The 115,343-nt window shown below is 39.5% G+C and carries 100 protein-coding genes, 2 tRNA genes and 2 other RNA genes (2 of these 104 only partly in view); 68 read left to right on the top strand and 36 right to left on the bottom strand.

What is annotated here, in order from left to right; all coding sequences use genetic code 11:
• Positions 1 to 4: the beginning of an outer membrane protein assembly factor BamD gene (locus tag MMY79_RS15240; RefSeq protein WP_252609943.1), read on the bottom strand. The gene continues 1,160 nt to the left of window position 1, outside the view; only the first 4 of its 1,164 coding nucleotides appear in the window; its start codon is at positions 2 to 4; the stop codon falls past the left edge of the window.
• Positions 5 to 75: 71 nt separating this feature from the next.
• Between MMY79_RS15240 and rluD the strand changes: the two genes are divergently transcribed.
• From rluD to MMY79_RS15220, 4 genes are all read left to right on the top strand, one after another.
• Positions 76 to 1,128 carry a 23S rRNA pseudouridine(1911/1915/1917) synthase RluD gene (rluD, locus tag MMY79_RS15235; RefSeq protein ID WP_252609941.1) on the top strand — a complete coding sequence of 351 codons (1,053 nt, stop codon included), beginning with the start codon at positions 76 to 78 and terminating at the stop codon, positions 1,126 to 1,128.
• Positions 1,129 to 1,138: 10 nt separating this feature from the next.
• Complete coding sequence (pgeF, locus tag MMY79_RS15230) at positions 1,139 to 1,876, top strand: peptidoglycan editing factor PgeF (protein WP_252609939.1); 738 nt, start codon at positions 1,139 to 1,141, stop codon at positions 1,874 to 1,876.
• Between the two features lie 192 nt (positions 1,877 to 2,068).
• Positions 2,069 to 2,620 carry a flavodoxin family protein gene (locus MMY79_RS15225; RefSeq protein ID WP_252609936.1) on the top strand — a complete coding sequence of 184 codons (552 nt, stop codon included), beginning with the start codon at positions 2,069 to 2,071 and terminating at the stop codon, positions 2,618 to 2,620.
• 153 nt (positions 2,621 to 2,773) lie between these two features.
• Positions 2,774 to 4,045 carry a hypothetical protein gene (locus MMY79_RS15220; RefSeq protein WP_252609934.1) on the top strand — a complete coding sequence of 424 codons (1,272 nt, stop codon included), beginning with the start codon at positions 2,774 to 2,776 and terminating at the stop codon, positions 4,043 to 4,045.
• A gap of 51 nt (positions 4,046 to 4,096) precedes the next feature.
• Here the strand turns inward: MMY79_RS15220 and smpB are convergent, their stop codons facing one another.
• Positions 4,097 to 4,573, bottom strand: a complete 477-nt coding sequence (smpB, locus tag MMY79_RS15215) for an SsrA-binding protein SmpB (protein ID WP_004641603.1) — start codon at positions 4,571 to 4,573, stop codon at positions 4,097 to 4,099.
• A 134-nt stretch (positions 4,574 to 4,707) separates the two neighbouring features.
• Between smpB and coaD the strand changes: the two genes are divergently transcribed.
• The 5 genes from coaD to MMY79_RS15190 all read left to right on the top strand — a co-directional run bounded on the left by coaD (position 4,708) and on the right by MMY79_RS15190 (position 7,320).
• On the top strand, positions 4,708 to 5,199 hold the full coding sequence (gene coaD / locus MMY79_RS15210; RefSeq protein ID WP_252609932.1) for a pantetheine-phosphate adenylyltransferase: 492 nt from the start codon (positions 4,708 to 4,710) through the stop codon (positions 5,197 to 5,199).
• A gap of 1 nt (position 5,200) precedes the next feature.
• A complete protein-coding gene (locus MMY79_RS15205) occupies positions 5,201 to 5,464 on the top strand; it encodes a YfhL family 4Fe-4S dicluster ferredoxin (protein WP_004794186.1) in 264 nt (87 codons plus the stop codon).
• A 27-nt stretch (positions 5,465 to 5,491) separates the two neighbouring features.
• Positions 5,492 to 5,847: RNase P RNA component class A (gene rnpB, locus MMY79_RS15200), an RNA gene on the top strand.
• 63 nt (positions 5,848 to 5,910) lie between these two features.
• Positions 5,911 to 5,987, top strand: a tRNA-Met gene (locus MMY79_RS15195).
• Between the two features lie 148 nt (positions 5,988 to 6,135).
• Complete coding sequence (locus MMY79_RS15190) at positions 6,136 to 7,320, top strand: porin (RefSeq protein ID WP_252609930.1); 1,185 nt, start codon at positions 6,136 to 6,138, stop codon at positions 7,318 to 7,320.
• A 53-nt stretch (positions 7,321 to 7,373) separates the two neighbouring features.
• On the opposite strand, the gene MMY79_RS15185 is transcribed toward MMY79_RS15190, so the two are convergent.
• Positions 7,374 to 8,354: a LysR family transcriptional regulator gene (locus tag MMY79_RS15185; protein ID WP_252609928.1), complete on the bottom strand. Its 981-nt coding sequence runs from the start codon at positions 8,352 to 8,354 to the stop codon at positions 7,374 to 7,376.
• A 103-nt stretch (positions 8,355 to 8,457) separates the two neighbouring features.
• Here MMY79_RS15185 and MMY79_RS15180 point away from each other — a divergent pair, with 103 nt between their 5' ends.
• The 7 genes from MMY79_RS15180 (at position 8,458) to MMY79_RS15150 (ending at position 16,139) form a co-directional block, all read left to right on the top strand.
• Positions 8,458 to 9,570, top strand: a complete 1,113-nt coding sequence (locus tag MMY79_RS15180; protein WP_252609926.1) for a tartrate dehydrogenase — start codon at positions 8,458 to 8,460, stop codon at positions 9,568 to 9,570.
• 26 nt (positions 9,571 to 9,596) lie between these two features.
• On the top strand, positions 9,597 to 11,243 hold the full coding sequence (locus MMY79_RS15175) for a BCCT family carnitine transporter (protein WP_252609924.1): 1,647 nt from the start codon (positions 9,597 to 9,599) through the stop codon (positions 11,241 to 11,243).
• 11 nt (positions 11,244 to 11,254) lie between these two features.
• Positions 11,255 to 12,229, top strand: a complete 975-nt coding sequence (locus tag MMY79_RS15170; protein ID WP_252609922.1) for an alpha/beta hydrolase — start codon at positions 11,255 to 11,257, stop codon at positions 12,227 to 12,229.
• Between the two features lie 42 nt (positions 12,230 to 12,271).
• Positions 12,272 to 13,387, top strand: a complete 1,116-nt coding sequence (cntA, locus tag MMY79_RS15165) for a carnitine monooxygenase subunit alpha (protein WP_252609920.1) — start codon at positions 12,272 to 12,274, stop codon at positions 13,385 to 13,387.
• A gap of 62 nt (positions 13,388 to 13,449) precedes the next feature.
• Positions 13,450 to 14,901: an NAD-dependent succinate-semialdehyde dehydrogenase gene (locus MMY79_RS15160; protein ID WP_252609918.1), complete on the top strand. Its 1,452-nt coding sequence runs from the start codon at positions 13,450 to 13,452 to the stop codon at positions 14,899 to 14,901.
• Between the two features lie 47 nt (positions 14,902 to 14,948).
• On the top strand, positions 14,949 to 15,905 hold the full coding sequence (gene cntB, locus MMY79_RS15155) for a carnitine monooxygenase, reductase subunit CntB (RefSeq protein ID WP_252609916.1): 957 nt from the start codon (positions 14,949 to 14,951) through the stop codon (positions 15,903 to 15,905).
• Between the two features lie 157 nt (positions 15,906 to 16,062).
• Positions 16,063 to 16,139, top strand: a tRNA-Met gene (locus MMY79_RS15150).
• A 42-nt stretch (positions 16,140 to 16,181) separates the two neighbouring features.
• Here the strand turns inward: MMY79_RS15150 and MMY79_RS15145 are convergent.
• The 5 genes from MMY79_RS15145 to MMY79_RS15125 form a co-directional block, all read right to left on the bottom strand.
• Positions 16,182 to 17,210: a hypothetical protein gene (locus MMY79_RS15145; RefSeq protein ID WP_252609914.1), complete on the bottom strand. Its 1,029-nt coding sequence runs from the start codon at positions 17,208 to 17,210 to the stop codon at positions 16,182 to 16,184.
• Positions 17,203 to 18,828 (bottom strand): NAD+ synthase, encoded by a 1,626-nt coding sequence (locus MMY79_RS15140; RefSeq protein ID WP_252609912.1) that lies wholly within the window; start codon positions 18,826 to 18,828, stop codon positions 17,203 to 17,205. The genes MMY79_RS15145 and MMY79_RS15140 overlap by 8 nt, the downstream gene beginning before the upstream one ends.
• 385 nt (positions 18,829 to 19,213) lie before the next feature.
• The gene (locus MMY79_RS15135; protein ID WP_252609910.1) at positions 19,214 to 19,774 is read right to left on the bottom strand and encodes a hypothetical protein; all 561 of its coding nucleotides are present in this window, start codon (positions 19,772 to 19,774) and stop codon (positions 19,214 to 19,216) included.
• A 182-nt stretch (positions 19,775 to 19,956) separates the two neighbouring features.
• Positions 19,957 to 20,409, bottom strand: a complete 453-nt coding sequence (gene hemJ / locus MMY79_RS15130) for a protoporphyrinogen oxidase HemJ (RefSeq protein WP_252609908.1) — start codon at positions 20,407 to 20,409, stop codon at positions 19,957 to 19,959.
• 18 nt (positions 20,410 to 20,427) lie between these two features.
• Positions 20,428 to 21,657 carry a beta-ketoacyl synthase N-terminal-like domain-containing protein gene (locus MMY79_RS15125; protein WP_252609906.1) on the bottom strand — a complete coding sequence of 410 codons (1,230 nt, stop codon included), beginning with the start codon at positions 21,655 to 21,657 and terminating at the stop codon, positions 20,428 to 20,430.
• Positions 21,658 to 21,957: 300 nt separating this feature from the next.
• Here MMY79_RS15125 and MMY79_RS15120 point away from each other — a divergent pair, with 300 nt between their 5' ends.
• The 8 genes from MMY79_RS15120 to rimI all read left to right on the top strand — a co-directional run bounded on the left by MMY79_RS15120 (position 21,958) and on the right by rimI (position 30,839).
• Positions 21,958 to 23,277: an EcsC family protein gene (locus MMY79_RS15120; RefSeq protein WP_252609904.1), complete on the top strand. Its 1,320-nt coding sequence runs from the start codon at positions 21,958 to 21,960 to the stop codon at positions 23,275 to 23,277.
• 200 nt (positions 23,278 to 23,477) lie between these two features.
• Positions 23,478 to 23,852 carry a 30S ribosomal protein S12 gene (gene rpsL, locus MMY79_RS15115; protein WP_002050319.1) on the top strand — a complete coding sequence of 125 codons (375 nt, stop codon included), beginning with the start codon at positions 23,478 to 23,480 and terminating at the stop codon, positions 23,850 to 23,852.
• Between the two features lie 160 nt (positions 23,853 to 24,012).
• Positions 24,013 to 24,483 (top strand): 30S ribosomal protein S7, encoded by a 471-nt coding sequence (gene rpsG, locus MMY79_RS15110; RefSeq protein ID WP_004638185.1) that lies wholly within the window; start codon positions 24,013 to 24,015, stop codon positions 24,481 to 24,483.
• Positions 24,484 to 24,660: 177 nt separating this feature from the next.
• A complete protein-coding gene (fusA, locus tag MMY79_RS15105; RefSeq protein WP_231761780.1) occupies positions 24,661 to 26,799 on the top strand; it encodes an elongation factor G in 2,139 nt (712 codons plus the stop codon).
• A 94-nt stretch (positions 26,800 to 26,893) separates the two neighbouring features.
• A complete protein-coding gene (tuf, locus tag MMY79_RS15100) occupies positions 26,894 to 28,084 on the top strand; it encodes an elongation factor Tu (protein WP_042894405.1) in 1,191 nt (396 codons plus the stop codon).
• A 204-nt stretch (positions 28,085 to 28,288) separates the two neighbouring features.
• Positions 28,289 to 29,170 (top strand): metal-dependent hydrolase, encoded by an 882-nt coding sequence (locus MMY79_RS15095; protein WP_252609902.1) that lies wholly within the window; start codon positions 28,289 to 28,291, stop codon positions 29,168 to 29,170.
• Positions 29,171 to 29,400: 230 nt separating this feature from the next.
• Positions 29,401 to 30,276, top strand: a complete 876-nt coding sequence (locus MMY79_RS15090; protein WP_252609900.1) for a metal-dependent hydrolase — start codon at positions 29,401 to 29,403, stop codon at positions 30,274 to 30,276.
• Between the two features lie 107 nt (positions 30,277 to 30,383).
• Positions 30,384 to 30,839 (top strand): ribosomal protein S18-alanine N-acetyltransferase, encoded by a 456-nt coding sequence (gene rimI, locus MMY79_RS15085; protein WP_252609898.1) that lies wholly within the window; start codon positions 30,384 to 30,386, stop codon positions 30,837 to 30,839.
• A 41-nt stretch (positions 30,840 to 30,880) separates the two neighbouring features.
• On the opposite strand, the gene MMY79_RS15080 is transcribed toward rimI, so the two are convergent.
• Entirely contained in the window at positions 30,881 to 31,696 is an 816-nt protein-coding gene (locus tag MMY79_RS15080) for an arginyltransferase (RefSeq protein ID WP_252609896.1), read from the bottom strand.
• A gap of 18 nt (positions 31,697 to 31,714) precedes the next feature.
• Positions 31,715 to 32,446: a leucyl/phenylalanyl-tRNA--protein transferase gene (aat, locus tag MMY79_RS15075; RefSeq protein ID WP_252609894.1), complete on the bottom strand. Its 732-nt coding sequence runs from the start codon at positions 32,444 to 32,446 to the stop codon at positions 31,715 to 31,717.
• 108 nt (positions 32,447 to 32,554) lie between these two features.
• Between aat and MMY79_RS15070 the strand changes: the two genes are divergently transcribed.
• A complete protein-coding gene (locus MMY79_RS15070; protein WP_252609892.1) occupies positions 32,555 to 32,854 on the top strand; it encodes a putative quinol monooxygenase in 300 nt (99 codons plus the stop codon).
• A 55-nt stretch (positions 32,855 to 32,909) separates the two neighbouring features.
• Here MMY79_RS15070 and trxB read toward each other — a convergent pair whose 3' ends face one another.
• On the bottom strand, positions 32,910 to 33,860 hold the full coding sequence (gene trxB / locus MMY79_RS15065) for a thioredoxin-disulfide reductase (RefSeq protein ID WP_252609890.1): 951 nt from the start codon (positions 33,858 to 33,860) through the stop codon (positions 32,910 to 32,912).
• Positions 33,861 to 34,129: 269 nt separating this feature from the next.
• Between trxB and MMY79_RS15060 the strand changes: the two genes are divergently transcribed.
• Complete coding sequence (locus MMY79_RS15060; protein WP_252609888.1) at positions 34,130 to 37,171, top strand: DNA translocase FtsK; 3,042 nt, start codon at positions 34,130 to 34,132, stop codon at positions 37,169 to 37,171.
• Between the two features lie 159 nt (positions 37,172 to 37,330).
• On the top strand, positions 37,331 to 37,951 hold the full coding sequence (rhtC, locus tag MMY79_RS15055) for a threonine export protein RhtC (RefSeq protein WP_252609886.1): 621 nt from the start codon (positions 37,331 to 37,333) through the stop codon (positions 37,949 to 37,951).
• A gap of 42 nt (positions 37,952 to 37,993) precedes the next feature.
• On the opposite strand, the gene MMY79_RS15050 is transcribed toward rhtC, so the two are convergent.
• The 6 genes from MMY79_RS15050 to MMY79_RS15025 all read right to left on the bottom strand — a co-directional run bounded on the left by MMY79_RS15050 (position 37,994) and on the right by MMY79_RS15025 (position 42,358).
• Complete coding sequence (locus MMY79_RS15050) at positions 37,994 to 38,281, bottom strand: PA4642 family protein (protein WP_252609883.1); 288 nt, start codon at positions 38,279 to 38,281, stop codon at positions 37,994 to 37,996.
• 84 nt (positions 38,282 to 38,365) lie between these two features.
• Entirely contained in the window at positions 38,366 to 38,638 is a 273-nt protein-coding gene (minE, locus tag MMY79_RS15045; RefSeq protein WP_003653273.1) for a cell division topological specificity factor MinE, read from the bottom strand.
• 2 nt (positions 38,639 to 38,640) lie between these two features.
• Entirely contained in the window at positions 38,641 to 39,453 is an 813-nt protein-coding gene (gene minD / locus MMY79_RS15040) for a septum site-determining protein MinD (RefSeq protein WP_004794144.1), read from the bottom strand.
• 66 nt (positions 39,454 to 39,519) lie between these two features.
• Positions 39,520 to 40,248, bottom strand: a complete 729-nt coding sequence (gene minC / locus MMY79_RS15035) for a septum site-determining protein MinC (protein ID WP_252609881.1) — start codon at positions 40,246 to 40,248, stop codon at positions 39,520 to 39,522.
• A gap of 120 nt (positions 40,249 to 40,368) precedes the next feature.
• Entirely contained in the window at positions 40,369 to 41,415 is a 1,047-nt protein-coding gene (locus MMY79_RS15030) for a preprotein translocase subunit SecA (protein ID WP_252609879.1), read from the bottom strand.
• Between the two features lie 16 nt (positions 41,416 to 41,431).
• Positions 41,432 to 42,358, bottom strand: coding sequence for an acyltransferase (locus MMY79_RS15025; RefSeq protein WP_252609878.1), 927 nt, complete (start codon positions 42,356 to 42,358; stop codon positions 41,432 to 41,434).
• Positions 42,359 to 42,603: 245 nt separating this feature from the next.
• Here MMY79_RS15025 and MMY79_RS15020 point away from each other — a divergent pair, with 245 nt between their 5' ends.
• The 10 genes from MMY79_RS15020 (at position 42,604) to MMY79_RS14975 (ending at position 52,610) form a co-directional block, all read left to right on the top strand.
• Positions 42,604 to 43,257 (top strand): OmpA family protein, encoded by a 654-nt coding sequence (locus tag MMY79_RS15020; protein WP_252609877.1) that lies wholly within the window; start codon positions 42,604 to 42,606, stop codon positions 43,255 to 43,257.
• A 195-nt stretch (positions 43,258 to 43,452) separates the two neighbouring features.
• Positions 43,453 to 45,492 (top strand): UvrD-helicase domain-containing protein, encoded by a 2,040-nt coding sequence (locus MMY79_RS15015; protein ID WP_252609876.1) that lies wholly within the window; start codon positions 43,453 to 43,455, stop codon positions 45,490 to 45,492.
• A gap of 25 nt (positions 45,493 to 45,517) precedes the next feature.
• On the top strand, positions 45,518 to 45,970 hold the full coding sequence (gene dut, locus MMY79_RS15010) for a dUTP diphosphatase (RefSeq protein WP_003653255.1): 453 nt from the start codon (positions 45,518 to 45,520) through the stop codon (positions 45,968 to 45,970).
• A 199-nt stretch (positions 45,971 to 46,169) separates the two neighbouring features.
• The gene (locus MMY79_RS15005) at positions 46,170 to 47,588 is read left to right on the top strand and encodes a phosphomannomutase/phosphoglucomutase (protein WP_252609875.1); all 1,419 of its coding nucleotides are present in this window, start codon (positions 46,170 to 46,172) and stop codon (positions 47,586 to 47,588) included.
• 15 nt (positions 47,589 to 47,603) lie between these two features.
• Complete coding sequence (gene argB, locus MMY79_RS15000) at positions 47,604 to 48,509, top strand: acetylglutamate kinase (RefSeq protein ID WP_252609874.1); 906 nt, start codon at positions 47,604 to 47,606, stop codon at positions 48,507 to 48,509.
• Between the two features lie 122 nt (positions 48,510 to 48,631).
• A complete protein-coding gene (locus MMY79_RS14995) occupies positions 48,632 to 49,414 on the top strand; it encodes a GNAT family N-acetyltransferase (RefSeq protein WP_252609872.1) in 783 nt (260 codons plus the stop codon).
• A gap of 107 nt (positions 49,415 to 49,521) precedes the next feature.
• On the top strand, positions 49,522 to 50,370 hold the full coding sequence (locus tag MMY79_RS14990) for a class II glutamine amidotransferase (RefSeq protein WP_252609867.1): 849 nt from the start codon (positions 49,522 to 49,524) through the stop codon (positions 50,368 to 50,370).
• A 251-nt stretch (positions 50,371 to 50,621) separates the two neighbouring features.
• On the top strand, positions 50,622 to 51,077 hold the full coding sequence (locus MMY79_RS14985; protein WP_013198763.1) for a bacteriohemerythrin: 456 nt from the start codon (positions 50,622 to 50,624) through the stop codon (positions 51,075 to 51,077).
• Between the two features lie 151 nt (positions 51,078 to 51,228).
• Positions 51,229 to 52,296, top strand: coding sequence for a hypothetical protein (locus tag MMY79_RS14980; RefSeq protein ID WP_252609866.1), 1,068 nt, complete (start codon positions 51,229 to 51,231; stop codon positions 52,294 to 52,296).
• Positions 52,296 to 52,610: an RnfH family protein gene (locus MMY79_RS14975; protein WP_252609865.1), complete on the top strand. Its 315-nt coding sequence runs from the start codon at positions 52,296 to 52,298 to the stop codon at positions 52,608 to 52,610. The genes MMY79_RS14980 and MMY79_RS14975 overlap by 1 nt, the downstream gene beginning before the upstream one ends.
• A gap of 64 nt (positions 52,611 to 52,674) precedes the next feature.
• Here the strand turns inward: MMY79_RS14975 and bamE are convergent, their stop codons facing one another.
• A complete protein-coding gene (bamE, locus tag MMY79_RS14970; protein ID WP_252609864.1) occupies positions 52,675 to 53,073 on the bottom strand; it encodes an outer membrane protein assembly factor BamE in 399 nt (132 codons plus the stop codon).
• A gap of 111 nt (positions 53,074 to 53,184) precedes the next feature.
• Between bamE and fur the strand changes: the two genes are divergently transcribed.
• Positions 53,185 to 53,622, top strand: a complete 438-nt coding sequence (fur, locus tag MMY79_RS14965) for a ferric iron uptake transcriptional regulator (RefSeq protein ID WP_004794120.1) — start codon at positions 53,185 to 53,187, stop codon at positions 53,620 to 53,622.
• Positions 53,623 to 53,691: 69 nt separating this feature from the next.
• Here fur and MMY79_RS14960 read toward each other — a convergent pair whose 3' ends face one another.
• Together MMY79_RS14960 and MMY79_RS14955 are read right to left on the bottom strand one after the other, a co-directional pair.
• Positions 53,692 to 54,810 carry a PilT/PilU family type 4a pilus ATPase gene (locus tag MMY79_RS14960; RefSeq protein ID WP_252609857.1) on the bottom strand — a complete coding sequence of 373 codons (1,119 nt, stop codon included), beginning with the start codon at positions 54,808 to 54,810 and terminating at the stop codon, positions 53,692 to 53,694.
• Between the two features lie 19 nt (positions 54,811 to 54,829).
• On the bottom strand, positions 54,830 to 55,867 hold the full coding sequence (locus MMY79_RS14955) for a type IV pilus twitching motility protein PilT (protein ID WP_003653239.1): 1,038 nt from the start codon (positions 55,865 to 55,867) through the stop codon (positions 54,830 to 54,832).
• A 126-nt stretch (positions 55,868 to 55,993) separates the two neighbouring features.
• On the opposite strand from MMY79_RS14955, the gene MMY79_RS14950 reads away from it, so the two are divergent.
• Positions 55,994 to 56,686: a YggS family pyridoxal phosphate-dependent enzyme gene (locus MMY79_RS14950; protein ID WP_252609855.1), complete on the top strand. Its 693-nt coding sequence runs from the start codon at positions 55,994 to 55,996 to the stop codon at positions 56,684 to 56,686.
• 107 nt (positions 56,687 to 56,793) lie between these two features.
• On the top strand, positions 56,794 to 57,636 hold the full coding sequence (locus MMY79_RS14945) for an undecaprenyl-diphosphate phosphatase (RefSeq protein ID WP_252609853.1): 843 nt from the start codon (positions 56,794 to 56,796) through the stop codon (positions 57,634 to 57,636).
• Positions 57,637 to 57,747: 111 nt separating this feature from the next.
• Here MMY79_RS14945 and MMY79_RS14940 read toward each other — a convergent pair whose 3' ends face one another.
• Both MMY79_RS14940 and MMY79_RS14935 read right to left on the bottom strand, forming a co-directional pair.
• Positions 57,748 to 61,344, bottom strand: a complete 3,597-nt coding sequence (locus MMY79_RS14940; protein WP_252609851.1) for an AAA family ATPase — start codon at positions 61,342 to 61,344, stop codon at positions 57,748 to 57,750.
• A gap of 9 nt (positions 61,345 to 61,353) precedes the next feature.
• Positions 61,354 to 62,622, bottom strand: a complete 1,269-nt coding sequence (locus MMY79_RS14935; RefSeq protein ID WP_252609846.1) for an exonuclease SbcCD subunit D — start codon at positions 62,620 to 62,622, stop codon at positions 61,354 to 61,356.
• A 164-nt stretch (positions 62,623 to 62,786) separates the two neighbouring features.
• On the opposite strand from MMY79_RS14935, the gene MMY79_RS14930 reads away from it, so the two are divergent.
• Entirely contained in the window at positions 62,787 to 63,263 is a 477-nt protein-coding gene (locus MMY79_RS14930) for an OsmC family protein (RefSeq protein WP_252609845.1), read from the top strand.
• Positions 63,264 to 63,335: 72 nt separating this feature from the next.
• Here MMY79_RS14930 and MMY79_RS14925 read toward each other — a convergent pair whose 3' ends face one another.
• The gene (locus tag MMY79_RS14925; RefSeq protein WP_151987081.1) at positions 63,336 to 63,713 is read right to left on the bottom strand and encodes a VOC family protein; all 378 of its coding nucleotides are present in this window, start codon (positions 63,711 to 63,713) and stop codon (positions 63,336 to 63,338) included.
• Between the two features lie 380 nt (positions 63,714 to 64,093).
• Here MMY79_RS14925 and MMY79_RS14920 point away from each other — a divergent pair, with 380 nt between their 5' ends.
• On the top strand, positions 64,094 to 64,546 hold the full coding sequence (locus MMY79_RS14920; RefSeq protein ID WP_039756915.1) for an ABZJ_00895 family protein: 453 nt from the start codon (positions 64,094 to 64,096) through the stop codon (positions 64,544 to 64,546).
• 83 nt (positions 64,547 to 64,629) lie between these two features.
• The gene (locus MMY79_RS14915; RefSeq protein WP_252609844.1) at positions 64,630 to 65,535 is read left to right on the top strand and encodes a TIGR01777 family oxidoreductase; all 906 of its coding nucleotides are present in this window, start codon (positions 64,630 to 64,632) and stop codon (positions 65,533 to 65,535) included.
• Here MMY79_RS14915 and MMY79_RS14910 read toward each other — a convergent pair.
• A complete protein-coding gene (locus tag MMY79_RS14910; RefSeq protein WP_252609843.1) occupies positions 65,527 to 66,642 on the bottom strand; it encodes an FAD-dependent oxidoreductase in 1,116 nt (371 codons plus the stop codon). The two genes, MMY79_RS14915 and MMY79_RS14910, sit on opposite strands and share 9 nt — an antisense overlap.
• 25 nt (positions 66,643 to 66,667) lie before the next feature.
• The gene (gene hemB, locus MMY79_RS14905; protein WP_252613537.1) at positions 66,668 to 67,681 is read right to left on the bottom strand and encodes a porphobilinogen synthase; all 1,014 of its coding nucleotides are present in this window, start codon (positions 67,679 to 67,681) and stop codon (positions 66,668 to 66,670) included.
• A 142-nt stretch (positions 67,682 to 67,823) separates the two neighbouring features.
• On the opposite strand from hemB, the gene MMY79_RS14900 reads away from it, so the two are divergent.
• The 10 genes from MMY79_RS14900 (at position 67,824) to MMY79_RS14855 (ending at position 83,787) form a co-directional block, all read left to right on the top strand.
• Positions 67,824 to 68,321 (top strand): thioesterase family protein, encoded by a 498-nt coding sequence (locus MMY79_RS14900; protein WP_005303182.1) that lies wholly within the window; start codon positions 67,824 to 67,826, stop codon positions 68,319 to 68,321.
• Positions 68,322 to 68,588: 267 nt separating this feature from the next.
• Positions 68,589 to 69,740, top strand: a complete 1,152-nt coding sequence (locus tag MMY79_RS14895) for an EmrA/EmrK family multidrug efflux transporter periplasmic adaptor subunit (protein WP_252609841.1) — start codon at positions 68,589 to 68,591, stop codon at positions 69,738 to 69,740.
• 6 nt (positions 69,741 to 69,746) lie between these two features.
• Complete coding sequence (locus MMY79_RS14890; RefSeq protein WP_252609839.1) at positions 69,747 to 71,273, top strand: DHA2 family efflux MFS transporter permease subunit; 1,527 nt, start codon at positions 69,747 to 69,749, stop codon at positions 71,271 to 71,273.
• Between the two features lie 304 nt (positions 71,274 to 71,577).
• Positions 71,578 to 73,560, top strand: coding sequence for a gamma-glutamyltransferase (gene ggt / locus MMY79_RS14885; RefSeq protein ID WP_252609837.1), 1,983 nt, complete (start codon positions 71,578 to 71,580; stop codon positions 73,558 to 73,560).
• A gap of 160 nt (positions 73,561 to 73,720) precedes the next feature.
• Positions 73,721 to 74,079: a transfer-messenger RNA gene (gene ssrA, locus MMY79_RS14880) on the top strand.
• A 466-nt stretch (positions 74,080 to 74,545) separates the two neighbouring features.
• A complete protein-coding gene (gene hsdR, locus MMY79_RS14875) occupies positions 74,546 to 78,061 on the top strand; it encodes a type I restriction-modification system endonuclease (protein ID WP_252609836.1) in 3,516 nt (1,171 codons plus the stop codon).
• Positions 78,062 to 78,081: 20 nt separating this feature from the next.
• A complete protein-coding gene (locus MMY79_RS14870; RefSeq protein WP_252609834.1) occupies positions 78,082 to 79,647 on the top strand; it encodes an N-6 DNA methylase in 1,566 nt (521 codons plus the stop codon).
• Positions 79,647 to 80,966, top strand: a complete 1,320-nt coding sequence (locus MMY79_RS14865; protein ID WP_252609832.1) for a restriction endonuclease subunit S — start codon at positions 79,647 to 79,649, stop codon at positions 80,964 to 80,966. Before MMY79_RS14870 ends, MMY79_RS14865 begins: the two co-directional genes overlap by 1 nt.
• The gene (locus tag MMY79_RS14860; protein ID WP_252609830.1) at positions 80,966 to 82,663 is read left to right on the top strand and encodes an AAA family ATPase; all 1,698 of its coding nucleotides are present in this window, start codon (positions 80,966 to 80,968) and stop codon (positions 82,661 to 82,663) included. The genes MMY79_RS14865 and MMY79_RS14860 overlap by 1 nt, the downstream gene beginning before the upstream one ends.
• A complete protein-coding gene (locus MMY79_RS14855; protein WP_252609828.1) occupies positions 82,663 to 83,787 on the top strand; it encodes a hypothetical protein in 1,125 nt (374 codons plus the stop codon). Before MMY79_RS14860 ends, MMY79_RS14855 begins: the two co-directional genes overlap by 1 nt.
• A gap of 242 nt (positions 83,788 to 84,029) precedes the next feature.
• Here the strand turns inward: MMY79_RS14855 and MMY79_RS14850 are convergent, their stop codons facing one another.
• On the bottom strand, positions 84,030 to 84,314 hold the full coding sequence (locus MMY79_RS14850) for a hypothetical protein (protein ID WP_252609826.1): 285 nt from the start codon (positions 84,312 to 84,314) through the stop codon (positions 84,030 to 84,032).
• Positions 84,315 to 85,212: 898 nt separating this feature from the next.
• Here MMY79_RS14850 and MMY79_RS14845 point away from each other — a divergent pair.
• The 8 genes from MMY79_RS14845 to MMY79_RS14810 all read left to right on the top strand — a co-directional run bounded on the left by MMY79_RS14845 (position 85,213) and on the right by MMY79_RS14810 (position 94,649).
• A complete protein-coding gene (locus MMY79_RS14845) occupies positions 85,213 to 85,734 on the top strand; it encodes a sigma-70 family RNA polymerase sigma factor (RefSeq protein WP_080645750.1) in 522 nt (173 codons plus the stop codon).
• Positions 85,735 to 86,751 carry a FecR domain-containing protein gene (locus MMY79_RS14840; RefSeq protein WP_252609824.1) on the top strand — a complete coding sequence of 339 codons (1,017 nt, stop codon included), beginning with the start codon at positions 85,735 to 85,737 and terminating at the stop codon, positions 86,749 to 86,751.
• A 139-nt stretch (positions 86,752 to 86,890) separates the two neighbouring features.
• On the top strand, positions 86,891 to 90,064 hold the full coding sequence (locus MMY79_RS14835) for a TonB-dependent receptor (protein WP_289781505.1): 3,174 nt from the start codon (positions 86,891 to 86,893) through the stop codon (positions 90,062 to 90,064).
• A gap of 191 nt (positions 90,065 to 90,255) precedes the next feature.
• A complete protein-coding gene (locus MMY79_RS14830; protein WP_252609822.1) occupies positions 90,256 to 91,047 on the top strand; it encodes a Slam-dependent surface lipoprotein in 792 nt (263 codons plus the stop codon).
• A 103-nt stretch (positions 91,048 to 91,150) separates the two neighbouring features.
• Positions 91,151 to 92,617 carry a porin family protein gene (locus MMY79_RS14825; RefSeq protein ID WP_252613535.1) on the top strand — a complete coding sequence of 489 codons (1,467 nt, stop codon included), beginning with the start codon at positions 91,151 to 91,153 and terminating at the stop codon, positions 92,615 to 92,617.
• Positions 92,618 to 92,627: 10 nt separating this feature from the next.
• Positions 92,628 to 93,548 carry an energy transducer TonB gene (locus tag MMY79_RS14820; protein WP_252609820.1) on the top strand — a complete coding sequence of 307 codons (921 nt, stop codon included), beginning with the start codon at positions 92,628 to 92,630 and terminating at the stop codon, positions 93,546 to 93,548.
• Between the two features lie 32 nt (positions 93,549 to 93,580).
• Positions 93,581 to 94,180, top strand: a complete 600-nt coding sequence (locus MMY79_RS14815) for a biliverdin-producing heme oxygenase (protein WP_080645590.1) — start codon at positions 93,581 to 93,583, stop codon at positions 94,178 to 94,180.
• 28 nt (positions 94,181 to 94,208) lie between these two features.
• Complete coding sequence (locus MMY79_RS14810; protein ID WP_252609818.1) at positions 94,209 to 94,649, top strand: YbaN family protein; 441 nt, start codon at positions 94,209 to 94,211, stop codon at positions 94,647 to 94,649.
• 5 nt (positions 94,650 to 94,654) lie between these two features.
• On the opposite strand, the gene MMY79_RS14805 is transcribed toward MMY79_RS14810, so the two are convergent.
• Positions 94,655 to 94,930, bottom strand: coding sequence for a hypothetical protein (locus tag MMY79_RS14805; RefSeq protein WP_151766819.1), 276 nt, complete (start codon positions 94,928 to 94,930; stop codon positions 94,655 to 94,657).
• 320 nt (positions 94,931 to 95,250) lie between these two features.
• On the opposite strand from MMY79_RS14805, the gene MMY79_RS14800 reads away from it, so the two are divergent.
• Both MMY79_RS14800 and MMY79_RS14795 read left to right on the top strand, forming a co-directional pair.
• A complete protein-coding gene (locus tag MMY79_RS14800; protein WP_151766820.1) occupies positions 95,251 to 95,958 on the top strand; it encodes a YoaK family protein in 708 nt (235 codons plus the stop codon).
• Positions 95,959 to 96,108: 150 nt separating this feature from the next.
• The gene (locus tag MMY79_RS14795) at positions 96,109 to 98,022 is read left to right on the top strand and encodes an alpha/beta fold hydrolase (RefSeq protein ID WP_252609816.1); all 1,914 of its coding nucleotides are present in this window, start codon (positions 96,109 to 96,111) and stop codon (positions 98,020 to 98,022) included.
• 55 nt (positions 98,023 to 98,077) lie between these two features.
• Here the strand turns inward: MMY79_RS14795 and MMY79_RS14790 are convergent, their stop codons facing one another.
• The 7 genes from MMY79_RS14790 to betI all read right to left on the bottom strand — a co-directional run bounded on the left by MMY79_RS14790 (position 98,078) and on the right by betI (position 107,068).
• Positions 98,078 to 99,412: a basic amino acid/polyamine antiporter gene (locus MMY79_RS14790; protein WP_252609810.1), complete on the bottom strand. Its 1,335-nt coding sequence runs from the start codon at positions 99,410 to 99,412 to the stop codon at positions 98,078 to 98,080.
• A gap of 12 nt (positions 99,413 to 99,424) precedes the next feature.
• Positions 99,425 to 100,297 (bottom strand): homocysteine S-methyltransferase family protein, encoded by an 873-nt coding sequence (locus MMY79_RS14785; RefSeq protein ID WP_252609808.1) that lies wholly within the window; start codon positions 100,295 to 100,297, stop codon positions 99,425 to 99,427.
• Between the two features lie 216 nt (positions 100,298 to 100,513).
• Positions 100,514 to 100,984: a hypothetical protein gene (locus MMY79_RS14780; protein ID WP_252609807.1), complete on the bottom strand. Its 471-nt coding sequence runs from the start codon at positions 100,982 to 100,984 to the stop codon at positions 100,514 to 100,516.
• A 91-nt stretch (positions 100,985 to 101,075) separates the two neighbouring features.
• The gene (gene mqo, locus MMY79_RS14775) at positions 101,076 to 102,716 is read right to left on the bottom strand and encodes a malate dehydrogenase (quinone) (RefSeq protein WP_252609806.1); all 1,641 of its coding nucleotides are present in this window, start codon (positions 102,714 to 102,716) and stop codon (positions 101,076 to 101,078) included.
• A 509-nt stretch (positions 102,717 to 103,225) separates the two neighbouring features.
• Positions 103,226 to 104,884, bottom strand: coding sequence for a choline dehydrogenase (gene betA, locus MMY79_RS14770; protein ID WP_252609805.1), 1,659 nt, complete (start codon positions 104,882 to 104,884; stop codon positions 103,226 to 103,228).
• A gap of 95 nt (positions 104,885 to 104,979) precedes the next feature.
• Positions 104,980 to 106,452 carry a betaine-aldehyde dehydrogenase gene (betB, locus tag MMY79_RS14765; protein WP_252609800.1) on the bottom strand — a complete coding sequence of 491 codons (1,473 nt, stop codon included), beginning with the start codon at positions 106,450 to 106,452 and terminating at the stop codon, positions 104,980 to 104,982.
• Positions 106,445 to 107,068, bottom strand: coding sequence for a transcriptional regulator BetI (gene betI, locus MMY79_RS14760; RefSeq protein WP_003653164.1), 624 nt, complete (start codon positions 107,066 to 107,068; stop codon positions 106,445 to 106,447). Before betI ends, betB begins: the two co-directional genes overlap by 8 nt.
• Before the next feature lie 266 nt (positions 107,069 to 107,334).
• Between betI and MMY79_RS14755 the strand changes: the two genes are divergently transcribed.
• From MMY79_RS14755 to MMY79_RS14740, 4 genes are all read left to right on the top strand, one after another.
• Positions 107,335 to 108,957, top strand: coding sequence for a BCCT family transporter (locus MMY79_RS14755; RefSeq protein WP_252609798.1), 1,623 nt, complete (start codon positions 107,335 to 107,337; stop codon positions 108,955 to 108,957).
• Between the two features lie 120 nt (positions 108,958 to 109,077).
• Positions 109,078 to 111,144: a choline transporter gene (locus MMY79_RS14750; protein WP_252609796.1), complete on the top strand. Its 2,067-nt coding sequence runs from the start codon at positions 109,078 to 109,080 to the stop codon at positions 111,142 to 111,144.
• 11 nt (positions 111,145 to 111,155) lie between these two features.
• A complete protein-coding gene (locus MMY79_RS14745; RefSeq protein ID WP_252609794.1) occupies positions 111,156 to 111,770 on the top strand; it encodes a MarC family protein in 615 nt (204 codons plus the stop codon).
• Positions 111,771 to 112,022: 252 nt separating this feature from the next.
• Positions 112,023 to 112,538 carry an acyl-CoA thioesterase gene (locus MMY79_RS14740; protein ID WP_252609792.1) on the top strand — a complete coding sequence of 172 codons (516 nt, stop codon included), beginning with the start codon at positions 112,023 to 112,025 and terminating at the stop codon, positions 112,536 to 112,538.
• 115 nt (positions 112,539 to 112,653) lie between these two features.
• Here the strand turns inward: MMY79_RS14740 and MMY79_RS14735 are convergent, their stop codons facing one another.
• On the bottom strand, positions 112,654 to 112,854 hold the full coding sequence (locus MMY79_RS14735) for a hypothetical protein (RefSeq protein WP_016138977.1): 201 nt from the start codon (positions 112,852 to 112,854) through the stop codon (positions 112,654 to 112,656).
• Positions 112,855 to 113,355: 501 nt separating this feature from the next.
• Between MMY79_RS14735 and MMY79_RS14730 the strand changes: the two genes are divergently transcribed.
• Complete coding sequence (locus tag MMY79_RS14730; protein ID WP_252609790.1) at positions 113,356 to 114,354, top strand: GTP-binding protein; 999 nt, start codon at positions 113,356 to 113,358, stop codon at positions 114,352 to 114,354.
• Between the two features lie 43 nt (positions 114,355 to 114,397).
• On the opposite strand, the gene dctA is transcribed toward MMY79_RS14730, so the two are convergent.
• Positions 114,398 to 115,343: the 3' portion of a C4-dicarboxylate transporter DctA gene (dctA, locus tag MMY79_RS14725; protein ID WP_252609785.1), read on the bottom strand. The gene runs 317 nt beyond the window's last position; only the last 946 of its 1,263 coding nucleotides appear in the window; its start codon lies beyond the right edge, outside the window — the gene reads right to left on this strand; it ends in the stop codon at positions 114,398 to 114,400.

Raw genomic sequence — 115,343 nt, 5'->3', positions numbered from 1 at the left:
ACATAAAAACTCCTCTGTTATGTTGGGCAATGAGCTACAATTGCGCTATTAAACCACTTTTATCTCAATGATCAAATGACTTCAGCACAATCTTCAAACACAAACTTATCTGAAACCGACTTCAATTTACTTGAAGATTCTGAGGATGCAGATAACCATACTTCTGATACAACTGCAACACGTTTATCGTTGCAAGTTCAGTTAGATGAAACCTATCTGGGACAACGCATCGATCAGGTTGCGGCCTTGGTGTGGAATGAGTTTTCACGTGAAAAGCTTAAACAATGGTTGAAGGATGGCCATCTGTTGGTGAATGGTAACATTGTCAAGCCTAAGCACCGTTGTGAAGGCACAGAGCTGCTTACACTCGAAGTTGAGCTCGAAGCACAAACCACAAGTCAACCTGAAAATATTCCACTTAATATTGTTTATGAAGATGACGATATTTTAGTCATTAATAAACCAGTTGGCATGGTAGTGCATCCAGGGGCTGGCAATAGTTCTGGAACTTTAGTAAATGCTTTGCTTTATCATTTCCCAAAATTGTCGGAACTGTCTCGTGCGGGTTTAGTACATCGTATTGATAAAGATACAAGCGGTTTGTTAGTTGTTGCCAAGAGCCTTGAAGCACAATTTTCCTTAAGTAAACAGTTGGCAAATAAATCGGTTTACCGCGTGTACGACTTAGTTGTTTATGGAAATATTATTGCTGGCGGTACGATTGATGAACCGATCAAACGTCATCCAGTTGACCGTGTAAAAATGGCGATTTTGCCGGGCGGACGAGATGCGGTGACCCACTATAATGTAAAAGAACGTTTTAAAGATTTTACCCGTGTGCAAGCTCGTCTTGAAACAGGTCGAACTCATCAGATTCGTGTGCATTTTAGTTATATCGGTTATGGACTGATCGGTGATCAGATTTATATGAACCGTGTACGTGTACCAGCAGGGGCGTCTGAATTACTCATTGATACTTTGCGTGGTTTTAAACACCAAGCATTGCATGCAGCTAAATTGGGCTTAAAACACCCTCGCACTGGTGAAGAAATGCTATTTGAAGCACCGTGGCCTGAAGATTTTACACATTTAGTGGATGTGTTACGTTCAGAAAACGCTGCATATTAAGGACGCGTATATGGAATTTGTTCAAGGTTTACCTCAAGGCGTATATGTAGGACAGACACGTGTTCAACATCCTTTAACATTAGCAACGGATCAACATGAGCTTTCTGGCTTTAATCTGGCTTTACATGTTAATGATGAGGCAAAACGTGTTCAGCAACATCGCATGATATTGCTAGATGAGTTTGCTAAGTTCGGTGTTAAAAAAATGACATGGATGACTCAAACTCATAGTACGATTTGCCATACAGTAAATGAACAAATTCCTTTTAAGGCTTTAATTGGTGATGGTTTGGTCACTCAAACCAAAGGTCATGCTTTAATGATGATGACCGCTGATTGCTTACCTATTGTGTTAGGAAATGCTGAAGGTACCGAAGTCGCAAACTTGCACGCAGGTTGGCGTGGTTTAGCTGGTGGAATTGTTGAAAACACAATTGCTGCTATGCAGAATCCCCCAGCTTGGGCGTGGTTAGGAGCTGCGATTAGCCAACCTTGTTTTGAAATTGGGGCTGAAGTAAAGGCTGCTTTTTGTGACAAGTATCCTGAGTTGGAAGCAGCTTTTGTTGAGGGGGCAGTTTCAAATAAATTTCATGCAGATTTATATGCAATTGCACGTTTTATTTTGCAGAGTCTAGGTGTGAAACAGGTTTTAGGCGGAGACCAATGCTCTTATAAACAAAACGATGAATATTTTTCTTATCGTCGTGATGCGAAGACTGGGCGTATGGCTACCTTTGCTTTTATATAAGCTTTATAAAAGTGCGTAAAATCACTCTCTTATTTTGTAGTCATTAAACAAAGTAAGAGAGTTTTTATTGAACTTAACGTTATTAGGATTGTGAAGTGTATTCATATGCTTCGATTTCATATTTATAGATGTAGGTTTAGCAAGCGCTAATAAAATGATAAAATAGAAAAAATCGCTCAAAATTTTAATCTTATGTCTTTGCCTGAAAAACATCTCTCAATTGTTTACCACAGTCCATATGGTCATACCGCTAAGGTAGCGTTTGCTATTGCTGCTGGTGCAGAGGTGATGGGGGTGAAAGTACACTTAATGAATATTGAGCATATTGATTGGGACGCGCTTGATGCATCACAAGGCATTATTTTCGGATCACCTACCTATATGGGAAGTATGACTGCCGATTTTAAAAAATTTATGGACAGTACTTCTAAACGTTGGAAAGAACGTGTGTGGCAAGGCAAACTTGCGGCTGGCTTTGCAAATTCGGGTGGATTAAGTGGCGATAAACTCGCGGTATTACAACAATTAAATATTTTTGCCATGCAACATGGCATGCTTTGGTCAGGTTTACCTTTAATGACGACAGGGCATAGTGAAAAAGATTTAAACCGACTATCGAGTTGTTTAGGTTTAATGACCCAGTCAGATAATGCCCCTGTTGAAATTACTCCTCCACAAGGCGATTTAGATACTGCTAAATGGTTTGGTGAGTATATTGCTGGGCTGCTTTATCGAATAAGTTAAAATAAGTTTTTGATTTTATTTTAATAAATATTTAGTTCTTACTCTAATTACAAAAACGTTGTATTTTTTTTGTTCTTTTTTGATTATTTTTTACCAAATGGTTTATTTGGACAGTGATGTCCAAAACTTAATAAATAAAAAAATGGAATAATCATGAAAATTTTTTTAACAGCTCTTTGTCTAAGTTGGGCTACTTTAAGCTATGCCAATTTAGAACCTGCAAATCTTGTTCCACTCACTGATTCAGAACTTTCTAAAGTTGAAGCTCAGGCATTATTTTCATTTACATATACAGACCCAAAACAAGCTGATGCTTCGATGAATCAGCAAAATATTGGCTTTTATAAATTAGGTTTAGAGGCTAATCTTGAACTAAATGCCAATGTTAATAAGTTGCAATTAGGGTGTGGCGGAGTAAACGGTTCAGGTGGGTGTGATATTGATATTGATAACTTAAGTTTAAGTGGTTTAAGCGATACAAGTGAGGGTCGAGCTTCATCTTCGGCTGTTTTTAGTAATCCATTTATTGAATTTGCAATTAAAAATCCAGACAGCGCAGCTTTGAGAGAAATTAAAGGTTTTCGATTGAGTGCTGAAAAGGTTGTGGGCTTATTGACTATGGGACTTGAAAACTCAGAAACACCAAATGGAATTAATAGCTTAAGTGGTTATTTGAAAATTAAAGATACCACAGGTTTAGCTTATACTGCTGCCCGTAATATGTCTTATCAAGATACAGGAAAGACCATTGATGGGACTGTTAATGCATGTATCGGAATTTGTATTCCTTTAGGATTTAATTCGTCTGATTATAATTTGCAATTGCAACAGACCACTGCACCTATTGTGATCAACGGGCAAGTTATATCTGGTTCACGAATGAATAATGTCATGCTGAACGGGGTAGCAAATATCGATCAGCTTAACTTCTCTGGAGATCTGAAAGCTTCTATTAATGCTGCACTTGGCCTATTAAATTTACAAAAAAATGTAACAGGTAGCATTACTGGATTAAGAGCAGCACTCACAGTTGATCAAAATTTAGGATTTATTCATAAAATTGAATTAAACAATCCTTTCTCACTTTCTTTGCAAGGCCAACAAATATTTTGGCCTGGTGCAGATGCAGCAGCAGAACGGGGGTGGTGGATGGCTTTTGATGATGAAATTGATATTGGCAGCGTGACGCCAAGTAAGCAAATTGAAATAACTAATGACGTTTTAAAGCAGGTGGTAGGTCCAATTAGTGGTTATTTAACTGCAAACCCAGTGAGATGTAATCTTTTAAATTGTTTGTTTGGTGAAGACTTAGCAGTTGGTGAGGTTAAATTACCCAATACGATTGTGAATTTCCCATTGAAAGATTTACAGCTTAAAAATCAATCTTTTGCGCCAAACTGTTATGGCAATTTAACATTCTGCTAAATTCAAAGTGACATAAAAAAACCTTTAAAGTTAACTTTAAAGGTTTTTTTATTACTTATGAAATATACGAGCTTTATCACGTTGCCAGTCACGGTCTTTTTCAGTTGCGCGTTTGTCATGAAGCTGTTTACCTTTCACAAGCGCAATTTCTAGTTTAACTAAATGACCTTTCCAATAACATGCTAAAGGAACGCATGAGTAGCCTTTCTGGTTAACTGCACCCATCAGATGTTCAAGTTGACGTCGGGAGAGCAACAACTTGCGGGTACGTGTTGCTTCAGGTACAACATGGGTCGAAGCCGATAATAAAGGCTGAATTTGTGAGCCAAGTAAAAATGCTTCGCCATTTTTGAAAATCACATAACTCTCTGTCAAAGTCATGCGCCCAGCACGTAAGGATTTTACTTCCCAACCTTGAAGTGACATGCCTGCTTCAAATTTTTCTTCGATAAAATAATCATGACGGGCACGTTTATTTTGTGCGATTGTTCCGCCATTATGTTTCTTTACTACTGTTGCTTTCGCCATAATTCAAACTTCCACAATTATGCCTATTGTGCCGTAAACTGATGCTAAGGTGAAGTTTTTCCTGCACATGAATATTTCGCCTCATGTATAACTTTTGCTAAAATAGGTTCACAATACAATTAGAGTGCTAGCGGATGTCTAAAACGCGTGTAATTTATCCTGGAACATTTGACCCCATCACGAATGGACACGTTGATTTAGTTACTAGAGCATCAAGAATGTTTGATGAAGTTGTAGTAGCAATTGCAATTGGACATCATAAGAACCCTTTGTTCAGTCTAGAAGAAAGAGTTGAACTGGCCCAAACATCATTAAGCCATCTATCAAATGTTGAATTTGTCGGCTTTGATGGTTTACTGGTTAATTTTTTCAGAGAGCAAAAAGCAACAGCAGTACTTCGTGGTTTAAGAGCGGTTTCTGATTTTGAATATGAATTTCAACTTGCCAATATGAACCGTCAACTTGACTCACATTTTGAAGCGGTGTTTTTAACACCATCTGAGCAGTATTCATTTATTTCTTCGACATTGATTCGGGAAATTGCTCGTTTAAAAGGGGATGTAACCAAGTTTGTTCCGCAAGCTGTGGTTGAGGCCTTTGAACGTAAACATCAACAAGGTTGGTAACGTGTCGTTATATATCACCGATGAATGCATAAACTGTGATGTTTGTGAACCAGTTTGCCCGAATGAAGCAATTTTTATGGGTGAAGTGATTTATGAAATTCATCCAGATTTGTGTACTGAGTGCGTTGGTCATCATGACCAACCACAATGTCAGTTGTTTTGTCCTGTAGATTGTATTCCTAAAGATCCACAGCATGAGGAAACTGAAGAACAGCTCTTCGACAAATATAAAAAATTGATTGCTCAAAAAAGCACGAGCAATTAGTAAATAAATTTGTTAATATGCGCCCCTGAAGTGAGCTGGATGGTCGCTGCTGTGGAGGTCTTCGTGACTGAAGCAGGGGAGGAAAGTCCGGGCTTCATAGGGCAGGGTGCCAGGTAACGCCTGGGCGGTGAAAGCCGACGGAAAGTGCAGCAGAGAGTAGACCGCCTCATTCGTGAGGTAAGGGTGAAAGGGTGCGGTAAGAGCGCACCGCGTGTCTGGTAACAGTTCACGGCATGGTAAACCCCACCAGAAGCAAGACCAAATAGGAATCCTGAGGTACGGCCCGTACTGGATTCGGGTAGGTCGCTTGAGCGTATGAGTGATTGTACGCCTAGAGGAATGACCATCCTCGACAGAACCCGGCTTATAGGCTCACTTCACCTAATTTATTTAAAATTTTTCTTGACGTGCATTAAAGAAACTAAGATAATGCGCGCACAGTTTTCGGCTATGTAGCTCAGTTGGTTAGAGCACCGCACTCATAATGCGGGGGTCACAAGTTCAAGTCTCGTCATAGCCACCATTTTATAGACCACGCTCCTGCGTGGTCTTTTTTTATGCTCATTTTTTGATTAAACACAGTTTGTAAAGACCGACTTTATAGTTGTGGCATTGTTTGTCTACGTCAATTTCTTCATGTTCTTATAACACTTAACAAGGATGTTGAAGACATGAAAAGGTCATTATTATTTTTAGGGATTTTAAGTTTAACTGCTGGAGCGCAAGTCTCTGCGGCTGATTTGAGTTGGGGAGATCCAACTTTAGACTCGGGTCAATTTAAAGTTTCTGGCGCGATACGCTCCCGCTATTTACATAAAGATTATGTAGTTGGTGCAAATGAAGGTTCTCAAAATGATGACTGGCGGCTAACTGATATTAAATTAGTGTTAGGTTATGAAAATCCAGATTGGATTGCAGGGGCGGATGCCCGTTGTTATCAATATGATCGCTTATGCGATGCAATTTTTCTAAAAAAAGCATGGGTAGGTTATAAGTTATCTGACCAGCAGAGCATCACGGCAGGCTTGCAACCCGTTGATTTTGGTTTTGGTGAATTTTGGGGTAGTAGTTATTACGAAACACTTTTAAATACAGTTGGTTTAGAAGATATCGATAATTTGGGTATCAAATATAAATTTGCAGATGATAAATATAATTTGACCTTAGGTTTTTATCCAACGGATGGGGGGAATTATAAGGGAACTTCAAAGGACTCAAGCCGTTACAGTGGTAATTTTGTTGAAGCTGATGATTTGACCAATGGTACCAATATTGAAGAAAAGAATATGTGGATTGCGAGAGCATCTAGAAAATTTGAGATTGATAAGACTCAAAAATTTTCGACTGAGTTAGGTGGTTCAGTTTGGTACTCCGATTTAGAAAATAAAAGAACAGATGTAGATGGTCACCGTAAATCATGGAATGTCTTTGCTCAAACGCAATATCAAGCATGGCAATGGATGTTCTTGGCAGGTAAACAAGATGTGACCAATGGCGATGATTTATTTCCAAATAGTTCAACGATTGGTGCATTCGACTATTTATATCAAGTCGCGAATAAAGGTAAGTATTTGGTCAATGAAATTAACTATACCTTTGCTCAGCCATTCCATCAGATTGAAAACATTAAACCGTATATATCTCATAGCCGCTTTTTTAAAGATGAGGATGGCTATAAAGACTCTGAACGTTTAATTGCAGGGGTTTATTTTAATTACAAAGCCATTGGTATTCAGGGTGAATATATTATGAGTAAAAATGACCCAATGGTTGGCGGTGGGGCTGATGGCCTTGCACAAGGTAGTAGCAATGACTGGGATAAATTATTTTATCTATCAATTGGATATTATTTCTAAAATTTAAGAGCAATTTATTGCCCTAAGTGAATAGGCTTCACTTAGGGTTTTTTTTATAGAAAGACTTTTTCAGGCGGAGGTTCACGTTTGACTGCCGGAGACACGAGTTGCCCTCGGCTTAAGTTTTGCACATGCTGTAAACGATTAAGTAATTCATTTTGAATGAACAAAATGCAAGTTTGTAATTTAGATGAGCTTTTGAGCCGTGATGGATAAACTGCCCAAACGTCCGCATCTTGCCAATATTCAGGCAAAATATGTTGGAGTTGACCTGTAATCAGTTCATCTGCAACATCCCAAATCGAACGGAAAATAATGCCGTGGCCTTCTATGGCAAGCTGATGAATAATTTCGCCGTTATTAGAAACAAAGCGTGGTTTGACATGAACTGAGACATCTTCAGAAGCATGTCTAAATTTCCAAAGTACCGAAGATTGATCACGCTCACTGATGGTCAAACAGTCATGTGATTGTAAGTCCTCAATGCTATCTGGTACGCCGTGCTTAAGTAAATAACTCGGTGCTGCACATAAAATCCGAAAATTTGAAGCCAACTTCTTCGCAATCATATTCGGCGCAATTTCATTACCAATTCTAATATCCAAATCAATACTATGTTGAATCAAGTCCTTGGTATTGTCGATGGTGTCAAAATGGATCTGAAGCTTTGGATAAAGCATCATTAATTTAGACAGAATTGGTGCGATATGCTTTCTGCCAAAACCAAAGCTACTAATAATATCCATACGACCCGTAGGCGTACTAAGCGGGTTATTGACCAGTTCACAGACTTCATCAAATTCTTCAAGAATATTTGAAACTCTCTCAAGGATGAGTTTGCCATCTTCCGTCAGGCTGACATGACGCGTGCTGCGATGAAAAAGTTTGCAGCTTAAGGTGTTTTCTAAAATATTAATTCGCTTGCTAATAAAAGCTGGCGATGTCCCAAGTTCCTCGGCAGATTCGACAAAACTTTTTAGTTTGGCGACTGTGCAAAAAACCTTTAAATCCGATAGGTTAGGTAGATTATTCACGATCCGTGTCCATTGGAGTGATAGTTCCGTTATTGATCATTTTCGCTTAAAACATCATGTTTAAGCCATACAAGGATATTAGTCGAAGGTGTGAAGGATGCTTATGGCAAAAAGATATAAAGTTGCCACGATTGCAGGCGATGGCATTGGTTTAGAAGTTCTACCAGAAGGCATTAAGGTTGTAAAGGCAGCAGCAGAGAAGCATGGCATTGAGCTTCAGTTAGATGCTTTCGATTGGGCAAGCTGCGATTACTACCTTGAGCACGGCAAAATGATGCCAGATGACTGGTTTGAAACCTTACAAGGTTACGATGCAATTTATTTTGGTGCTGTAGGCTGGCCAGATAAAGTGCCTGATCATATTTCACTTTGGGGTTCGCTGCTCCAGTTCCGCCGTCGCTTTGACCAATATGTGAATTTACGTCCAGTGCGCTTAATGCCTGGTGTGAAATGTCCATTAGTAGGTAAAAAACCGGGCGATATCGATTTTTATGTGGTTCGTGAAAATAGTGAAGGGGAATACTCAGCTATTGGTGGTAAAGCTTTTGAAGGAACAGACAGAGAGTTTGTTTTACAAGAGGCTGTATTTACACGTCATGGTGTAGATCGCATTTTGCGTTATGCATTTGAGTTTGCAAATCAACGTGAAGCGAAAAAAATTACAGCAGCGACCAAATCAAATGGTATTGCGGTCAGCATGCCGTATTGGGATGAACGCGTTGACGCGATGGCAAAACAATATCCACAAATTCAGGCCGATAAACAGCATGTTGATATTTTAGCGGCTCGTTTTGTGTTGCAGCCTGAGCGTTTTGATGTGGTTGTGGCATCGAATTTATTTGGTGACATTCTTTCTGATTTAGGGCCTGCATGTACAGGAACTATTGGTTTAGCTGCTTCGGCAAATTTAAACCCAGAAAGAAAATTCCCATCATTGTTTGAACCTGTACATGGTTCAGCACCAGATATTTACGGTAAACAAATTGCCAATCCAATCGCTGCGATTTGGTCGGGTGCCATGATGTTCGAATTCTTTGGTGAAGAAGACGAACGCTGCATTCAAGCAGGTCAGGATATTATGCAGGCGATTGAGAATGTCTTAATTAATGGGCCAAAAACAGCCGATATCGGCGGTCAGGCAAAAACTTATGAGGTAGGAGATGCAATTGCATCGTATGTAGCCCAAATTAAAATGGACGTGTTCGCTATGGAATAACGCCATCCAAAAATGGATGTAGGGATATGGATAATCAAAACACAAAAATTTATACGGATAAAGTTCTTGCCGTAACCAGTTTACTGTTTGTATTTATTTCAGTTGCTGGTTTGGCGATTTATTCGCAAGAGTCGATAAAGATTGCTGCAACATGGATGCAGTGGACGACATCAGTATTTACAACCCCAGTATTACTGTTTGCTTTTTTAGCCATCATTTTTACTTTTGGTTTGGCCTTTAGTAAATATGGAAAAATCAAATTAGGTGAAGGGAAACCTCAATACACCACGATGTCATGGATTTTTATGTTCATCTTGTCAGGTATTGGGTCTTCTACACTGTACTGGGGCTTTTTAGACTGGGCTTACTATTATCAAACTCCGGGTTTGAGTCTACCGCCTGAGTCAGCAGCAGCATTGAAATATAGCGTGGCTTACTCATTTTTTCATTCAGGTTTAAGTGCTTGGGCAATTTATGCATTGGCGTCAATTTCTTTGTGCTACAGCTATCACGTGCGAAAAAACAAAGGATTAAGTTTGGCTTCCGTGATTGAGGCTGTAACAGGCTTTAAATCAACAGGCGTGGTTGGACGTTTGGTCGACCTCATGTTCTTGCTTTGCATGTTTGGTGCATTGACGATTTCGTTAGTACTCACCGCCGTGACATTTACCAATATTTTGTCTCAACTCACTGGTATCCCAAATACCTTTATGACCAAGGTCATCATTATTTTGGGCGTTTCAGTTGTGTTTGCGCTTAGCTCTTATGTGGGCATGGACAAAGGTATGCAGCGTTTAAGCCATTTGGTGTGCTTGGGTGTTGTGTTATTTGCGATCTATGTATTGTGCTTTGGTCCGACTCAATTCATTTTGAATAATTCATTAATGAGTTTCGGGTTAATGGCAACCAACTTTGTTGATATGAGCTTGTTTACCGACCCAATGGGTGATGGCAAGTTTACCCGCGAATGGACTGTATTTTACTGGTTGTGGTGGATTTCATATGCACCGGGTGTGGCATTGTTCGTAACTCGTGTTTCGAAAGGCCGTACGATTAAAGAAGTGATCTTTGCCATGGTAATTGGCGGTAGTGTCGGTCTTTGGTTCATCTTTGGAGTATTTGAAAACTACAGCGTTTATAGCTTCATTCATGGGGCTGTAAATGTACCGCAAATCTTAAGCCAACAAGGTGGTGAAGTTGCGATTGGACAATTGCTTAGCCTATTACCTGCCGGAAAGCTGATGATGTGGATTTTCCTCGGCATTATGGTGGTGTTCTTAGCGGCACACATGGATGCGGTTGGGTATGCTGTTTCGGCAACATGTACACGTGGTTTAAGTGAAGGACAAGATCCATCGCCAAATGCACGTCTGTTCTGGTGTGTAATGCTGACTTTAGTTCCAATTGCCATGATCTTTAGTAAAGCGCCTTTGGACACCATGAAAACAGCAACCATTGTGACGGCTTTACCATTCATCGTGATTATTCTGATTCAAACCTATGGCTTAGTGAAATGGCTCATTCAGGATTATGCCAAAGTCCCATCGCATTTAATTGAGCAACAAGGTTATGATGATCAGGAAATTGGTTTAAACCAATCTCAAGATGAACATGCAAAAAGGATGCAGCTTGAGCTTGCAAGCTCAATCAAACTGGATAGAAAAACCAGCTAGAGGGAACGGTAATGACTACATGTGAACAGACCACTTATGCCTTAAGTGAAGAAATGCAAAGCCTTGTGTATTGGAGCAGCATTTATTCACCAGCAGATGCAGATATTGATTCAGTCCGTGCGGCCTATGACGCAATGTGCCGACACTACACTTTGCCTCGTGATGGAAAGATCGAAGTGGAAGATCGCTTTGTTGCAAATGATGAGCATCAAGTTCCTGTTCGCGTGTATTTACCAAAAACAAATCGACCTGAGTCAGGTTGGCCGTGTGTGCTGTATCTACATGGCGGTGGTTGGATGGTCGGTGGGCTCGATTCACATGAGTTTATTACCAGCTATTTGTGTCAGGACTTAAATGCAGTTGTCATTAGCGTAGATTACCGCATGGCACTAGAACATCGCTTTCCGGCGGCTTATGAAGATGGTTTAGCAGTTTATCAATGGCTTAAGCAGCATGGTTCAGCTTGGCAGATCAATAGCGAAAATATCGTTCTAGCAGGTGATAGTGCAGGTGGTAATTTAGCAGCAGCCCTTGCGGTGGAACTACAGCATAGTGGTTTTCAAGCTCAAGGTCTGGCTTTGGTTTATCCGTGTTTAAACACAGCATTTGACACCCCAGCTGCACAAAAGCATGCACATGCACCGTTATTAACAACGGAAGATATGCATTTTTATTTAAAAGAATATGCACCGAACTCACAAGATTGGCAGGATTTACGTCTAGCGCCTTTATTGGTAAAGGATTTTTCAGATATACCTATGAGTTTCGTAGCAGTTGCAGAGTATGACCCTTTAAGTGATGACGGTTATCTCTTTACCCAAAAATTGGAACAAGCAGGAATCCCGAGCGAGTTTCATTTAGGCAAAGGTTTATTACATGGCAGTTTACGTCTCATGCGTGACTGCCCAGAAGTTCAACAGTTATATCAAAACATGCTGAGTGCGATACGTCGCATGTTTGGCAGTGTCGAAAAGATATCAACTTAATATCGAGTCATTTGGACGAAAAGAATTTAATGGAGTAATAACATGAGTGCAGTTGAAAAATTACCTGAAGATTTTTGTGCAAACCCAGATGTTGCATGGACTTTTCCTAAAGTTTTCTATACTTCATCTCAAGTTTTTGAGCATGAGAAAGAAGCAATCTTTGCTAAAAGCTGGATTTGTGTTGCACATGGTAGTGAGTTAGCACAGCCGAACGACTATATCACCCGTAAAGTAATTGGTGAAAATATTGTCATCATTCGTGGTAAAGATAGTGTTTTACGAGCTTTTTATAATGTATGTCCACACCGTGGTCACGAACTTTTAAGTGGCAGTGGTAAAGCAAAAAATGTAATTACTTGCCCATACCATGCTTGGACTTTCAAGCTAGATGGTAGTTTGGCTTTAGCACGTAACTGTGACCATGTTGAATCTTTCGATAAAGAAAACTCAAGTATGGTTCCTTTAAAAGTTGAGGAATATGCAGGCTTTGTATTCATTAATATGGATGAAAATGCGACTTGCGTAGAAGATCAGCTTACAGGCTTTGCTGAACGTTTAAATCAAGCATGTAGTGTAATTAAAGATTTAAAATTGGCTGCACGCTTTGTGACAGAAACGCCAGCAAACTGGAAAGTAATTGTTGATAACTACATGGAATGCTACCACTGTGGACCAGCGCATCCGGGCTTTGCTGACTCAGTACAAGTTGATAAATACTGGCATACCACACATCAAAACTGGACTTTACAGTATGGTTTTGCGCGTTCATCAGAAAAGTCGTTCAAGCTTGATCCATCAGTAACAGATCCTGAGTTTCATGGTTTCTGGACTTGGCCTTGTACTATGTTCAACGTACCACCAGGCAGCAATTTCATGACTGTCATCTACGAGTTCCCCGTAGATGCAGAAACGACCTTGCAACATTACGATATTTACTTCACCAACGAAGAACTCACTCAAGATCAGAAAGACTTAATTGAATGGTATCGCAATGTATTCCGTCCTGAAGATTTGAACTTGGTAGAAAGCGTGCAACGTGGTTTGAAATCACGTGGTTATCGTGGTCAAGGCCGTATCATGACTGACAAGCAACGCTCTGGCATCAGTGAGCATGGTATCGCTTACTTCCAAAATTTAGTGGCGCAGCATCACAAATAAAACAAATGGATTTATTCAGGTGTAAAGATGTTTACACCTGATTCTTCAATTAGGAAGATGATATGTCGAGTTTACAAAGCACTGAATTATTTCAGCAACAAGCCTATATTAATGGGCAATGGCTAGCTGCACAGTCAAATGCAACGGTTCCAGTGACTAACCCTGCAACAGGTGAGGAAATTGGCACAATTCCAAATATGGGAGTGGTTGAAGCTACACAAGCAGTCGAAGCGGCATATACGGCTTTGCAAAGTTGGAAAGCTTTAACTGCTCAAAACCGTGCAGATATTTTATTGGCTTGGTACAAACTAGTTCTAGATCATGCCGATGAACTTGCTCTCATTATGACTATTGAACAAGGCAAACCTTTGGCAGAAGCGAAAGGTGAGGTGCGTTATGCTGCATCATTTATTCAATGGTTTGCCGAAGAAGGCAAGCGTATTTATGGTGATGTGATTCCAACCGTAAATAATCAACAGCGTTTTATTATTAGCAAAGAACCTGTGGGTGTGGTGGCTGCTATTACGCCGTGGAATTTCCCAATCGCCATGATTACCCGTAAAGCAGCTCCCGCTTTAGCAGCAGGGTGTACGGTTGTCATTAAGCCTGCGAATGAAACACCTTACTGTGCATTAGCGATTGCGAAACTTGCAGAAAAAGCAGGTATTCCAGCGGGTGTGATTAATGTTGTTACTGGTAAATCTCAGGAAATTGGTTCGGTATTTACTTCACATGAAAAAGTGAAAAAATTGACCTTTACTGGCTCAACACCAGTGGGGCGTTTATTGATGCAGCAGTGCTCAAGTACCATTAAAAAATTAGCGCTTGAGTTAGGCGGTAATGCACCTCTGATTGTGTTTGATGATGCCGATTTAGATAAAGCTGTACAAGGCGCGATTTTTGCCAAGTTCCGTAATGCAGGACAAACTTGTGTTTGTGCTAACCGCATTTATGTGCACGACAATATTTATCAAGCTTTTGCTGAGAAGTTTGTTAAAGAAGTACAAAAGTTTAAAGTTGGTAATGGACTTGAAGATGGCGTGCAAATTGGCCCATTAATTAATGAAAAAGCAGTGTTAAAAGCACAGCAGTTAATTGATGATGCGGTGAGCAAAGGGGCTAAGGTTGTTTGTGGCGGTAAACAACATGCTTTAGGTCAAACCTTTTATGAACCCTCAGTTCTAACGAACGTTGACCGTACGATGGAAATTGTTCAAGAAGAAATTTTTGGCCCAGTTGCACCCCTTATTCGTTTTACAGATGAGGCAGATGTCGTTGCTCAAGCCAATGACACCATTTTCGGTTTGGCAGCTTATGTTTATAGCGAAAATATTTCACGTTTATGGCGAGTGTCAGAACAACTTGAATATGGAATGGTCGGTATGAATGCCACAGCAATTTCAAATGAAGTTGTACCATTCGGGGGTGTGAAGCAATCAGGTGTTGGGCGTGAAGGCTCAAAGTATGGTCTTGAAGAATTCATGACCATTAAATACATGTGTTTAGGGCTTTAAGGATAAGCCCTAACAACAAGAATATGCGGTAAAAGAAGGATTCTAATATGGCTAGTCATTATGAAATGTTCCCGGCAGTTGTTACTCATGTGGAACAGCTAACCCCTTTAATCAAACGGTTTACGTTCAAACGTCAAGATGGGCAGAACTTTCCTCGATTTAGTGGGGGAAGCCATATTATTGTCAAAATGAATGAACAACTTTCCAATGCTTATTCATTGATGAGTTGTATGCAAGACCTATCGACTTACCAAGTTTGCGTTCGTAAGGATGCTGAAGGTAAGGGTGGTTCGGTTTTTATGCATGATCAGTGCCATGAAGGCTGTGAAATTCAGATTTCAGAACCAAAAAATTTATTTCCATTAGCTGAGACAGGCAATAAACATATCTTAATTGCAGGCGGTATTGGTATTACGCCATTCTTACCTCAAATGGATGAGCTTGTAGCACGTGGTGCAGATTTTGAACTACATTATGCTTATCGTTCTCCTGAGCATGCGGCTTTGTTAGATGAGCTCAAGCAAAAACATGTAGATCATGTATTTAGTTATGTTGACTCAGAAGGTTGCGCATTAAATTTGGATGAACTGATTTCTTCGCAACCCAAAGGTACACATGTTTATGTATGTGGTCCTAAGCCTATGATTGATGCTGTGATTGATTGTTGTAACAAGCATCGATACCGAGATGAATACATACATTGGGAACAATTTGCTTCAACAGTTCCTGAAGATGGCGAAGCATTTACAGTACTACTTGCTAAGTCTAATCAGGAAATTGAAGTACAAAGTAATCAGACTATTTTACAAGCTATCGAAACATTAAATATTGATGTGGAATGCTTATGCCGAGAAGGGGTTTGCGGTACATGCGAAACTGCTATTTTAGAAGGTGAAGCAGAACATTTCGATCAATACCTCAGTGATGCCGAAAAGGCTTCACAAAAGAGCATGATGATTTGTGTATCTAGAGCAAAAGGTAAAAAATTGGTATTGGATCTTTAATATATTTCTTTGGCTGATCAATTGTTTAAAGTGAAAACTTGCTAAAAAATGAACAAATAGTGGTGATCTGAATCTTATTTGTTCATTTGGTGGAATTTAATGGTTTTGAACTCTTGACCTGTTATGTAGAACTATAGATAATGCGCACACAGTTTACGGCTATGTAGCTCAGTTGGTTAGAGCACCGCACTCATAATGCGGGGGTCACAAGTTCAAGTCTCGTCATAGCCACCATTTTAAAAACCATGCTCATGCATGGTTTCTTTTTGTCTTTTTTTACTCATTAAAATGTTTTTCAATAATATCGAGTGTTTTTGAGCTTTGATAAAAAGGAGCTAAAATCGTTTGAAGTAACGGTTCTAAAATACCGTGTTCATTAAATACATTCATGATCTTAGGGTAAAAGCGTAAGGCTTCGGTTTGTAAGTCGGTTTCAGTTAAACCAATCTCACTTAATACTTCAAATAAACTTTCGTCTTTATAAAAGTCATAAAAAACTTCTACGCCATATAAAATAAGGTCCTGCATGAATTGCGATTGGCGTAATTCTTTCCAATATTCGTAAATTAAAACAAAGAACTCTTCAACATCAAGAGGAGTGAGTTGCTTCATAAACTCATACATTTTTTTATGTCTAATATCTTCCCAAACATGGCGCACTAGGCTTTCTAAATCTTCACTCGACAAAAGACTTAATTCTGTAAGTTGCTCGTGAATAAAGCTGGCAATCCAAGTTTCAAGTTTATGCTCAAGACGTTGTTGCTGTAAAAAAGAGAATTTTTTGAGTTTATGTTGCCATTCAAAGTGGTAATCATCGACTCTAGATGCATTTAAAAATTTTGGTATTTTCTGTTCTAAGGTGGAGGTCGCAATATATTGACAAAGCTGTTGGACAGAAGGGCTAGTTCTTAAAAATTGGTTGAGATAATGAGGAATATGCTCCATTTCCAAAAATTTGGAGAGCCACATTTCAAATTGATGGTCAGATACCAAGTCTTGTAACTGAATTGGAGACTTCATAGCAGATAGATAAATACGCTGCGCAATTTCCCCAATAAACTCAAGTAAACCAGCACCAAGCTGCATTTCAAAAGCATAGCGTTTCACAACGGCTTGTAGTTGCTCTAAATCAACAACTTCATGAAGCTTGATTTCGTCAGCATGTTGCACAAACAGTTGAATAAACTGTTGGAAATAAATAGGTGAGTTTTCTATAGATAATTGTTTTTTGAAAAATTCCACTTGCTCAAGCAAAAGTGCTTGAGCAAGTGTTGTAGTTTTTGATGAGTTTTTCTGCTCAGTCATTCGCTGTCCAACCGTTGACAATCGGATAACGTCGTTCACGACTAAATGCACGAGAAGTAATTCTCGGCCCAATCGCGCCTTGACGACGTTTATATTCATTACGATCAACTAAACGGATGACTTTTTCAACTACTTCTTTATCAAAACCTTTGGCAATAATATCTGCCTGACTTAAATCTTCTTCAATGTATGCGTAAAGAATGGCATCTAATACATCATAGGCTGGTAAAGAATCTTGGTCTTTTTGGTCTGGGCGAAGTTCCGCTGAAGGTGGACGAGTAATAACACGTTCAGGAATAACAGGAGTTTCACTTAAGCTATTACGGTATTTTGCTAATTCAAATACGATAGTTTTATAAACATCTTTTAGAACTGCAAAGCCACCAACCATATCACCGTAAAGTGTACAGTAGCCAACTGAAAGCTCAGATTTATTGCCAGTAGCGAGTACTAAATTACCAAATTTATTTGATAAACCCATCAGTAATGTGCCGCGTGCGCGCGCTTGTAAGTTTTCTTCAGTTGCATCTGCTGGTGAGTTGCCAAAGAAAGGATACAAGGTTTGCATAAAGCTATTTACAACCGAATGTATTTCAGCAATACCGAAAGTCACACCCATACGTCGAGCTTGTTCTGCCGCATCTTCTACACTAATTTGAGAAGTATAAGTATAAGGCATCATTACGGCTTGTACTTTTTCTGCACCAATTGCATCAACAGCAATTGCAAGTGTAAGAGCTGAGTCAATACCACCAGATAAACCTAAAATTACACCAGGGAAACCTGAACGCTCTACATAGTCACGTGTTGCCAGAACTAAACCTTGATAGATCTCTGCAAATGTTTCTAAAGCAGGAGCAGATTCTGTGACTTTAAAAGATTTGTTTTTATGGTCAAATTCAGCGATGTAGAGGTCTTCTTTAAAGCTTGGCGCTTGTAAAGCAATTTCACCACTTTTATTACTGACGAAACTTGTGCCATCAAAAATTAAATCATCTTGGCCGCCCACTTGGTTAACGTACACAATGTTGAGGTGAAGTTGCTTTGCAAGTTCACTCAAGGTTTGTGTACGGTGCTGTGGCTTACCGACTTCATATGGTGATGCATTCAATACAAGAACAGTATCAACATTTAATTGGCTTAACTGTTTTACGGTATTGAGTGACCAGATATCTTCGCAAATCAATACGCCAAACTTATGTCCAAGATATTCAAACACCAAATGCTGGTGGCCTTTTTGGAAATAACGTTTTTCATCAAAGACGCCATAGTTTGGTAAATTGTGTTTGTTAAAAACACCCAAAACTTGACCGTCTTTCATGATAGCAGCTGAATTATAACGTTGACCATCTTCTGTCTGGTTCACAAATCCGAAAACCATGACAATATCTTTAACTTCGGCAAGTTGGGCAAAAGCCTTTTGCATACGTTTATTTAAATTTGGACGTAGCAATAAGTCTTCAGCTGGGTAACCAATAACAGAAAGCTCGGGAAAAATAATCAGGTCAGCGTTTTGTTTTTTCGCCTGATTTACTTGCTCAATCATCTTTTTGGTGTTTGAGTCAATATTGCCAATATGCGGAGAAAACTGAGCAAGGGCAACTTTAAAACTTTTCATTCAAACCTAATCCTAGATCATAACGAATATAGATACACACAGTGTTGATTTTTATAGATATAATTTTTCAACGATGTGTATGATACGATAGTAAACAATTAAAATAGTAAACAAAAATGTCAAGATCAATAATATATACCAATCACATATTTTCTGCGTAAAAATAACGAGATTTTCTGTATAGAATAGAAACAGGCTTCATTATTTTTATTGTTTGTATACTGCCTTATCACAAGCCAATTTGGAATAAGCGCGTTATATTTTTTTCAATAATTTGAATTAAATAAGAGTGATTTTCTAGTTTAAGTAAGTATTTCTGATTTATAAGAATTCTCATTTACATTAAGCAAAAAATGTTACGTTCAAAGAAAGACTGATTATTTCGTTACAAATGAAGTTGCGGTGAATAGATAATATTTGGGATTTTTCCAGAGCAAATGTCACGGGCAATTTCGCCTTGTTGTTCAATATTATAAGTGCTAAACGCTTTGTGGGGAGAGTAAGTGTATTTATAGGGGTTGTATTTTTTAAAGCTAAGATAATAGGCCGATTGTAACAATGCACCTTTAAGTAGTACATGAATACCTTTCTGATATTGCATGACATGAGTGAGTTCGTGAATAAAAATACCCTGCATAAATTTAGATTCTAGAGCGTAATTTTCACTGTAATCGGAAGAATTGACATAAATATTTCCGTTTGGAGCCATAAAAATACCGCAAGACTGCCAAGGAAGGTAGCGAGTAGCAATAATTTTAGGTTGCTCGCAATTGAGCATGTCGCCGAAAACGAGTTGTGCTAATACTTTTTCTTGAGCGGTTAAATATCTAATAGGATAGTTTTTTAAGTGACGAAAAATAAAAAGCGTAAGAAGTATAAATTGTTGTTGGGTTGAGCTTTTAAGGGCAGTAAGGGTTAGCATAGCTTTGCCATTAAATGAGTTCATCTATTTCTTTAGAATAGTATAGATTACTCATTAGTAAATAAAGAGTCAGGTTGACTCATTGGGTATATAACCTTAAGAAAAAATTGATTTTATGTATTTGATTAAAAGGTAAATATATAAATAACTCTGTGGTTTTTTAGTGTCTAAATTAAATAAATTGCCCAATAAAGCAAAAGCCCCAGTTAAAACTGAGGCTTTACGACAACTAAAATCACTACAGCAAATAAAATTAAAGTTGGCATTTCATTAAAGAATCGCCAGAACTTATGTGATTTATAGTGAGCATTTCCGATAAGTTTTTTACGGTAGTAGCCACATACTAAATGGTAGATGACTAATAAAGCGACTAAAGCGACTTTAAGGTAAAACCATGTTGCCTGATGGTAATGTCGAGTTGCATCGCCCCAATCCACAAGAAAATGGGCGGTAATTAATGTGGCGATCATAGAAGGCCACATAATTCCGCGATACAACTTACGTTCCATTACTTCAAAGCGTTGATGACTAGCAGCATCTTCACTCATGGCATGATAAACATATAGACGTGGTAAGTAGAACAAAGCAGCAAACCAACAAACCACGGCAATAATATGTAATGCTTTTACCCACAAAAAAGCATCAGAAGGTGCATCCATCGATAATCCTAGGTGGGATTATGCATCCCACTTCTTGAAAATAAGGCAAGCGTTAACACCGCCAAAGCCAAAACTGTTACTCATTACAGTATTCAATTTTGCATCACGTTTTTCAAGTACGATATCAAAAGGTTTTGCGCCTTCATCTAGTTCAGTCACATTGATGTTTGGTGCAATAAAGTCATTTTGCATCATTAGAACAGAGTAGATAGCTTCTTGTACGCCAGCTGCACCCAAGCTATGACCAGTCATAGATTTAGTTGAGCTAAGAGGAGGTACATTGCCTTCACCAAATGCACGTTCCATTGCTTTAAGTTCTGTAATGTCACCAGCAGGAGTAGATGTACCATGTGTATTTACATAGTCAATTTTTTCTACGCCATGTTGCTTAGCTTCTTCAAGTGCCATTAATACACAACGTGTAGCGCCTTCACCGCTTGGAGCAACCATGTCTGCGCCATCGCTGTTTGCAGCATAACCAACGACTTCAGCTAAAATGTTGGCACCGCGTGCTTGTGCGTGTTCAAGTGATTCAAGTACGACAAAACCACCACCACCAGCAATAACGAAACCATCACGATCTGCTGAATATGGACGAGATGCTGTTTCTGGAGTTTCATTATATTTTGAGCAAAGCGCACCCATTGCATCAAACAATAAACTTTGAGACCAATGATCTTCTTCACCACCACCAGCAAGCATAAGGTCTTGTTTGCCGAGTTGAATAAGGTTGTACGCATAACCAATTGCGTCAGCAGAAGTTGCGCAAGCACTTGTAATGGTATGAGCAATACCTTGCAATTTAAATGCAACACCTACGTTTGCAGTAATAGTGTTTGACATGTTACGTGGTACGAAGAAAGGTCCTACTTTACGGGCACCTTTAGTCTCTAAAAGCTCTGTCATTTCAACAACAGATGCAGTTGAACCACCACCTGAACCACCTGCGATACCGTAACGTGGATTACCACCGATTTGCTCAGCAGTAAGTCCTGCATGTTCAACAGCAGCTACAGCGGCATTGTAAGCGTACATTGCACATACGCCCATAAAGCGTTTTAACTTACGGTCAATATGATCAAAATCTTGGTCTGCAGCAGCGCTCACATGACTTTTAAAATTGAGTTCAGCATAAGTTGGGTTAAAACGTGTCCCGGAGATTCCATTTTGAAGTGAATGAGTAACTGCTTCTAAAGAGTTACCGATACATGAGTTAATACCCATACCAGTGATTACAACACGTTTCATCTACAGGTCCCTTTATGGTGATATTAAGAGTCTATGGTGATCAACAGCTACGAAAACGAATAGGAGAATATAGCTGTAAGAAAACAAGACTCATGTTTTTTCGTTGTTAACATGATAGCAGAAAGGATTTTTATTTCTTATGGCAAATCTTTATGACAATTTTACATTTAAAAAAAATAACTAAATACATGGTATGTTGCATTTAGGGTTAACTAAAATACACACATTCAAGTTGAGATAAATCCACATTCCACCTAGTATTTATGTCTAATTAGATAAATTAAAAAATCGAGGTACTTGATGACAAAATTTAATAATAATCAATCTGAAAATTTGTTTTCTCAGGTCTTCGGAGTGGCTAAAAAGCTCAGTTCTACAGGATTGAGTATCTTGCAACAGAACCAATCAGGTGATGTCAGTAAGGTAATTGAACCAATTCCAACTGGTAAAACGGTTGAAGGTAAATCGAGAACTAAAAGCCCATTTGAAGTTGAGCAATATGAAAGTCCTCAACAGATGCTACGTGAACAATTACCGAAAGTAACTCGGCAGGTATTTGGGCGACATTTTACAAAAGTAAATGGTGTAGCTACATTTCTCTCCCCAGATTGGGATGAAAAAATCTCAGGGTATTTATTTGATTGGTTGAATGACTTTAGTTCAAAAAGCACCTTAACTGAAAAAATCTTAGAAGAAGCGGGCGCTAAAGATTTATTTGAACTAACTAAAGATACGGGTCGCTCTCAACGTTTAAGTCAGGCCCTCATTGAACAAAATAAGTTAATCGCAACAATACAAGGGGCAATCACCGGTGTGTCTGGTGTTGTTGGTGCTGCTGTAGATATTCCTGTTTCACTCGTGTTGGTTTTAAGAACGATTTATCAGACAGGAAGGTCACATGGCTTTGATCTTTTGGAACTCACAGACCAAGATGTTGTCGAGTTTATCTTCAAAGAAGTTGATATTAGTCTGATTGCCGAAAAGCAAACTCTATTGTTGGCTTTAAAAACATTACGAAATATGTTGGAAACACAAGATATTCATCAATTTCAGCAAGTGTTAGGTTCAACTACCGATTTAGATACTTTAAAGAACTGGCTAGTCGATGAAGATGGAGAGTTTAAGTGGGGATGGTTAAATCGTATTCCGAAGCTTTCAGCATTTGGTAAAGTTACACCTGTTGCTGGTGCTGTTTTAAGTGCCGTATATAGTTGGAAGCTACAAGAAGATGTTGGGCATAAAGCACAAGCTATCTTTGGAGCTGCAAGACATTATTTAAATGAGCATCCAAGTGAGCATTTATCTCCACTTCAGGCTTATTATGCTGCAGTAACGCTCATTCAGAAGGCCAGTCCACGTCTTTTAAATGTGGGTGAAGATGGCAATATCCATGCTGCACATCATCATAAAGTAGAAAACCATGATGTCATTTCAAAAGTATCTATTGTTTTAAAGCCTTCTGAAAGTAAAAAGAGCGAAGAAAAAATTCAGGAAAATGTTCATCAAGGTATAGAACAACTTGCTGATAAACATGTAGAGGAACATGAGTATACAGAGCAAAAACCAGCTCTAACTCCTGAGGAAGATGAAGAGGGGTTGGATGGTAAAAAATACTCTTAACAATACGCTTACAAATAAGAGCTTTAAAAATAAAATCTGAACTCTATTTAAATTTGTAAGTTATCCTGTCAAAGATTGATATGGTCAACATTTGGTACGTATTGCCGTGTTGACCATTTTTGCATCTTAGCTTACAATTATGTGCCCTTAAAAAGAGGTATTTTCTTTTTAAGGTTTTTTAATAACGGGAGAATTGCCATATGGCAACAACGAATCAGTTGATCCGTAAGGGTCGTACGACTTTGGTTGAAAAATCCAAAGTTCCTGCGTTGAAGGCTTGTCCACAACGTCGTGGTGTTTGTACACGTGTTTATACAACTACACCTAAAAAACCTAACTCAGCTATGCGTAAGGTTTGCCGTGTTCGCTTAACTTCAGGTTTTGAAGTATCTAGCTACATCGGTGGTGAAGGTCATAACCTACAAGAGCACAGTGTTGTTCTTATCCGTGGTGGTCGTGTTAAAGACTTACCAGGTGTACGTTACCATACCGTTCGTGGTTCATTAGACTGTGCTGGTGTTAAAGATCGTAATCAATCACGTTCTAAATACGGTACTAAGCGTCCTAAGAAGTAATTCTAGGAAACTAGTCCAATAAGCCCTTTAGCGTTTCGCTTGTTTGAATTCTTCATAGATTTGTAATTCAAGCGACGTATAGTAAGGCCAGCGTCGTGTACATGACACTTGTACAAACTGCTGGATTATCCTGAAGTGTCATATTATTAGGTGTATTAAAATGCCAAGACGTCGCGTAGTCGCTGCTCGTGAGATCCTTCCAGATCCAAAATTTAGCAGCCAAACAATCGCTAAATTCATGAACCACGTAATGCAAGATGGTAAAAAATCTGTTGCTGAAGGTATCGTTTACGGTGCTTTAGAACGTGTTCAAGAAAAAAACAAAGTAGACCCAGTTGAATTTTTCGAGACTACTCTTGAAAAAGTTCGTCCTATGGTTGAAGTAAAAGCACGCCGTGTTGGTGGTGCTACTTATCAAGTACCTATGGAAGTACGCCCATCCCGTCGTACTGCCTTAGCAATGCGTTGGTTAGTAGATGCTGCTGCTAAGCGTTCTGAAAAAACGATGGCTTTACGTCTTGCTGGTGAGTTGCTTGATGCAGCTGAAGGTAAAGGTGCAGCGATCAAAAAACGTGAAGACGTGCATCGTATGGCTGAAGCCAACAAAGCCTTCTCTCACTACCGTTTCTAAGCGGATAAAACAGTCCCTAATCAGGAGAATATTCATGCGTACAGCAGCTCGATTCAACATTGCTCTTTATCAAAGTGGGAGCTTTGCGGGTATTTAAGTTGCCTGCTTGGATATTTGTGCGCATCAATTTAATTGATGCGTCCTGTTTTAAATATAACATTTAGGAATGTAGACATCATGGCTCGCCAAACCCCAATTAGTAATTACCGTAACATCGGTATTTCTGCGCACATTGACGCAGGTAAAACAACTACAACAGAACGTATTTTGTTCTACACAGGTGTATCTCACAAAATTGGTGAAGTACACGATGGTGCAGCAACAATGGACTGGATGGAACAAGAGCAAGAGCGCGGTATTACAATTACCTCTGCTGCTACAACTTGTTTCTGGTCTGGTATGGGTAACCAATTCGAACAACACCGTATCAACGTAATTGACACCCCGGGACACGTAGACTTCACAATCGAAGTTGAACGTTCTATGCGTGTTCTTGACGGTGCGTGCATGGTTTACTGTGCAGTTGGTGGCGTACAACCTCAGTCTGAAACTGTATGGCGTCAAGCAAACAAATATAAAGTGCCTCGTTTAGCATTCGTGAACAAGATGGATCGTACTGGTGCAAACTTCTTCCGTGCTGTTGAACAAGTTAAAACTCGTTTAGGTGGTAATCCTGTACCTATCGTTGTGCCAATCGGTGCAGAAGATACGTTTGCAGGTGTTGTTGACCTTATCGAAATGAAAGCGATTATCTGGGATGAAGCATCTCAAGGTATGAAGTTTGAATATGCTGATATCCCAGCTGACCTTGTTGATACGTCTAACGAATGGCGTACCAAAATGGTTGAAGCTGCGGCTGAAGCTTCTGAAGAATTAATGGACAAGTACCTTGAAGAAGGTGATCTTTCTAAAGAAGAGATCATTGCAGGTTTACGTGCTCGTACATTAGCTTCTGAAATTCAAGTAATGCTTTGTGGTTCTGCGTTCAAAAACAAAGGTGTTCAACGTATGTTGGATGCTGTAATTGAATTCTTACCATCACCTACTGAAGTTAAAGCGATCGAAGGTATCCTTGACGACAAAGACGAAACTAAAGCGTCTCGTGAAGCATCTGACGAAGCTCCGTTCTCTGCGTTAGCGTTCAAAATCATGAACGATAAATTCGTAGGTAACTTAACATTCGTACGTGTTTATTCTGGTGTTCTTAAACAAGGTGATCCGGTTTATAACCCAGTTAAATCTAAGCGTGAACGTATCGGTCGTATCGTGCAAATGCATGCGAACGAACGTCAAGATCTTGATGAAATTCGTGCAGGTGATATCGCAGCGTGTGTAGGTCTTAAAGACGTTACTACTGGTGATACATTATGTGATGAGAAAAACATCATTACACTTGAGCGTATGGAATTCCCAGAGCCAGTAATTTCATTGGCTGTTGAACCAAAAACTAAAGCTGACCAAGAAAAAATGTCAATTGCTTTAGGTCGTTTGGCTAAAGAAGATCCATCGTTCCGCGTTCGTACAGACGAAGAATCTGGTCAAACAATTATTGCTGGTATGGGTGAGCTTCACCTTGACATCATTGTTGACCGTATGAAGCGTGAATTCGGTGTTGAAGCGAACATTGGTAAACCAATGGTTGCTTACCGCGAAACAATCAAAAAGACTGTTGAGCAAGAAGGTAAGTTCGTTCGTCAAACAGGTGGTAAAGGTAAATTCGGTCATGTATATGTTCGTTTAGAGCCTATGGATGTTGAAGAAGCTGGTAAAGAATACCAATTCGCTGAAGAAGTTGTCGGCGGTACTGTACCTAAAGAATTCTTTGGTGCGGTTGACAAAGGTATTCAAGAACGTATGAAGAATGGTGTATTAGCTGGTTACCCTGTTGTGGGTATCAAAGCGACATTATTCGATGGTTCTTACCACGATGTCGACTCTGATGAATTGTCGTTCAAAATGGCTGGTTCGTACGCTTTCCGTGACGGTTTCATGAAAGCTGATCCTATCCTTCTTGAACCAATCATGAAAGTTGAAGTAGAAACTCCAGAAGACTACATGGGCGATATCATGGGTGACTTAAACCGTCGTCGTGGTATGGTTCAAGGTATGGATGATCTTCCTGGTGGAACTAAAGCAATTAAAGCAGAAGTTCCATTGGCTGAGATGTTTGGTTACGCGACTCAAATGCGTTCTATGTCTCAAGGTCGTGCGACTTATTCTATGGAATTCGCTAAATACGCTGAAACTCCACGTAACGTGGCTGAAGGCATCATCGCTAAGTTCCAGACTGGCGGTAAAAAAGGTGACGACGAGTAATCTTTCGATTACTATAAGCCCAAACTAATTCTTAGTTAAAAACCAAGCGCTCGTGCAGTGACCCTGCATGAGCAGTTTATAAAGGAAGATCATCATGGCTAAAGCCAAGTTTGAACGTAATAAGCCACACGTAAACGTGGGCACAATTGGTCACGTTGACCATGGTAAAACAACTTTAACTGCTGCGATTGCAACTATTTGTGCAAAAACTTACGGCGGTGAAGCGAAAGATTACTCACAAATCGACTCAGCACCTGAAGAAAAAGCACGTGGTATTACAATTAATACTTCACACGTAGAATACGATTCTCCAATCCGTCACTACGCTCACGTAGACTGCCCGGGCCACGCCGATTATGTTAAAAACATGATTACTGGTGCTGCTCAGATGGACGGCGCGATCCTTGTATGTGCTGCGACTGATGGTCCAATGCCACAAACTCGTGAACACATCCTTCTTTCACGTCAGGTTGGTGTACCTTACATCATCGTATTCTTAAACAAGTGTGACCTTGTTGATGATGAAGAATTACTTGAATTAGTAGAAATGGAAGTTCGTGAACTTCTTTCTACTTATGACTTCCCAGGTGATGACACTCCAGTTATCCGTGGTTCTGCGCTTAAAGCGTTGGAAGGCGATGCTGGTCAATATGGTGAGCCTTCAGTTCTTGCTCTTGTTGAAGCGCTTGACTCTTACATCCCAGAACCAGAACGTGCTATCGACAAAGCATTCTTAATGCCAATCGAAGACGTATTCTCTATTTCTGGTCGTGGTACTGTAGTAACAGGCCGTGTTGAATCTGGTATCGTTAAAGTTGGCGAATCAGTTGAAATCGTTGGTATCCGTGACACAGTAGTAACGACTGTAACTGGCGTAGAAATGTTCCGTAAATTGCTTGACGAAGGTCGTGCAGGCGAGAACTGTGGTGTTCTTCTACGTGGTACTAAGCGTGAAGACGTACAACGTGGTCAAGTACTTGCTAAACCAGGTACAATCAAGCCGCACACTAAATTCGATGCAGAAGTATACGTACTTTCTAAAGAAGAAGGTGGTCGTCATACTCCATTCCTTAACGGCTACCGTCCACAGTTCTACTTCCGTACAACTGACGTAACTGGCGCAATCCAATTACAAGACGGCGTTGAAATGGTTATGCCAGGTGACAACGTTGAAATGTCAGTAGAATTAATCCACCCAATCGCAATGGACCCAGGTCTACGTTTTGCGATCCGTGAAGGTGGTCGTACTGTAGGTGCTGGTGTTGTTGCGAAAGTAACTGCATAATCACTTTCAGTGAAAAAAAGCGCTCTTTTTAGAGCGCTTTTTTTATATTTAAATGTCTAACAATCACTATAAAAGCTGGCCTTAACTGATATTTCAATGTCCTTATTTACACTTAATCCTTTTTATTAACTTTGTATGATAAGAATCAAGAAAACGAACAATAAAGTTTGAGTAACTTGGGTTACTTATTAAGGAGCTTTGGGTATGAATGCTAAAGTGAATATTACGAATCGTGCAGGTGCAAGTTTTCCAGTACGTCGTATGAATTTTGACTTTAATGATGTACCAGAATATTGGATGAATGGTTCTGCTGGACTAACACACTTTATGACAGCATTGTCGGCCTTGTTTCCAGCAGGTGAAAAATTCTTCATAGATAGTGTACGGGCTGTACGTTATCATCCGTCTATTAAAGATGATGAAGTATTGCAAAAAGAGATTAGTGCCTTCATTGGGCAAGAAGCAATGCATACTCAAGAGCATGTAAATTTTAATGCCTCTGCTCAAAAGTTTGGTCACGATGTAGAAGCGTTAGAGAAGTTTACCGATACGGCCATTCAAACAGCAATTAAAACTTTTGTAAAAATTGTCAAACCTTTTGGTATGACCAAAGATATGGTTGATCTAACAGCTACAACAGCACTTGAACATTTTACCGCTACGATTGCTTCACAGTTATTAGTCAATCAACATATTCAAGAGTTGATGACAGACGAAACCATGTCAACTATGTGGTATTGGCATGCTATCGAAGAAAATGAGCATAAAGCTGTAGCTTTTGACGTGTACGAAGGTGTGTTTGGTAAGGGCATAAAAGCTTATGCATTACGTACGAGTTCACTAGTATTTGCGATGACTTTGATTTTCTTGATTCAGTCTTCTTTTGTGCTTCGTCTATTAAAGCAAGACAAAAAATTAAATCTAGATGAGTTATCGGTGATTTATAAATACGCATATAGCCCGTCGAAAGGTATCATTACTGGCATGGCTAAAGAAATGCTAGCCTACTTTAAACCCGGTTTTCACCCAAATGACCTAGATACAGTAGGTCTATTGAAAACATGGAAAGCAAAATTAGGTTTGTAATTTACATTTATGTTGATTTGAAAGGGCTCATTAGTAGCCCTTTTTCTTTTAAGTGCTCACATAACTATTAGCAGATCTATGCACCTTTATGGGGTGATTAATGACCTCATCTGATATTTCTCTGTCCTCATCTGCACTTAATTGGCACATCGAAAGACGTATGATTATAAATATTAAGAAAATAAATAAAGTTATATGTGAATTAGCTATTCACTTAAAAGGAGTCTGAGATGAATGCTAAAGTAAATATTTCAAATCGTGCTGGTGCTAGTTTTCCTGTGCGTCGTATGGACTTTGAGTTTGCTCAGGTCCCGCGCTATTGGGCGAATTATGATGCAGGATTAACTCATTTTATGACGGCATTATCGGCTCTTTTCCCAGAGGGTGAGCAGTTCTTTGTAAATAGCACTCGTGCTGTTCGAAATGATCCAAAGCTTGCCGATCCAGATCTTCAAAAAGAGATTAGTGCTTTTATTGGTCAAGAGGCGATGCATTCGAAAGAGCATTTAGCATTTAATGCCTCGGCTCAGGCTTACGGATATGATGTGCGTCATATGGAAAAGCAAACAGGAAAAGTCATTAATATGGGTACTACTGTTGTAACCAAATTAATGAAATCTTTTGGCTACACTAAAGAAATGATTGATTTGACTGGAACATGTGCTCTAGAACATTTTACGTCTACGATTGCAGCAGAACTTTTACAAAACCCTGAAATTCAGGCGATGTTCCAAGATGACACGATGTATCATTTATGGATGTGGCACGCAGTTGAAGAAAATGAACACAAAGCTGTGGCATTTGATGTATACACAAGTATGTATGGACAAGGTCCAAAAGCTTATTTCATGCGTTCAACGGCTTTAATCATTGCAATGGCATTAATCTTTGCAACTCAGACACATTTTACAGCTAAGTTATTAAAAACCGATGGAAAATTAACATGGAAAGATACGAAGTACATGCTTAAGTTCATGTATGGTCGTAAAGGTTTTATGACCCGTCAAATTCCAGAATTACTTGATTTCTTAAGACCAAAATTTCATCCAAATGATTCTGACACTACCGCACTGTTAGCAACTTGGCGTGAAAAACTAGGTCTCTAAAAAAGATAATAAAAAAGGGCAATTTAATTGTCCTTTTTTTTACTCGTTTTTTCTTATGAAGTTTTTATAATACGCATTACTTTAGAACTTTGATTGTGCTGAACCCCATGATTCGTATAATGCAAAACACTGATGTTGATATTGTTGTAGAAATCGAAAAATCAGTACAGACACATCCATGGTCAAGACAGCAATTTGTAGAATCTTTAAATTCTTATCAATGTACCGTCATTGAGTCACAAAATAGAGTGGTTGGCTTTTGTATTTTACAACCAGTAGTAGATGAAGCAAATTTATTGCTCATGGCAGTTGACCCTAAAATGCAAGGTCAGGGCTTAGGATATGAGTTATTAAATGCATCAATTGATCAATTAAAAAATCAGCCAGTACAAATATTTTTAGAAGTTCGTGAAAGTAATAAAGCCGCTATCGGTTTATATGAAAAAACAGGTTTTCACCAAATCGACCTTCGTCGCAATTATTATCCTACCCCAGAAGGGGGGCGGGAACATGCAGTCATTATGGTAAAAACCTGTACCGATGATTTTGCTTCTTTATTCTAAATTTTGATCTGGTTGCTTTTTATGCGAAGGCACGATCAAAATTATTTAATAATTAAATTATTCCATTCAGAAGGTAATGTTGTCATAAGCGACGTACCTAACTGTTGAATTTCGTCTGGTGATAAGGATCTGTTTAAACGGCGCCATTGTCCATCGAGTAAAAGTTCTAAAGGGGTGTATTGTGATTTATAATTCATTTTGGCTGAGTGCGGCACCCAGTAGCCTAAATAAAGATATTCTAAACCAAGCGATTTAACATATTCGATTTGGTTCAGAATAGAGTACACACCAAGTGATCTGCGATGCTCATCTGGATCAAAGAATGTATAGACCGCAGACAGTCCATCATCCATTAGATCGCAAGTAGATACACTGATTAAACGGTTATCTTTCCAAAGCTCAAGGAAAAAGCTATTTGTACAACTATGTACTAAAAACTTTTCAAACTGATCTAAGCTAGGTGGAAACATGTCACCATCAGCATGGCGTTCATTAATATAGCGTTCATATAAATCATAATGAATTTGAGCAGCTTGCTGAGTCGGCAAAACAGTCATGGTCAGATCTTGATTTCTTTTCCACGCTTTTTTTTGCATGCTGTTCATTTGGAACTCGGCAACTGGGACACGACAAGACAAACATTGTCTGCATAAATGGCATTCAGGGCGATAAACGAAGTCACCGCTACGACGAAATCCTAAACGAGAAAGTTCCGAAAGAGTGACCACATCAATCCGATGAATAGGGTCTAAAAACACCATGCGCGCTGATTTATTTTCTAAGTAGCTGCAATCATGAGGTGGAGTAATGTAATACTGCAGATCATTTAAAAGGGACTTCGGGTGATATGATTTCATGATTGGTCCCTCCTGTTATCATTCCATTAATTTTGCATCTAACGCTATTGTTTTACTTGAAAATACACGTTCTTGATACTTTTTCCAATTGATAGAGGGGTGAATAATTACATCTTGTAACGATTTTAAGTAGTCTTGACGAGAAAGTGTACAAGCTCCTAAGCTAATTAAGTGACTATTTACAAGTTGACAGTCTACCCAAGGGAGCTGATTTTCTTGTCCAATCAGCATTAATGTATAAAAAGCCATTTTTGAAACATCTGTCTCATTACTAAACATTGACTCACCGAAGCATCCTTTGCCAATCGTAATGCCGTATAGACCTCCGACAAGTTCATTTTGCTCCCAAACTTCCACACTATATCCATAGCCAGCATTAAACATCTCACAGTAGCCTTGAATAATATCTTCGCTAATCCAAGTTTCGTCTGCATAACTTCGTGGTAAAGAACATGAGCGAATAACTTCTTCGAAGGCGTGATTAACCGTAATTGCATAGTCATATTTTTTCATGTTTCTAAGGAGTGACTTGCTTGGCTTGTAGTTTTCAGGGTAGATCACACAACGAGGTTCTGGGCTCCACCAACAAATAGGTTCATCTTCATTAAACCACGGAAATAATCCATGGGTGTATGCTTCATATAGGGTAGAAGGGGAGAGATCAGCTCCAATACAAATTAGACCATGACCATCAGGATCGGATTCAATGGGGTCAGGGAAAATGAATTGAGAGAGTGGAAGTTTCTGCATAGAAAATAAAATGAAATGGAATAATTCAAAATTAACTTAACTGAGCTTCATTGACAATTTTTATTGTTCATCTTTAGCATGAACGAATACATAGAAAAGGTTTGTTTAATGCTAAAACTTATTGCAGAAGATTTTATTGATATTAGAAAAATTGATTTTGTTTTACCCCTTTATCAAGAACTCGTTGAAAAAACGAGATGTGAGGAAGGATGTATTGCCTACGATTTATATCATGATATAAAAAATTTAGGACATTTTGTTTTTATTGAGGAATGGGTAGATCGAGCAGCATTAGATCGACATGTTCAGTCTGAGCATTTTCAACGGTTAGTTCCTCAAATTGACCAATATCAGACGAGGTCAGGACGTTTTACACATTTGGACCATTTTGAAAATATGAAGAGATAAACATTATAAAAAAAGACATCCAATCGTTGATTGGATGTCTTTTGTATTAATTGAATTAACCGAGATTATCTAGATATTTTTCAGCATCTAGAGCAGCCATACAGCCTGACCCAGCAGAAGTAATCGCTTGACGATAAATGCTGTCAGCGACGTCACCAGCAGCATAAACACCAGCTACAGAAGTTGCTGTTGCATTACCAGATGTACCGCTTTGTACTTGGATATAGCCATCACGTAAGTTTAATTGACCATCAAACATTCCAGTATTTGGTTTGTGGCCAATTGCAACGAATAGACCATGAACCTCTACGTCTTGTTTAGAGTCATCTTGAGTCGATTTAAGGCGTACACTTGTTACACCAGTATTGTCACCCAATACTTCTTCAACTTCGTGATTCCAGATAATGCTGATTTTGCCTTCTTTTTCTTTGGCAAATAAATGATCTTGCAAAATCTTTTCAGAACGTAAGCTATCACGGCGGTGTACTAGCGTTACATGTGAAGCAATATTTGACAAATAAAGCGCTTCTTCAACAGCAGTGTTACCACCACCTACAACCATTACTTTTTGGTTTTTGTAGAAGAAACCATCACATGTTGCACATGCGCTTACACCTTGTCCCATAAAGTTTTGTTCAGACTCTAGGCCAAGGTATTGAGCTGTAGCACCAGTTGCAATAATCAAAGCATCACATGTGTACTCTTCCATATCACCTTTAAGAACAAAAGGACGTACATTTAAGTCCACTTCGTTAATATGGTCATAGACGAGTTCTGTACCAAAGCGTTCAGCATGTGCTTGCATACGATCCATTAATGCAGGACCTGTTAAACCTTCAGGATCGCCCGGCCAGTTGTCAACTTCGGTTGTTGTTGTAAGTTGCCCACCTAGTTGTAAACCTGCAATCAAAGTAGGTTTAAGGTTTGCACGCGCTGCATAGACAGCTGCACTATAGCCCGCAGGACCAGAACCGAGAATAATTAACCGAGAATGACGAGCACTCATTGAGGGTATCCTTATTTATTTCGAGAATTTTGAAAATTATACGTGAATTTGCCGATCAATAGCGTTAAATCAATGTGGATAATATTGATCAGGTCAATCGAATTAAGTTATATAACAATATAGAAGTGCCTCATGTTAACAACAACTGTAAAGAATCATGCACCTTTTTTGTAAGAACAGGTGCATAATATAAAGTTCATTCGTTGAAGATCTAGAATGTAGTTCTTCACATCTCTAAACCAATAATTAAATGGGTTACAGGACAGTATATGACTGCGGTGTCGAGTGTTTATGCACAGCGCTTATTGATGACATTATTCTTGGTTTCTTTTGGCATTTATATGTTTCTGGCGACAGTAACATATACACCATTTGACCCGGGCTGGATGCATATTTCCAGTGATACTCAGCAAGTATCCAATGCAAGTGGTATTGCTGGCGCATGGATTGCAGATTTGCTGTTTGGTTTTTTAGGATGGGCAAGTTTGCTTATTCCAATTTTCCTTTTTATTGAAGCAATTCAGGTGTGGTGGCCACGTAGTTTTTTAAACCGCCCATTTCGTTATGCTGCACAATTCTTTTTAATTTTGGTTGTGTCTAGCCTGCTTTATTTGCACTGGAATGTACCAGCAGATACTTTAGATAATGCGGCTGGGGGAATTATTGGTTACGAGTTAGGGCAGAGCCTATCTCAATTGCTAACAATTTACGGCGCGACTTTATTTTTACTGGCTTTCGGAGTGGTCTTGTTTACTCTTGCATTTGGGGTGCAATGGAGCAAAACATGGGTTACGCTCAAAGCGACACCAAGCTATTTACAAGATTTATTTTATAAAAACGTATCACCAAACGAATCGGACTATGACTTAACAACTCAGCCTGCTAACAAAGCAGCGGCAGTTAAAGTTGCAGAAAATGCAGAAAAAGATGCTTCAAGTGAGAAAGTAGCTTCAGTTCAATCTGAAAGCACTCAATCACAACCAGCGGCAACACGACATGATGCGGTTGCTGAGCGCCTATTTGCAGATATGCTAGCCAAAGAGCAGAGCCGACCTGAGCCTGTAGCAGATACACCGGTTGCAAATACACAAAACTTTGAGCATACGCTTGAGCAAGCTCATAAGCTTGAAAAAGATAGTCAACGTTTAGTGGCTACTGGTGAAGTATGGCGTGCTTTACAACGTGATGATGCGAGCCATAAGCAGGAAATTGATGCGCTCTTAAGAGCAGCTGACGATTCAACAGAACAAGCTCCTACACATGAGCCATTCCAGCAAACTATTTCTCAAGTTCATGAAACTCAACCTACAGTTAAACAAGACTTAAATAGTCTTGACTGGAATGATGATGAGATTTTTGATGAATTGCTTGCTGCAGTTCCAAATAGTAAAACTGCAACAGATGTGCATACACCATTTGTTCAAGATCAGCATGTGGTCGCAGAACCTCCTTCGCAATCAGTGAACATTGCGAAAGAAGCTACTTCACCTTTATCGAATGTAAATCAGTCACCTAAAAATTTAGCAAATGAACAAGTTTTTGAAGACTTCGATGATTTATTAATAGATGAAGATATTGCGCCAGCAGAACCTGTCAGAGCAAGTAGTTATGCGCAATCTTCAGCATTTGTAAAAGCTCCAATTCAAACGACTATTCAGGCTGATAAACTTTCAAAAGAAGAGTTTATTGAGGCTTGGCAGGAAACTGCAGGAAAGCCGCAGGAAAATCCTGATATTGATGAAGACGATTTTGATTTAGATGCACCATTAACAGATGCATCTGGTCGACCAATGTCTCGTGCAATGCAGGTTGCCAAGAAGCGTTTAGATTTACCAACATTACCGGGCCTTGAGCTACTTGATAAGGTTGATCCAAATAAGAAAGTTAACTTCACTGAAGAGCAGCTTTCGCGCTTATCTGAATTACTTGAAATTAAGTTACAAGAATTTAATGTTAAGGCTCAAGTGGTTGAAGCTCAACCGGGACCTGTAGTCACCCGTTTCGAGTTAGATTTGGCACCGGGTGTTAAAGCATCCAAAGTAACGAATATTTCGCGTGACTTAGCTCGTTCAATGTCGATGGCATCTGTTCGTGTGGTGGAAGTAATTCCTGGTAAACCATATATTGGTATTGAAGTACCAAACAGTGCCCGTGAAATGGTGCGTTTGATTGAGCTATTGGAAACGCCAACATATCGCGATCCAAGTGCATTAATCAGTATGGCAATGGGTAAAGACATTTCAGGTAATCCAGTATTAACTGATTTAGCGAAAGCCCCGCACATGTTGGTTGCTGGTACGACAGGTTCTGGTAAATCAGTTGCGGTAAACTCGATGATTTTATCGATGTTGCTTAAATATACACCTGACCAGTTGCGTTTGATTTTAATCGATCCAAAACAACTTGAACTTGCAAACTATAATGATATTCCTCATTTATTAACTCCAGTCGTTACTGATATGAAAGATGCAGTAAGTGCATTGAACTGGTGTGTGAATGAAATGGAACGCCGTTATAAGCTGATGTCATTCTTAAAAATTCGTAAATTAAGTGACTACAACCGTAAAGTTGAAGAAGCAATTGCGAATGGGGAAGATCTAATTGACCCAACGTGGAAACCAAGTGACTCTGCAACACAAGAACGTGCACCTCGTCTAACACCGTTACCATCTATTGTGATTGTGGCAGATGAGTTTGCCGACATGATTATGCAGGTGGGTAAAAAAGCAGAAGAAATGATTACGCGTTTAGCGCAAAAATCTCGTGCTGCGGGTATCCATCTATTGCTTGCAACTCAACGTCCGTCTGTTGATGTGATCACAGGTTTGATTAAAGCCAATATTCCAACGCGTGTAGCATTACGTGTAAACAGTAAAATTGACTCACGTACTATTTTGGACGCAGGTGGTGCGGAAGATTTGCTCGGTCATGGTGATATGTTGTTCTTAGGACCAGGTAAAATTGAACCTGAGCGTGTGCATGGTGCATTCATTAGCGATGATGAAGTCAACCGCATTTGTGATGCTTGGCGTGAACGCGGTGAACCAGATTATGTCGACGAAATCTTAACTCCATTTGATGAAGAGCCGACTTCACGTGGTTTTGAAGATGGTGAGGGTGGTTCTGACCGTGATGCACTTTATGACCAATGTGTGTCATTTGTTTTAGAAACCCGTAAAGCTTCTACATCGTCACTACAACGTAAATTTAGCCTTGGTTATAACCGTGCTGCCCGTATCATTGATCAAATGGAAGAGAATGGTATTGTGAGCGCAATGGGGCCTAACGGTAAGCGGGATATTTTGGTTTAATAGCTCAATCCTAATAAAAAAAGCCTCTCTGGAGGCTTTTTTTATAATTCAAATAAACTGAATCTATTTATAAAATGACTTAGAGATTTTAACGTATAGTAAAAAATGCTAATGTATTTTTCCTAAATAAATAACAATGAATTCAATCTGGAGGAAAACATGTTACTCGCTCTGATTACTTTAGCTTTTATCCATTTTTGTGCACTTATTACTCCCGGACCTGATTTTTTCCTTGTATCTCAAACAGCGATTAGTCGATCACGTAAAGACGCTATGTTAGTGGTCGCTGGTATAACAGCAGGTGTTATGTTTTGGGCTTGTTTAGCACTGATGGGATTAAATCTTATTTTTGAGAAAATGGCTTGGTTAAAGCAAGGTTTACTTATTGCCGGTGGCTTATATTTGTGTTGGTTAGGCTATCAGATGTTACGTTCGGCTTTTTCAAAAAATCAGCAAGAGGATAATGTTGCTGTAGAGCTACCAAAAGCACCTTACCTATTTTTTATTAAAGGTCTTATAACGAATCTATCAAATCCTAAAGCTGTTATTTATTTTGGTAGTGTTTTCTCTTTATTTTTAGCCAATCCTCAACTTGATCAAGTTCACTGGCTACTCTTTATTATTGTTACGGTTGAGACGATTTTATGGTTCTGCTTCGTAACATTTATTTTTTCATTACCGAGTTTTAGATCAGCTTATCGTAATTTTTCAAAATGGATTGATGGTATTTCAGGTGGTATTTTTACCATATTTGGTATTTTCCTGATTGGTAATCGATAAGTTTAGTCATTAAAAAAGCCTCTTTAAGAGGCTTTTTATTTTTTAAGCAAACTTTGCTAGAACTTCTAAAAAGGGTGCCGATTGACGCGGAAATTTGGCAATCACATCATGAATGCGTTGGCCTTCAGGGTCTTTAGCATTAACATCGCGTCCGTCCGCAATAAATTGAGTCAAAAGACGTTCATAGTCTGTTGGGCGCATATGTTTGAATGCATGGTAGAGCACATGAAAATCTGCGTTCACACCCTCTGGCGGAAGTTGGTTGAGGTAGGCAAAAACACGCTCATCGGACCATTCTTCATTGAAAGTTGCTGGCTGTGATAATGCCATGACAATCTCCTCAGTTTTAAAAAAGGCAAAATAACTTGCGTTATTTTGCCTTGATTCTGTTTTATTGAATAGTCAGAAATAGAATTATCGTTCTTCAGGTAAATTGATATTCATTTCTAACATTTCGATATTAGCTTCAGAGCGAACCTGCATTTGGATATGCTGTTCACCTACACCGCTGACATAACGACTAACCACTTGCATGATTTCTTTCTTCATCTGATCAATCTTGTCTTGGCTTAAACGGCGGCCTAAACCTTGTTCAGAAGCAACAATAACTTTTAAACGATCTTTTGCAGTTTGAGCACTTGATGGCTTTTCGTCACTGCTAAATAATTTACTCCAGAATCCTGCCATATCTACGCTCCAAATAGTCGTGCTAACCAGCCTTTAGGTTGAGCTGTGATGTGTCTATAAGGACGGTCTTCACCAAGAAAGCGAGCAACCAAATCATCATAACCCTGACCAGCTTTAGTTTCTGAATACAGAATTACTGGCTTACCCTCGTTTGATGCTTGTAATACACTTGGACATTCTGGAATAACACCTAATGTCGGTACGCGTAAAATATCTTTAGAAATATCATCAATGGTCAGCATTTCCTGACGGTCTGCGCGTTCAGGGTTGAAGCGTGTAATACATAAATGTTTACGTATACGTCCTTCGTTTTGTTCAACTTTTTTGGTTTTGCTATCCAACATCCCAATAATGCGATCAGAGTCACGTACTGAAGAGATTTCAGGGTTTGTAACAATGATTGCTTCATCTGCATGATACATGGCTAAAATCGCGCCACGTTCAATACCAGCAGGTGAGTCACAAATGATGTAATCAAATTCTTGAGATAGCTCATCAATAACACGAGCAACACCATCGTCGCTCAACGCATCTTTATCACGTGTTTGTGAAGCCGGTAAAATATAAAGGTTTTCGATATCTTTATCGCGAATAAGGGCTTGTTGCAGACGTGCTTCGTTGTTAATCACATTGACAAAATCATAAACAACACGACGCTCACAACCCATAATCAAATCAAGGTTACGTAAGCCTACATCAAAATCAATCACAACAGTTTTATGACCACGAAGGGCTAAACCTGTTGCAAAAGATGCGCTCGTTGTAGTTTTACCTACACCACCTTTGCCTGATGTTACGACAACAATTTTGGCCACCGAATCCACTCCTATTATGGTCATTCACCCTTAAAAGGGCTGTTTTTTGGTGATTTGCTTAATAAACTAAAGTTCAATCGCTTCGAATTCAAGCTCTTGCTTTTCATTTAAATAAATATGTACTGGCTTTTTTACCACATGTTTAGGGATATCATCTGCGACACAATACGTTCCGGCAATGGAAACGAGCTCAGCCTCTAAAGATTGGCAAAAAATGCGTGCAGCTGTGTGCCCGCCCGCACCAGCAATGACTCTACCACGAACTGTGCCATAAATATGTATATTTCCTGATGCAATAACTTCAGAACCACTATTCATGCCAGCTTTCAAAATAATATCGCCGTTATCTTGTACGAGGGATTGGCCTGTACGCAAAATTTCATCATGATAAGAGGTAATATGAGCAACCGCTATCTTGTTTAGTGGTTTTTTTGTTTCTGCTGAAGACGAGGCAGGGGCAATAGCTGGTTTTTCTACAATCGCTACTTGTTCTGTTGTGGCTTTAATACGCTGTAATGGTTGATCTGCCGATAAAACAGGGAATTGAATAGCGCGAGCTTCATCTCCTAAAATACCGTCGATTACCGCCATAGGCTGTAGACCCAAGCTCACCAGAAGTTGAATTAATGCAATTAATTCTTGCTCAACTGTACTGTCAATAATTACTAAAGTTCCTTGATGGGAACCTTCATTTAATATATTTGATAATTGCTGGCGGATCACATCATGATCATTGGTATCGAAGGTTATCCTGCTAAAGTTAACCATTCTGCCGGTAATCCGGATATCAGCCATAAGTCTTCCTTCAAGGCGTTAAACGAGCTGTAATAGCGCTAAGTTTATTGTAAATAGGGCAAATGCTAGAACAATTTATGCCAATTCTCTAGCAAGATTCATAAAAAATTAAGTAAATGCTTATTCTTTGATTCGATCATGCTCCGCAAGCGTTTGTTGCCATTGTTTGACCTTAACTTGTTTTCGTACAGACTCGAGTGTCTCGAACACAACAGATTCAACCAATTGCTCAAGCTGACGATTATTAATATTTATTTCACTGACTTTTTGAGAAATTAATTGATAAGTGGAATTCGGACTGTTTGGTGATCCTTCAATTAAAGGTTCAATTAAACCTGCACTAATATTCTCACCTAGTCTTTGACCAATGCTTTGAATTTGCTGTTCAATGCGGCCGCCGACTAAAGGAATTAAGCGTAATAATTGGGTTAGCTCAGGTGTGTCCACTATGGCCTGATCTACAATTCTCCCAACGCCTTTTGTAATTGCTGGTTTTTGTTCTTTTAAAGCAGTGGCTAAAGACTCTTGTAATAATGCTGTTAGGGTAGCAGTAAATTGCTCACGATGGTGATTAACCAAGTCGTGAATGATCTGTTTATGGCTAGAACTGGTTTGAAGTTCATATCTAATACCATCAATCACGGTAATAACAACACGATCGGAAAGTTCTTCCATGACAACGCGATAATAAAATAATCCAGTCTTTCTCCAGCTTTCCGGAATAACTCGATAGCCCATTTCGTGTAAACGATAAGCAATAATCCCAGCTCGGAATAAACGTAAAAAACGAAGCTGAGGAATAATGGCTAAAATTTCATACCAGTGAATAAAAGGGAAAAAGAACCAACGTTTATGGTGTTTATTGATGATCGCAATGCTCCAACGAACAAATAGCTCAACAATTAAAAAACCAATAAACCAAGCTTCCGATGTGATTACCCACGGATGTAGTGAATTTCGGTAAAAGCTCAGTATCTGGGGCAAATGAATGTGTTCAAAGAACCATGCCCCAATACTGCTCATTAAAAAGAAATTTGTAGCAAGACAGAACAGGTTAAAAATAATAATAAACACCATAAAGATGTCATAGATCAGAAACAGCTTAAACGAAAGACTGTTTGGATCTACATGATGATATTTCGTTTTTTTCCCAGCGCTGTTTTGCATAATAACGGATGCTTTCTTAAATATTCGTAGAGGTATATTGAGATTTCATTTGCTCAATAAGTTGATCTTTTTCGGTCCAGATTTCATGGACCCATTGTTGGAAACGTTCACGATAAATTGCATCATCTTCATAGTTCCCACCGAGAACCCAGTCTGGGATTTCAATTTTACGCAAATTAACCGCAATTTTTGAAACATCACCTAGCCAGAAATCACTATATCCAGGGACGCCATTCGGATAGACAATCGTCATATCAACTAAAGCATCAATTTTGTCACCCAAAATATTCAAGGCAAGTGCCAAGCCACCTGCTTTAGGTTTAAGCAAATGTTTATATGGCGATTTTTGCTGGTCATGTTTTTCTTGAGTAAAACGAGTACCTTCTAAATAATTCAATAATGTAAAGGGCTGACTTAAAAGTTGCTCACAGGCTTTACGTGCTTCCATCATGTCACGGTCTTTGAGCTCAGGATTCTTTGCGACCTGTTCTTTGCTGTGACGCTTCATCATCGGGAAGCCTAGAATTTTAAAAGCTTGTCCAACGAAAGGAATAAAGATGAGTTCCCATTTGGTAAAAAAGCGGGTGAGTGGCATGCGGGTTAAACCAAAATATTGATTCACCGTTGTATCGACCCAACTTTGATGGTTACATGTCATGAGATATCGACCTTGCATATTGAGGTCAAGTCCCTCATCAATCGTAATATCCCATTTTAGATTTGGTAAAACATGGTCAATTAACCAATTATTTACGCTTAACCAGCTATTTGTAATTTGAATATTAGTTTCATCAACTTTTGATGATTTTTTTAAAAGCTTAGTTAGGCCTAGTGCAAGGACAGGTGGACCATGAAAAAACGTACTTCCTGTAATGACTGTACCTACAGTGAGTCCACGTGTAATTTTTTTTAGCGCAGATTGCTTATTGGGTGCAGTTGACATATGAATGACCCCGAATGTCTAAAATCCATAGAAAAGTTGTTCAACTATAACTGTCATAATATGAAATACAACGATATCTTAGACAACAATGAAGAAATTGTGATGAGGTTGCATCTTAAAGTGCATCAAAATATTACAAAAAAGTAACTAAAGTGTTTATTATTAACAAAATATCAATGTTTTATACTTCCTTTTTGTTTCATTATTCACTCAACAACAAAACACTCAAAGTGAGGAGGCATGCAATGCGTGCATTAGTTATTTCAACAGTGGTAGGGGCAGCAGTAGTACTTTCTGGTTGTCAAACAACAGGTAACAACCTTGGTGGCGTTGAATACGATAAAGCCGCATTAGGTACTTTAATTGGCGCAGCAGCTGGTTATGGTATTTCTAAATCAAGTGCAAACTCTAGCCGTCAAAACAACCGTGCTGCAGCAATTGGTGCAGTTCTTGGTGGTGCTAGTGGTTTATACCTTGACCAAAAAGAGAAAAAATTACGTCAACAAATGGCGGGTACTGGTGTAGACGTTGGCCGTAATCCAGATGGTTCTGTTCAATTGATCATGCCTGGTAGCATTACTTTTGATACAAACAAATCAAACATCAAGCCAAACTTCTATGCAACTTTAGACAAAGTAGCTCAAACATTGGCTGAAGATAACAAGAGCGCGATTTTAGTCACTGGTTATACAGATAACACTGGTAATGACTCTATCAACATTCCATTATCTCAATCACGTGCACAATCAGTTAAAAACTATTTAGCTGGTAAAGGCCTTTCATCTAGCCGTATCGACGCGCAAGGTTTTGGTTCATCTAACCCGATCGCAGATAACTCAACTGCATCTGGCCGTGAACAAAACCGTCGTGTAGAAATCAGCATTTATGCTAAACAATAAGATTTAGTTTATTGTTTCAAAAAACCACCTTCGGGTGGTTTTTTTTATGTGTACAGAACAATAAATAACCACGACAAGTTGCGGCGTATAAATTGCATTATTAGACATCATTTATACATATCCGTAGATTTACTATTGGGATTCTAAAACAGAGATGACTATAATCATGCTCGAAAAATTAAGAGGTAATACACGATGTCATCTGCCAGTCAATTGAACAACAAGCAAGAAGAAGCCATGAAATATACTCAAGGCCCTTTATTGGTGCTTGCTGGTGCTGGTTCAGGCAAAACATCGGTAATTACTCGTAAGATTGCTTATTTGGTGCAGCATTGCCGTATTCCAGCGCATCGTATCACCGCGATGACCTTCACAAACAAAGCTGCCCGTGAAATGAAAGAGCGTGTGACCAAGCTTTTGTCACGTGAAGAATCAAAAGGTTTATCAGTTTCTACTTTCCATACTTTTGGTTTAAATCTTTTACGTTTAGAACTTAAAAATTTACCTTTAAAAGCCAATTTTTCGATTTTAGATGCAGACGACTGTAAACGTATTTTGATGGATCTGATGCATCGTGACAATTTGTCAGGTGCGGAGAGTAAAGAATTAATTGCTAAAGCAATGAAAAAGATTTCAGATTGGAAAAATGATCTGATCGTGCCAGAGCAAGCGCATTCAACATGTGAAACACCTGAAGATGTACAGTTTGCTCATCTTTACCAACTTTATGAACGTAATTTACGTGCTTACAATGCAGTCGATTTTGATGACCTCATTGTTATGCCAACACGTTTACTGCAAGAAAATGCAGAAGTACGTGATAAATGGCAAAACCGTGTTCGCTATTTATTGGTCGATGAATATCAAGATACGAACACCGCCCAGTATATTTTGGTCAAACTTTTAGTTGGTGTAATGGGGCAATTTACAGCGGTAGGTGATGATGACCAGTCAATCTATGCGTGGCGTGGAGCCAAGCCTGAGAATATGGCTTTGCTTAAGCAGGATTTCCCAAATTTACAAATTATTAAGCTTGAACAGAACTATCGTTCAACCAGTCGTATCTTAAAAGCTGCGAACTGCGTTATTCAAAATAACCCACATATTTTTGATAAGAAATTGTGGAGTGATAAAGGGCATGGTGAAGTCATCAGAATTATTACGTGTCGTAATGATGACGATGAAGCAGAGCGCGTGGTCAAAGACTTACTTACTCACAAGCTCATGAACGGTAAAAACTGGAAGGATTATGCAGTTTTATATCGCGGGAACTTTCAGGCGCGTGTATTAGAAACACAGCTTCGCCAAATGCAAATCCCTTATAAACTCTCTGGTGGTACATCGTTCTTCGCTCGCGCAGAAATTAAAGACGTAATGAGCTATTTGCGTCTTATTATTAACCCAGAAGATGACAGTGCTTTCTTGCGTATTATTAATACACCTAAACGCGCAATTGGTCCGGTTACTCTTGAGAAGTTAGGTTTATTCTCACAAGAAAATAATCTGTCTTTACTTGGTGCTTCTGCTGACCAACGTTTAAGCATGGTACTTCCTAAAAAGGCAGAAACTCAACTGCATGAGTTTGCTGACTTTATTGCGACATTTACACGTGAATTGTTGGAAGACGATGAACCCGTGCCTAAAGTTCGTCAAATGATGAATGAAGCTGGCTATATGGATTACGTTCGTGAACAGTCTGCAACACCTGCACAAGAGAAAAGTAAGCTCGATAATATCGAGAATTTATTTAACAGTATTCAAAACCTGATTAACCGTGCAGAAGATGTTGATGAAAAAAATATTGAAAGTGTCATTCGAAAACTGGTTCTGCTTGATCTGTTAGAACAGCAGCAGGAAGAAGAAGATACAGACAAAGTTAACCTTCTTACTTTGCATGCAGCAAAAGGTTTGGAATTCCCATATGTGTACATTATGGGACTCGAAGAAGAACTATTGCCGCATAAGAACTCGATTGCGGCAGAAACCATTGAGGAAGAGCGCCGTCTCATGTACGTGGGAATTACTCGTGCACGCCAAGGTTTAACCTTAACACTGGCGGAACAGCGCAAAAATGGCGGACAGATGAAACAGATGACGCCTAGCCGTTTCCTTGATGAACTTCCGCAAGATGAGCTCGAGTGGTTAGGGCGTAAAAAGAAAATTGCGGCTAATGTTGACCCTAAAGAACAGGCTCAACAATATCTGGCAAATTTAAAAGCTTTATTAAAGCGTTAATTTTTTTTAATTTTTAGGAAATCCCATGAAAGTTCAAGTGAAATTGCTCGATCCGCGTTTAGGTAAAGAATGGCCTTTACCTTCATATGCAACAGCAGGTTCAGCGGGTTTAGATTTACGTGCCTGCGTCGATGAAGCAATTGATATTGAACCAGGACAAACTGTTTTAGTTAAAACAGGTATGGCAATTTATATTCATGATGTAAATTTTGCTGGTTTAATTTTACCGCGTTCAGGTTTAGGTCATAAACACGGTATCGTGCTTGGTAATTTAGTTGGTTTGATTGATTCAGATTATCAAGGTGAATTGATGGTTTCTGTTTGGAACCGTGGTCAAACCACATTCCGTTTAGAACCAGGCGAGCGTTTGGCACAGTATGTTTTAGTGCCAGTCGTACAAGCTGAATTTGAGCAAGTAGAAGAGTTTGAAGAAACTTTACGTGGCGCTGGCGGCTTTGGTCACACAGGTAAACAATAAGTTTTTCTAAAATATTAACGAAAATCAAACGCCTGTTGAACAGGCGTTTCTTTTTACATCTTGAATGTTACAATGGATTATATTACAACACGCTTTACTCATATTCTTTTAACTTTTTTAGCAAACAAACCTTTCAAAAATTTTGAATAATCTATGTTTTTGCGATAGATCGGATTGATCTTTAAATAGAAGATACGCTATGAATGTAAGACACTCTTTTCCAAAAAGTATTTTTCGTGCTTACGATATTAGAGGCAAACTTTCTTACTTAACCGCGGACGTTGTTCGTTCGATTGCCTACGGATTGGCACAACAATACAAACAAGCAAAACAAACTCAATTAGTGGTTGGCTATGACGCTCGTCTCACAAGTCCAGCTTATGCCCACTTAATTGAAGAAATTTTAATAGAACAAGGTTTAAAAGTTACCAACATTGGCTGTTGTTCATCACCAATGATGTACTACATTGCGAGAGATTTTGGCGGCAATGGTATTATGGTGACCGCAAGCCATAATCCAAAGTCAGATAATGGTATTAAGTGGATTTTAAAAGGTGAACCGCCGTCTCCCGAAATGATTCAGCAGGTGGGGGAAAATGCCCAAACGTATGTACCAACTCATTCCATTTCTGTACTTGAGCTAACCCTACCTCAATTTAAAGCTGAGTTTTGTCAGAAATATCAGCAAGCCATTTTTAAAGATATTCAATTAAAACGTCCTTTAAAAGTTATTTTAGATGGTTTACATGGCTCTGCTGGCCACTGCTCAAAATTAATATTGGAAAAAATGGGCTGTGAAGTGATTGCTTTACGGACTAATCCAAATGGCGAGTTTCCAGATCATGCACCAGACCCTTCGCATGCAGCCCACTTAACTCATTTGCGTAAAGCAGTGGTTGAGCAGCAGGCAGATATTGGTATTGCTCTGGATGGTGATGGAGACCGTGTTGTTTTAGTGGATGAAAAAGCCCAGATATTGACTGCGGACCGTTTGTTGTCACTTTTTGCGCAAATGTGCTTAGAACAACACCCCGAGCAAGAAATTGTTTTTGATGTGAAATGTTCACGTATGGTTCAAAAAACAGTCGAACAACTCGGCGGAAAAGCAAAAATGATCCGTACTGGAAGTAGTTTCTTACGCGCTTATTTATCTCAGTCAAATGGACGCGCTATTTTTGGTGGAGAATATGCAGGCCACTACGTTTTTAATGATGGGCGTGGTTTTGGCTACGACGATGGCTTATATGCTGCATTACGTGTAATGGAATATTTTACCCAATCTAGTGCAACAACAATTTCTGAATTATTTGCTCCTTATCCAGAAAGATGTTGTACAGAAGATACTTATATTGGTACATATCAGTCCGATCCGAAGTATGTATTACAAGATATTGAAATTTTAAGTCATCGTTTAGGTGCTCGAATCAGTAAAATTGATGGCGTACGTCTTGATTTTGATGATGGTTTTGGCATTATTCGAGCATCAAATACTGGTGAATATTTTACAGTAAGATTTGATGCAGATAATCCTTTACGATTAAAGGAAATCCAGCAAAAATTTGTAGATATGTTGCAAGAGCACTATCCGCAAATTGCACAAGAACTTTCAGAGGCCTAAGTAAGGAGAGGCGTAATGCCCCAACATCAGCATATCGGTGTCGACAAAGCAAAAATCTTAATTGAAGCTTTGCCGTATATTCAACGCTTTACTGGTAAAACGCTGGTGGTGAAATACGGTGGCAACGCAATGACTGATCCGGAGCTAGAAAGTTCATTTGCCCGAGACATCGTTTTACTTAAAACTGTCGGGTTAAATCCGATTGTTGTTCACGGTGGTGGGCCACAAGTTGACTCATTTTTAAAGCAGTTAGGCCGTGAGTCTGATCGTATTGATGGTATGCGTGTAACTGATGCTGCAACCATGGAAGTGGTTGAAATGGTATTAGGCGGCAGTGTAAATAAATCAATTGTTAACCTGATTAATAAACATGGTGGCCGTGCAATTGGTTTAACGGGTAAAGACGGTAACTTACTTCGTGCCCGTAAATTACTTATGGAAAAGCAAGAAGAAGACGGCTCTATCAAACATATCGACTTGGGTATGGTTGGTGAAGTGACAGGCGTTAAAACTGATGTATTGGAAATGTTCACCCAAAGTGACTTTATTCCAGTGATTGCGCCATTAGGCGTAGATGAAGAAGGTAATACGTATAACATTAATGCTGATTTAGTTGCAGGTAAGGTTGCAGAAGCTCTAGGCGCTGAAAAGTTAATTTTGCTTACCAATATTACTGGTGTGCTTGATGAAAATAAAAATCTGTTAACTGGCCTTAGTACGCAAGAGGTTGATCGCCTCATTGAAACAGGCGTGATCTATGGCGGTATGATTCCTAAAGTAGGCTGTGCACTTGATGCTGTTAAAGGTGGCGTTGTGAGTGCGCATATTGTTGATGGTCGCGTACCACATGCAACCTTACTTGAAATCTTTACTGATCATGGGGTTGGAACGCTCATTTCTAACCGCAGTAAAACTGCTTAAGAAATCCGTTATTCTCAATAAAAAGATCACCCTAGGTGATCTTTTTTTATACCAATTTAATTTGGTCATTTTTTTGTCATGAGCTTTGACTAGTGTATGGGGTGTCACTAGGAGCGTTCATTATGCTGGAAAAACTTAATCAATATCGCCAAACCTGGACTTTACCTTTAAATCGTCATAAAGCAATAAATCAGACACAATTTCGTTTTGAATGGGTTGATAATTTAAAAGAATTACAAGATGTACAGCGATTCCGTGCACAACAATTTAGCCAACAATTTGGAATTCATTTTGAAGATAACTTAGATCAAGACATTTATGATTTTGGTTGTGAGCACGCAGTCCTACGTGAAAAGTGGACTGGAGAAATTGTAGCGTATACCCGTCTAAAATTATTTCAAGGTCATGAGATCGCACAAAGCTACAGCGCACATGAGTTTGATATTGTTCCTCAGTTATCACACCTTCCGAATGTGTTAGAAATAGGGCGTACCTGTGTGCATCCACGCTTTCGTAATGGTAAAGCTCTTTCAACGCTTTGGATGAATCTTGCACCTAAAGTGTTGTGGTCAATGCGTGCTAAATATTTGATGGGCTGTGTCAGTATTCATTTGCAAGATAATTTGGCTAGAGCGTACTACACACATCGCCAGATTCAGCAATTATCTGAAAGCAAAACAATTGATATTCGTTCGAAAAAAATCTATGAACCTGAATATCCTGAGTTTAGCTTTCCACAAGATGAACGTATGCCAAAGTTGTTTCAAATGTATTTGAGCATGCAGTCAAAACTATCGAAACAGGCATTTTTTGATGAAGAATTTAACTGTCTAGATTATTTTGTATTTCTGGAAGTGAATAAAGTGGCGACTTCATTTGTCATGAATAAAATGGGTCAGCGTTAATCATATGTCCTATTTTCTAGTAGCCAGCACATATTGAGATTTGCAAGCAATTTTACTCTCATGCACAATAGAGCAGATGGGGTAATTAGAAGTAGTTTAAAAGCGATATGTGCCAGCTATTAGGAATGAATTGTGCAACACCAACGGACATCACTTTTTCTTTCCGTGGGTTTTCACAGCGTGCAGGAATTACCTCAGACCATAGTGATGGATTTGGTATTGCATTTTTTGAAGATAAGGCTTGTCGACTATTTGTTGATAACCAGTCGGCAGTGGAATCTCCAATTGCCGATCTTATCCGTAATTATCCTATTAAATCACGTAATGTGATCGCGCATATTCGTAAAGCGACTCAAGGTAAAATTACATTAGAAAACTCTCATCCCTTTATTCGAGAGTTGTGGGGCCGTCAGTGGATTTTTGCCCATAATGGTGATTTACATGACTTTGATCCACCCCTGAGTGGACGTTTTACACCTGTAGGGAATACTGACAGTGAACGCGCATTTTGTTATTTGCTCGATCAACTCGTTGAAGCTTTTGGTTATGAAGAACCAAGTCTTGAACAGATATTTGAAGTATTAGAAAAAATTTCTCCACAAATTGCTGAATACGGCACATTTAATTATTGCTTATCGAATGGTAAAGCATTGTTTAGTTATGCGATTACTAAATTACATTGGTTGGTTCGAGAATATCCATTTAATCAGGCTCATTTAATTGATTTAGATGTTGAGGTTGACTTTAGTCAGGTAACAACTCCTGAGGATCGTGTAGCAGTAATAACAACGGAACCTTTAACACATAATGAAAATTGGACAGCTTATCAACCTGGTGAAATGATTTTATTTCAATATGGTAAGCCAATTAAAAAAGCAATTACTCATGTTGAAAGATTAAAGCGTGAGCAGGAAAATCCAGCACTTAAGCGTATTAATCGTGCAGATCAATATTAATATAAAATATATTTAAAATATATGAATAGAGATATTTATATATATTGGTCGTTTATTAATAAAGTATTTTGTTTAAAAAATACTTTATTATTTTAGTTGGTTAATTTTTTTAAAAATAAATAAAAACAATAACTTGGGTTGAATGTGTTTTCTATATGGTAAATCCGACAAAATAGCTTTGTTTTTATTTATATTCTTTAAATATATCATGGAGTTTATGAAACAGTCATTGAACATCATTGGGGAGATGCATGAAAATGAAATGGGCTTCAGAATATAATACGGGTATTGATGTAATTGATGAGCAACATAAACGAATACTTGATTATATTAATGAAATTGATGATGTAAAAGATGATGAAGATAGACGTCGAATTAAAGATGTTTTAGATAATATTATTGATTATACGCAATCACATTTTACTTTCGAAGAAAGTTTACAAGAGGAAGCAGATTATAAATATCGTGTACCACATAAACGGGTACATGACTTGTTTATTAAAAAAATAGAGTTATATCGTGAGCGTTTTGAAATGGGGCATACTGTTGAAAAAGAGCTACAAGAAATTTTAGCAAAATGGTTAATTAACCATATTCAACATGATGATGCTGATTATGTGGGGGCTGTAAAAGAAAATATGATGGGAATTATTAGAGAAAAAGAAAAGAAGAAAGGGAAAAACTGGTTTGCTCGGTTTTTCGCATAATTTAAATAACAAAACTTATAATTTTAGTTAGCGCAGCAAACTATCGTTTCGGTAGTTTGCTTTTTTTATTGAGCAAACTTTGATTTTCAGGCATGAGACGGGCAAAATATCTATAGTCTTTTTCAAGGAATGCATAATGCAGGACATCCCTATGTCACGATGGTTATCGCCCCTGATGGCGTTTTGCTTATCTTTCATCATTATGGCGACATTGGCGCCCGCTATGGGGATCCAGATTGATCGTCAAATCGATTTCTGGTTATTGTGGTTAGGCACAATGTTGTTATTGGCTTTGCCAGTTTGTTATTTAGAAATTGCTTTAGCAAAACGGTCGAAGACTACTGCTTTAAATGCTTTATCAAGTTTAACTCGTGAAGCAGATAGTTCACCAAAATGGCGTTTGGCTGGTTGGCTTGCAGTTATTTTTATTCCATTTTTAGCCGGGAATGTACTCAGTACTGCTGGCAATTTACTGACAGTACAGTTCAATAACAGCGTTTCTGGGCAAATTGTTTTTGCTGGTCTTGCTGTTGCTGCTTTAATTTTATCTTTTATTCCGCGTCAGATTTTAATTGTATTAATGACAGTTGGTGTAATCGCTTCTCTTGTTTTAGCTAATACAATGGGAACGACTTTACAGCCTTGGCATTGGACAAACGTTGAGTTTAAAGAGTGGGGTAATGCGACTGTACTTGCCCTTGTTGCGAGTGGTTTAGGCTTAGGACTTTACTGGCAAAATAGCTTGTCCGTCATTCACTCTCAAGAAGGCGCTACACGAACTGTACTTCCAATCTGGTTAGCTCAGTTGATTGCTGTCGTTGCGTTTGGTTTCTTTTCTCTTCAAGCACAGCTTCCTGTTTTTACCTGGATTTTTACTGCGGTAATGACAACAGCGCTGTTTATTCAACTTGCTAAAGAACAGCTTGCTCAACGTCAACTGATGTACGTTTTACAGTGGGTGATTATTGTTGTAGCAATTGCAGTTTGGGCTGTACCTGAACTTCACGGCATCTTTACGCTGATTTTGATGCTTTGGGGATTACTCATTTGCCTGATCTATGCAATTTTTGCTGGTTGGATTATGAAAATTAGCCACTTGCGTAAATCAATGAATTTTAGCAATGAGTTGTTCTATAACTTGTGGCGTATTGCGGTACGTATTGTTTTACCGCTTTCAATTGTAATTGCCATGATTGCGGTCGTTGGACAAATTATCTGATGGAAAAAGCTCAGCAAGTGTGGGTTGCTTTTGCAGCCCCAGAGCAACAGTTTTTAGTTGCTATTCCATTTGAAGCTGGAATGACAGCATTACAAGCAGTTGAAGCGAGTGGGCTGCAGAAACAGGTAAGTTTACCTGAGCCATTACAACTTGGCATATTTGGTGCCAAAGTTGAGGCACATGCAATTTTACAAGCAGGCGATCGGGTAGAGGTTTATCGACCTTTAACGATTAATCCTAAGGATATACGCCGTAACCGCGCCGAGAAAAATCCTGTGGGGCGATATATTAAAAGTAATCGCTTAAAGCAATAAGCCCTATAAATAAAACCCCTCGAAGTATTTCACTTGAGGGGTTTATTTTTATTAGAAAAAACGATTATAGTGGTGGGGCAGTTAAAATCGCTTCTTTAGAAGCAGGTAAACCTGGTTGCGATTCTGGAATAGTTTCTAAACCTTCAATTTTAGTTACTGTGCCAGTGCCATCAAAGTAAATTTTTAAATGCTGACCATGTGCTGCGGGGATTTTTGCCTTTTTAGCATAAGTTCCCGGGATATAGTTGTAAATGTAGTCCCAACGCTGAGGATTGAGGGGATCAGTCACAGTTGGACTACCAAGCAAAAAACGCACTTGCTGGAAATTCATGCCGACTTGTACTTGAGAGGCCTGAGCTTTGGTCAAAGGAGTCCCTTGAGGAATATCAACCTTATATACACCAAAGATTGAACAACCAGCAAGGAGTGAAGTGACTAATAACGTCAGCACGATTTTTTGCATTTTGCTACACTATCCCAATAAATTATGATGCATTTGATCAAAGGATAGATCATACTTCATCTAAATTCTATTGCCTATTCCAACTTGAGATTTGTTGAGAGACCTTTTTTCATGCCTATTTCCAATCAAGATTTGCGCAAAGCTGGACTTAAAGTTACCCTTCCACGAATTAAGATTTTGGAATTATTAGAAAATTCAAAGCAACATCATCTTAGTGCTGAAGATATTTACAAGACTTTGTTAGAACAAGGGGAAGATGTCGGTCTTGCGACAGTTTACCGTGTGTTAACACAATTTGAAGCTGCAGGTATCATTCAGCGTCATCATTTCGAAAATAATCATTCTGTTTTCGAAATTATGCAAGAAGATCATCACGATCATTTGGTTTGCCATAATTGCAACAAAGTTATTGAATTTACTAATGATGTTATCGAGAAGGAACAGCATGCTGTAGCAGACCAACATGGGTTTACCTTAACGGGTCACTCATTAAACCTCTACGGTTACTGTAACGAACCTGAATGTCAGGAAGTTCTGCGCAAGAAATAATCGTTTTCACACAAAGAAAACAAATAAAAAAGGAAGGTTACGTTTAACCTTCCTTTTTTTATGAGGAAATTACTGTCGGTCGAAGGTTAAATGCTGATTTGTGCCTGCAATTTGATCAGGTCCTTCTTCAGCAAGCTTAATTGTCAAACGTAAATCATTTGGTGAGTCGGCATGTTTTAATGCATCTTTGTAGGTAATTTGGCCTGCTTTATAGAGATCAAACAATGCTTGGTCAAAGGTTTGCATACCGAGTTCACGTGAGCGTTTCATTAAATCTTTAATTTCATGAATTTCACCTTTACGAATGTAATCAGAAATTAATGGTGAGTTAATTAAAATTTCAATTGCGGCGCGGCGAGAATTGCCATCAGGTGTTGGAATAAGTTGCTGAGCAATCATGGCCTTTAAGTTAAGAGATAAGTCCATGTAGAGCTGACTGTGGCGGTCACTTTCAAAGAAGTGAATGATACGGTCGAGTGCTTGGTTAGCGTTGTTGGCGTGCATTGTGGCTAATACAAGGTGACCTGTTTCAGCAAAGCCAATCGCGTAGTCCATTACTTCACGAGATCGAATCTCACCAATCAAGATGACATCTGGTGCTTGTCGCAAAGTATTTTTTAAGGCAATTTCAAATGAGTCCGTATCAATTCCGACTTCACGTTGGGTAATGATGCAGCCCGCATGTTCGTGAATAAACTCGATTGGGTCTTCAATGGTAATGATATGACCTTTAGTGTTGTGGTTACGATAGCTAATCATTGAAGCCAAAGACGTCGATTTACCTGTACCTGTCGCACCAACAAAAATAATGATGCCGCGTTTGGTCATTGATAAATCTTTAAGAACAGATGGTAACTGCAAGTCATCAATTGAAGGAATTTTAGTTTCAATTCGACGTAGCACCATGCCAGGCATGTCACGCTGCTGAAAAGCGCTCACACGAAAGCGGGCAGTTTTATCACGGTTCATAATGGCAAAATTACATTCACGAGTGTCTGCAAATTCTTTGCGTTGTTTTTCACTCATGATGGAATGTAAGAGTTGACCAATAACATCCCCTGAAAGACTATTTTTTGAAATTGGAACAATTTGTCCGTTAATCTTCATAGATGGCGCAACACCATCTGTAATAAAAAGATCGGATGATTTTTTTTCAACCATGAGGTTGAGTAAGTCATTAAAATCCATATTTATTCTCTAATTATTTTTATAGGAATGATTCAGGCTGTTTTGCAGCAGTACGAGCCGTTTGTGGACTAATCACACCACGAGAAACTAGACCTTTTAAGCTTTGGTCGAGTGTAGTCATGCCATGATTTGCACCAGTCTGAATTGATGAATACATTTGGGCGACTTTGTTTTCACGAATTAAGTTACGAATAGCAGGAATACCAATCATGATTTCATGTGCTGCCACACGCCCACCGCCGTTCTTTTTAAGTAGAGTTTGCGAAATAACAGCCTGTAAAGATTCTGACAACATGGCACGAACCATGTCTTTTTCTTCGGCAGGGAATACGTCAATCACACGGTCAATGGTTTTTGCAGCAGAAGTTGTATGGAGTGTACCAAATACCAAGTGACCCGTTTCGGCAGCAGTAAGTGCTAAACGAATGGTTTCAAGGTCACGCATCTCACCGACCAAAATAATATCGGGGTCTTCACGCAGTGCAGAACGAAGCGCTTCGTTAAAGCCATGCGTATCACGATGTACTTCACGCTGGTTAATCAAACATTTCTTGGACTGATGTACAAATTCGATAGGGTCTTCAACCGTTAAAATATGGTCATAACGATTTTCGTTGATATAGTCCATCATCGCTGCAAGCGTCGTAGATTTACCCGAACCTGTTGGACCTGTAACCAATACAATCCCACGTGGATAGTCGCAAATATCTTTAAAGATTTGACCTAAGCCTAGATCTTCCATAGTAAGTACTTTAGATGGAATGGTACGAAATACTGCGCCAGCACCACGGTTTTGGTTAAATGCGTTAACACGGAAACGAGCAACATTTGGCACTTCAAAAGAAAAGTCGGTTTCAAGCTTTTCTTCGTAGTCTCGGCGTTGTTTATCATTCATGATGTCATAGACCAGACGGTGAACATCTTTATGATCCAGAGCCGGTAAGTTAATGCGACGGACTTCGCCATCAACGCGAATCATTGGTGGCATGCCAGCAGATAAATGTAAATCGGACGCGCCATTTTTCACAGAGAAGGCGAGTAGCTCTGTAATATCCATAATTTCCCCAAGTAAATCAAAATATGTCATTATTTTGTAGAATAATATACGGCTTTCACCGAGGCTTACCAACACCTCGCTTTAGGTGAAAAGCAAAAAAGTTTTTTGAAAATGAGAACCTTGTCAATGAATTACCTGCAAGATGCGCGGCAGCACGTATTACAGCAAATCAGAGTTGCTTGTGAACATGCTCAGCGTGCGCCTGAAACTGTGCAACTTTTAGCCGTGTCAAAAACACATCCGAGTGAAAGTTTGTGTGAAATGTATGCAGCAGGGCAAAGAGCATTTGGTGAAAACTATTTACAGGAAGCTTTAGAAAAAATCGAAGCTTTACACGATTTAGAAATTGAATGGCATTTTATTGGTCATGTTCAGCGCAACAAGACTAAACATTTGGCTGAAAAGTTTGATTGGGTGCATGGTGTAGATCGTTTGATTATTGCTGAGCGTTTATCTAATCAAAGACTTCAATATCAATCTGACTTGAATATTTGTTTGCAAGTGAATATTGATGGGCAAGACAGTAAAGATGGTTGTGCACCAGATGAGGTTGCCGAGTTAGTTGCTCAAATTAGCCAATTAGCAAAAATCAAACTACGTGGCTTGATGGTGATTCCAGCACCAGATAATACCGCTGCTTTTGCAGATGCTAAAGCCTTGTTTGATGCTGTGAAAGAAAAACATGCCCACCCAGAACACTGGGACACATTAAGCATGGGAATGTCGAGTGATTTAGACGCTGCGATTGCAGCAGGTTCAACCATGGTACGTGTAGGAACGGCTTTATTTGGAAAGCGTGATACAGTTGAGAAAAAATGACTTTTACAATTTAGATAAACGTTTTGTCGGGTAACTGTAATTTGTTAATTTAAATTTAATTTTCCTAGCTTATAACCCAGATATTTTAATATTTGAGTGTGTAGGGTATGGATTTATTGCATGTTTTTATTCTGGCGATCATTCAGGGTTTTGCTGAATTATTGCCAGTTTCTAGTTCCGCACACGTTATTTTAGCTGAAAAGTTAATGGGGTATGATCCATCTGCACCTGATATGACCTTTTTACTTGTGATGTTACATACAGGTACGATGTTTGCAGTGATCGTTTACTTTTGGAAATCTTGGAAAAAGACCTATTTTTCTTCATGGGAAAGTTTTAAAAAACAAGCCTTCTATATCATTTTGGCAACCCTAATTACAGGTGTGCTTGGTTTAGCGCTTCAATCTCTGATTAAGCATGTGTTCTTCGGCGGCGCGAGCAGTTTCGAAATTGAGCATTTGTTTAGTAACTCAAAACTCATGGCAGCTGCGCTGATTTCGGCAGGTATTCTGATTATTTTATCTTCGCGTTTAGATCGCGGACAACAAGGTGAAATTAGTTTGCGTAGTGCTTCTATTATTGGGGCAGTGCAGGCTTTGTGTTTGCCTTTCCGTGGCTTTTCACGTTCTGGTGCAACCATCTCTACAGGGTTATTTTTAGGTGTATCACGCCAAAAGGCTGAAGAATTCAGTTTTGCACTGGCCGTCGTATTAACACCAGCCGTTATTTTAAAAGAATTATATCGTTTAATTCACGCTCAAGGCTTACAAACCTTGGAACATGGACAAGTGTTTCATTCGATGGTTCCAAGCTTACTAGGGATGTGTTTTAGTTTTGGTGCTGGTCTTTTGGCGTTGAAATGGTTGTCTTCATGGTTAGAACATGGGCGCTGGCATTTGTTCGGTATGTACTGTATCGGTTTTGCAGTTGTAGTGCTCTGCGTTAATTAATTTTTGATGTTTTAAAATAAAAGAAAATGAATACAAGACAAAGGGGCGTAAATAATACGCCCCTTTGTTCTATAAGATTCAATCAATTTTAAGATATGAAATCTTAATAAATTAGCCTACGACTTCAATTGTACTTGCACCAGCACCAAGAGGTTTCACCTGAATTTGTACAGGAATACGTTCATGCATTTCTTGAATGTGTGAAATGAGAATGACTTGGCGCCCCTGATTTTGCAACTGATCTAAAGCATTCATCACCATATGCAAAGACGAAGCATCTAAAGTACCAAACCCTTCATCAATAAACAGAGATTCAATTTTCATTGAACCTGAGGCCATATTGGCAATCGCTAAAGACAAAGCGAGTGCAGTTAGGAATGATTCACCGCCAGATAACGATGCAACAGAGCGGGTTTCTCCATCCATATCGTGGTCAATAATCGCAAGACTTAACGATTGCTCTAGACGTTTAAGTGTATAGCGCTGAGACAGCATCGCCAGTTGCTGATTGGCATGTTCAACTAAAATATCTAGGTGATATTGCTGGGCATAGTCACGGAACTCTTTACCTTTAGCATCGCCAATTAAACCTGAAATTTTGCTCCAGCGATGTTCTTCTTGCTGGATATTTTGAATTTGCTCTGCATATTGCTGCTGCTTCGCAAGGTTTTGCTGATGTACTTCAAGCTTAAGTTTCAGTCGATCACGTACTTCAAGTTGTGCTTTAAGCTCTGCAATATTGTCTTGAATGAGGCTAACAAGCTTTTCATGTTCAATATCTGGCTGAGTTTGTAAATGCTCGCTCAATTGCTCTTGCATGGTCTTAAGGGCTGATGAGGCTTCACTTAATAAACGCTCGGCATGATTAAGGCGGTTACGAATGTCTTGCTCTTGGGCGGAATTGATGTGTATGAGCGCTGTAAGCTCAGATGCTTGAAAATCAGTGTGAGCTTTTAACCAGTTTTGAATTTGTTCATCAATCTGCTGTTGGTGTTGTGCAGTGTGTTGATGTTGATGCTTGAGTTGATCAAGCGCCTGTTTTTGCTGCTCAAAGTGCTGTCTAGTTTGTTCGAAACGTTGTTTAGCTTCATGATACGCTGTTTGCTGCTGCTGACGTTTAGCATCATGCTCAATTAACCATTCATGGGGTTTAATGTCAGCGCGGCTCGTCATTTGTTGAATGAGCGACACCGCTTTTTCATTATTTTGTTGGCCTTTAAGCGTAATGTCTTTGAGGTTCTGATCGACCTCATCAATTTGCTTGGTCATTTGTTCAAGGTTGGCAGCTGACATTTTAAGTTCTTGCTGCTGTTGCTCAAAACGCTGAGAAAGCTGTTCTTGTTGTTCAAGTTGTTTAGCGCGTGCATCAAGTATTGACCAAGTCTGCTTAGCCGTTTGGCTACTCGACTGCTGCCATGCCTGTTGTTCAGCCTCGGATAAACACTCAACAATATGTTGAACTTGTTGTTGCCATTGTTGTGCCGTATTGAGCAAGTTTTCATTACGCTGAATAGATTGAACGAGCTGATTGTGTTGTTTAATCGCTTGGGTTAAATGCACGTTTTCTGAGTCAAATGAACTTATTGCAGTTTGTGCCGCTTGTCTGAGTTCGTTCAGCATTAGCAAGATTTGTTCAGGAGCTTGATTAAGCTCAATATGTAACTGATTGAGGCTGAATTGCTGCTCAAGGTCTTGCTGCAAGCTTGATTGTTTTGTCTTGAGCTGAGTTAAGTACTTCTGGACTTGCTCAAGCTCAGCATGACATTGAGTAAGCGCATGTTGTTGGGTTTGCCATGCATTAAATTTAGTTTGTTCTAGCGCTACTGCTTGTTGCTCTTGCTGTTGCTGCAAGTCGAATAATGCCTTGGAGACTGCGCTGTCATCAACACGATAGGGGTGATGCGTACTTCCACAGACTAAGCAAGCTTCGCCGTCTTTAAGATTGGCTCGTAACTGCTCAATATTTTCGGTGTGTAATAAACGCTGCTGTTGCAGGATGTGTTGTAACTTTTCACGTTCAGTTTTTGCTGTTAGGTACTCTTGTTCAGCTGACTGGCAAAGGGTTTTAAGCCGCTGTTCTTGCTCTGAGGTTTGAGTATGTTTTTCAGCAAACTGCTGAAGCTCAGCATATAGTTCATGATAAATTTTTATTTTCTGTTGAATCAGATCTAACTGAGTGATTTGAGCAAGCTTTTGATCTTTGTCTTTACGCTGCTGTTCAAGTTTTAACTCAATCTGTTCAACTGTGCCAAGTGAAGTTACTAGTTGTTCGAGTTCGCTTTTAGCTTCTGCTAGCTTCTGGCGAGCAAGGGTAGGGTTGCCGAGCTGTTGTTCAATTGCTTGGTAATTTTGAATAAATTGCCCAAGTTGATTTAAATGCGCTGAAAGGCCTTTGTCTAATACAGCATATTGCTGAGTTTGAGTAAGCTGCTGTTGTAGATGAGTTTGGCTTTGTTGAAGCTGTGCAATGTGCTGTTGCACAGTATTTTGCTGTTGCTGCAACGGACTTAGTTTCTGATCAAGTACATTTTTCTTTTCTTTGCACTTTTTATATTCATCGGCAATAAAAGCACGTTCTTGAATGGACTGTCGAACTTGATTTAAAGCTTGTTGATGCTGTTGCTCAAAATCGAGCGTTTGTTTGAGTTCTTGTTCTGCAAGTTGATATTGTTTTTGACCTGTTTCAAAAATTTGCACCAAATCATTAAACTTGGTTTGTGTTTGCTGAATTCGCGGCTCAAGTTGTTGTAGCGTTTGTAAATTTTGAGATTGCTGAAAAACCTGCTGGCGTATTTCAGAGAAAACTTCGAGCTGTTTTAATTGCTCACGTTCGCCAGCCAATTCTTGATGGTGATTTTGCTGGGTTTGAAACTGTTGTTGTTTAGCTTGAACTTCTTGGGCAAGTTTCGCCTTACGTTCAAACCATTGTTGCTGTTTGTCTAAGATATTTTTTTGCTGTTCTAATTTTTGATGGTTTTGCTCCGCTTGCTGATATTGTTCGGTAAATGCCGCAATCTCTTCATCAGACAAAATTTCGATATGGCCTAAGAACTCTTCAAGCTGTTTACGCTGCTTTGCAATATCAGCTGTTTTACGAAAAGCCAGCTCACCAATTTTAGCGAAAATGCTGGAGTTAGTTAAGTACTCAAGTAATTCACCGCGTTCGCTGTCTCGTGCTTTTAAAAATGCGGTTACTTCTGACTGGGCAAGTAATACGGCACGCGTAAATTGTTCAAAAGAAAGCTGGGTAATTTGTTTAACTTTTTCATCAACCGCTTTAGCTTTATCGGCAAGCACCACACCATCGGTCAGGCATTTTAAATGGCGTTGTACGCTTTGTAATTTACCATTTGGGTTTTCACGTGCACGTTTAATTTCCCAGCGTGCCAAATAACGTTTTTGATCTTGTGCAATAAAGCAAAGCTCAGCAAAACCATGTCCTGTACCACGACGTAATACAGTCAAAGGTGAGTTGGTGAGTAACTCGGAACCATCAACATCTTTTAATTTACCATCGCTGTCTTTAAGACGTGGAACCCGATTAAACAGGGCTAGGCACATGGCATCTAAAATGGTCGACTTCCCAGTACCCGTTTTTCCCACAATCGCAATGAGACCCGCATGGGCTAAGGGCGCGCTTTCAAAATCAATAAAATGTTCATCAGAAAGAGATGCCAGATTTTTTATTCGAATGGATAAAATTTTCATGACATATCCTTAAGGGGTTGCATCATTTTCAAGATTTTTTTGTGCTTCTTGTACCAGACTCAGAAAATCTTTTAAGACCGCATCATCGGCGCTGTAACCTTGTTTTTCCCAAATATTCTGAAAGAGTTTTTCTGGTGTTGGCGGTTCAAGAGCGATTTGCTGAGTGGCATTTGAATCGGTGGTGTCTTTACTCACATATTGACGTGAAATACGCACTAAACGGTAGCGGTCAGGCGGTAGAGCCGCTTCAAACTGCTGACGTAAATTGGGCTGTGGCGGCGTTAAACTATAATATTCAATATCGACATATTCACGATGGTCAATATTTTCAACAACGCCATGTGGCAAGGCTTTGAGTTGTTGCAGTACTTCGTTTAACTCACCACGAATGCGGTGCAATTGTATGCAACGCGGAATTTCTACAGCTTCAAATTGCAAACGGTTGTCTGTCTCTTGAGTTGGGTCAATTTTGACTTCTACCACTTGGTGCTTATAGTTAATTTCACTAAAAGAAAGCGGAATGGGTGAGCCACTATAACGAATGTGCGGCTGACCTACTTTTTGTGGTTTATGTAAGTGCCCTAAAGCGACATAGTCGACAGCATCTTCAAATAAAGTTGTTGAAAGTGCCTCTTCATTACCAATAATAATTGGGCGTTCAGAGTCAGATGTTTCTCCACCTTGCATATGTGCATGTGACATCAAAATCAGCGCTTGGTCTGGTGTTTTACGACGTTTTGCTTCGGCAATCAGTTGTTGGTGTAAATAGGCAATCGCATTTTTGCTGTTGGTTGTATGTTCATTAAAGCCAGTAATTTCGGCTGAACGTAAAAAAGGAAGGGCAAGACACCACGCTACAATCTCTTGATTTTGATTATAAATAGGTAAAAGTAGTCGATCGAGATCTAGGGTTTTATCTTCATTCCAGCGAACCACGCCCACAGTTTTCGCATTATATTTTTCTAAGAGTGGTTCGACCTGTTCAATACGGTAGCCTGAGTCGTGATTGCCGGCAATCATGAGCGTTTGCATGTGCGGTGCAAAGCGATGGGCATCTGCTAAAAATTGATAGAGTTGTTTTTGTGCCTGAGAACCCGGATTAATGACATCAAAAATATCGCCGGCAATGAGCAGGGCATGCGGTTGTTTTTCTTGAATTTGAGTGAGCAACCAGCTTAAAAATTGTTGGTGTTCATAGTGTCGTGAATGATTATAAAAAAACTGCCCCAAATGCCAATCAGAAGTATGTAGAAAATGTACGGACATAGAAACAGACATCGAGCCAAAATAAACACAGATACGTTAGCATAAATTGGCAGGAGATTTTATCAAGACATTTTAAAGTGCTCGTTATTTAAGCCTAAGTGGAAACTTGAATTAATTTTTTTACTTTAAACTTTGCTTTGTTACTATCAAGTCAAACAGTGAACTTTGAGAATAAAATGACCATTCATGAATACGAAGTAAAAATACAGTGGGAAGGCAATACAGGAACAGGCACTTCATCTTATCGTTCATATAAACGAGACTTTAGTATTCAGCATCCGCAAAAGGCCACGATTCAAGGTTCATCAGACCCTGCCTATTTGGGGGATGCGACCAGATGGAACCCTGAAGATTTATTGGTCGCATCTGCTTCAGCTTGCCATAAGCTTTGGTATTTGCACCTGTGTGCAGTCAATCATATTCATGTGCTGAGTTATGTCGATCACGCACTTGGCTTTATGGAAGATGCAGATCCAGTTAAACGTGGTCACTTTACCCAAATTATTTTAAAGCCTGCGGTTGTTTTAGAAAAAGGTGCTGATCAAGCACTTGCTGCAAAATTACATGAAGAAACGCATCACGAATGCATGATTGCCAATTCGGTGAATTTCCCGATTACATGTGAGGCCAGCTTTAGCTTTGCCGAAGAATAAATATGAAATAGCCACCGATAAAAAGGCGGTGGCTATACATTCAAAAATAAATAGAGTTGTTAAATAAGATCTTTAAGCTGCATTTTCATCGACTTGAAAAATACCAAAAACGTTGTGGTCTAAATCGACAAAGTAGCCATGCCAAGCACGACCGGGAATGGCGAATTTATCCATCGCCACAATACCGCCTTGCGCTAAAATTTTTGCAGCCACTTCATCGAAATTCTCGACTTGAATAGAGCAGGTAAAGGCATTGGTGCCATATTCCATTGGCGGTGTTTGGGCTGGGCGTTTCAATAGTCCACCCATAATTGAAGGCGTTTCGATACGGTAATATTCAATCGGTAAGTTTGGATCGAGTTTAAATTGCCAGCCGAACACAGCTTGATAAAACTGCGCATCGCGGGCAGGGTTTGAAGACTGAATTTCAAAATAGGCAATGTTGTTCATATTATTTAAAACATATTTTTATGGTGTAAAAAGTATACGCATGGCTTTCATGGCCGCGAAAGAACTATTGTGTATGTTGAGCGTAAAATAAATGAAAGTGCTAGAAAATAAAAACCGACGATTCGAGTGATGAGAGAATCGTCGGTCAAAAACTTCATCAAGGGTTTCGGCTGCTAACAAAACCTAATCTGAAGGAAGAAAAGAGTCGTAATAAAAGGTCACCGATACAATTTTGCGGATGCCGTGCAAAGGAAGTATTCGGTTGCTGCGACCTTATTACCCTATATAACGTCAAGAGATTCAGATTGGTTGACAGAAAAATGAAAAAAAATTGAAAAAAATTTATAATTATTTTTTAAACCCATAAATTAGGCAAAAATATGACCAAATTACGTTCTTACTTTCTCTGGTTTTTTGGTTTATGCATTGTACTTACCTTAATTGTAGGTGTGGTTGCAGCACTACTACCAGCGAGTGTAGGCGGTATTTTAACAGCCGTTCCATATTTAGGCGCAATGATTTTTGTCTTATTTAAATTTTTAAAGAAAGAACGCCGTGCTCCGACTGTACAAGAAAAAAAGAAATTTACTTTAGGTTTTACCCTGATTTTTTGGGGCTATAACTTATGTGGTGTTTTATTTGGCCTGTTTTTATTTGCCAGAAAAGACCCTGAGATTTTGCAGAACTTTATGCTTTACCTCAAACAACCTCAGTTCTTGAGCATTATGGTGATTATGCTTTTAATGTTAGCTATCCCGCTTTATTTAATTACCTACTGGTTTTATGGCAAACAGGCACAGCGAATGGCTGACAAAATGTTTAATGTGCAATAGATCACTACATAAACAGCTACGATTAAATATAAATGAGTCTTATATAATGAAATAAAACTTGTGTCCTCGGTTTTGGAGGAAATATGAATAGGAATGTATTAATCACGGGTGCCAGTGGTTTTATCGGAACGCATTTAATTAAGTTCCTGCTGCAAAAAAATTATAACGTGATTGCTGTGACACGGCAGGCTGGGAAGAAATCTGACCATCCTGCCTTACAGTGGGTGCAAAAATTTGAAGATATTGCGACCCGTCAAATTGACTATGTGGTGAATTTGGCTGGTGCAAATATTGGCGAAAAACGCTGGACCGAGTCACGTAAAAAACAACTCATTGAAAGCCGAGTCAATACGACACGAAAATTGTATGCGTGGCTCAAGCAATCTCAAATTTTTCCAGAAGTAATTGTGTCTGGTTCGGCGATTGGTTATTACGGGATTGATGATCAAGAAAAGTGGGCAGAGGTATGCACTGAACAAAGCTTACCACAGCCTATTTTTATGTCTCAGCTTTGCCAAGAGTGGGAGCATGCAGCTTTAGCAGATACTCAGCAAAATACTAAAATTATTCGCTTAGGTGTAGTGTTTGGGCAAGGTGGTGGCATCTTGCCTAAAATGTTGCTTCCTATTCGACTCAATTTAGTCGGTCAAATTGGTCATGGTCGTCAGCCTGTGGTTTGGGTACACATTGAAGACGTGTTAAACGCCATCGAGTTTATATTTAAGCATCCTCAATCTGCCCAAATTCATAATGTCGTGGCGCCAGAAAACGTGACCCAAAAGGTATTTGTTGAGCAAGCAGCTGAGGTACTCAATAAGAAACCACTATTGTCGGCGCCAAGCTCGGTTTTTCGCTGTTTGTTGGGGGAGCAATCGCAATTAATCTTAAATGGGCAATACGTTAAACCTGCCGCATTACAAGCAGAAGGATTTGAGTTTGCTTATCCTCAATTAAAAATGACTTTAGAGAATATATTGGCGTCAGGCTAAGATTTTATTTTGCAAGCGCTCTGGAGAATATGCTTTGGCATCAACTAATGTCGGTTGACCCAGCATAAGCTGACGGAGCAATTGCGCAGAGCCTGCGCCCATGCATAAGCCATTTCTAAAATGACCAAAGTTTGCCCATAGGTTATCCATTTCAGGCATTTTGCCAATGTACGGAACACCATTTGGTGAACTTGGTCTAAGTCCTGCCCAGCGCTGTACAATCGGAAAATCGGCCAGTTCAGGCACCATTTCTAAACACGCTTCTAAAATATTGTGCTGGGTGGTTTCATCGGTCGAAGTGTCAAAACCACGATGTGCCATGCTAGACCCACAAACAATATGACCGTCCATACGTGGAATCAAATACATCACTCGATTCATGCACATGGTCGGTAGCCAGTGAGCAGAGGTTTTAAATAACAACATTTGACCTTGAACAGGTTCGACTGGAATTTCGAGTTGTAATTGTGAGTTCCAGTAATGGCTCCAAGCTCCCGAAGTTATTACAAAATGATCTGCTGTATGTTTTCGACCATCTTCAGTTTGTAGGGCTTGTATGACATCGCCCTGTTGAATTAGTTTTTTGACAGCAGAGTGCTCAAAAAATTCAACATTTGGGTGTTGTTTTAAATAACTAATCAAGGACTGTAATACGCGTGGATTGCGAATATTAGAGAGTTCAGGGAAATAAATGGCTTCTTGAAATTGATCGGAAATATGCGGGTTGACTTGTTCTAGCGCATCTCGCTGTAAATATTCACAGCGTTGCATGGGTTCTTGATGTTGATTTGCGTAAGAAAGTCCAACGTCAAAATCTTCTTCATCAAAAATGAGCATGCCTGTGTCATGAATTTCAAAATCAATGCCTGTAACAGGGGAGAGTTTTTGGTTCCATGCTTGATAAGAGGCTTTGCCAAATTGAGCGAGTTGGTTCACTGCATGCACATAGCGCCACGGGTACATCGGAGAGAGAATACCTCCGCCAGCCCAAGAGGCTGCTTGTCCCGCTTGTTGTTGATCAAAAATGCTTAACGTACAGCCTTGTTCAACCAACTCCAGCGCAGACATTAATCCACTTATGCCCGCGCCAATGATTGCAATATGCATGCAGTGTTATCCTTTCTCTGCGAACTTAGTTCATTTCCTTGAGTTTTTCGGCAGCGGTTTCTGCAAAGTAAGTCCAGATCCCGTCTGCACCAGCGCGTCGGCAGCACATGAGTGATTCTAAAATGACTGAGTCTGATAACCAGCCATTTTGAATTGCACCGGCTAACATCGCGTATTCGCCACTCACTTGATAAATGAATGTCGGAACACCAAAGGTATCTTTTACTTCACGTACCACATCTAGATATGGCATGCCCGGTTTTACAATCACCATATCGGCGCCTTCTTGAATATCAAGCGCGATTTCATGTAACGCTTCGGCACGGTTGGCAAAGTCCATCTGGTAGTTATATTTATTACCACCTTTGAGGTTGGATGCAGAGCCAACAGCGTCGCGGAATGGGCCATAGAAGCTAGACGCATATTTCGCAGAGTAGGCCATGATGTTGGTATAGATATGACCATTGGCTTCTAAAGCCTGACGAATCGCGCCAATGCGGCCATCCATCATGTCACTTGGTGCAATCACTTCGGCACCTGCTGCTGCGTGACTTAACGCTTGTTTAATCAAGCATTCGACAGTCTCGTCATTCAGCACATAGCCAGTTTCATCAATAATGCCGTCTTGACCATGCGTGGTGTATGGGTCGAGGGCACCATCAGTGATTAACACCATTTCTGGTAATTCTTTTTTAAGCAAACGGCAAGTGGTTTGTACTAAACCATCTTCATGCCATGCAGCTTCTGCGGTTAGGCTTTTATCTTCTTGAGGAGTGACTGGAAAAAGAGCCAGTTTTGATACACCTAATTCCAGAAGTCTTTCAGCTTTTTTCAGTAACAAATCTGCCGACAAACGCTGAATGTTTGGCATACTTGGAATATCTTGGGTCTGATTTTGTCCCGGTAATACAAATACTGGATAAATCAAGTGATTGGTAGTGAGCTGTGTTTCGCTGACCATCGCACGCAACTGGTCATTTTTACGGATACGGCGCATGCGAGTGGCTGGAAATGCAGGACGATTGAACGTATAAGTCATAACAATCTCGATGTTCGGTATTACACTAGGATAGGTTGGCGGATATTCCATTACTGTCAACCGACTGCTGTATTGTAGCCCCATAATGCTGGATTTGTACAAAATTATGGGTGTTTATCATGCTTTTAAATTTAGGCAATGTATGAGTGATGAAAAGAAAAATTGGACTGGGAACATCCATTTAGGTGCAAAAACTGACCTAACGGTGGTTCTCAACCAATTATGTAAGGCGTTTAATAGCTCTCCTTTTTTTAAGCATAGTGGAATGATTATGCGTGTGGTGGACGGGCACATTGAAGGCTATATCGAGATGCAACCCAACCTGATTGGCAATCTGGCATTTCAGATTTTGCATGGTGGCGTTGCTGCAACCTTGCTTGATAGTATTGGCGGAATTGTGGCAATGGAACATCTCTATCGCCGTTCAACCCCAGAAACTTTAACTGAAACCATTAAACAAGTGTCGCGTTTGGCAACAGTCGACATGCGTGTAGATTATTTAGCACCGGGCCGTGGTAAGTATTTTATTGCCCGTGCTGAAGTGTTACGTTTAGGTCGTAAGGGCTGCACCATGCGCATGACTATGGTCAATGATGAAGAGAAAGCTATTGCTGCGGGTATTGCTTCATATGCCTATTAAGCAATGAATTGAGCCATTTAAAAGCGCCAAGTGCGCTTTTTTTAGTGTTTGAAAAGCTAAAATTTTTACAAAAACTTTGAGATAAACATTAGTTTAATTAGAACGAACGCATGAGTTATAAATTTTTATTCTCATATTGTGAGGTTTTAGCGTTAAAATTAGCTCCTTTGACAATGCGATATGTCTTGTTTATAGAAAAATAAAAACTCTATAGCAAGGTGTAGTGCGAGATTGATGGCAAAGCCAACTCATCTTTAGGAACATACCATGACTGATGCACAAAGCAATGTAGAAGAAACAGTGCCAACAACATCTGCCTCGGATGACAACAATCAAAACAAGCGCAAAAAATTTCTTGGTTTTTTTGCGCTGATTTTATTGATCGCCGCTATTTTATATGCAATTTGGGCATTATTTTTAAATCATTCCGTGAGTACGGATAATGCCTATGTCGGTGCTGAAACCGCGCAAATTACTTCAATGGTGAGCGGTCAGGTCGCTCAGGTTGTTGTAAAAGATACCCAAACGGTACATCGTGGTGACGTGCTGGTTCGTATTGATGACCGTGATGCCAAAATTGCATTAGCGCAAGCTGAGGCAGAACTCGCAAAAGCAAAACGCCAATACAAACAAACTGCGGCAAACAGTAGTTCTTTAAACTCTCAAGTTGTAGTTCGTGACGACGAAATTAATAGCGCTAAAGCACAAGTTGCTCAAGCGCAGGCCGACTATGACAAAGCCGGATTAGAGCTCAACCGCCGTGCACAACTTGCCGCGTCTGGTGCAGTATCTAAAGAAGAACTCACTAAGGCACAAAGTGCAGTTGAAACCGCCAAAGCAGGGCTAGAGCTTGCTAAAGCTGGTTTAGCGCAAGCGTCTTCAAGCCGTAAAGCTGCTGAAAGCACCTTAGCTGCAAACGAAGCCTTAATTCAGGGTGTAAGCGAAGTTTCAACACCTGATGTGCAAGTTGCACAGGCGCATGTTGAACAAGCTCAGCTTGATTTAGAACGTACCGTGATTCGTGCGCCAGTTGATGGTGTAGTTACACGTCGTAATATTCAAGTTGGCCAACGTGTTGCACCGGGCACCAGCATGATGATGATTGTGCCGCTGAATGATTTATATGTAGATGCAAACTTTAAAGAAAGTCAGTTGAAAAAAGTCCGTCCGGGTCAAATCGTTACGCTTACTTCAGATTTATATGGCGACGACGTTGAATATCACGGCAAAGTGATGGGCTTCTCTGGTGGTACAGGCTCTGCCTTTGCCTTAATTCCGGCTCAAAACGCAACAGGTAACTGGATTAAAGTGGTTCAACGCTTACCGGTTCGTATTGCACTTGACCCGAAAGAACTTGCTGAACACCCACTGCGTGTTGGCTTGTCGATGGAAGCAAAAGTCGACTTATCTGCGAAGTAAACGCTTATGAAAACGCAAACACCTTTTGCCGAACTAAGCGGTGGCCGTTTATTACTGGCAGCGTTTGTTATTGCCTTGTCGAACTTTATGGTCGTGCTCGATACGACCATTGCCAACGTATCTGTACCGCACATTACCGGTAACCTTGCTGTTTCAAGCACACAAGGCACATGGGTTGTTACGTCGTATGCAGTTGCAGAAGCGATTTGTGTACCTTTAACGGGTTGGCTTGCAGGGCGCTTTGGTACCGTTCGGGTTTTTATTTTTGGCCTGATTGGTTTTACCATTTTTTCTTTCTTGTGCGGTCTAGCAAACTCGTTAGGAATGCTGGTGTTTTTCCGTATTGGACAAGGTCTATGCGGTGGCCCGCTCATGCCACTCAGCCAAACTTTGCTCATGCGTATTTTCCCTAAAGAAAAGCATGCACAAGCAATGGGCCTATGGGCAATGACGACCGTCGTTGGGCCAATTTTAGGACCAATTTTGGGTGGTCTGATTAGTGACAACTTGTCTTGGCACTGGATTTTCTTTATTAACATACCGGTCGGCATTATTTGTGTTTTAGCGGCAATCCGTTTGCTTAAGCCCGCCGAAACAGAAACGATTTCTTTAAGAATCGATACCGTTGGTTTAGGTTTGTTAATTCTGTGGATTGGTGCGCTACAGCTCATGCTCGATTTGGGGCATGAACGCGACTGGTTTAATAGCACCAGCATTGTGGTGTTAGGCTTAACTGCCGCCATTGGCTTTGTGGTGTTCCTCATATGGGAGCTGACCGACAAGCACCCCGTGGTGGATGTGAAAGTCTTCAGGCATAGGGGCTTTGCTATTTCAGTACTGGCCTTATCGCTCGGCTTTGGAGCGTTCTTTGGCAGTATTGTACTGATTCCACAGTGGCTGCAAATGAACCTTTCCTACACCGCCACGTGGGCTGGCTATTTAACCGCAACTATGGGCTTTGGTAGTTTGACCATGTCACCAATTGTGGCAAAGCTCTCGACTAAACATGACCCACGAGCACTAGCCAGTTTTGGTTTAATTTTGTTGGGTGCTGTAACCTTAATGAGGGCATTCTGGACCACAGACGCTGACTTTATGGCACTGGCTTGGCCGCAAATCTTGCAAGGTTTTGCTGTACCATTCTTCTTTATTCCACTGTCGAATATTGCACTCGGTTCGGTACTCCAGCAAGAGATTGCATCTGCTGCGGGCCTCATGAACTTTTTAAGAACCATGGCAGGGGCGATTGGTGCGTCAATTGCAGTGACCGTGTGGGACGACCACGCCAAAGTTGCACGCAGTGAAATGGTGTCTAACCTAAATACTGCCGAAGTTCAAAATAACCTTGCGCAAAATGGTTTTTCGGCTGACTCGACCTTAGGAATTATTTCCAACCTCGTCGATAAAGAAGCCATTACCATGTCGGCAAACCATGTGTTTTTGCTGTTTGCAATGGTGTTTGTCTTTGCGGGGCTGGTCATTTGGCTGTGTCCGAAACCCAAAGGGGACGTCGGCGGAATGCCTTCTCACTAAAGATAAAAAAGCATCTCTTCGGAGGTGTTTTTTTAGCTCTATTAAAAAATAAAGCGAGTCTATAAATGGTAGATTTTGCCTGTATTTCACTAAATAAAGCATGCCAGAATCGGGCAGATCAAATATAAAAGCGTGTGATATCAAGCAAGGAGGCTTAAGACAGGGCACAGGATAAAACGCCCTTAAACATTCAATATTATAAAACCTTATTTTTATCAAAGATTAAAAAAACTTAATACCTGAAAACAAAGAAGCTTGCATGGCAATTGCATGGATAGGCAAGCGTATATATTGGAGTTATCACGTGAATAAAAGATATTCATTTTTGTTCAGTAGTTTATTAGCAGTCGGTTTATTACAAGGATGTGGAGATGATTCTTCAGATCAGCCCAAGGATGATTCAAATACAACCCCGCCCAATTTAATTGTTGATAATGACCCGACCAGTTGTAGCAAATTGGCACAAGACGGTTCAAACGTGGTGGTCGGTTCAAACCAAAATGGTGACCCAGCAGCGCCTGAAGGTGCATCGGGTTATAGACTCGGCAACACGGTTAAATACGCAGATAAATATATGGTGGTGGCAAACACACCACTTGCGGTAAAAGCGGGCTGTGATGTTTTAAGAGCAGGTGGTAGCGCAGTCGATGCAGCCGTTGCGGTACAAGCGGTGCTAGGTTTAGTCGAGCCACAATCGAGCACCATTGCTGGTAGTGGTTTTATGATGTATTACGATGCCAAAACAAAAAAAGTCACGGCTTACGATGGCCGTGAAACCGCACCAGCTGCAGCCAATGAATATTATTTAATTCGCCAAGATATATATGACCCAAATTCACCAGCACCTGTACCAAGTGCGCGCCGTAGTGGTCGCTCGATTGGTGTGCCGGGTGTGATGCGTTTGCTTGAACAAGCACAACAAGAACATGGCAAGCTTAAGTGGAACCAGCTTTTTGGTGAAGCGATTGGTTTAGCTGACAACGGTTTCCGCATTCCGGGCCGCTTGGCAGATGCAATTTCAAGTAATGCAAACAGCTTAGCGCTTGATGCAAATGCAATGGCAACCTATTTCTACACAGATGGTTCACCTCGTAAAGTCGGTGAGACCATGACCAATAAAGCCTATGCAAAAACCCTAGAAGCACTTGCCACGCAAGGTGCAAATGCGTTGCATACGGGCCCAATTGCCCAAGCGATTGTGGCAAAAGCAGGCCAAACACTAGGGGATGACCCAGCACGAACTCCAATTACTCCAAGCTTAATGACCTTGCAAGATTTATCGAACTATCAGGTTAAAAAACGCGACCCGATTTGTACGACGTATCGTGACCGTTATTATGTTTGTACCATGCCGCCTCCATCTTCGGGAGGGATTGCAGTTGCGCAAACTTTGGGTATTTTAGAAAACTTTGATATGTCGCTTTATCCGCCTAAAAACCCTGAAAATGAAGGCGGTGTGCCGGATGTAATGGGCGTGCATTTAGTGTCTGAGGCAGAGCGTTTGGCCTACGCCGACCGCGATAAATATGTGGCAGACACTGACTTTGTTGCTTTACCAGCACAGGGTATTCCAAGTTTTATTGATAAAAACTACTTAAAACAACGTGCAGCACTGATTAACCTGAACCAAAGTATGGGCGTTGCGCCAGCAGGTAATTTCAACCCAGCTTCGGGTGTCGATACGACTGTTGAACATGGGACAACTCAGTTCACGATTGTAGATGCCTATGGCAATGTGGTTTCAATGACATCGACTGTTGAATCGAGCATGGGTTCATTCCACATGGTGGATGGTTTCTTGCTATCTAACCAGTTAACTGACTTTAGTGCTAACCCACTAGACAGCACTGGGGCACTGGTTGCCAACCGTGTGGAAGGTGGCAAACGCCCACGTAGTACCATGGCGCCAACTTTAGTGTTTAAAGGCACCACGCCAGATGAGTTTTATATGGCAACAGGTTCACCAGGTGGCGGTACGATCATTCAATATGTAGTTAAAACTTTGGTAGGTGCGCTGGACTGGAACTTAAACGCACAGCAGGCCACTTCGCTTGTTAACTTTGGCGCGACCAATAGCAAAAACACCAATGTAGATAGCTCGAATGTTCAGCTTTCTTTGCTTGATTTGATTGAAGGCTTAAAAGCAAAAGGGCATGGCGTTTCCAACTCTGCGCAAACCAGCGGTATTTCAACGATTATGAAAGTAAATATTAATAATCAGAGTAAATACGCAGGTGGGGTAGACCCACGCCGTGAAGGTATTGTGTTAGGCAATGGTGCTTTATAGACCCAACTTTAAAAAAAGCTGTCATTTTTGGCAGCTTTTTTATGTGGCCCTTGAAAAAAACAAAACACACTCAATTATGTAAATATGTTCATCAGTAGCAGACTGTTGATAAAATGCACAGTATTTTATTTTAGTTATGCTATGATGCTCAGACATTCATGGGGATGTTATTGGCTTCGACGCTGGTGATGAAACTCATAGATGCATGCCGAGAGCGCATTTTCTCTCGTAAATCAAATTTGCATATTTTAGTCGCAAACGACGAAACTTACGCTCTAGCTGCCTAAGGGCAGTTTGTCCGCTTCCTAGAATACTTGTGGTTTAGGAACCCGACCGTAGCGCACGCACACAAGTCCGTATAGAGTCAAGCCTCGGGGCTTTATACCAAACTTAGAGGATCGCAACTTGTACCCTGTTCGTCGGGTCACTTGGTGTTAAAACAATAGACGATATCTAAGCATGTAGTATTCTCGAGCGTAATGCTGGCGGACGCGGGTTCAACTCCCGCCATCTCCACCAAAATTCGAAAAAGCCCTGAAACGAAAGTTTCGGGGTTTTTTTATTTGGGAATTTAGTTATTTCTTTAACATGTCGTGATATTAAAATAGATGAAAATTTTGAAATCATTAAATTATTCTAAGTACATACTAGTTAATAAAAATAAAAAATAATGGCTGGGTATTTATAAGTCGTTTTTAATTGACTGAAAATTAAATATTTAATTTGAATTTAATTGTTTTTATTTAAGTAATATCTGATCTTAACTAGATCATTGTTTATAAAGATTTGATTAAAACTCTACTGCGACATTTAATGTCGTAGAGATGCTTGTTGATTGTTTAGAATTATTTATAATTTATAGGGATATATAAGTAGTTGTTAGGTTATTATAGATAACAATTACTTAGTTCCATTCCTGAATATACGTAATTGAATTTTCATCTGGTTATTACTTTTAATAAAAAATAAGACTGAGAGACTTAGCGTGGCACTTGAATCGACAAATTTTAGTTTTTTAGCTGAATATGACCCATTATTCGTAGAATTGGGCGAGGCTGCTGAAAGAGTTTTTTATAGTGATCCTAATACCACTTTAATTAAGTTGCGCCAATTAGGTGAAGCTATCGCTCAACATATGGCGGTAACACTTGGTATTGATTTTAATGAACAAACCACACAAGCTGACTTAATATATAAATTAAGTAATGAATTAAAATTAGATAAAGTTGTACGTGATTTATTCCATACTTTAAGAATTGAAGGAAATAAGGCTACTCATCAGTTTAAAACAAAACACAAAGAAGCTATTAGTGGCTTAATTGTAGCCCGTAATTTAGCAATTTGGTTCCATCGTTCTTTTGGCAAAGCTGGGCCAGACTTTAAGCCTGAGCCTTTTGTGCCTCCTGTTGACCCTAGTCAACAATTGCGAGATTTACAGGCTGAAATATCGGAATTGCGAAATGAACTGCAAAAAGCCAATGTTCAGCTAGATTCTAGCCAGCAGTTAAATGATTTAATTGCTAAGGAAAAATCAGAGTATGAAGCATTAGCTTTAGCAATGGATAAAGCTGCTCAGAAATTTGCTGCTCAAGCTAAAGCACATGAAGATGCGCTTGCAAAGCAACAACAAGAATATGAAGAGAAAGTTAAGGAGTTACAGCAAAAACTTTCAAATCAGAACGAAAAAGAAGTTTCTGTTAAACGTCAACAAATTGGTCGTAATGCACGGGCTGCGAGTCAATCTATTGTATTAGACGAAAAGCTAACTCGTATTTTAATTGATCAGCAATTACAAGAGGCGGGTTGGGAAGCAGATACACAAGAACTAGATTATCGTAAAGGTGCTCGTCCTGAAAAAGGGCGGAATATGGCAATTGCTGAATGGCCGATGAAGGGAAATTTTAAAGGTCAACGTGCTGATTATGTGCTGTTTGTAGGATTAACGCCAATTGCTGTAGTTGAGGCAAAAAAAGAAAATCTGAATGTGGCTGGCGCTATCACTCAAGCTGAACGGTACAGTCGTGGAATAACTATTGAAGATCCACTACAAGGAGCTTGGTTGCTTGAAGGATTATCACAACCTTGGTCTGACGGTGTTGATAGCTTCTATCGTATTCCATTTGCATATTCTTGTAATGGTCGCGAGTATTTCAAACAATCGGCAGAACAGTCTGGAACTTGGTTTAGAGATGTACGCAGTGTGAGTAACACTAGACGTCCATTACAATCCTTCCATAGTCCAGAAGGTTTATTAGATATCCTTAAACGAAGTAAAGAAGAGGCACAGCAAAAATTAAAAGATGAGCCATTTGGATATCTAAAAGTTCGTGATTATCAACAAAAAGCAATTATTGCAGTTGAAAATGCTTTGTCTCAAGGTGTTCGTTCTGCGCTGTTAGCAATGGCAACAGGAACTGGTAAAACAAGAACAATTATTGGTTTAATGTACCGCTTTTTAAAAACAGAAAGATTTAAACGTATCTTATTTTTAGTAGATCGAAGAGCTTTAGGGGAACAGGCTACAGATTCATTTAATGAAGTTATTTTAGAGCAGAATCTCCCATTAACTAGAATATATAACATTGCAGATCTTGGCGATATGACTGCTGAAGCAGAGACACGTGTGCAAGTGGCAACAGTACAGGCAATGGTAAAGCGCATATTTATGAGTGATAACCCACCTTCAGTTGACCAATTCGATTGTATTATTGTGGACGAAGCCCATCGGGGTTATACACTTGATCAGGAAATGACAGAAGGGGAAATAGCAACTCGTGATGTAGGGCAATATCTATCTAGTTATCGGAGAGTATTAGACTATTTTGACGCAGTCAAAGTAGGTTTAACAGCAACTCCTGCAAAGCATACAAGTGACATATTTGGTAAACCCGTCTATACCTATTCTTACCGAGAAGCAGTCGCAGATGATTGGCTTATAGATCATGAGCCACCGATTCGTTATGAAACTTTACTTTCTCAAAATGGGATTAAATTTTCCAAAGGGGAAAAGGTTAATGCGATCAATACACAAACAGGCTCAATCGAAAGTGCTGAACTAGATGATGAGCTTAATTTCGAAGTTGATGCTTTTAACCGTCAAGTAATTACTAAAGATTTTAATAGAGTGATCTGTGAACAATTAGCTCAAGAAATTGATCCATTTGGTGATGAGAAGACCATGATCTTCTGTGCGACCGATGCTCATGCTGATATGGTAGTGCGTCTGTTGGGAGATGCTTTTAAAGATATTTATAATGGTGGGTATAATCAGGCCGCGGTCGCCAAGATTACAGGTAAAAGTGACAAGGTTGATCAACTAATTCGTCAATACAAAAATGAGAGATACCCGAGTATTGCGGTTACTGTTGACTTACTTACTACAGGGATTGATGTTCCTAAGATTTGTAATCTTGTGTTCATGCGCCGAGTGAAGTCTCGTATTTTATATGAACAAATGATTGGCCGTGCGACCCGTCGTTGTGATGAGATTGGCAAAACTGTTTTTCGTATCTATGACCCTGTGGATATTTATGCTGCTTTGCAAGATGTAAATACCATGAAGCCGTTAGTAAAAGACCCGAATGTAACTCTAGAACAACTCGTTGAAGAGTTAACAGATCCTGAAATGTTGGACAGAGCATTAAACTGCCCTGGTGAGCAATTAGGGGAAACACATGCGCATGTTGTCCTTAGTCAGCTAAGCCAAAAATTAATGAGAGTTTTGCGTAAAGCTGAGAAAAAAGCAGAAAATAAGCCGTTATTAAAGCAAAAGTTAAATGAATTGCACGAACAGTGGGGTGTTGAGCCTAAGGCACTTCATAAGCATTTACATGATCTAGGTCCTAAAAAGGCAGCTGAATTTATGATAAAGCACTCAGGCTTAGTCAATCAGTTAGCTAAAGTTGATGAACTTCTTGGCTCTGACAGGAAGCCTATTATTTCAGAGCATCAGGATGAGTTGGTCAATCGAGAACAGACTTATGGTGCAAATCAAAAACCTGAAGATTACCTAGATCAATTTAATCACTTTATTAAAGAACAGTTGAACCAGTCTGTTGCTTTAGGTGTAGTGGTAAATAGACCTAAAGATTTAACTCGAGAACAGTTAAAAGAAGTTAAGTTATTGTTGGACGGCAACGGATATAATGAGGCCAAGTTGCAAAGTGCTGTGCGTAACCAAACTAATCAGGACATTGCAGCGAGTATTGTTGGTCATATTAGACGAGCTGCTATTGGAGAAGCATTGATACCATTTGATGAGCGTGTGTCGAAAGCAATGCAGTCAATCTATACAAAACATACTTGGACACCAGCTCAGCGTAGATGGTTGGATCGTTTAGCAAAACAGTTGGTTCATGAAGTGATTATTGATCATGAATTTGTGAATAATCGCTTTGCTGATACTGGTGGAGCTAAGCAATTAGACAAGGTATTAGGTAATCAGCTCGATACTGTTTTAGATCAATTGAGCGAAGCCATATGGTTTTCGCAAAGTGCGTAATTTTTTAATTTGGATTGACCATGACAAATAATGATATTGTTCAAAAACTCTGGAATCTGTGTGATGTATTGCGCGATGATGGCATTAATTACTCAGATTATGTGACTGAACTGGTTTTATTATTATTTATTAAAATGGTTCATGAAAATACTGAAGCTGGCACGTTAAAGAGTCATCCTTTACCTGAAGGATGTCGTTGGGAAGATTTAAAAGGAAAATCTGGTCTAAATCTACTTAATGATTACAAGCGCATTTTATTGAGCCTATCAACTGGTAAAGACCATAATGGAAAACAAATTCATGAAGACCCTCTAATTTCTGCTATCTATGCAGATGCGCAGACACGTTTGCGAGAGCCACGCCATTTAGAACAAATGATTAAGACACTAGATCAGATTGATTGGTTTAGTGCCACGAAAGATGGTCTAGGTGATTTATACGAAGGTTTATTAGAAAAGAATGCATCTGAAACAAAATCTGGTGCAGGTCAATACTTTACCCCGCGGCCATTAATCAACAGTATGGTGCGTTGTTTAAAACCACAAGCTGGGGAAACGATTCAAGATCCTGCTGCGGGTACTGCTGGATTTTTAATTGCCGCTGATCAATATATTAAAGAACAAACAGATGATCTATATGATCTAACAACACAGCAACAAACATTTCAAAAGAATCAAGCGTTTATTGGTGTTGAGCTTGTTCCAAGTACGCGTCGCTTAGCACTCATGAACTGTCTATTGCACGGGATGGAAGGTGATAATGAAGGTGTAATTCATCTGGGTAATTCATTAGGTCAAGTTGGAGAAAATTTAAAACCTGTAGATGTGATTTTGGCAAATCCACCATTTGGTACATCTAAAGGTGGTGAGGCAAGTATTACTCGTGGCGATTTAACCTACCCAACCAGTAATAAGCAATTAGCATTCTTACAACATATTTATCGTGGTTTGAAGCCGGGTGGACGTGCAGCGGTTGTATTGCCTGATAATGTTTTGTTTGAGTCTGGTGCTGGTACAGAAATTCGTCGGGATTTAATGAATAAATGTAATCTACATACGATCTTACGCTTACCAACAGGAATTTTTTACGCACAAGGTGTAAAAACGAATGTACTGTTTTTCACTAAAGGTAGTGTTGAAGACAAATACCAAGAAGAGAATTGTACTAAGCAAGTTTGGGTCTATGATTTGCGTACAAACATGCCAAGTTTTGGTAAACGTACACCATTTACAGAGCAACATTTAAAGCCATTTGAGGATGTTTATGGTGACGATCCTAAAGGTACTAGCTCACGACAAGAAGGTGAGTATAGTTTTGATGCTTTATCGGTAGAGTTGGCGAATGATGATGCAAACCGAAATGTAGATAAAGAGCTAGCCCATAGTCGTTGGCGCTGTTTTAGCCGTGAGTGGATTGCTGAGAACAAGGGTGATTCATTAGATATTAGCTGGCTTAAAGATAAAGACAGTGTAGATGCTGCGAATTTGCCTGAACCTGAGTTTTTGGTACGTGAGGCTAAAGCAGAGCTTTTAAGTGCTCTAACTGAACTAGATACATTGCTATCTACTTTAGAAGGAGCTAATTAATGTCTGCAAACAGTTTAGTTAGTGGCTGGCAGAATGTTAAATTAGGCGACATTATTGAGCTTAAATATGGGAAGTCATTACCCGCCAAAGATCGTGATAATATGGGGTTCCCTGTATATGGATCTAATGGAGTGGTAGGTGAACATTCACAACCATTAGTAAAAACTCAAGGATTAATCATTGGACGAAAAGGTTCTTATGGCGAAGTTACGTTGTCAGAACAACCATTTTTCCCAATTGATACCACATATTATGTAGATGAGCTTTATGGGCAACCAATTAGTTACTGGTACTACTTATTAAAATTTCTCCCTCTTACGCAGCTCAATCGTTCAACCGCAATTCCTGGCTTAAATAGGGAAGATGCATATTTTTTAGAAATTCAATTACCTTCTTTAGCTGAACAAAAAATCATTGCAGATAAGCTTGATACTTTACTGGCTCAAGTAGAAAGTATTAAAGCTCGTTTAGAACGTATCACTGAGATTCTTAAACAATTCCGCCAGTCTGTGCTTTCGGCTGCCGTGAGTGGAAAGTTGACTGAGGCGTGGCGTGTTGCTAAAGGCATTACAATTGAAACTTGGAAATATGAAGCTGCAAAAAATGTATGCGAAAAGGTTCAAAGTGGATCGACGCCTAGAGAAAACCCCTTTGATCAAGATGGAACAGTTCCTTTCTTAAAGGTGTATAACATCGTAGATCAAAAGATTAATTTCGATTATAAACCTCAATTTATAACATCTGAAACGCATAGTAAGGGATCATCTGCTAGGTCTGTAGCATTTCCGAATGATGTCCTGATGAATATTGTAGGGCCACCTCTTGGGAAGGTTGCTATTCTGACAAATCAATTTCCTGAATGGAATTTGAATCAAGCAATTACCTTATTTCGTGTAAAAAAAGAGCTGTTAGACCATAAATATTTGTATTATGTATTATGCGAAGGTGCTCTTGTACGCGATGTTATGCCAGAAACTAAAGGTAGTGTTGGGCAGGTAAATATTTCTTTGTCCCAATGTAGAGAAGCTATTTTACCGGTACCTTCAATTGAAGAGCAGAGAGAAGTGGTACTGTGTATTGATAAACTATTTAATAATGCTGATGTGATTGATAGATATGTTCATTCAGCCTTAAACAGAGTAAATAATCTTACTCAATCTATTCTTGCTAAAGCATTTCGTGGTGAGCTTACTGCTGGATGGCGTGAGGCTAATACCGAGTTAATCAGTGTTGAAAACAGTGCAGAAGCATTGTTAGAGAGGATTAAAGCAGAACGATCGGCTAAACCTGCTACAAAGCGTGGTCGAGATAAAATATAATGCGTTTACTTTCTTTAGAGCTAATTGGGCAATATAAGGGCCTAAAAGATCAGTATTTCGATTTTCGAAATACTGAAGGAAATATACTTGCTTTAATTGGTCTTAATGGCTCAGGCAAGTCACAATTGCTTGAATTATTGGCAGAAACATTTGCTTATTTAGAGAGATGGCAGCGTGAGGATTTTAAGAGACGAAACTGGTTTAATTTTGAAGTAAAGCTTGTTTATTCTATATCAGAAATAGATGGTGAATTGGAGTGTCACGAGTACACTGTCTGGATTGATATCCATGGTAATGTTAGATGGAATACAAATGCTTTTAAGGAACTTAATGAATTACCTCTTCCGAGTCATATTATAGGATATTCATCTGGACTTAATGAAAATCTTCAACGTGCATTTATGAAAAATGCAGTCCAGTATATGGATGTAATGAATACAAAACGAAGATTTGAAGAAAAAATTACAGATATACAGCTATATAGATCTGTTTTTGAAAGTGATCATCCAGACGGATTTTTTGATAAAAAAATTGAAGATATATATACATATTATAAAGTTAGATATTCAGGAGTTTTTCCAGAAATCGATGATATAAAAGTTTCTGATAGTATGAGCTTAGGGTTAAGAGCTACGCCAGTTCCAATGATGAAATATTTAGATCATGATAGTACATGTTTATTGTTAGCAAGTTTGGGTATTTTAACTATAAAAGAACAGGCAAAAATTTTTAATAAGAAGCAACGGTTCAAAAATATTTCTTCTGTCCAGTTTGAATATGATCTTCGGAAATTTAAATATGATCCAGGTGCTTTATTAGATATTCAAAAATTAATTCAGTGTATTGGTGGTGTAGATAGCGCTTTTTTTATTTCTCTATCAGATCGCACATCTGATGATTTTTATAATCAATTTGAGCTCGATTATCTTCGTGGAGAAATTTATTTAAATTTTCATGATCCAATTTTACAACGTAAATTAAAGGAGATTTTTTTTGAACCGAAAATTTTCTTTGAAAAATTGTATCGTCTTCAATTATTGGGGGCAGAATTTTGGCCAAGTGAAATGAAGAAAGAGCTACGTTCAGATAAATTTGATAAGAGCATAAAAAAACCACAAAAGTGGACTGCTCCAATCAAAATAAACTCTTTGCAATTAACTGATGAAAGAGGGCAGATCATTGCTTTTGAAGACCTGTCTGATGGTGAAGCTCAACTGATTCAAATATTAGCGATGAGTGCTATATTTAAAGAAAGTCGTGTTTTATTCCTACTAGATGAACCCGAAACGCATCTTAACCCAGCTTGGCGTACTTACTTTCATAGCTATTTAGAAGAGATTATTAATACACCTAAGAATGATCCTAATCCTTGGTTGCAATATTTTATTTCAACTCATTCACCTTTTATGATTTCCTCACTAAAAAAGGAAAATGTTCTGTTCTTTAAGCGAAATCATAATGGTTTAATTGATCTAGAGCTAGTTGCTGAAGAAACTTATGGCGCTTCTTTTGATGTTATTATTAAAAGTTTTTTTGAGCTTAAAACATTAATTTCACAGACTGTCGTTGATGATATTAATCAAAGATTGAATCTGAGCAGAAACTTAGAAGGGAAAAACTCCTTAATGGATTGGATTAATAAAGAGCTTGGCGATTCAATGGAAAAGGCATATTTGTTGAAGAAGCTTGAAAACTAATGTTATTTCCTATTCATCCTAATACTCCTCAATGTAAAGTATTTGATATTCTGAATAGAGAGCTTTTACATTTTCTTGATAAAAGTATTCATGCTCGTAATTTTACACATCATTTATTTACTAGTTTTGATCTAGAGTCAAATGTAAAAAAAAGTGCGTGTTGGACAAATAAATTAACAAGGAATAAATTTAAAGAAATTTGGGATGTTTTACCAAAAGATATTGCTGATCGCCAAGCAATCTATAACCAAATTTTAAATGCACAAGATATTTATAGTTTCTTTAATAATGTAACTCTTGAGCTTCCATTATTTTCAAATGATGTACATAAGGCTTTAAAAAGCTTAACGACCTTTCTCTATAATGAGACAAAAGATTTGGCCGATATTAAAAAGCAGGCTGGTGAATCAATTGAGGAGCATTATCAAAATTTTATAAGATTTAATAGCGAACTATGCTGGATCTGCGGAACAACACTACTTTCGCAAAATAGAACTGGTGTTAGAGCAATAAATCAATGGCGTGCAGATTATGACCATATTTTATGTAAAGATAAATATCCTGCTTTTACAGTTCATCCTGGGAATTTTATTCCAACATGCCATATTTGTAATAGTAAGGCAAAAGGTGCTAAAGATTTATTAGTTTGCCCAACAACTAAATTAAGAAGAAAAGCTTTTTATCCTTTAACACCATTACGTAATGCATGTTGTAGTTTTGTGAAAACCAAAATGTTATTAGGTGAAGATCTGAATAGTCCTGTAGTAGAAATAAAGTTAGCATTTTCAAAATTGACACCTAATATTGAAGATAAAATCCAAATTTGGGATAGTGTTTATCAGATATCAGGAAGAGTTAACCACTATTTAACTACACGTTTTTATGAGCAAATAGATTCACAATTAAGACCTAATGACTTTAATGATTTCTTAGCGCAACTGAAAAGGCATTCAAGTTTACCTTCGGATTGTAGAAATGCTGAGTGGAGCTTTTGGTGGTTTCGCTTATATGAATTTTTGAATACTCAAAATACAGATTTCCTTGAGAAAATATGGATATCTCTGGAATGGCAGATAAAACGAAATCAGGCCGAAGATGTTTTGTCATCGGTATTTGAAATCTAGGCTTTGACCTTTTAATCATTTTATTTATATAATATTTTTATGTCTTTTTTAGAATTTAAGAATATGATTTAAATCTAGTTGATTAAACAATAATCAATGATTATGCCTAATAAAAAGTATTGTGTATGTTAATCTCCACCCATATTCCTAGGCCCCCGTGCCACAACAGAACTTTAATTTTTTGCGCTGATTTAAAGTCATTCACCATTGCAACACAGAGATAAGGGAGCTAAGCCAAACGCTTAGCCCATGTCGTCTTTATCGCATCGTCGCATCACGCTAAAAAAAGTAGGGGCAAAGTCCTGTGGGAGAGCAGGACTTTGCAAACTGACATGTTCTAGACGTTGCATGAGCTGAGGCGAATACGCTTCTTCAAGCCGTTGGTAAATACAGTCACAACTGGTTTGGGTGTGCCCACCAGACAGGCAAATTTCTTCAAAATCCTGCTGAGTGTGAATGTTGCAACCAGAAACACCGTAATCGCCTATTAAAAAGCTTAAAGCCAAAATAGGTTTATAAAGTTTCATATTATTCTCGTGATAATTTTCACTATGTTATTAATAAAAAATAAGCCGCATATATTTAAAGTATTAAAATCATTTTAAAAAGGAATAGTTAACCCGCCTGAAATACAGGAAAATAAAATGATTGAAATTTTAAAATAAAATTATTTATAAATTTAAAATATTTTAGGTGAGAGAAAGCCTAAATTTTAAATAAATAAAATTTTATAGGGGAAAGGGAATATGTTTATATATTGGCATGGTCAACTCCTTAAAATTTATGGAGCTCTACCACCAAAGATCACCGTCAATTGATTATGGTGGTAGAACGAAAAGGGGTTGACAGACCGGACATACAGAACCAGCACACCCAAAGGTGTCCCCCTTCCGCCCTACCGCAACATGAGGGGGACGGTGGTTTTCACACAAATTTCTCCCTCAGAAGGATAAATCTGATGTGCTGTATGTAAAACGGTCTGTCAAAACCGACTGGCAATGTGTGCCAGCGAGACCATAATAATCATAAGTTTTTAACAGGTCAATTCAATTTAAATAAAATATTATAAAAATTTTAAATATGGATTTATATTTTAATTAAACTCAAAAGTTAATCTATTTAAGTGGGTAAATTAATAAAGATAATAAAGTTAAACTAAACGCTTAGCTTACTCTAAAATATAAAATGGTAATTAATAAATACATGCTACGGTTTTTAATCTTTATATATCGTTTTATTTTTTTTTATTAAAGACTCTACAAATTAGAAATCTTGCCGATTTGCTTTAAGAGAAGTGCAGCAATACGAGCGGGCAATTAATTCAATTTATTAAACAGTGATTTAAGTTTTACTTGAATTATTGCTTGACTTGTTTAAATGATAATTATTATCATTTGTGGGTTCCTTGTTTTGAGTCCAATTGCTGTGAACAAAACTTCTTTGCTTGTAGATCAGTTGTATAGAAGTCACCAAAGCTGGCTTCACCAATGGTTGAGACAAAAATTAGGTAATACTGATCAGGCCGCAGATCTGGTTCAGGACACATTTATTAAACTGCTACAAACGCGTGACGAGCTATTCGGCATTAAGGAACCGCGTGCCTATTTAACCTCAATTGCTAAAAACCTGCTGATAGACCAAGTGCGCCGTAAACGCATTGAACAGGCCTATTTAGATGGCTTGAGTCAAATGGAATATATGCTTGATGCGGTGGCTTCACCCGAAGAGCAAATGCAAATTATTCAAGCGATTAACCAGCTTTGCAAATCACTCGAAGGGGTTTCTGAAAAAGCACAGCAAGCTTTTATTTTGCATTACCTCGAAGGCTATACCCATAAAGAAATTGCCGAGCGTTTAAGTGTGTCGACTAAAATGATTCAAAAATATTTGGCGAGCTGTTTAATTCAGTGCTACCAAAACAGACAAGACATGGATGCCTGTATTTAAATGGCCATGGACAAAAGCAAACATCACCAACTGGTTGAAGAAGCCGCGCATTGGATTGTTCAACTGAGTTCGGATGATGAAAGCTCACGAAAAACCGCCAATCAAAAATTTGAAGAGTGGAAAAAAACCAGTGAGCAACACCGCCAAGTGGCTGCCGATATTGAACAGTGTATAGGTTCAATTCAAAAACTTTCTCAAACCAGCGGACATAAAAAAGTCACCAAGGTTGCCCTTAAGGCTGGTCTAAACTCAGGCAAAGCCTATAAACATTTACGTGCAGGAACAGCTTTTGCGGTTGTCTTTGTTGCCATGAGTGGGGCGTTATTTTATTTAACTGACACCACCGTGGCCTATGTTACGGCCGACATACACGGGCAATCGGGGCAGTGGACTACGCAAACCTTACCAGACGGCTCACGTTTAATTTTACGTGGCAAAAGCGCAGTCAATCTTGATTTTAAAACCAACCAGCGAGTGGTTGAGTTGGTGCAAGGTCAAATTTATGTCGATGTTGCTAAAGATAAGACCAGACCTTTTTTGGTCAAAACCAGTCATGGGCAAATTCAGGCACTCGGCACAGCTTTTAGCGTCAGTTATGACCCTTCGGCAACCGAACTCAAAATGTTGCACTCAAAGGTAAAAGTAGAAGCTACACAGGTTAAAACGCTCCAATTACATGCGACTCGTCAGGCGATTGTTGAAGCAGGGCAAGCCATTAAAATGGACAAAAATGGCGTACAAAAACTGCCTGCACTGAATGTTTATAACGAACAGCAAAAATGGCAAAAGCATCAGCTTATGGTAGAAAATCTGCCGCTGAATCAAGTACTACAAGAGCTAGACCGCAACTACAAAGGCAAAATTATTTTTAATGATGCGGCGTTGCAACATGTGCGGGTCAATGCTGTGTTGCCTTTAGACCAAACTACAGAATCGCTTAAGCTTTTGGCTACGGTTTTTCCTGACCTGAAAATTAAGCAAATCACACCGTTTGTGGTCATGGTTTCTTTAAAATAATAAAAAATTAAATTTATTTTCGATTTTAGGTTCCACTTTTTTGAAAGTCGTTCGTCATAGTAAGTAGAAGCAATAAATATGGATCATTTTAATTAGTTGTATTAAATGATTCTTATTACGATTTACTGGGGCGGGGCAAATGAAAAAAGTGGGAACGGGGCAAAAGCGGAATCGATCGATTTTTCGATTTTCAACACTGGCGTTTGCGATACATGCTGTGTCGATGGGTGGACTTGTTACGCTGCCTATGCAGCAGGCCTATGCACAAACAGCCGGAGTTAAAAGCTATAACATTCCTGCTGGTCGCCTTGCTAACGTACTGAATCAGTTTGCCGAACAATCGGGTACTTCAATTGCAATGGATGCTCAGCAACTCCAAGGGTTGCATAGCCTAGGCTTAAAAGGCAATTTTGCTGTCGAGCAAGGTTTTGAGCAGCTTTTAAAATCAACCGAATTTAATGCTGTAAAGGTTGGGCAGGGCTACACACTCAGCAAAAAATCTACGCCTCGGGTAAGTTCATCTAAGGTTCAGGCCGCTAGCCTGCCGCCAAGTAGTGCCGTAATTGAAGAAGATGCATCGGTACGACTTACGCCAATTGTGGTGTACGGCAAAGAAGACCGTGACACAGAAGGCTATAACAAAGTTTATGACGCAAACCGTTCTTCGGTCTATGCGGGCAAAGACTATGTCGAACGCTTTAAAGGAACTAACCCTGCCGATGTTTTACAAGGCATGGTGGGAGTCTATAGCGGCGATGCCCGTAATAGTGGCGCGCTCGACCCAAGTGTACGTGGTGTGCAGGGTGTTGGCCGTGTGCCTTTAACCATTGATGGCACCGAACAGTCGATTGCCGTGTGGCGTGGTTACAACGGGGTAAACAACCGAAACTATATCGACCCCAATCTGATTGCGGGCATTGAAGTCATTAAAGGCCCATCTTTAGAGCGCAATACCACGACTTCTGTGGGCGGCGGTGTAGTCGTTAAAACGCTAGAGGCCGATGATATTGTTCGTCCGGGTAAGTCTTTTGGTGCCGAGTTAAAAGTAGAAGGTTCAACCAACTCAATTGATCCGTCTTTGCCAGACATGAGTAGAGTGGGTCAAAACTACGATGACACAACGCCTTGGATCGACATGAATGGGGCTAAATATGACCCCGATATCTATAAAAAGAACCGTACCAGAAGTGATAACTCTAATTTCTCGGGCGATGACTTAGCGGGCCGACTGGCAATTGCCACCAAGCAAGATAAATTCGATTTACTGGCAGTTTATGCAGTACGTGAGCGCGGCAATTATTTTTCGGGCACACATGGCGCGGGCTACTATAAACGAGCGACACCAGACAGCAGCCTCGATTTTATTCCTTACTTTGCCTATGCCTATCAACCGGGCGATGAAGTTCCCAACACTTCAAGTCATATGGAGTCGTGGTTATTAAAAGGGACCTATCGTCCAACCGATAACCAGACTCTTAAACTGACTTACCGAGATACCAAAAATATTTTTGGTGAAATTATGCCATCTCGTATTGTTTGGGGCATTACGCCTGACTTAGGGGTTCCGCAGTGGCCTTTAAGCAATATTCACTCTAAAGCCTATAGCCTCGAATATAAGTTTAAGCCTGAGAATAATCGCTGGGTTGATTTCTATGCCAACATTTGGCAAACCGACACCGAAAGCCAGACATACACACGTGGTGGATGGCCAACCACAATCGATTTTCGAGATAACACCATTATTAACACGGCGATAAGCCATTCTGACAATACGCGTAAAGGCATTACGGTCAGTAATAAAACCCGTTTGTTAGACCAGCTTGATTTGACGCTCGGTGGAAGTTTCTTAAAAGAAAAACTAACGTCCGATGATATATATGGCGAATTTGGCCCAAGTTATTCGCTCTATCAGGCACTGCCACGAGCAGGGCGCCGTGAGGAAAAAACGTTCGACTTTAACTTTAATTATAGACCGTTGTCTTGGTTAAGTTTTGATGCGGGCATGCGTTATCGTTCGTATTGGGCTGTTGATGACTTTTTAAATAAGTCTTTGCAGAGCGAGATTGACCCGAGTTTAAATCCGCTGTTTACCAAAAAAAGTAGACTTAAAGAATATACCTTTGAATATCAGACCATGCCTGAGAGTTACACCTCGACTCAGCAGCGTTTAATCAATATTTTAAAACAGCGCTATGCCACAAAAAATCCTGATTGGGATGGGCAGCTCGACACTGTGCCTGCGTCAGAGAGCAATTTGTATAGCATGATCTGGTCACAGAAAAATACGCTGAGCTGGAAAGCAGATGCGAATGGGCAATTGTCGCTTGCCGATAATCCTTTAAACCAGCTCAATGCCTCTGGACAAAAGTACGTCGTAACTGGCGGGAACTTTATGTCAGTGGTAGACCAAGTTCCGGTTGAGTCTGCCGATAAAGTTAAAGATAGCGGCTGGGCACCGCAATTAGGCGCCTCAATTCACCTTACGCCAAATAGCAGAATCTATGCACGCTATGCAGAGGAATATCGTTTACCAAGTTTGTTTGAAAGCACTGTCGGTTTTTCTGCCATGTTGCCATATCAAGCAATCAAACCTGAACACGCTTTTAACTATGAAGTGGGCTATGTCTATGACATGCGCGATTGGTTCAGCACAGCGCGCAATGCTGACATTAAGCTCGCCTATTACTACAACAAAACCAAAAATGTGATTGAGCGTGATCAAAACCTTATTTTTACCAATATGGATGAGCAAAAGCTATCAGGTTTAGAGTTACAAAGCCGTTTTGATAATGGTGGTTTCTTCACAGACTTGAGCGTGGCCTATAACTTAAAAAATGAAGTGTGTGACACCAATAGTGCCATTAACAAAATGATTTTAGGCGGCACGGTTCAAACCGAGCAGGGCCTTGAGTTCCGTGAACCGTATCAGCGTTGTGTCGATGATGGTTTCCCAAATGGCTACTTGGTAACCATGGCCACACCTGAACTGAGTTTTCACGGTTTGCTTGGAGCACGCTTTTTTGATGAAAAGTTAGAGCTCGGTGCACGTGCAACATTCTATAAAGCTTATGAAAGCCCGTTACGCAAAAACAATGATGCTAGCGTCAATAAAGGCTATTACCTCAATGTGCCTTTGGCTTGGGATGACACGTGGATTTTTGATGCCTATGCGCGTTATCAGGTCGATAACTACAACACGGTTGAATTTGTCGGCAGTAATCTTTCTAACCAATTTTATATCGATCCTTTAACCCGTAGTGCCATGGCCGCACCTGGCCGAACGATGAAAATTAGTTGGACCACCAAATTTTAAACAGAATTTGATTCCCTCTACACATACATAAAAGGGGAGTCAGGTAACGGTAAATAATAAGATTGAATGATTATTATTTACAAAAAACTGAGTAGGTTTGCAGCTGGGCCTACTCAATAAACTAAAAATAGCGAAATCGTTATTTTAAATTAAACAATAACTTAGTTTTAAAAAAGATGGAGTAACAACAAATGAAAATCTCTCAATTGTTCTTGGGTCTTGTTGCTTGTTCAACTGCATTTGCTTATGCAGGTATTGATGGTATTTCGAGTAATGAAAGTAACATCAAAATTGGTGCTGCTGCCAATACAAGCCATCCGGGTGGTGTGTCAGCGGTATCGGTTCAAGCTGCGGGTGCGCCATATAACGCTTTTACAGGTTTTAGTTCGTTAAAAGGTTTGGCTCAGGCTTTTGCTGCTCAGGGAACGAGTAACACCAATGTAACGGTTGGCAGCAAAACCTTTAATATTTCGCATATTCCAGTGTCTGCAATGCCACCTTCACACAGTGCATTAGGTAATTTTAACTTTGGTCAGGTGGGCACACAGGAAGTCTATTTTGGTGAATGGTGGAAAGCGGGCGACACACCGGCAAGCGCGAGCCATACCGTTTACTACGCGGGTGATAACACCAATACCACTGTCCCAACTTCGGGTACTGCAACTTATACCGTTGCAGGGATTAACGGTTCTGGAAGTAATCTGTTAAGTGGTACGTTCACGGCAAATTATGGCGCGGGCACACTTGAAGGAACGCTTACAGGAACAGGTACAGCTGTTTCATCATTAAGCCTAGATGGTGTGGCATTTAACCCGGGTACTGCTGCGTTTGCAGGTTTGGCAACGGCTAACGGTACGGCTGGTGTCGACAACTCTGGTGTGGTTCAAGGTCAATTCTTTGGTGCAAATGCGTCGGCTTTAGCGGGTATTGCCCAGTTTGATAACGTGTCTTACAACACTGCTTTTGGCGGTGCTAAAAATTAATGAATGCAAAAGGAATCTACACACGTAGATTCCTTTTGTTTTTTGGGCTTTTGCTTGGTTGCTTCAGGTTTATTGTTTTATGAAACGAACGCTTTTGTGCTGTCTGACATTGTTGAGTTGTCCATTTTTATATGCCGACGAAGACACACAGCTTCGCCTTAATCAAAGCTTGGACCAAACACTTTTACAAGAACAGCGACAGTTTCATGAGCAGGGAACCATTCGTAGTACCGAGCAATTACCAAAACTTCAAATTAATGGACAAGAATACAGTGTTGAACAAAACCAGAATGATCTTGCCAAGGCATTATATTTGGCAGTCATGCAAAAACAGTGGCTCAAAGCCACGGTTTATTTAGAACATTATAAGAAATATGTTGGCTACGATCGGGCTTTAACCGACTTTGCCGAAGGGGCAGTTGCACGTTCTCAGGGTCAACTGAAATTGGCTGAACAAAAATTTCAAAGCAGCCTAAAACAACAACCTCATAATTTAATTTGTGAACTTGAGTTAGCGCGCGTGCTGTTTGAACAACAGAAAAATAAGGAAGCAGCACGCCTTTTTATTTCCATTCAAGACAAACTGAAACAAAGTGACCCTGCGGTAATCCCGTCTGGTGTTTTAACCACAGTGAATACCTTTGTTCAAGCACTAAAAAAACGAGACTCTTGGCAAGGCTCTGTTTCAGCGGGTTATACCTATGTCAGTAATTTAAATAGTTCGTCTGAACAGAGCAAAACATGGATGAGTTATCAGACAGATAAGGACGGTAAGATTATTGGGTCTCAGAAAGTTACTCGTGATAGTCCTAAACCTGTGTCAGCAACGGGCTTAGATTACGAAGCCAGTCTTATCAAACGCTATGCGATTGAAGGGCATAATGGCGTGGCTTTACGTGCGCTGGCGTTTGGACAGTCCTATAACGACCACGCGGCATTTAATGAATCTACCATTAACATTAATGCAGGCTATAGCTACTTTGACTTAAAAAATCAAATTGGGGTGAGTCCACTTTTTGAACATAAACGTTATGGCAACGATGGCCTTTATAATGCGTGGGGGGCGCGTGCCGAGTGGATGCATTTTATCTCGTCAGATAAAGCCTTTAAGCTTGAAGCTGAAAGAAAAGATTTTAATTATCAGAAATATAAAAGCTTTGATGGTATAGAAAATTCAGCTTTTGCCACTTTCTGGAAGATTTTTCCAGACCAGTGGACTGTTTTTGGTGGTCTAGATGTAGTTGACCATTCTGCACAAGAAAAATATGTAGCTGCCTACGAACAGCAAGGCGTACGATTAGGCTTAAGCAAATCTTGGAGCACAGGATTTAACACCACTTTGTTAAGTTCTTACCGTTGGCGTCAGTTTGACAAATACGCTGTAAGTTACTTAGCTCGTCGTCATGATTTTGAACAGAACTATACCTTTGTTGTGCAAATGCCGCGCTTTGAGTTTTATGGCATGACGCCTAATTTAACCTATCGCTATAACCAAAATAAAAGCAATGTCGATTGGCTGTATTCCTACGATAAACACAACATTAGTCTCAAGCTTGAGCATCGTTTTTAGGGAATAAGTCATGAAATCAAAATCTTTATTCCCTACACATAAGCCGATGGTTATGTTGCCTTTACCACAGGGGCCGAAGCATTTTTATAAGTGCTTAACCGTAGTTGTGGTGATTGGTCTGCATGTGTTTGTTGTCTGGATGCTGAGTCATTTAATTGAACCTTATACTTTTCAAGCATCGCCAAAAGTAGATGCATTAAAAGTAAGTTTTGTGTCATTGGCACCTGCTAAAAAGCCATCGGCTGAAAAGACCGAAAGCCAACCTAAAAAAAGTGTAACGCCTAAATCTACATTAAACAGTTCGGTATCTTCAGTACCTGAAGAATCAAAAAACTCGCCTACAAATGTTCAAACATTAGCGTCAAAAACTGCCTCTAAAGAGGTCGTGCAAAATAATTTAAATGACAAACAGCAAGTACCATCAAAAACGACTTTAAACAATTCAACTTCGCTCCAACCATTGCAGCGTACAGAAAGGCTAGCGGTTCATAATGATAAAAAACTGAGTTCGACAGACTTTGAACAAACGCAAACTGAGCATTTGCCACAAAACACCAATACCGAAACAAAAAGTGGCGGCGTCAAAACACCTGCAACGCAGCAAGAGTATTCCAAAGCACCGAGCACTCAAGTTGAACACGATGACGTTGTTCAGGTGAGTAGTGTGGATGTGCTGAGTTTTGGCGGGCTTGACTATGATGACCGCGAGTTAAAACAACAAAATCGTTTGGTTGAGCTTCGGATTCGCATTAACGAAAAAGGGCAGCCGATCGACATCCAATTACGTCAAAGTTCGGGCATTCAAAGCCTTGATGAACGGGTCATGCAAGCTACACGTAAATCCAGATTTAAACCCCACAAAATTAACGGTCGAGCCGTGACTATTGTTGTGGATTTCCCAGTCCAACTCAAACTCAATCGGGGCCGTTAACCGATGAGCGATATCCATTTTGCAGGAGAAAGATGATGAACTCATCTACAGACCAAATCATTAGCAACAGCTTGTCTTTACGTTTGAAACAAGAAACCGCTGCTGAACATGAACGTATGCATCAATTAATGTCACAGGCAAAGGTATTTTCAAGTAAAGAAAAATACGCGCAATTTACGTTGTCTCAATATTACTTTCAGCGTGAAATTGAACATCTTTTTGAAAAAGAGGGTGTTGCAGGACTGATTCCAGACCTTGATATTCGTGGCCGCTCAAAACAAGCACTTGCCGATTTAAATGATTTGGGTATTCAACCCAACGAACAGCAATTACACAGTGAAAACGTACAGCTACCCGAAGCTTTAGGTTGGATTTATGTGTCTGAAGGTTCAACTTTAGGGGCTGCATTTTTATTTAAAGAAGCTCAAAAACATTTGGGTTTTTCTGAAACGTTTGCTGCGCGTAATTTAGCTGCTTATCCCGAAGGGCGCGCTAAAGTTTGGAAACGTTTTGTTCAAGCACTTGATGAAACAGGCTTTGACCAAACCCAACAAGACCGAGTCGTTCAGGGAGCGTTAGATGCCTTTGGATATTTTGGTCAGGCGCTTGATCAGCTTGATGAATTGAAATAATAAATAGTGGATAAAGGGAATACCCGATATGGACAAACTCAATCAAGTAAATGCAATCGTAAAACATGAGCAGTCGTTAGCACCTGCTCAATCAGTCAGTAAGCTTGCCCGTTCTGTTTGGGCGCGTTGGGTGTTTATTGGTTTGGCTTGGTTGTGTATTGCACTTGGCATATTGGGTATTTTTATTCCGGGTTTACCCACCGTTGATTTTATAATTTTGGCTGTTTTCTTTGCGGCTCGTGGCTCTGAAAAACTTCATCAATGGTTTCGAAATCATCGTTATATCGGTCCACTCATTCGTGAGTGGCAAGAAAATCGGCGTATTCCTAAAAAGGCAAAATACATCTCGACGTTGAGCATGAGTCTGGCTGCGGGACTGATGATTTGGACCATTCCACATCCGTGGTTTGTCTATCCGACAATTTTATGTATGGCTGGGGTGTTAGCGTGGATGTGGCTTAAAAAATAGAAAAATTATGATCTGCACTGTTGCATGGTACGCATCATGGTTTTCACAAAATCACGTGGTACTTCGGGGCTTTGAAGGCTTAAACTTCCAAGTTTATGCATGAGCTTAGGGGAGTATTGACGTTCTAAACGATGATAAATACACAGACAGGTTGAACGGCTATGTCCAGCTGCGATGCATTTTGAGTAAAAATCACGGTGTGCATTACTTTTATAGCCAGCAGAGGCAATCGATACAAATAATAATCCCCCTAAAAAAACTAAATAATGATAAAGCGACATATATCTACTCGTGATTGTTGTTTTGCATTATCCATATCTGGCATAACTTTTTCAGGTTCAAAACCAGTTGAGATCAACTCGTGGCTTCATCATAGTTAGAACAGTTTTAGAGGTCAAATTGATTTGAAGCTGAGAACCGTTTATTGTTTTAAAAACAGTCAATTTTTATTGTTGCCATTTTAAAGACAGTGTTACGCCATTATGCACTCTATTTTTTTACATCGTTTTTTGCTTTCATAAACACTTTAGTATTATTCATTTTTAAATCATTTATATACAACTTACTTGTTTTAAAACTCTAATTTAACAGGATATTTTATATGGCAGATACCCCAATTCAAAAAGAAACAGAAAGTACCTGGGCGATATGTCGAGATCCTGTTTTACTGACCATGGTGGGTGGGGCAATTGATACCATTGGTTTTATTGCGCTGTTTGGTTTTTTTACCGCTCATGTTACGGGAAACTTAGTGTTGGCAGGTGCTGCATGGGTTAAAGGCGGGGCTGGTATATGGATTAAGCTCGCTGCTATTCCGCTATTTATTTTGACAGTGGTGATCACCAAACTGTTAATTGACCGTAGTCAGGTCAAGCACAAAACACTGTCTTATTTATTTTTATTTGAAGCAATTTTCCTGTGTGCCTTTATGGTGGCAGGGCTTTACTTCGAGCCATTTAAAAATCCGGATGCGCTAACAGTTGCAGTAACAGGCGGGTTGGGTTTAATTGCTTTAGCTATTCGTAATACTTCCAGCAAAACGCTAATTAAAAATATTAGCCCAAGTACCATGATGACAGGTAACACCACGCAGCTTGGTATTGATATTGCCAACTTGCTTAAAAACAATAATGCAGCCAATCGGGCAAGTTTTCTGAAAAGCGCGAGTATTGTGATTGGGTTTGTAATTGGTGCTTTCTTGGGAGCGATTCTCTATGTCTATTTTGACTTCTGGAGTGTAGCGCCGTTTATCTTACCAATTTTCTATTTCTCATATTTAGCTTCACAGCAGAAGTTTAACCAAGCTTGATTAGAAAAAATAATAAAAAAAGCCTGAATTAAAATGAGTTCAGGCTTTTTTTCGCAATAAAGGAAACCGAAAGCTGAGGCGAAATTGTTCCTTCACTGCTTTACAGGCATAATGACCAGATGGGGAATACATTCGATTAAGGAATGCACAATGACAAAGTCTTACCATTATTCAATCATAACAATAATGGCTTTGCTCAGTGGCTGTCAGGTCATTAATTTAAAAGAAAGTAATTTAAGCAATGCTTTAAAAAGTAAGAATGAAAGTATTCTGACCGACGGCACCTTAAGCCATCAAACCCAAAACTTACTGTATTTGGTCAAAAAAAATGAAAAATCTTGTCTGCAAAATTTTGATGATTGTTTAAATAAAATTCAGAGCTTGTCTGAAAATAGCAGCCGAGAAGAACGCTATGCTGCGCTCAGTGAAATCTATTTAGCCAAGGCTTTAGATGTTGGGCGTAGCAGCCAGTGTAATGTCATTCATAAAAGTAACAGTTGCCTTGAGCAAGAGTTGGCGTTGTTTGATAAAAGCTTACGCTATAGTTATGTCTATTTATTTGACTCTGAAGAGTCGCCATTCGATCGGGTATTTGACCATCGGCAAAATCAGGTGCGTATTTTTTATAACGTTGCCTTATCGAAGTTAATGACCACGTATTTTAATCATTTAAATACGCATCGTTTTCCACCGCTGCTTAAAGCAGATGGGCATGAGTACCACGTCAATTTTGACCATGCCGTAGATGTACAAAAAATTGAAGTCGATACTTTTCGCTCAAGCTATAACATGAACTTTTCTGGCTTTAATACCGTTAACCGTAAGGATGGTTTAGGGGCAGAATTTATTGTCGGGCGTAAAGAAAATGATGTAAATCACGGCTTCATTTTAGACCCCGATGCTTTTTATGCTCATCAGAATAATCCCAACATCCATTTACCACGCTTCTTTCCAGTCACTGCCATTGCTTACCCAAAACAAAAAGCCACAGCAGATCAGGTCATTGCTGGAGCAGATTTAGAAATTGCGATGTTCGATCCATATCGACAAGACCGTGTAAAGGTTGAAGGTGTGGACTATCCGCTTACTGCAAACTATTCGGCACCTTATGGACTTTGGCTGTCGAAATATAATTTAGGTGCAGCAGGCTATTGGTCTTTAATTAATAAAGAAACCAATTTGATCATGCCGCATTTATATATGCTGGAACCCTTTAACCCTAATAAGAAAATCATTGTATTTGTTCATGGCTTGGCAAGTAGTCCAGAGGCGTGGGTAAGTTTGACCAACGATATTATGGGTGATGCCGAATTAAGAAATAATTATCAAGTTTGGCAAGTGTTTTATTCAACCAATATGCCGATTTTTGAAAGCCGTTTTCAGATTTATTCATTGTTGAATCAAGCTTTTCAAAATGTTGCTAAAGATAGCTACGCTGCACACGATGCAGTGCTGGTCGGGCATAGTATGGGCGGAGTGATTAGCCGCCTCTTGGTAAGTGATGCCGATGTTTCAGATTTAGCCATGCAAAAAATGAATGAAGCGCAGTTAAATCGTTTAAAAGAAAATCCAGTGATTCAAGAGCGCTTTCAGTTCAAAGCTTTGCCTTATTTTAAGCGGGTTATTTTTGTTTCGGCACCGCATCATGGCACAGACTACGCTGACCGATGGTTTACCCAAATTGCGCGCCGTGTTATTCGTTTGCCAGCCGATTTCTTTATTGCGGTCGAAATGAGAGATGAGAAAAACACAAAGCTCAGAAAAGGTTTAATTGAAAACGGGGCGAGTAATTTAAGCCGTTCTTCTAGTTTTATGCAGCTTACGCAAGCCATTCAGCCTTCGTCCAATGTGGTCTATCATTCGATTATGGGCAATATTGATGGGACGACTGATAAGTTAAAAAGCAGCGATGGAATTGTACCTTATCAAAGTTCACATTTAGGTGGTGAACAGTCGGAACTGATGATTAAGGGCGGGCATTCAATTCAAACTACCCCAGAAGCGATTTTAGAATTACGCCGTATTTTACGGTTGCATTTAAAGCAGTCACAGCCTTCAAAATAGAAAATTTTATTTTCAGAAAACCACTGCTGAAATGACTCAACAGTGGTTGAAATGATTAATTAAGCTGATTTTGTTTGAGCGATTTTTTATGCTCAAAATAGCTGATTGAAAAAATAATCAAGCCGACCAAATACAACACTACAGACAGAAGTAATAAATCTAATCCCGCGGCATAGAGCAACCAAAGTGCATAAATGGAAGCAACACTTGCAATGGCAATATGCGGCGTGCGTTTATGGCGAATGGATTCCTTAAGATAAAAAGCCGACACCAGAAAATAAGGCAGCAAAATCATGACCGATGAAATTAATAAAAGTTGGGTGTAGTTTTTATTGAAAAAATACACCGCAATCAAAGCACCTTGTACCACAATGGTGGTTAGCCAAAGTGATGAAATGGGTACATTGTTTTGATTATTCTTTAAAAATAATTTCGGAAATGCACCATTTTTTGCAGCCAAATATGGAATTTCAGTGGCGAATAATGTCCAGCTTAAATAAGACGAAGAAACTGAAATAATAAGCCCGATAGTAATAACGATTGTGCCCGGTAAACCGATCAGTTGCTGCAAGATGGTTGCCATTGATGGGTTGTGCATGCCAGCAAGGGCCTCACGACTCACCACACCATAAGCCAATACTGTGACCATGACGTAAAAACTTAACGCCAGTAACACACCTAAAATGGTCGCTTTACCAATGTCATAACGGTTTTTTGCACGTGATGATAAAACCACAGCACCTTCAATACCGGTAAATACCCAAAGTGTAATTAGCATCAGGTCTTTTACTTGCTGCCAAAGTGGCACTTTTAAAGAAAAGTCATTTAAGTTGAGTCTGAACAAATCAAACTTAAAAGCAATGAAAGTAAAGAAGATAAAAACCACCATTGGAATGATTTTGGCAATAGTCGCCAGTAAATTCACAACAGCTGCTTCTTTAATGCCTCGACTCACTAACCAGTGCACCAGCCATACAAAAATGCTTGAGCCAATGAGAGAGTAGAGGGTATTACCTTCACCAAAAATAATATGGTCTTTGCTATCGGTAAACATGCCGACACCTGAAAAGGCAATTACGACATAACCGACAATACCAATGGTGGTACATAACCAATAGCCCCAAGCCGAGCAAAACCCGATCAGGTCGCCAAAGCCTTCCCGTGCATAGTTATAAATACCACCGTCTAAATCTGGGCGTTGACGTGTTAAATGTAATAGCGTGAGCGCCAAGAAAATAATGCCGACCCCAGTAATGAGCCATGCAACAAGAAGGGCAGAGCCGTTAGCGACTTGAGCCATATTTTGGGGAAGGCTAAATACGCCTGACCCCACCATAGAACTAAAGACCAGCGCTGTAAGAGACAATAGTCCAATTTTGGCAGCAGACATGGTATTTATTCTTTAAAAAAATTGAGAAAGTTCAGCAATGTGTTCTGGGCCAATGCCACAGCAGCCGCCGACTAGACTTGCACCTGCTTGTTGCCACTGTTTAGCAAAACCAAGATAAGCTGGAGCATCTAAGTCTTTACGAATTTCATCCAGACCATCGTTGGCAGTAGCACTTTCATCTTGCGGTGGGAAAGCATTGGCATAGGCGCCAATTTGTACAGACTCTGGAATGAGTCCTTTAATTTCATTAATTGCTTGCAAGATCACTTCAGGTTGGCAGCAGTTAAACAACACTGCTTTGGCATTTGATTGTTTGATGAAATTAGCCACTTGTTGCATATTTTCGCCTGAGCGAAGTAGCGCTTGTTCATGTTTGATTTCGTCTTGCAGCGTGAATGACACCCAATAGTCTTTACCATCTTTTGGTAATAGCGCATGAACTGTTTCGACTTCTTTTAAGCACGATTGAGTTTCAGCGAGCCAGAAATCAACCTCTGGTGCCAATGTATTAATGATTGGCTCAGCAAGGTTTTTAGCCTGTTCAGGTTGGAATAAGTCTGCACGGTAAGAACCAAATAATGGTGGTAAGCACCCTGCGATTTTGACATTTTTGCCACTTTCTTTAACTGCATTTTTTGCTTGTTCGATGGCAACTTGAATTAAACGCACGCCGTCAGTTTCAAAGCGTTCTTGTCCAATATGAAAAGGCACAACAGCGTAGTTGTTCGTCGTAATAACTTCTGAACCAGCGTTAATAAAATCGAGATGTACTTCTTTTACTGTTTCTGGTGCTTCAATCAGTGCGAGAGCAGACCACTCTGGTTGACGAAACGGAGCGCCACGACGGGCCAATTCACGGCCTAAACCACCATCTAAAATCTTCATAAATTACAACATAAAGGGAGAAAAAATATTTGTGTAATCTAGCGTGTAGATGAGTCGTGTTCAATCGCGAATATGCTCGATATATTTCTAAATAAATTAGATTGTTATGAATATTTTTTCTTAAAAGGATTTCTGTAGATGATGTTCAGTTTTACTGATGAACTTCATGTGAAAAAGAGTGTGTATTTATTTGGAAATATAGAATAAAAAATGATCTTATAACGCGCCAAATTGTTGCCAGCTTTCACCTGTGTGCTGGGTTTGATAATAGGCTTGAAGTTGCTCAAGCTGGGTAAAGTGTATGCCTGACCAAATCAATAAACTGATGAATATTAAAATTTTATATACGTTGCGAGTTTTATCTGGTGGCGTGAATGCTAATAGAATAAAAAACAGCGCAGGTAAAAATATCAAGGATTGAATAGGAGAGAAAAATAAATGGGCGGCACTGAAATATAACGCAGCTGCACTCATGAGCACATTTAAAACAGAACATAGTTTTTGATATTTGCCGAGCTTAAATGCATAAGCAGTTATAGTAAGTAACATCGCGGAGCTGATATAAATTGCTGTACCACCAATCATCCACATATAAAATCCGCTTAACAACAGATAAGCCAGTAGCAAAACAAGCACGAGCTTAAAACAAAATGATAAGAGGTGAGGTGTTGATTTTAAAGGCGTCATAGCGAATCTAAGTATCTCAAGTGAGGGCTTAAAAAACAAAAGGACGAATCGAAATTCATCCTTTTGATATTTTACTTATACATCGTCAAACTTAGTTTGCTTTTGCAACTGGGGCAGCAGCAGTTTCATCGTTTGCAGCTTTGAACGGAGATGTGTAGTTCAAGCCAAGCGTAGAACTTGTGTATTGACGAACTTTGTCAAGTAATACAGGGTCTTTGCTCAAGTCTTGTTTATAAGACACTACAATTTCATGAAGCTTCTGATTCCACTTACCTTCAGTTTGTTGAGGGAAAGCTTTTTCAAGCAAGTTAAGCATGATGTATGGAGAAGTCGAAGCACCCGGAGACGCACCTAACAATGCAGTTACAGCACCATCTTTTGACGCAAAGATTTCTGTACCGAATTGAAGCGTTGCTGGTTTACCTGGTTCTTTTTTGATGATCTGAACACGTTGACCACCTTGGCTTAAACGCCAGTCTTCAGCTTTCGCATCTGGGTAGTATTTACGAAGTTCATTTAGACGGTCTTGGTCTGACATCATTACTTGGCTTACCAAGTATTTAACAAGATCAAGGTTTTCCAGACCAACAGTGGTCATTGGTAAAACGTTGTTTTTGTTGGTTGATGCAAGTAAATCAAGCTGAGAACCATTTTTCAGGAACTTGTTTGAATACGTTGCAAATGGTCCAAACAATACATATTTTTTACCGTCGATATAACGTGTATCAATATGTGGTACAGACATTGGAGGAGCACCGAGTTCAGCACGGCCATAAACTTTCGCTGTGTGCTCTGCTGTAATTGCTGGGTTATCAGTAATTAAGAACTCGCCACCTACAGGGAAGCCAGCATATTGTTTAGCTTCTGGTAAACCAGTAAGTTGCAATAATTTAACTGCTGCACCACCTGCACCGATAAATACAAAACGTGTTTTAACGTGATCTACTTTACCAGTTTTCAAATTTTTGAAAGACACAGTCCAAGTTTTGTCATCATTTTGGCTGATGCCAGTTACTTCGGTTGAAGTCTGTAATTTGAAATTCGGGTTTTGGTCTAAACGATTCACTAATTGTTTAGTGATAGAACCATAGTTTACGTCAGAGCCAACATCCATACGGGTTGCTGCAACTTTTTGACTAGGGTCACGATCGTTCATTACTAAAGGCGCCCATTGTTTAATCACAGCTGGGTCTTCAGTAAATTTCATGCCTTTGAACAGCGGGCTTTGAATCATGGCAGCATAACGTTTTTCTAAGAATTGAACGTTATCGCCCCAAACGAAAGCAATGTGCGGAACTGGATTAATGAATGATTTAGGTTCAGCTAAAACGCCTTGTTTTACCTGATATGACCAAAACTGTTTCGCTACTTCAAATTGAGAAGCAACTTTTTCAGCTTTGACAATTTCCATCTTACCGTTTTTTTCTTCGGTATAGTTCATTTCCATAAAGCCAGAGTGGCCTGTTCCGGCATTGTTAAAACCGTTTGAACTTTCTTGAGCAACTTGGTCAAGACGTTCATACATACGAATTTGCCAGTTTGGTTCAAGCTCGGTGAAATAAGTACCAAGAGTGGCACTCATGATGCCGCCGCCAACAAGGACAGCATCAACAACTGGTTCATCTTTTGCAGTTTCGACTTGTTTTGACGCAGTTGGTCTAAACAAGAAAACAATACCTGCAATTAGAATAAGAATGATTAATACCAGAAGGTATTTCAAAAACTTTTTCATGTAAGGGGGACCTTAAAATAAGTTATTTGAGTCACTTAAGGAGTGAGGAAACCTAGACAGCGTATCCAGACAAAATGGATATAAATGCGAAACTGAATTCTCAAAATTAGAGAACTTCGAAAAAAATAAAAATTACTTGGGATTATCGCAAACACTCTATATTTTAGACTAATTTTGCATTGACAAGACAATTTTTATAATAAATGGGGTTCATCAAAATCATAAATATGATTTATATTTGATCAAAATGAGCTTTAATAAGATAATTTTCAATCATTATTTGAAATTAAGTATTTGAAATATATTTAATAATTTTTATTTGGTTAAAGTTAAATCATTTGAAGAATATAGATATATAAACATAGATGATTTTTGTTGCATGTGATATTGATGTAAATAAGCTCTTTGCAAGCGCTTATTTTCTGTCATACATAGTTCTTATTAATATTTAGACGATAAAGATTAAATTAAGGGCATATCTCTGTATAAGAAATATGCCCTTTAAAACTTTATGAAGCTACATAGAATGGTGCAGTTGAACGTGGTAGTGCTTCACGCCCACGAATCTGGTCTGCAATTTTCTCGGCAATCATAATGGTGGTTGCATTTAAGTTACCAGTAATAATGAGTGGCATAATTGAGGCATCAACTACACGTAAACCATTCATTCCATGTACGCGGCCTTGACCGTCAACTACAGCCATCTCGTCTTCACCCATCTTACAACTACAAGACGGATGGTAAGCGGTTTCAGCATGGTTACGAACAAAATCATCAAGCTCTGCATCGGTTTGCAAATGTTTACCCGGACTAATTTCTTCACCGCGATATGGATCAAGTGCAGGTTGCTGCATGATTTCTCGGGTAATACGAATTGCATCACGGAACTCACGCCAGTCTTGCTCACTCGACATGTAGTTAAACAAGATGCTTGGATGCTCAAACGGATCTTTTGATTTAAGTCTAATACGACCACGTGAAGGGGAACGCATTGAACCTACGTGTGCCTGAAAACCATGTTCTTTCACTGCATTACTACCATTGTAGTTAATGGCAACTGGCAAGAAATGGTACTGAATGTTTGGCCATTTGAATTCATCTGAACTACGGATAAATCCGCCCGCTTCAAACTGGTTGCTTGCACCAATACCTGTACCGTTAAACAACCACTCGGCACCAATAGCAGGTTGGTTATACCATTTCAAGGCAGGGTATAAAGAAACGGGTTGCTTACATTTATATTGCAAGTACATTTCTAAGTGGTCTTGCAGGTTTTCACCTACACCCGGTAAATCATGAACGATATCAATGTCCATTGATTTTAAGAAAGTGCTTTCACCAACACCCGAGCGCTGTAAAATCTGAGGTGAAGCAATTGCACCTGCACACAGCAACACTTCACGTTTAGCTAAGGCACGTTGTAAGTTGTTTTTATCAGCACCAATAATATATTCGACACCAATCGCTTGTTTTTGATTAAACAAGATTTTATTGGTCGTAGCGTGAGTCAAAATAGTCAGGTTTGGACGACCTTTTGCCATATCCAAATATCCACGCGCAGTGCTTGAGCGGCGACCTTTTGGGGTAACCGTGCGATCCATTGGACCAAAACCTTCTTGCTGGTAACCATTTAAGTCATCAGTACGTGGGTAACCTGCTTGTACACCAGCTTCAACCATGGCATGGAACAAGACATTGTTACCATTTTTAGGTGTAGCAACGGACACAGGACCATTGCCGCCATGGTAGTCATTTTCACCAATGTCACGCGTTTCGGCTTTTTTATAGTAAGGCAAACAGTCGGCATAAGACCAGTTTTCAAGGCCTTTATGAGTTGCCCATTGCTCTAGATCCATTGCGTTACCACGGATATAGCACATGCCATTAATTAAAGATGAGCCACCCAAACCTTTACCACGACCACATTCCATACGGCGGTTATTCATGTGCGGTTCTGGGTCGGTTAAATAAGCCCAGTTGTAGCGACGACCTTGAAGAGGGTAGGCCAAAGCTGCTGGCATTTGTGTACGGAAATCCAAGCGATAATCTGGGCCGCCTGCTTCTAGCAGTAAAACGGTGGTATCTTTGTCTTCAGTTAGACGCGCAGCAAGTACATTTCCGGCAGATCCTGCGCCAATAATAATGTAATCATATTCTTTAATATTCATAACTATCCTTTTTTTACTAACAGTTTGCCTGAGCAATCTATAAAGACTGCTCGGCATATGTGATTTAGGTTGACGTGTTTAGAGCAATTGAGGCATTAAAAAATGCTTTGATAATCGCCAAGTTCAACTTGAATAGATTTGATACGGGTATAGTGCCCAAGTGTGGTTAAGCCATTTTCACGGCCCACGCCAGATTGTTTGTAGCCACCGACTGGCATCTCGGCAGGTGATTCGCCCCACGTGTTAATCCAGCAAATACCAGCTTCAATTTGGTGAATAATGCGATGAGCGCGGCTAATGTCTTGAGTAACAACGCCAGCAGCTAAACCAAAGGTGGTATCGTTAGCACGTTGAATCACTTCTTCTTCGGTTTCATAGCTTAAAATGCTCATGACTGGTCCAAAAATTTCTTCTTGAACAATGGCCATCTGGTCGGTGCAGTCGCTAAATACAGTTGGTAGTACATAAGCGCCCTTGGCAAGTTCACCTTCTGTTGCGCGGCCACCACCAATTAACACTTTAGCGCCTTGTTGTTTGCCTGACTCAATGAAAGACAACACTTTTTCCATATGAGGGAAGCTGGTGAGTGGACCAAAGTTTGTGTCTTCAGCCATCGGGTCGCCAATGCGAATACGTTTTACACGCTCTACAACTGCTTTTTCAAAGTCAGCTAAAAGTGATTTTGGAATGAATACACGTGTACCGTTGGTACATACCTGACCTGAGCTAAAGAAGTTCGCCATGACTGCAATATCTGCGGCACGGTTCAGGTCGGCATCTTCACAAATAATCAGTGGTGATTTACCACCAAGTTCCATGGTCACTTCTTTAAGTGTAGAGCCAGCAGCGCTTGCCATAACTTTTTTGCCAGTTTCCACACCACCAGTGAATGAGATTTTTTCAATCACAGGATGTTCAGTGAGCCACTGACCAATTTCACGACCAGCACCTTGCACCACGTTAAATACGCCGTCTGGAACGCCTGCTTCTGTATAGATTTCTGCAAGTTTAAATGCAGTAAGTGGAGTGGTTTCACTTGGTTTGAAAATCATGGCGTTACCAGCAGCAAGGGCAGGGGCAGATTTCCATAGAGCAATTTGGATTGGATAGTTCCAAGCGCCAATACCAGCAACTACGCCTAAAGGTTCACGGCGTGTATAAAAGAAACTTGATTCGCGAAGCGGAACTTGTTCACCTTGAATGGCGGTTGCAAGTCCTGCGTAATATTCGAGTACATCTGCACCAGTCACAATGTCGACTGTAGATGTTTCACTAAAAGCTTTACCTGTATCGAGTGTTTCAAGACGGGCAAGCTCATCATTACGTTCACGAAGAATGTCGACAGCACGACGCAAAATACGTGAACGCTCCATGGCAGTCATGGCAGCCCAGATTTTTTGTCCTTGTTGGGCACTTTGTACAGCAGCTTCAATATCTTGTTCAGAAGCCTGTTGAAGAGTCGCGATTGTCTCGCCGTTAGCAGGGTTAATACTATTAAATGTTTTTCCACTGGTTGCGTTAACGTAGCGTCCATGGATATACAGTTGATGAACTTGTGCATCACTCATTTTGTCTCTCCTGCAAAGGCTTGTTCGCAAATTGAACTTGCGTTTGTACATAATCGTAAGCAATGGAACGGGCAAGATTGCTGTCAAATTCGTTATGACGGCTTAAACTGCCTCGTAACCATAATCCATCAATCAATGCTGCCAACCCTCTAGCGGCAACACTGGCCTGTTGTTCATTCATTAACTTGAGGAAATAAAACTTCAAGTTAGAGTACAGGCGTTGATCATTAATCTTTTGCAAGCGGCTTAAGTCTGGTACATGCATACTTGCTGACCAAAAGTCTAACCAGACCCGCATTGCTTTTTCATTAACCTGACTAATGTCAAAGTTCGAGTCGATAATGGCCTTAATCTGGCTCTCTGGATGTGAATCTGCTTCTGCTCTGTACTGTTCAGTTTTATGACGCAGAACATTCAGCATTTCTTGCATACAGGTATTTATCAACCCTTGTTTGTCGCCAAAATAATGGCTGACAATGCCGGTCGACAACTCGGCTTTTTTTGCAATTTGTGCAATGGTGGTATTGGATAACCCCACTTCATAAATTACGTCGAGTGCAGCGTTCATAATTTCTTCACGTCGCACGTGCTCTGGTTTTACTCTGCGTTTTGTCATGTTTTTCCACATCAGCACTTTTAGCGGTGCTTTAAATTCAGCATGTTAACTTGCAGAGCATCATAGCACTTTTTTTATCATACTTGTTATTGATTGAACGTTCAATCAATAACAAGTATGATATGTAAAAATCAATGAATTTTTGAAGATTAGCTCTAGAAATAAAGAGCTAAAATCAAAGATTCTTAAGAATAGGATGATGCGCATAAGTACATTACTTATCACGTTATTTTGAGAAAAATACACCGATTGCAAGGAGCAATAAGATGGTGTTGAAAAGTGATAAAGATTCTTCAGACCATATTCGGTTAAATCGTTTTGTCTTTTGGAGTTCAGCCATCAGTATTGGCATTTTCGGCCTACTTTTTGTGTTGTTTCCAGAACAGAGTCAGTTTTGGTTGACCTATGTACAAGAGCAGGTAAATCACTTTTTTGGGTGGTATTACATGCTGGTTATTGTGCTGTGCTTGGGCTTTGTCGCGTGGCTCGCTTTTTCAAAAGTAGGGCAGATTCCACTAGGAAAAGACGACGACAAACCTGAGTTTAGTTATCTGGCTTGGACTTCCATGCTGTTCTCGGCAGGGATTGGTATTGCCTTACTTTATTATGGTGTCGCCGAACCTGTTGACCATTTCTTAAGACCACCAGAAGGTGAGTCAGGAACTATTCAGGCAGCCCGTAATGCGATGACTTATAGCTTTTTGCATTGGGGCATTCATGGCTGGGTACTCTATGCATTGCTCGGAGTCACTTTAGGTTATTTTTCTTTCAGACAAAACTTACCACTAGCTTTGCGTTCGGCGCTTTACCCAATTTTTGGAGAACGAGTTCACGGGTTAATTGGTGATTTCGTCGATGGCTTTGGAATTTTAGCGACGGTTATTTCCTTGGTCACCAACTTGGGAATCGGAGCATTGGTGCTGGTATCAGGCATTTGTTATTTACTTCCGCAAATTCCTAATAACTCAGTGACCTTAATTGCCGCTGTTCTCATCATGATGAGTGTTGCCACGATCACAACAGTGGTTGGCATTGAAAAAGGTTTGGCATGGTTATCGCGTATTAATTTACGTCTGCTGTATGCCTTGCTTTTATTTGTATTTCTAACAGGTCCTACAAACCATTTATTAAATGGTCTTGTGCAGAACATGGGAGATTATCTAAGTAATTTTGTTGGTAAAAGCTTTGATATGTATTTATACAATCAAAAAGCCAGTGGCTGGCTAGGTTCGTGGACCGTATTTTATTGGGCTTGGTGGATTGCTTGGGCGCCTTTTGTCGGCATGTTTATTGCGCGCATTTCAAAAGGACGTACGATTCGTGAGGTTGTATTAGGTGTATGCCTGATTCCACTAGGTTTTACACTGGCTTGGATCTCGGTTTTTGGAAATACTGCCATTTACTTTATCTTGAACCAGAAACAGAAAGTTTTGGGCGATATGGTTTTAACTGATCCGGCATTGTCTTTATTTAAGTTACTCGAATATCTGCCGTTTAATCCTTATGTTGCTGGCATTGTTGTTGTAATTTGTTTCGTTTTATTTTTGACACCAGTTGGCTCTGGTACACTAATGATCGCTAATTTGTCCTCAAAAGGGGGCACCAATGATAGTGATTCACCGATCTGGTTACGCGTTTTTTGGTCTGTGGTAATTACCATTGTAAGTATTGGCTTGCTTTTAGCCGGTAGTTTTAACTCCATGCAAAGTGCTGTGGTGTTATGTGGTTTACCATTTTCAGTCATTATTTTGCTTTATATGTTTGGCTTAGCCAAAGCGTTAAAGCAAGATGATTTTGACCCTCAATTAGTGAAAAAACAGTTAGCTGTTTCAAAAGACATTTCGGTTCCGTCGAATTGTGACCAGAATAAAGTGACTGAGGTTTTATAACCTTAACCGATCACATCTATATATTATTTTTGCGTTTAAAGTCGTCTTTTCATTGTTTTAAATAAGAGTGAAAAGACGAAATTAAATATTTTGTTTTTATTTCTATTCCTTGAGGATTGTATGGCAACAGATAATCCAAGAGCAGTTGATGATTTAACATTATCTAAATCTAAAAAAGACCCGCTCAACCGTGTGGTTTTTTATTTTTCAGCTGTACTTATTTTAATTTTTTCTCTCGTCACGTTTTTGTTCAATGATTTTGCAAATAGAGTCATGAACACCGTACTTCAATGGGTAACTTCAACCTTTGGTTGGTATTATCTACTTGCCGCAACGTTATATATGGTTTTCGTGATTTTTATTGCCTGTTCAAGATACGGCAGTATTAAATTAGGGCCTAAGCATTCAAAACCTGAGTTTAGTTTACTCAGTTGGTCTGCAATGCTGTTTTCGGCTGGTATCGGTATCGATCTGATGTTCTTTTCGGTTGCTGAACCATTATCTCATTATATGCAACCTCCAGTCGGAGCTGGTCAGACCTATGAAGCAGCACGCCAGAGTATGGTTTGGACTTTATTCCACTATGGCTTAACCGGTTGGTGTATGTATGCCTTGATTGGTATGTCATTGGGATACTTTAGTTATCGTTATAATTTGCCACTCACCATTCGTTCTGCACTTTACCCAATTTTCGGGAACAGAATTAATGGGGCAATTGGACATAGTGTTGATACGGCTGCCGTCATTGGGACAATTTTTGGTATTGCGACGACCTGCGGGATTGGAGTGGTACAGCTGAATTATGGCCTACATGTGCTATTGGGATTACCAGAAAATATCTGGATGCAATTTATCCTGATTGCTGTCGCAGTCGGTATTAGTGTTATTTCGGTGACATCTGGGGTCAATAAAGGCCTACGGATTTTATCTGAAATCAATATTTATGTTTCGGTCGGGTTGTTGCTGTTTATTTTATTCTTAGGAAATACTGAGTTTTTACTCAATGCCCTTGTTCAAAATATTGGTGACTATTTAACTCGTTTCCCTGCTTTAGCATTACAAAGTTTTGCTTTTGAACAACCTAAAGAATGGATGAGTAGTTGGACTTTCTTCTTCTGGGCGTGGTGGATTGCTTGGTCTCCATTTGTAGGACTCTTTCTGGCACGTATTTCAAGAGGGCGTACCATTCGTGAGTTTGTGTGCGGTACCTTAATTATTCCACTTCTATTTACACTCACTTGGTTATCCATTTTTGGTAATAGTGCATTGCACAGCGTTATTTTTGAAGGTAACCAAACTTTAGCGGCTACGGTTTTGGCAAATCCAGCCCATGGTTTTTATGACCTGTTAGCACAATATCCGGGCTTTACCTTTATCGCTTCAATTGCCACCGTAACAGGGCTTTTGTTTTATGTGACTTCTGCCGATTCGGGAGCGCTGGTTTTAGGTAACTTCACGACTAAACTTACTAATATCGATAATGATGCTCCTCGTTGGTTAAGCGTATTTTGGGCCGTGGCGATTGGTTTATTAACGCTCGCCATGCTCATGAGCAACGGAATTACCGCTTTGCAAAACGCGACCATTATTATGGGACTACCTTTTAGTTTCGTGATGTTCCTTGTGATGGCCGGGCTTTATAAATCGCTAAGGCTTGAGGATTACCGACAGGCCAGTCGAAGTATGAATGCAGCTCCAGTAGTAGGGAACGTTGATATTCTGAATTGGAAGCAGCGTTTAACTCGAGTCATGCATCATCCGGGAACCACTGAAACCCAACGCATGTTAGATACAGTTTGTCTACCGGCTGTTCAGGCCGTTGCTGGTGAGCTTATTAAGCAGGGTATGAATGTGGATGTGCAGCAAACACCTCTTGAAGATGAAGAAACGCTTTACCATCTGGATTTCACTATTCATTTGGAAGAAGAACAAAACTTTGTTTATCAGATTTGGCCTGTACGTTATAGCGCGCCTAACTTTAGCCAGCGTGTGAAACGGGGTAAACAGTTCTATTACCGACTTGAAACCTATCTTTATGATGGTTCTCAAGATAATGACTTAGTTGGTTACGGTAAAGAACAGGTTATTAATGACATTTTAGATAAATATGAAAGACATATGACGTTCTTACATATTAATCGTATTAGCCCAGGGAATCGTCCGTTGTTCCCAGATCCACAAGCTTAAGAGGACAATGCATGGCTTCTCCTTATCTACATTCTTTTGCTTTATTTTTCTCTTTGCTCAACCCATTTCTAATGAGCATTTATATGATTGGCCTGATCCGCCATTCAGAAACAAAAGTGTTTAATAAAGCACTGATTCAGGGAAGCTTGATTGCTTTTGTCGTGTTCATGCTATTTGCATGGGGCGGCGAAGCAATTTTTAGTAAATATCTGAATGTACGTTTTGAAGCCTTCCAGATTTTTGGAGGCCTTATCTTTTTGGTTATTGGCTATCGCTATGTTTTTCAGGGAGCCGATACGATTGGTGAAATGCGTGGAGCGCCAGAACATCTGGCTGGCACCATCGCTATGCCATTTATGATTGGTCCGGGAACTATTAGTGCTGCTGTGGTTACAGGAATTGAAATGTCAATTGGTGAGGCAGCGTTAGTGATTGGCTTCACGCTGTTTTTAACCTGTAGTATTTTGATCTTGATGAAATTTTCACATGACCATTTACGCTATAAGCATGCTAAACATATTGACCGTTATTTTGATATTGTCGGGCGTTTATCTGCTTTATTAATTGGAACGATCGCCATTGATATGATTATTAATGGTGTGACAGGCGTTATTACTAAAGTATAGCGAGTGACTTATAAAATCCAGCTATGCCATTAAGTGTGGAATAAAATGGCATAGCATCTTCTAAAAAGCTCTAAGATAAATAAAATAGCTTTAAAAAATAACTTTAAAAATAATGTCTTAAAAAGTTAGATTTTAAAAAACAATCAAAGATATTAAAAAATACAATGCTATGTTGTGGATTTAATCATGTTTTTTTTGTGAATTATCAACCATAATATTGTCTGAGCTTGTTTTAAGACACAGAGTTGAGCTATGCCTACATTAGATGAAATAACCACAGCAACTGATGATCAGTCTGAATTGACGATGTCAGTTTTGATGACGCCTGATATGGCAAATTTTTCAGGTAATGTTCATGGTGGTACGATTCTAAAACTACTAGACCAAGTCGCTTACGCTTGCGCAAGTCGTTATTCGGGTGGCTACGTGGTGACTTTATCTGTAGATAAGGTAAATTTTAAAGAACCTATTTATGTAGGTGAGCTGGTAACCTTCTTGGCAAGTGTTAACCATGTAGGCCGTACTTCAATGGAAGTAGGAATACGTGTTGAAGCCCAAAATATCCAGAAGCGTTCAGTGCGTCATACCAATAGCTGTTATTTCACTATGGTTGCTGTTGATGAGCAGAGCAAGCCATGTGAAGTGCCTCAATTAAATCTAAATACTGAGTGGAAACGTTGCCGCTTTGAAGCAGCCGAGCACCGTAAGGGTTTACGCCTACAGGAAAATCACAACCCATCTTGCAGTATGTATAAAAAATCTTCTTAAAAAAAAGGATCGAACCGCAGCATGGTTCGATCCTTTTTCTTCTTTACTAAAATTCAGCGTCCATATTTCATTTCAGTAAAATTATCTCTGAGCTTGGAGGAGAGTGCTGAGAGAATTAACGAGTTGCAGGAGCAGCTTCAGAAGCAGAACCTACAGCATCAGATGCAGCATTTGCAGTGTTTGCTTGTTCTTGAGTTGAAACAACAACTTTTTCTTCACCAGCAGTGCTATGCGCTTGTTCATGTTTAGAAGCAGCAAAAGTTGAAGCAGCAGTTAAAGCTAAAGTAGTTGCAAGTAGAGTCTTAGCTAATTTCATTTTATGGCATCCTTAAATTCATTAAAAAAAATAAATCAAACCTAATCGTTCATACCTACATGAAACGTGCATGGCTGAATGACTAAGCTAGGACACATGCTAAGCCGAGGTTTGGATTACATCAATTAACTTAACAATCTATTACGCCTATCTTAACAATATGAAATATACGGGCCGTTTATGTGCGGAATCTGTAAAGTTAAAGGGCTTAATTACACCTTAAAATGTGTAAAAATATTTCTTATCGAATGAAAAAAAACCAATCATGTTACGTAAAGCGAACACTCTGGCATGAATTGTGAATACGTATAAATAGAATATTCCGTTTGAAATATAAATATTAAAAGTTAAATTAGATAATTGGTGAGATTTATGTCACATATTTCGTGTTTTGGCCCGATAATTGAAAAGTATATCTTCAAAGTGAAAAATCATTTTCATGGTACTTAAACAGTGATATACCTTTCTTAGTTTTTTAAACCTTGTTGATTTGAGCTGCTTGTGAAATTTATTGCCCAGAAAACTGTTCCTACCCATATTATTTCAGGTTTTTTAGGGGCAGGAAAAACCACATTATTACAGCATTTATTAAGTCAGAAACCTAAAGATGAAGTTTGGGCTGTATTAATGAATGAGTTTGGGCAAATTGGAGTAGACCAACAACTTCTACCTCAAGATGAAGGATATGCCGTCAAAGAATTATTAGGTGGTTGCTTGTGTTGTAGCAGTCAATTGCCTATGCATATTGCTTTAGCTCGTCTATTGAGTGAACAAAAGCCAGACCGACTCTTTATTGAACCGACTGGACTTGGGCATCCTTCTCAATTATTTGACCAACTGACTGAACTGCATTGGCAAAGTAGTTTAGCCATGCGAGCATTAATTACTGTTGTTGATGGTAGCCGTTTGCACGATATAAACTGGGTTAAACAAAACCTTTATGAAGATCAGTTAAAAGCTGCCCAGATTGTGGTGGTGTCACATACGGATGTGATGACTTTTGAAGATGATCAGGCACTTGAGTTATTAAAAGAAGAATACCAGCCTTATCAACAAGAATGGATTAAAACTGAAAATGGTCAGTTAGCGTTAAATAACATCGATGTGGCTGCTCGTTTAACTGAGCGATCGATACAGCCTTTACTTAAACTTCAAAAACAAATGACTGAAACCGAGGTTAAGAAGGAAATTCAGCAATTACCTTATCATTATGTCGAGTCGGCACAGGGTTATATTGTGGCAGGTTGGAAATTACCTAAGCGCTGGAAATTCGATTTTTATAATTTGCTAGATTTATTATGCGCGCAGCAAGACTGGCTTCGAATTAAGGGAATTTTTAATACAGATCAAGGTTGGAAAGTTTTTAACTTTAATCCTGATCAGTTTAACTATAAGTCTGGTGAAGAGGGCATTGATAACCGCATTGAAATTATTAGTGAACATAATCACGATTGGTTGGCTTTTGAAACGGCATTACTTGCTTGTCAGCTTAAAGAATAGAGAACATTAAACGAAAAACGATTTAATGTTCTCTAACGCAGATTTAAGGTTTTGTATCTAACACTGCTTTGGCTTGAGCATGGTCAATATCTTTTTCCCAGTGAGCAATGACTACAGCCGCAACACAGTTACCGATGAGGTTAGTGCAGGCACGAATAATTCCAATAAACCAATCTACAGACAATAGAAGTACTAAGCCAATAGCAGGGAGGCTTGGAATAACTGAAAGTGTTGCTGCAAGAATAACTAAGGCTGAGCCGGGAATACCGTGTGCGCCTTTAGAGGTGATGAGTGAAACCAGCAAAATAGCCAGCAAGTCATGTGTAGATAGATCAATATTGCAGGCTTGCGCAATAAAGATCACCCCTAAAGTTAAGTAAATTGAAAACCCATCTAAGTTAAAAGAATAACCCGTAGGAATGACCAGACCTACCGTTGAATCCTTGATTCCCAGATTTCTGAGTTTTTTCATAATTTGGGGTAAAACAGAGTCAGAAGATGCTGTACCCAAAACAATCGCTAACTCATCTTTAAAATAAGCCACAAATTTGAAGATGTTGAGACCGGCAAGTTTTAAAATTGAACCTAAGACAACAACAACAAATAAAATGCAGGTCGCATAAAACAGTAGAACCAAATAGCCCAATTGTAGAAGTGAATCTAAACCAAATTTGGCGGTGGTATAGGCTACTGATCCGAACACACCAATAGGTGCTAAACGAATAATCAGGCCCATAATTTTAAAGAAGACTTCAGAAAAAGCTTCAAGGGCCTGACGTACTAGCTCTGCCAAATGTTTAGGAATTAAAAGTAGGGATACACCAAATAAAATAGCGATTAATAAAACTTGTAAAATATCGCCGTTTGCAAAAGCAGCCGTAAATGTTTTCGGAATAATATTGAGTAGAAATTCCGAACCAGTGTTCATTTCATGGGCGCGTTCGGTATAGGTGCTTAAATCTTTTGCATCTAAATGGCTGATATCGATA

Source organism: Acinetobacter sp. XS-4, assembly GCF_023920705.1.
Classification (GTDB): Bacteria; Pseudomonadota; Gammaproteobacteria; order Pseudomonadales; family Moraxellaceae; genus Acinetobacter.
This window is presented reverse-complemented; position numbering and strand designations above follow the sequence as displayed.

Bases quoted from the DNA above. Each gene is read 5' to 3' on its own strand.
- rluD (WP_252609941.1), top strand. From the start codon at position 76: ATGACTTCAGCACAATCTTCAAACACAAACTTATCTGAAACCGACTTC.
- pgeF (WP_252609939.1), top strand. From the start codon at position 1,139: ATGGAATTTGTTCAAGGTTTACCTCAAGGCGTATATGTAGGACAGACA.
- MMY79_RS15225 (WP_252609936.1), top strand. From the start codon at position 2,069: ATGTCTTTGCCTGAAAAACATCTCTCAATTGTTTACCACAGTCCATAT.
- MMY79_RS15220 (WP_252609934.1), top strand. From the start codon at position 2,774: ATGAAAATTTTTTTAACAGCTCTTTGTCTAAGTTGGGCTACTTTAAGC.
- smpB (WP_004641603.1), bottom strand. From the start codon at position 4,573: ATGGCGAAAGCAACAGTAGTAAAGAAACATAATGGCGGAACAATCGCA.
- coaD (WP_252609932.1), top strand. From the start codon at position 4,708: ATGTCTAAAACGCGTGTAATTTATCCTGGAACATTTGACCCCATCACG.
- MMY79_RS15190 (WP_252609930.1), top strand. From the start codon at position 6,136: ATGAAAAGGTCATTATTATTTTTAGGGATTTTAAGTTTAACTGCTGGA.
- MMY79_RS15180 (WP_252609926.1), top strand. From the start codon at position 8,458: ATGGCAAAAAGATATAAAGTTGCCACGATTGCAGGCGATGGCATTGGT.
- MMY79_RS15175 (WP_252609924.1), top strand. From the start codon at position 9,597: ATGGATAATCAAAACACAAAAATTTATACGGATAAAGTTCTTGCCGTA.
- MMY79_RS15170 (WP_252609922.1), top strand. From the start codon at position 11,255: ATGACTACATGTGAACAGACCACTTATGCCTTAAGTGAAGAAATGCAA.
- cntA (WP_252609920.1), top strand. From the start codon at position 12,272: ATGAGTGCAGTTGAAAAATTACCTGAAGATTTTTGTGCAAACCCAGAT.
- MMY79_RS15160 (WP_252609918.1), top strand. From the start codon at position 13,450: ATGTCGAGTTTACAAAGCACTGAATTATTTCAGCAACAAGCCTATATT.
- cntB (WP_252609916.1), top strand. From the start codon at position 14,949: ATGGCTAGTCATTATGAAATGTTCCCGGCAGTTGTTACTCATGTGGAA.
- MMY79_RS15145 (WP_252609914.1), bottom strand. From the start codon at position 17,210: ATGACTGAGCAGAAAAACTCATCAAAAACTACAACACTTGCTCAAGCA.
- MMY79_RS15140 (WP_252609912.1), bottom strand. From the start codon at position 18,828: ATGAAAAGTTTTAAAGTTGCCCTTGCTCAGTTTTCTCCGCATATTGGC.
- MMY79_RS15135 (WP_252609910.1), bottom strand. From the start codon at position 19,774: ATGAACTCATTTAATGGCAAAGCTATGCTAACCCTTACTGCCCTTAAA.
- hemJ (WP_252609908.1), bottom strand. From the start codon at position 20,409: ATGGATGCACCTTCTGATGCTTTTTTGTGGGTAAAAGCATTACATATT.
- MMY79_RS15125 (WP_252609906.1), bottom strand. From the start codon at position 21,657: ATGAAACGTGTTGTAATCACTGGTATGGGTATTAACTCATGTATCGGT.
- MMY79_RS15120 (WP_252609904.1), top strand. From the start codon at position 21,958: ATGACAAAATTTAATAATAATCAATCTGAAAATTTGTTTTCTCAGGTC.
- rpsL (WP_002050319.1), top strand. From the start codon at position 23,478: ATGGCAACAACGAATCAGTTGATCCGTAAGGGTCGTACGACTTTGGTT.
- rpsG (WP_004638185.1), top strand. From the start codon at position 24,013: ATGCCAAGACGTCGCGTAGTCGCTGCTCGTGAGATCCTTCCAGATCCA.
- fusA (WP_231761780.1), top strand. From the start codon at position 24,661: ATGGCTCGCCAAACCCCAATTAGTAATTACCGTAACATCGGTATTTCT.
- tuf (WP_042894405.1), top strand. From the start codon at position 26,894: ATGGCTAAAGCCAAGTTTGAACGTAATAAGCCACACGTAAACGTGGGC.
- MMY79_RS15095 (WP_252609902.1), top strand. From the start codon at position 28,289: ATGAATGCTAAAGTGAATATTACGAATCGTGCAGGTGCAAGTTTTCCA.
- MMY79_RS15090 (WP_252609900.1), top strand. From the start codon at position 29,401: ATGAATGCTAAAGTAAATATTTCAAATCGTGCTGGTGCTAGTTTTCCT.
- rimI (WP_252609898.1), top strand. From the start codon at position 30,384: ATGATTCGTATAATGCAAAACACTGATGTTGATATTGTTGTAGAAATC.
- MMY79_RS15080 (WP_252609896.1), bottom strand. From the start codon at position 31,696: ATGAAATCATATCACCCGAAGTCCCTTTTAAATGATCTGCAGTATTAC.
- aat (WP_252609894.1), bottom strand. From the start codon at position 32,446: ATGCAGAAACTTCCACTCTCTCAATTCATTTTCCCTGACCCCATTGAA.
- MMY79_RS15070 (WP_252609892.1), top strand. From the start codon at position 32,555: ATGCTAAAACTTATTGCAGAAGATTTTATTGATATTAGAAAAATTGAT.
- trxB (WP_252609890.1), bottom strand. From the start codon at position 33,860: ATGAGTGCTCGTCATTCTCGGTTAATTATTCTCGGTTCTGGTCCTGCG.
- MMY79_RS15060 (WP_252609888.1), top strand. From the start codon at position 34,130: ATGACTGCGGTGTCGAGTGTTTATGCACAGCGCTTATTGATGACATTA.
- rhtC (WP_252609886.1), top strand. From the start codon at position 37,331: ATGTTACTCGCTCTGATTACTTTAGCTTTTATCCATTTTTGTGCACTT.
- MMY79_RS15050 (WP_252609883.1), bottom strand. From the start codon at position 38,281: ATGGCATTATCACAGCCAGCAACTTTCAATGAAGAATGGTCCGATGAG.
- minE (WP_003653273.1), bottom strand. From the start codon at position 38,638: ATGGCAGGATTCTGGAGTAAATTATTTAGCAGTGACGAAAAGCCATCA.
- minC (WP_252609881.1), bottom strand. From the start codon at position 40,248: ATGGCTGATATCCGGATTACCGGCAGAATGGTTAACTTTAGCAGGATA.
- MMY79_RS15030 (WP_252609879.1), bottom strand. From the start codon at position 41,415: ATGCAAAACAGCGCTGGGAAAAAAACGAAATATCATCATGTAGATCCA.
- MMY79_RS15025 (WP_252609878.1), bottom strand. From the start codon at position 42,358: ATGTCAACTGCACCCAATAAGCAATCTGCGCTAAAAAAAATTACACGT.
- MMY79_RS15020 (WP_252609877.1), top strand. From the start codon at position 42,604: ATGCGTGCATTAGTTATTTCAACAGTGGTAGGGGCAGCAGTAGTACTT.
- MMY79_RS15015 (WP_252609876.1), top strand. From the start codon at position 43,453: ATGTCATCTGCCAGTCAATTGAACAACAAGCAAGAAGAAGCCATGAAA.
- dut (WP_003653255.1), top strand. From the start codon at position 45,518: ATGAAAGTTCAAGTGAAATTGCTCGATCCGCGTTTAGGTAAAGAATGG.
- MMY79_RS15005 (WP_252609875.1), top strand. From the start codon at position 46,170: ATGAATGTAAGACACTCTTTTCCAAAAAGTATTTTTCGTGCTTACGAT.
- argB (WP_252609874.1), top strand. From the start codon at position 47,604: ATGCCCCAACATCAGCATATCGGTGTCGACAAAGCAAAAATCTTAATT.
- MMY79_RS14995 (WP_252609872.1), top strand. From the start codon at position 48,632: ATGCTGGAAAAACTTAATCAATATCGCCAAACCTGGACTTTACCTTTA.
- MMY79_RS14990 (WP_252609867.1), top strand. From the start codon at position 49,522: ATGTGCCAGCTATTAGGAATGAATTGTGCAACACCAACGGACATCACT.
- MMY79_RS14985 (WP_013198763.1), top strand. From the start codon at position 50,622: ATGAAAATGAAATGGGCTTCAGAATATAATACGGGTATTGATGTAATT.
- MMY79_RS14980 (WP_252609866.1), top strand. From the start codon at position 51,229: ATGTCACGATGGTTATCGCCCCTGATGGCGTTTTGCTTATCTTTCATC.
- MMY79_RS14975 (WP_252609865.1), top strand. From the start codon at position 52,296: ATGGAAAAAGCTCAGCAAGTGTGGGTTGCTTTTGCAGCCCCAGAGCAA.
- bamE (WP_252609864.1), bottom strand. From the start codon at position 53,073: ATGCAAAAAATCGTGCTGACGTTATTAGTCACTTCACTCCTTGCTGGT.
- fur (WP_004794120.1), top strand. From the start codon at position 53,185: ATGCCTATTTCCAATCAAGATTTGCGCAAAGCTGGACTTAAAGTTACC.
- MMY79_RS14960 (WP_252609857.1), bottom strand. From the start codon at position 54,810: ATGGATTTTAATGACTTACTCAACCTCATGGTTGAAAAAAAATCATCC.
- MMY79_RS14955 (WP_003653239.1), bottom strand. From the start codon at position 55,867: ATGGATATTACAGAGCTACTCGCCTTCTCTGTGAAAAATGGCGCGTCC.
- MMY79_RS14950 (WP_252609855.1), top strand. From the start codon at position 55,994: ATGAATTACCTGCAAGATGCGCGGCAGCACGTATTACAGCAAATCAGA.
- MMY79_RS14945 (WP_252609853.1), top strand. From the start codon at position 56,794: ATGGATTTATTGCATGTTTTTATTCTGGCGATCATTCAGGGTTTTGCT.
- MMY79_RS14940 (WP_252609851.1), bottom strand. From the start codon at position 61,344: ATGAAAATTTTATCCATTCGAATAAAAAATCTGGCATCTCTTTCTGAT.
- MMY79_RS14935 (WP_252609846.1), bottom strand. From the start codon at position 62,622: ATGTCTGTTTCTATGTCCGTACATTTTCTACATACTTCTGATTGGCAT.
- MMY79_RS14930 (WP_252609845.1), top strand. From the start codon at position 62,787: ATGACCATTCATGAATACGAAGTAAAAATACAGTGGGAAGGCAATACA.
- MMY79_RS14925 (WP_151987081.1), bottom strand. From the start codon at position 63,713: ATGAACAACATTGCCTATTTTGAAATTCAGTCTTCAAACCCTGCCCGC.
- MMY79_RS14920 (WP_039756915.1), top strand. From the start codon at position 64,094: ATGACCAAATTACGTTCTTACTTTCTCTGGTTTTTTGGTTTATGCATT.
- MMY79_RS14915 (WP_252609844.1), top strand. From the start codon at position 64,630: ATGAATAGGAATGTATTAATCACGGGTGCCAGTGGTTTTATCGGAACG.
- MMY79_RS14910 (WP_252609843.1), bottom strand. From the start codon at position 66,642: ATGCATATTGCAATCATTGGCGCGGGCATAAGTGGATTAATGTCTGCG.
- hemB (WP_252613537.1), bottom strand. From the start codon at position 67,681: ATGACTTATACGTTCAATCGTCCTGCATTTCCAGCCACTCGCATGCGC.
- MMY79_RS14900 (WP_005303182.1), top strand. From the start codon at position 67,824: ATGAGTGATGAAAAGAAAAATTGGACTGGGAACATCCATTTAGGTGCA.
- MMY79_RS14895 (WP_252609841.1), top strand. From the start codon at position 68,589: ATGACTGATGCACAAAGCAATGTAGAAGAAACAGTGCCAACAACATCT.
- MMY79_RS14890 (WP_252609839.1), top strand. From the start codon at position 69,747: ATGAAAACGCAAACACCTTTTGCCGAACTAAGCGGTGGCCGTTTATTA.
- MMY79_RS14870 (WP_252609834.1), top strand. From the start codon at position 78,082: ATGACAAATAATGATATTGTTCAAAAACTCTGGAATCTGTGTGATGTA.
- MMY79_RS14865 (WP_252609832.1), top strand. From the start codon at position 79,647: ATGTCTGCAAACAGTTTAGTTAGTGGCTGGCAGAATGTTAAATTAGGC.
- MMY79_RS14860 (WP_252609830.1), top strand. From the start codon at position 80,966: ATGCGTTTACTTTCTTTAGAGCTAATTGGGCAATATAAGGGCCTAAAA.
- MMY79_RS14855 (WP_252609828.1), top strand. From the start codon at position 82,663: ATGTTATTTCCTATTCATCCTAATACTCCTCAATGTAAAGTATTTGAT.
- MMY79_RS14850 (WP_252609826.1), bottom strand. From the start codon at position 84,314: ATGAAACTTTATAAACCTATTTTGGCTTTAAGCTTTTTAATAGGCGAT.
- MMY79_RS14840 (WP_252609824.1), top strand. From the start codon at position 85,735: ATGGCCATGGACAAAAGCAAACATCACCAACTGGTTGAAGAAGCCGCG.
- MMY79_RS14835 (WP_289781505.1), top strand. From the start codon at position 86,891: ATGAAAAAAGTGGGAACGGGGCAAAAGCGGAATCGATCGATTTTTCGA.
- MMY79_RS14830 (WP_252609822.1), top strand. From the start codon at position 90,256: ATGAAAATCTCTCAATTGTTCTTGGGTCTTGTTGCTTGTTCAACTGCA.
- MMY79_RS14820 (WP_252609820.1), top strand. From the start codon at position 92,628: ATGAAATCAAAATCTTTATTCCCTACACATAAGCCGATGGTTATGTTG.
- MMY79_RS14815 (WP_080645590.1), top strand. From the start codon at position 93,581: ATGATGAACTCATCTACAGACCAAATCATTAGCAACAGCTTGTCTTTA.
- MMY79_RS14810 (WP_252609818.1), top strand. From the start codon at position 94,209: ATGGACAAACTCAATCAAGTAAATGCAATCGTAAAACATGAGCAGTCG.
- MMY79_RS14805 (WP_151766819.1), bottom strand. From the start codon at position 94,930: ATGTCGCTTTATCATTATTTAGTTTTTTTAGGGGGATTATTATTTGTA.
- MMY79_RS14800 (WP_151766820.1), top strand. From the start codon at position 95,251: ATGGCAGATACCCCAATTCAAAAAGAAACAGAAAGTACCTGGGCGATA.
- MMY79_RS14795 (WP_252609816.1), top strand. From the start codon at position 96,109: ATGACAAAGTCTTACCATTATTCAATCATAACAATAATGGCTTTGCTC.
- MMY79_RS14790 (WP_252609810.1), bottom strand. From the start codon at position 99,412: ATGTCTGCTGCCAAAATTGGACTATTGTCTCTTACAGCGCTGGTCTTT.
- MMY79_RS14785 (WP_252609808.1), bottom strand. From the start codon at position 100,297: ATGAAGATTTTAGATGGTGGTTTAGGCCGTGAATTGGCCCGTCGTGGC.
- MMY79_RS14780 (WP_252609807.1), bottom strand. From the start codon at position 100,984: ATGACGCCTTTAAAATCAACACCTCACCTCTTATCATTTTGTTTTAAG.
- mqo (WP_252609806.1), bottom strand. From the start codon at position 102,716: ATGAAAAAGTTTTTGAAATACCTTCTGGTATTAATCATTCTTATTCTA.
- betA (WP_252609805.1), bottom strand. From the start codon at position 104,884: ATGAATATTAAAGAATATGATTACATTATTATTGGCGCAGGATCTGCC.
- betB (WP_252609800.1), bottom strand. From the start codon at position 106,452: ATGAGTGATGCACAAGTTCATCAACTGTATATCCATGGACGCTACGTT.
- betI (WP_003653164.1), bottom strand. From the start codon at position 107,068: ATGACAAAACGCAGAGTAAAACCAGAGCACGTGCGACGTGAAGAAATT.
- MMY79_RS14755 (WP_252609798.1), top strand. From the start codon at position 107,335: ATGGTGTTGAAAAGTGATAAAGATTCTTCAGACCATATTCGGTTAAAT.
- MMY79_RS14750 (WP_252609796.1), top strand. From the start codon at position 109,078: ATGGCAACAGATAATCCAAGAGCAGTTGATGATTTAACATTATCTAAA.
- MMY79_RS14745 (WP_252609794.1), top strand. From the start codon at position 111,156: ATGGCTTCTCCTTATCTACATTCTTTTGCTTTATTTTTCTCTTTGCTC.
- MMY79_RS14740 (WP_252609792.1), top strand. From the start codon at position 112,023: ATGCCTACATTAGATGAAATAACCACAGCAACTGATGATCAGTCTGAA.
- MMY79_RS14735 (WP_016138977.1), bottom strand. From the start codon at position 112,854: ATGAAATTAGCTAAGACTCTACTTGCAACTACTTTAGCTTTAACTGCT.